Raw genomic sequence first — 97,674 nt, forward strand, 5'->3', positions numbered from 1 at the left:
TGTGCTGCCCTGCGGTGGACGCGCTACTTGGTGTCTGTTCCGTCGTGCTTCGGCGGTACGTCGGTCGGCTTCGGAGAGCTGTCGGCCGCTGGCCCGCCGTCCTTGGGTGCGCCGTCCTTGGGTGCGCCGTCCTTGGGTGGGCTGGTCGGCGCTGCGGGAGCCGCTGGCGCACCCGGCGTCGACGGAGCCGCTGGCGCGCCCGGCGTCGATGGAGCCGGGGTGGCGGCTGGTGCAGTGGCGCTGGGTGTCGTAGACGGTGTGGGAGGAGTCACCGGACGGCTCGGTTCCTGCCAGGTCACGCCCGGGTCGGCGGTCGCCTTGCGGACCGCGACGGCGGCGACGCCGGCGCCAACGAGCAGGAACGGCCACTTGCGCCGCTTCTTCTGTGGCTTCGCCTTCTTGGCCTGCTTCTCGGCGGCGCGCTGGGCCTTGTCCGAGGCCTTCAGCAGCTTCTTCTTCTGCTTCTTGGTGACCTTCTTCGCGGCTTTCTTGGCGTCGCTCTTGCGGCTCTTGGCCTCGTCGCGTGCGGCCTCCTTCGCTTCGTTGAGGGCGGCAATGGCGGCGACAGCCTGCTCGCGGGCGGCCTTGCGGGCTTCCTTGACCGTGACCTTGGCGGTGTCCTTAGCCGATCCGGCGCGGTCCTTCGCGATGGCGGCGGCGTCGGCGCGTGACTCGGCGAACTGGTCGCGTGCCTCGGACACGTGGTCCTTGACGTAGTCGACGGCCGGTGACAGAGACTTGCGAGCGGTCTTGGCGACATCGGTGGCGGCCGATTTCGCGTCGGAGGCGACCGGGCTGAATGACTCACGGGCCGACTTGGCCACCCCGCTCGCGGCGTGCCGCGCGTCGGCAACGACGGGGCTGAACGACTCGCGCGCGGTTTTCGCTACGTCGCTCGCGATGTCTTTCGCGTCGCCGAGCTTGGTGGTGAGTGCAGATTTGGCGTCGCCAAGTTTCTCGTTCACATCATCTATGACTGCATCAGTGTTGTTACGACGTCCGAGCATGCGTGGTCCCTTCAGAAGTGGCGGTACTTGCTCCATCTAACCAGTCCTGGGCGTAATTCGCTCCGCGATATGATTTGGTCCATGTGTTCAGTACGGCGATAGCACTGCCAGGTAGGGCGGCATACACGCGTCCCACCGGGTGCCGATGGCTCCCCTCACTGGGTGTGGCGTACCCCGCTGCATATGCGGGGTTTTTTCGTGCCTCGAACCGTATCGCCGGATGACGCACCAGACGAAGAGGACTTGACGAAGTGACTACTGATAACACCGCAGATATCCCGCCGTACCGCTATTCGGCGGCGCTCGCGAGTGACATCGAACTGTCGTGGCAGGACCGGTGGGATGAGAGCGGCGTATTCCATGTGCCCAACCCGGTGGGCGACCTCAGTGATGGTTTCGAAAGCGTCAAGGACCGGCCACACCTGTTCGTCAACGACATGTTCCCTTATCCCTCGGGAGAGGGGCTGCACGTCGGGCATCCACTCGGCTTCATCGGTACCGACGTCTACGCGCGATTCCAGCGGATGAACGGCAGCAACGTCCTGCACACGATGGGCTTCGACGCGTTCGGGCTGCCCGCGGAGCAGTACGCCGTCGAGACCGGTCAGCATCCGCGCGTCACGACCGACAACAACATCGCGACGTATCGCCGGCAGCTGCGCCGACTCGGTCTCGGGCACGACCAGCGCCGTTCGATCTCCACCACTGATGTCGACTATTACAAGTGGACGCAGTGGATCTTCCTGCAGATCTTCAACTCTTGGTACGACGAGGATCAGGGCAAGGCGCGCCATATCGACGAGCTGATCGCGCAGTTCGAGTCGGGTGAGCGGGCCATCGGCGAGGAACACGGCCCGGCCTTGGCCGGCGCGGCCTGGGCCGACCTGGACGACGTCTCGCGCCGTACCGTCATCGACGCTCATCGGCTGGCCTACATCAGCGAGGCCCCGGTCAACTGGTGCCCTGGGCTCGGCACCGTGCTGGCCAACGAAGAGGTCACCCCCGAGGGTCGCAGCGATCGCGGTAACTTCCCGGTGTTCAAGCGTCCGATGAAGCAGTGGATGATGCGGATCACGACGTACGCCGACCGTCTCATCGCGGATCTGGAACGGCTGGACTGGCCGGACAAGATCAAGACGATGCAGCGCAACTGGATCGGCCGCTCGCAGGGCGCCGCCGTACGCTTCGCCACTCCTGCAGGTGATCTGGAGGTATTCACGACGCGACCGGACACGTTGTTCGGTGCGACCTTCATGGTCATCGCTCCCGAGCACCCAATGATTGGCGCGCTGACGCCCAAGACGTGGCCCGACGATGTACCGGAGGCATGGAAGGGCGGCGAGTCCAGTCCAACCGAGGCCGTCGCGGACTACATCGTGAAATCCAGCCTTCGTACGGATATCGACCGGCAGGGCGACGATAAAGAGAAGACCGGTGTTTTCGTTGGCTCCTACGCGACAAACCCGCTGACGGGCAAGGCGATTCCCATTTTCGTCGCCGACTACGTGATGATGGGCTACGGCACCGGCGCGATCATGGCGGTCCCGGGCCAGGACGAACGCGACTGGGCGTTTGCCGAGAAGTTTGACCTGCCGATCGTGCGCACCGTGCAGCCTCCAGAGGACTTCGACGGCAAGGCGTACGTCGGCGACGGCCCGGCCATCAACTCGGTCCGTGAAGACGGCGCCTTGGACATCAACGGAATGCCTATCGCAGAAGCGAAACAGGCCGTGTTCGAGTGGCTCGAGGCGAGCGGACTGGGCAAGCCGACGACGACATACAAGCTGCGCGACTGGCTGTTTAGCCGTCAACGTTACTGGGGCGAGCCATTTCCTATCTTGTACGACGAGACCGGGATGCCCGTCGCCGTACCAGAGGACATGTTGCCGGTAGAGCTGCCGGAAATCGACAACTTCGCCCCTAAGACAGGGGATCCGACGGACGCGTCCAGCGAACCGGAACCCCCGCTCGGCCGCGCACCGGAGTGGGCGTCGGTCACTCTTGACCTTGGCGACGGGCCCAAGCAGTACCACCGAGAGCTCAACACGATGCCACAGTGGGCCGGATCGTGCTGGTACGAGATCCGCTACACCGACCCGACCAACAGCGAGCGGTTCGTCGATCCAGCGCTTGAGGAATACTGGATGGGGCCGCGGCACGAGGGTGACACCGGCGGCGTGGACCTCTATATAGGTGGCGTCGAACACGGCGTACTTCACCTGCTGTATGCGCGTTTCTGGCACAAGGTGCTGCACGACCTCGGTCACCTCATTAGTGAAGAGCCGTTTCGGCGACTGTTTAACCAGGGCTACATCCTGGCCGCGTCATATACCGATGCGCGTGGAATGTATGTCAAGGCAAGCGAGGTAGAGGAACGCGACGGCAAGTATTACTTCGACGGCGCCGAAGTCACCCGCGACAACGGCAAAATGGGCAAGAGCCTGAAGAACTCGGTTAGCCCGGACGAGATGTACGAGCAGTATGGCGCCGATACGCTACGGCTGTACGAGATGTTTACCGGTCCGATGGACCAGTCCCGGCCGTGGGAAACCAAGGCCGTTGTCGGACCGCAGCGGTTGTTGCAGCGCATCTGGCGCAACTGCATCGACGAGGAGACCGGAGACCTGCGGGTGGCCGACGTCGAGATCAGCGATGAGTCACTTCGCCTGCTGCACAAGATCATTCTCGCTGTGCGTGACGGGATGTCGACGTTGCGCTACAACATCTCGATCGCCAAGCTGACCGAGCTCAACAACCACATCACCTCGACGTACGCCGAGTCACCTCCACGCGCGCTGCTGGAGCCGCTAGTGCTGATGCTCGCGCCGCTGGCACCACACATCGCCGAGGAGCTGTGGCAGCGACTCGGTCACGACCAGTCGCTCGTCTGGGCGGACTACCCAGTCGCGGACGAGTCGCTCGCGAAGGACGACTCGATCGAGATTCCGGTGCAGGTCAACGGAAAGGTCCGTGCGACCGTCGAGATCGCGCCGGACGCCGACCGTGACGTCATGGAGACGGCGGCGCGCTCAAGCGACAAGATCGCGGCCGCCATCGACGGCAAGGAAATTCGCAAGATCATCGTCGTACCAGGGAAACTCGTCAACTTCGTAGTTGGCTAGCGACCTCTGGCTGGGCGAATACGGGGCTTGTGGTGAGCGACTCGCGCAGCGCGACTTCGACGCGGTCGATGACCTCGTCGATAGGCACTTCGCGTCCGGTTTCCTGACTCAGCGACGTCACCTCCGCGTCGGCAAGGCCGCAGGGGATGATCTGCCCGAATGCCGCCATGTCGGGATTGCAGTTGAGGGCGAACCCGTGCATCGTCACACCGTGCGCGACTCGTACGCCGATGGCGGCGATCTTGCGATCAGGGCCGTCGCCGACGATCCACACGCCGCTGCGGCCGTCGACCCGAGTGGCCTCGACACCGACCGACGCGCACACCTCGATGAGGATCCCTTCGAGGGTACGGACATATTTGACAACGTCGATCGGATCGGCCAGTCGCACGATCGGATAACCGACCAGCTGGCCCTCACCGTGCCACGTGATGTCACCGCCGCGGTCGACGTCGATGACGGGTATGTCGCCGGATGGCCGATTCTCGGGGCGGGTGCGCTTGCCGGCGGTGTAGACCGATGGGTGCTCGAGCAACAGCACGGTGTCGCCTCGTAGCCCGTTGACGTGGTCGTCGTGTAGTTGCTGCTGGAGCTCCCACGCGACGGTGTAGTCGATGCGTCCAAGGCGGCGGATGTCAGCGTCAGTCATGCGGACAAACTTACTCGCGGCCGGTCGGCCCCTGTCGCGCCCACCTCCTCGCTGTCACGGCTATCTCAGCGCGACAACGAGGAGCCTGCTGAGACAGGAGCGTGCCGAGATCCGGTTCGGGGTCGCAGTCGGCCCGCGTTCGTGGCTGTGGATAACTTTTCGCGCGACCGCGCTGTTCGCTCTAGCGTGGCTGCCATGAGTTGGAAGGTGCCGGGCTACCGAGCCGATGTGCTCGAGGACACTGACCGCGATCTGGAGTCGTGGCGGGGCATCGATGTGTCGACCGGTGCCGAGGTCGTCCTGCGCAGGAGTCGCGGTCACGCCGGTCACGTTGAGGTGGCCGAATGGCGATCATCCGCCATCCAGGGCATCGACCACCCCGGTCTCGCCGCGCCTCGTCAGCTTTTCTGCCACGGAGACGACCTGGTCGTGGTGTACGACGCGCCCGGCCTGAGGGCCGAGCCGAGGCTCGACTCGCGGGTGTCTTCGACGGATGTCGCGGCGTTGCTTTGCGCCGTGGCGGGCCAGTTGCACGCGTTGCACGCCGCCGGAATGACGCACGGCTCGATTGGGGCGACTACAGTGCGCCGCGGTCACGACGGCGCGGTCCTCATCGGCGCTGCGGAGGCCGGGCTTCGCGACGGAAGCCGCGATGACCGAGCTCTGGACGACGTGCGATCGCTGGCCGGCCTCGGGATGGATCTGTTGGGCTCGGCCGGGGACCGCCGCACGGATGACGCCGCCAGCGAGCTGACTGCGATCCTTGAGGCGGCCGCAGCCGCGGAGCCGGACGGGGACGATCCCTGCGACCCGGAGCCGAGTGCGGACCTGGTGCGGCACTGCAAGCCGTTGGCTTGTGACGAGGCGACCGCGACTATCCGGGCAAGCGCCGGGTCTGATCGCCCAGACCGGACCGAGTACGTCGCACGGCACCGTCGTACGCCGGCCCGTCGCCGCTGGAGTCGAGTACGCCGCAACCGTCCGGTGGGTACCCGACCAGGTCCCACGGCGGACCGAACGGCCTCGAGGCCCGCCCGCACGTCGATGCGTCGATACCGTCGCGTCGGGCCTGCGCGGGTCGGTGTTGTTTCCGGACCGGCGACCGGGATTGCGATTGTTGCCGTGCTGGTGGCGATTGCGGCGTGGTTAGGCACGGTGTGGGGCGGCGGCGCCCCGCAGCGGGGCCCGGTGCCGACGGCTGCAGCGCATCAGCCGGTGCAGCCCAAAGACACGGCGGCACTCGATGCGACCGGTGGACCGGACGGGTTTGATGCGAACTCGGCTTCACCGGCACAGTGGGCTGATTACCTCAACGCGCTCTACGTCGAGCGAGCAAGTGCGATCGACAGCCGGACCGCGGAGTCGCTCGACCGCGTTTACACTCCATCATCCCCGCAACGCGCCGCGGATCTGTCGCTGATCGCTATGCTCGTCAACTCCGGTGCCCGAATCGATGGTTTTGCCCCGGAACTCGTTGCCGTCAACGACATCTCTCGCGTTGGACCGACAGCGGTTCTCAGCGTCGCTGACCGAATTCCGCCGTACGCCTTGGTAGAGGCGACCGGTATCGCCACATCACACGCCGGACGAGACGAGCAGGCGGTGACGCTCACCCTCGAACTCGTCGCCGGCAGATGGCTGATCGACACCGCGATCCGAGCGGCCTAACCGTCGCGGTTGAACCCGGATGCCGGTCACGACTACCGCGGGTCTAGAGGCCGAGGTCGCCCTCGAAGTTGCCGGCCTCTAGCCGTTCCTTCATCGTTCCGAGGAACCGTGCCGCGTCCGCGCCGTCGACGACCCGGTGATCGTAGGACAGTGCGAGGTAGACGATCGAGCGAACCGCGATGATCTCGCCGAGCTCGGGATCGTTGACGATCGCCGGGCGTTTCACCACGACACCGGTGCCCAGGATCGCGCTCTGCGGCTGGTTGATGATTGGCGTGTCGAACAGCGCGCCGCGGCTTCCGGTGTTGGTCAGCGTGAACGTGCCCCCGGTCAGGTCGTCGGGGCCGGCGGTGCCGCCGCGAACCTTGCCTGCGAGATCGTCGATCTTGCGGGCAAGTCCGGCCAGGTTGAGATCTCCGGCTTCTTTGATGACCGGTACGACGAGGCCACGGTGGCTGTCGACCGCGATGCCCAGGTTTTCGGTGTTGGGGTAAGAGATCGTGCCGGCCTCGAGATCGAGCGAGGAGTTGACGACCGGGTGCACCTTAAGCGCCTCGACGGCAGCCAACGCGAAGAACGGCAGGAAGCTCAGCTTCACGCCTTCGCGGGACTGGAACTCACCTTTGACCCGATCCCGCAGGTGCGCGACGCGGGTGACATCGACTTCGGTGACGGTCGTCAGTTGCGCAGCGACCTGGAGCGACTCGACCATCCGGTTGGCGATCAGCTTGCGCAGCCGGGTGATCTTTTGCGTCGTACCGCGAAGCGCGGAGTTGTCGACATTGCCGACGCCCGGACCTTGCGTGCCCGCAGGCTCGGTTTCCTTACGAACCGGTGCGGCCGGCTCTGCTTCCTTGGGAGCGGCAGCGGCGAGCACATCCTGCTTGCGGATGCGGCCGCCGACACCGGTGCCGGTGAGGGTGGACAAGTCGACGCCGTGTTCGGTGGCGAGTTTGCGAACCAACGGCGTGATATAGCTGTTGCCGCCGTCTGATCCAGAGGCGCGGGGGGCCGCTGCAGGAGCAGGCGTGGCCTCGGCGGGAGCCGTTTGTGGCGCCGCGGCGGGAGCCGGTGCGGCTTGTGGTGCCGGGTCGGGCGCGGCCTGGGGCTCTGGCGCAGGTGCGGGTGCGGCCTGAGGTTCCGGGGCCGGTTCAGCGGCAGGTGCGGGAGCGGGAGCTTCCGGTTCGGCTGGTTCGGGAGCGGGCGCCGCCGGCTCGGCTGGCGCGGGAGCGCTGCCGGAGCCGATCACCGCGAGCACGGTGCCAACGTCGACCGTCTCATCTTCGTCGACCCGAATCTCCAGCAGCGTTCCGGCAGCGGGTGACGGGATCTCGGTGTCAACCTTGTCGGTGGAGACCTCGAGAAGCGGCTCGTCCGTGGCGACCTCTTCGCCGACCTTCTTGAGCCAGCGCGTCACGGTTCCTTCGGTGACGCTTTCGCCGAGTGCGGGCATTTCGACATTCGTGCCCTCGGCCGGTCCCGAGTCGGAGGAGTCGGCGACCGTGGCGGGCGCGGCAGCGGGCTCTTCGGTGGCCGGCTCGGCTGCTGGCTCCGGTTCGGGTGTGGCCTCATTGGCTTGCGGTTGTTCGGCTTGCGGTTGTTCGGCTGGAGCCGGTTTGGCCTGAGTATCGTCGGCTTGCGCGTCGTCGTCGGGCGTCTCCTCGGCCGGGGCGCCCGCACCGTCACCGATGACGGCAAGCTCGGTGCCGACGTCGACCGTCTCGTCCTCGCCGACCACGATCTTCTGCAGCGTTCCCGACGCGGGCGAAGGAATCTCGGTGTCGACCTTGTCGGTCGATACTTCGAGTAAGGGCTCGTCGGCCGTGACCTCGTCGCCCTCCTTCTTCAACCAGCGCGTCACGGTTCCTTCGGTGACGCTCTCGCCGAGTGCGGGCATTGTTACCGAGACCGACATCTTCGGTGTCTCCTTCGTTGCAGTATTCGCGTGAGCTATTGATGTTTACCCGGCTCGGCCGGTGATCACAAATATGTGGGGTTGTTATCGGTTAAGGATGCACGTGCAGCGGCTTCCCGGCGAGGGCGAGGTGCGCCTCGCCGATTGCCTCGCTGAGGGTGGGATGCGGATGGATCAACGGGGCGACATCTTCGGGGTAGGCCTCCCAGTTATAGATCAGCTGTCCCTCGGCCAGCAGCTCGCCGGCACGCGTGCCGACGATATGGATGCCGATGACCGGGCCGTCCTTCTTGCGGATCACCTTGGTCGCCCCCGACGTACCGAGAATTTGGGCCTTGCCGATGCCGGCGAGGTTGAGCACAAACGACTCGATCCCGTCGGCACCATACTTTTGTGCAGCCTGTTCCTCGGTGTAGCCGACCGAGGCGACTTCCGGCTCGCTATAGGTAATCCGTGGTACCCCGGCGTAGTCGATCGGGCTGACAGCCACGCCCGCGAGCCGTTCGGCCACGAGGATGCCCTCGCCGAAGCCGGCGTGCGCGAGTTGAAGTGTGGGGATGAGGTCGCCGACGGCGCTGATCGTCGGCACGCTGCTCTGGTAGTAGTCGTCGACGACTACGAAGCCGCGATCGAGGGTGACGCCGGCCTGTTCGTAGCCGAGGCCTTCGGACACCGGTCCGCGGCCGACCGCGACGAGCAGCAGCTCCGCGTCGATCGCGGTGCCGTCCTCGAGCGAGACCACGACGCCGTTTTCGGTGCGGGTGACGCCGGCAAAGCGTACGCCGGTGTGCGCGGTGATCCCGCGGCGCCGAAACGCCCGTTCCAGCAGTTTGGAGGAGCTCGCGTCTTCGGTCGGCAGCAGACGGGGTAACGCTTCGACGATGGTGACTTCCGCCCCGAATGAGCGCCACAGGGACGCGAACTCGACGCCGATCACGCCGCCACCGAGGATTACCACGCTCTCGGGGACTCGGTCGAGGATGAGCGCGTCGTCGCTGGTGATGATCCGCTCACCGTCTAGTTGCAGCCCGGGCAGCGTGCGGGGTACCGAACCGGTGGCCAGCAGGATGTGCCGACCCTCGTAGGTGACCCCGTCGGCCTCGACGGCGGTGGGGGAGACCAGCCGTCCGGCCGCCGCGACGACGTTGATTTTGTGCTGCTTGAAAAGGCCCTGCACGCCTTTGTACAGGCCGCCAACGACCTTGTCTTTGTAGCTGTGTACGCCGGGCATATCAATGCTCTCGAGCGTGCTCCGGACACCGAACTTCGCGCCGTCTCGGGCGCTGTCGGCAATTTCGGCCGCGTGTAGCAGCGCCTTGGTGGGGATGCAGCCGCGGTGCAGACAGGTGCCGCCGAGTTTGTCCTTCTCGATGAGGGTGACGCTCAGCCCGAGTTCGGCGGCCCGAAATGCCGCCGCGTAACCGCCGGAGCCGCCACCGAGTACGACGAGGTCGGACGTGTGCGAACCGTCAGCTGCCTGGGGCACCGTTTCTCCACATTCTTTCTCGGGTACGTCACCATCTTGTCACTAATCAAAATCTCACGTGCGCGGGGTTCGGGTGCCCATTTTCGCGAATTCACCGAGGCAACCGGCCGGAACCGGGCCGGCCGCCGCGACGTTATGAGACAAACACGTGTTCAATGGTGCGATCGACGAAGTCACGACCGAAACGGGGTTTGTCGCCAGTGGGAGTGTTCAGCAAACTGAGCCGCCGATCTAGGCCCAAAGACCTTGGGTCCGGGGCGAGCATGGATCGCACCGCGACCAGCCACGACTATCGCCATCTGCGCGAGTTCGTCGAATCGCGGGCGGGCGCCGAGGCGTACGTCGAGCCGCGCACTAACGTCACCGAGATGACCGTTGTGCTCGTCGCCGCCGATGGCGAGTGGACCCGCCGCCGGGTGGCCGGCAAGGATGGCGCCCGCGAGTTGAGTCATAAGTTGGGCATTCCCGTGTACGACGTACAGCGCACCGGCTATCCGCAGCGGATGCGCGAGTGGTCGGCCCGCCAGAAGAAGCAGCAAAACGACGGCTGAGTCTTGCTGACGGGCCAGCACCTGAACTAGCCGATGAGGCCCTCAGCGACCCGCAGGATCGTGCGCACCGGTACGCCGGCCGGGCCCTTGGGCGTGTAGCCGTAGCTGCCGCCGGTGTTGTTGGACGGCCCGGCGATGTCGATGTGGGCCCACTGCACGCCGTCGGTGACGAATTCCTTGAGGAAGTGTCCGCCTGCCAGCATGCCTCCGGGGCCATCACCGATGTTGGCGAAGTCGGCGGTCAATGAGTCCATCCCGGTCCGGACTTCCTTCGGCAGCGGCATGGCCCACGCGGCCTCGCCGACGGCATTGCCGGCCGCGGTGACCACGTCACGGAACTCGTCGCTGCCCATGACGCCGGCGGTGCGCTTGCCAAGCGCGACGACCTGCGCGCCGGTGAGGGTCGAGGTCTCGATGAGGTAGTCCGGCTTGTCCTCGCAGGCCCGTGCGATCGCGTCGGCGAGTACGACGCGGCCCTCGGCGTCGGTGTTGAGGATCTCCGCGGTCTTGCCATTGCGGAAGGTGACCACGTCGGCCGGCCGGTACGCCGACCCGCTGGGCAGGTTTTCGGCCATCGGGATCGTGGCCACGACCGAGATCGGCAACTGCAGCGCCGCGATCAGCACGATGCTTGCCACGATCGCGGCCGCACCGGACATGTCCGTCTTCATCTCGTCCATCTTCGGGCCCGGCTTCAAGGAGATGCCACCACTGTCGAAGGTGATGCCCTTGCCGACGAGTGCGAGCTTGGGCGTCGACTTCTTGACGGTCTTGGTGGGCGTGTAAGTCATCCGCACAAGACGCGGCTTGCGGTCAGATCCGCCACCGACCGCCAGGATGCCGCCGAACCCGCCGGTTGCGAGCCGCTTCTCGTCGAGCACCTCGACCTTGATGCCGGCCGCCGTACCAAATGCCTTGGCCTTCGCGGCGAACGTCGCGGGGTAGAGGTCCGACGGCGGGGTAGCGATGAAGTCGCGGGCCATGGCGACGGCCTCGCTGATCGAGACGGCCTTTTTCAGGGCCGCGCTCGCGGTCCGCTCGCGGGCCTTGTCGACCAGCAGGCTGACCTTCTTGACGGGGGCATCGGCCGCGGCGACCTTTTCGCTTTTGTACTCGGTGAAGGTGTAGCCGCCAAGCATCAGTCCTTCGGCGGTGGCGCCGAGGAGCTCCGGGTCGGTCGCTCCGTTGACGCCAGGCAGCGTGATTGCGGCCGCGGCCCGGCCGGTGAGGGCACGTGCGGCGCAACCGGCAGCGCGGCGTACCTGCTCGGTGTCGTACGCCGAGTCGGCCACGGGAGCGCCGAGCCCGACCGCGACGATCAGTGGGACGGAGGCCTGGCCGAGTGTGGCCAGCTTGATGACCTCGCCCTCGCCGCCCTTGGCGCCCAGGACGCTCAGCGCATCTGCCAGCGTGCCGCCGAGCTCTTCGTCGAGGGCCTCGGCGCCCGGCAGGATTGTCAGCGTGTCGTCGGTGGACGACGTGCCGATGACGATCGCGTCGAGCTTTAGCCCCGAGATGGGGCGGTCGGACAGAACAAGGTTGGTCACAAATCCTCCAGAGATTTACGCGTGCACTTTGGGTTTCGGTTCGTCGCCGCGCGGGTCGACGTGGGGTGCCGCGCCGATCAGACTATCTGGCTGGGAAAAATTTGCGGAATTTTGGCGCCCGGGCACCCCAAATTGGACATAGCGATATATCGTTACATCGTACCGATAGTCTTTATTGTGAAGTGAGGTTCAGCGATGAACAACGACGACGAAACGAACGACGAGGAACGAATCATCGACGAAAACGGCGCCGACCAAACCGACTCCCACCAGGATGACACCGATTCGGATGGTCCGGGGGCTTACAGGACTCCTTATGGACCGCCGTTCGGGCCAGGGTTCTTGGACGCGCTCAAGGACTTCGCCGAATACTCCGGTTTCGACCTCGGCGGTCCCCGGGGCGGACGCCGGGGCGGTCCAGGGCAGCGTGGTCCTGGCCAGCGCGGCCACGACGGGCCCGGCAGACATGGCGGCCCGGGCGACCATGGTGAGCGCCACGAGCGTCATGAGCGCGGCGACCGCAGAGGACCCGGTGGCCCTGGTGGTCGCGGTGGACACCGTGGTCCCGGCAGCCGCGGACGAGGCGGCCGGCCAGGCGACTTCGGCGGGTTTCCCGGACGCCCCGGGTTTCCGGGTCGTCCGCAGCGTGCCCGGAAGGGTGACGTGAAGGCGGCCATTCTTTCGCTGCTGGCGGAGGAACCGCACAACGGATATCGCCTGATCAAGGCGATCGCGCGGATGACCGACGGCGCATGGCGACCGAGCCCGGGTTCGGTTTATCCGACCCTGCAGCAGATGCTCGAAGAGGGGTTGATCGCGGCCGTCGGCGGCGAAGGCAACCGCTCGGACTATGGCCTCACCGATGAAGGGCGCTCCTACGTCGCCGAACACGTCGAAGATCTCAAGGCGGCATGGGAAGCGGCGAGCGGCACCACCGACGAGGATCTCGCGATGCAAGACAGCATCCGCAAACTCACCGGCGCCGTACATCAGGCGGCCCTCGCCGCGACCGAAGAACAGTCCGGCAAGATCGCCGAGATTCTCGATGATGCGCGGCGCGCGGTCTACCGCGTGCTCGCCGACTAGAAACCATAGTCGCCGGTCGCCCTCGGTGACCGGCGACTATCGGCGAGAGGGTAGTTTCTGGTGTCATGAGCGACGCCGAGACCCACTCCCTGAAGACCTCCCCGCTGCATGACCGTCATGTCGCCTTGGGCGCCAAGATGGCCGACTTCGGCGGCTGGGAGATGCCGATCGAGTACCCGGGCACGGGCGGTGGGGTGCTGATCGAGCACAAAGCCGTCCGCGAGGGCGTGGGCGTGTTCGATGTGTCCCACCTGGGCAAGGCCTCGGTGCGTGGACCCGGCGCGGCGCAGTTCATCAACTCCACGCTGAGTAACGACCTCGAGCGCATCTGCGCGGGTCAGGCGCAGTACACATTGTGCTGCGACGATGCCACGGGCGGCGTGGTCGATGACTTGATCGTCTATTACCGGTCCGCCGAGGACATCTTTCTCGTCCCCAACGCGGCCAACACTGCAGAGGTCGTACGCCGTCTCAACGCCGTCGTACCGGAGGGCATCACCATCACCGACGAGCACGAGGACTATGCCGTGCTCGCCGTACAGGGTCCCAACTCGACCGCCTTGATAGAGCGGCTCGGGTTACCCGCCGACCATGACTACATGAGTTTCACCGCGTCCCGGCTGGGCGAGTCCGAGGTGACCGTCTGCCGCACCGGCTATACCGGTGAGCATGGCTACGAGCTGGTCGTGCCGTGGTCGGCCGCGTTGTCGACGTGGGACGCGCTACTCGAGCACGGCGAGTCATTCGGCGCCCGGCCGTGCGGGCTTGGTGCGCGTGACACGCTGCGCACCGAGATGGGCTACCCACTGCATGGCCAGGACCTCTCGATGGAGATCACCCCCAACCAGGCGCGTAGCGGCTGGGCGGTCGGCTGGAAGAAGCCACAGTTCTGGGGACGCGATCCGCTCAGCGCCGAACGGGAGGCGAAGCCGGCGCGGCTGCTGTGGGGACTGCGCTCCAACGACCGCGGCATCCCGCGTCCGCACATGGAGGTCAAAACCGACTCCGGCGAGGTGTGCGGGGAAGTCACATCCGGCACGTTTTCGCCGACGTTGCGGATCGGGATCGGTCTCGCACTGATCGAGCGCGAGCGCGGCGTTACCGAGGGCTCGGTCGTAGAGGTCGACGTACGCGGCCGCAAGTCGAGCATGACCGTGGTCAAACCGCCATTCGTGGACAGCCACGTCCGTTAATACGAGAAAGTAGGCAGCACATGTCATGGACCTGGCGTCTTGAAGCCAAGAGTGACAAGCAGTTCGACTCGATCGAAGTGCCCGCGTTCGACAACCAGTCCGATGCCGAGACCTGGATCGGTGACGAATGGCAGACGCTGCTCGATCACGGCGTCGACGCGGTCACGCTTCTCGAGGGCGACCGGATCGAGTACTCCGACATGAGCCTGCACCCGCCCCAGAACTAACTGAAGTTAGATGGAGTCGCCGACTTTGACGACTGGTTTCGGGTAGCGGCCCTTGCGGAACATCAGCGCGCGCATGACGCCGTAGAAGATGAGGCTGCGCACGCGTTCTTTGGTCTTCGGGAACCGTTCGCGCACCGCCTTGCCGATCCGCCGTGCCAGCAACAGGGACTCGACGATGATGACCACGAAGACGATCAGCCAGATGTAGGTAAACACGTTGTATACCTGGACGTTGCGCTGCTGCATGCCGGTGAAGTAGAGCACCAGAAGTACGACCGCGAACAGCGGGAAGAACGAGGCGACGCTTCGCTTGGAGTCGACGAGGTTGCGGACGAAAGCTCGCTCGGGACCGGCGTCGCGCTTGGTCATGACCGGTTCGGCGGGCGCGACCCGGCCGGCCTTCACGTCTTCTTTGCGGGTCTTCGCCTGCTCGCGCATTCGAGCCCGCGCCTCTTTGCCGGTCTTTGGCGGCGGAGCGACCGGGCCGGAGCGACGGGGTTGTACGTCGCGGCGTTTCGGGGTCGGTTTCCCCTTCGGCGCCGTCGGGTCGAAAGGTTCGGCAGGGATCGCGCGAGGAGTGCTCTGCGCTTCGACGGGTTCGGGCTTAGACCAAGGCATCTTCATGATGCCAACAGGTTACCTGCGCCGAGTTAGCCCAGAGCGTCGTGGGGAAGGTACGGCGCCGGCAGGGCCATTCCGCGCACGACGACGGGCCCGGCCAGATGCAGACTCATGCCAAGGCGACGTACGACATCAAAGGCCCATCGCTGTTCGCTGGTGATATTGCGGACCAGCGCGACCGAGCCGCTCTCGCCGGATGCCAAGCACCCGACTAGCAGTTCCCGGGCAAGCGCCGTACTGGAAGCAGCGACGGTGAGGGGGGAGCCGTTCGGGTGCGCGTAGGCGTAGCCGTACGCCGTTCCCTGCTCGGCGACAAACAGCCTGCTGCTAGCCGCGAGCAGGTCATGGTCGGGGCCGCGACTTGCACCGCGCAGCCGACGGTCGGTCGTGACACACAGTTCGCGGTCGCTGTCGTCGCCGTCGCGGACAGATCGGATCACGGGCAGCCGGCCGCGGTCGATCGCACCTTCGGCGCGCATCGCCGGGTGCACGTCATAGTTCCAGGGGAAGAGGAAGCGAATTGTCTCGTCGGCGCGTACGACGCCGAGTGAGCGGGGGAACGTGTCGACCATCTGATGCATCGGCTGCATCAGCGATTGTGCATAGCCCTTGCCTTGGGCCTTGGGCGCCACGGCCGTCAGCGACATGACGAACATGCCTTCGCGGTTCATCGCCATGACGGCGGCTTTGATCGACCCCGACTCCTCGAGCACGAGACAGGTCTCGGGATCGGTTTTCAGGATGTGTTCGGCCAGTTGTAGTGACGTGATCCGCTCGCCTTCCTCGGCGTCGGCGCGTCGGTCGGACCAAGGCTCGATGCCTCGGGACTCCTGCAGATCCGAGAAGGTCTCCTTGTAGGCGCGTTTGGCGATTTTCACCACCTGTGCAAGATCGTCCGGACGCATCGGCCGTACGGTTGGCTGCGGGGTCGAGGACACCGGTCTGAGGCCTTTCTGAGGAAATCTTGACTGCGACAGCTGATAGGACGGAGTGGCTGGACCAATGCCTGAAACGGTAATGCATCGATGAAGGTGCTCGTGGCACCGGATTCATTCGGCGAGACGATGACCGCCCGTATCGCGGCCGAGGCGATTCATCGCGGTTGGTTGCGCGTCCGGCCGGACGACGAGATCGTGCTCCGGCCGATGTCGGACGGCGGTCCCGGGTTCATCGACGCCGTCAGCTCCTCGCAAGCCGGGCGCCTGATCGACGTGCCGACCACCGATCCGTTAGGGCGTCCGGTGACCGCGCAGGTATTCGTTTCAGAGGAAGGTCCGGCGTACGTCGAGTCGGCGCAGGCGGCGGGTCTGCATTTGCTGGCACCGGCCGAACGCGATCCGCGGGTCACTTCGTCGTACGGCGTCGGCGCGATGCTGCTCGCAGCGGCCGAGGCGGGCGCGACGGTGATCTACGTCGGGCTCGGCGGCTCCGGTACCAATGATGGTGGGGCCGGCATGCTCGCGGCGGTCGGGATCGTCGGCTACGACGCGGCAGGGTCCGCCCTTCCGCCTGGCGCATTGCCGCTGATCGCGCTCGACCACTTCGACGGGTTCCCGCTGCTGCGCCGTTCGCGGGTCGTCGCCGCGTCCGACGTGGACAATCCGCTGCTCGGCATCAATGGCGCGTCCGCGATCTTCGGGCCGCAGAAGGGCGCCGACCGGGGCGTCGTGCAGCAGCTCGACATCGCGCTGAGCCGGTTCGCAGAGATCGCAGTCCGCGATATTCCACCCGCGCCGGACAACCTGGCCGCACTGCCTGGAGCCGGGGCCGCCGGCGGACTGGGCGCGGCGATCTTCGCGCTCAACGGGCGGCGCGAGTCTGGGATACAGATCGTGATGGACGCCGTACGGTTCGGGACTGCTCTGGAGTCGGCGCAACTGGTGGTCACCGGCGAGGGCAAGTTTGACGAGCAGACGCTGGCCGGCAAGGTCGCGGTCGGCGTCGCCGGCGCCGCACGGGAGTACGCCGTACCCTGTGTCGCCGTCGCCGGCCAGGTCGATCTGGGGCGTCGGCGCGCCGCTGCGTACGGTTTCGATGCGGAGTACTCAATGGCGGAGCGGGCCGGCTCGATCTCACGGGCTATGGACGAGCCGGTGGCGACCCTGGAAATGCTCGCCGAGACTGTGGCGAAGGACTGGAGCCGCTGACAACGGTGAGTTACCTCGCCGCAGTCGACCTTCAGGGTGTATATGTGGGAACATGGGCGGGGTAAGGCATCCTCCACGGATCCGGAATAGTTCCGCAGCCGGACGCGTTGCACCGACGACTTATTAGAGATTCACCCAGATATAGCTCAACGACAGATGAGGTAGACCATGACTGTCCAGGACGTAGCCGCCGACGGCATCAAGCTCTCCGACAACGCAGCGGCCAAAGTCAAGTCACTGCTAGGCCAGGAAGGGCGCGATGACTTGCGACTGCGCGTCGCCGTGCAGCCAGGCGGTTGTTCGGGCCTGCGTTACCAGCTGTTCTTCGACGAACGCTCGTTGGACGGTGACGCCATTACCGACTTCGGCGGCGTTGAAGTCGTCGTCGACCGGATGAGCGTTCCGTATCTCGGTGGTGCGCAGATCGACTTCGTCGACACCATTGAGAAGCAAGGCTTCACCATCGACAACCCCAACGCTACGGGTTCGTGCGCGTGCGGTGACAGCTTCAGCTAACCCACTTCGGTTCTTACCCAAACGACCCCCACAGATCACACTGTGGGGGTCGTTTGCATCTTGGATGTGAAGCGTTAGCTCTCCACACGCTCGAAGATGGCTGCTAACCCCTGGCCGCCACCGATGCACATCGTCTCGAGGCCGTATTTGCTGCCGCGACGCTTCATCTCGTGCGCCATCGTGGCGAGGATGCGTCCACCGGTGGCGCCGACTGGGTGGCCGAGCGAGATGCCGGAACCGTTGACATTGAGCCGGTCGTAGTCGGACGCCGCAAACTTCCACTCGCGCAGGCAGGCGATGGCCTGCGCGGCGAATGCCTCGTTGAGCTCGATGAGGTCGATGTCGGCAAGGCTGAGCTCGGCCCGTGCGAGTGCCTTGGCGACGGCCGGAACCGGTCCGATACCCATCGTGCGCGGAGGTACGCCGGCGTGCGCCCACGTGACCAGCTTCAGATACGGCTGCAGACCCAGTTTGTCAGCGTTTTCGCGGGTGGTGATGATGCTCATCGAAGCGCCGTCATTTTGACCGCTGGAGTTGCCGGCGGTGACGGTCGAGTTGGGGTCGATCTTGGCGCGGACGGGCTTGAGCTTCTGCAGGATCTCGATCGTCGTGTCGGGCCGCGGGTGCTCGTCCTCGTCGACGATTCGCGCCGGCGCCTTGCGGGTTGCCGGGATCTCGACACCGAGAATTTCGTCCTTGAAGCGGCCTTCACGCATGGCGGCCGCGGCCTTCATCTGCGAGTTGTAGGAGAACTCGTCCTGTTCCTCGCGGCTGATGTTGTATTCCTCGCGCAGGTTTTCGGCGGTCTCAAGCATGCCGCCATCGACCGGGAAGCTCACTCCGCCAGCGGTAACCCGGCCGCGTGCGAGCCGGTCCATGAGCTCGACTCCGTCGCCCTTGACACCGCGTCGCAGCCCCAGCACGTAGTGCTCGGTGTTGGACATCGATTCGGCTCCGCCGGCCACGACCGTGGTGCTCGCGCCGGTCGCTACCTGCATAATGCCGTTGAGTACGGCCTGCAGGCCAGACCCGCACCGCCGGTCGACCTGAAACCCGCCAGTCTCTATGCCGAGTCCCGCGTCCAACGCCGCGATACGCCCGATTGCCGGGCTCTCGCCGTTGGGGTAGCACTGACCCAGGATGACGTCGTCGACCTGGCCTTCTTTGAGGCCGGTCCGTTCGATAAGGCCCTTGAGCAGGGCGGTGGCCAGCTCTGGGGCGCTCAGCGGTGTGAACACTCCTTGGAACCCGCCCACGGCGGTGCGAACCGGCTCGCAGACAACGACTTCAGTCATGGCTCAACCCTTCAGTTTCGATTTTCTATAGAATGATGTATTGGTTCATAGTAGGAGAACCGGCGACGCAACAGCAGTCCTAGACCGTGAGATCTTGGGCCCACTCGCGCAGTTGCGCGGTGCGGATCTTGTCGCCATTGGTGCCCGAGGTGAGCGGCATCTTGTCGATGAACTGGACGCGGTCCGGGACCTTGTACTTCGCAAGCGAATCGCGACACCAGTGTTGGACTTCGCTCTCGGTGAGTGTTCCGCCGGCGGCAAGCACGGCGTATGCGACGGCGTGCTCGGCGCCGTCGGCGTCCTTGATGCCGACAACCTTCGTGGTCTCAATCTGTGGATGCGCGAGTAGCCGAATCTCTATCTCGTACGGGTCTACGAGATAGCCCTTGAGCCGCAACACGTCGCCTATCCGGCAGACGTACGTCATCCGCCCGTCCGCGTCGACACTGCCCAGGTCGCCGCTTTTGAACCAGCCGTCCGGCGTAAACGACGCGCGCGCGGCGTCCGGATTGCCCAGATAGGCGTTGACTACTGTCGGCCCGCCGAACTGAAGCTCGCCGTCCGTACCGTCGGGGAGAGGTTCGTCAGTCTCAGGATCAACCACGCGCACCTTGATCTGATCGGACATCATCCGCCCTCCGGGAGTGAACCGCTGCGGCATCGGGTCGTCGATGTCGCGCGAGCACAGCAGCGAGAAGACCTCGGACGAGCCGTATAACCCAACGACCGCGGCGTCGAAGTTGTCGTGTGCCCATGGCGCGATCTCCGCGACCTTGCCCATGAAGTCGGCCAGTCCGGCCCAACGCCACGCGCTCAGGTCTTCTCTGGTGTCCTGCCATGCCCTGCGCAGCCGGACCATCATGTCGTCGCCCGCAACGATATGCGTCACGGCGTACTTCGCCATGTTGGCCAGGATCTGTGGTTCTTTGAACACCGGCTCAAGCAGGCAGACTCCACCGCCGGCCATGGTGGCCATCGCGGTCATGAAGCCGAAAACGCCGGACAGCGGCAGCATGCACTCGATCGCGTCGCCATCGCGAATCTCGATCCGCTCGGCGACCGCAATGGCATGCCCGACGACACCATTCTCATCGTGCGCCGCCAGTTTGGGCATCCCGGTCGACCCGGACGTGGTGAAGGCGGTCATGAGCCGGTCCCCAAAGTCACCGTCCGGCGGCGTGATCGGGCGCTCGCCGTACTCCGGCGCCCAGACTCCGTTGCCGCAGTCGTACGGCGAGAGCTCCGCCGGGGCGGGCCGATGGGGGCCGGCGACTACCGCGATGAGCGGCGGCGGGGCAGTGGACGCCTTGACCGACTTGTGCAGCCGGTCGCGCAGGTCGAGCCCGACGAAGCCGTCCGCGATTGCCAGCACCTTCGGACGGGCGCAGTTAAGCAAGTGAGCGACCTCGTCGACGTTATAGCGGGTGTTGACGCCGATGATGTGCGCCCCGAGTCCGCTCGCGGCGATCTGCCAGCACAGTGCGTCACTCCAGTTGGGCAGCCACACTGCGACGCAGTCGTCGGTGGTAACGCCTCGGGTACGGAGTTGTTCGCGAAGATCGCAGCTGCGCTGCAGCAGCTGAGTGCGAGTCAGAGCCTTGTCACCACCTGCATCGGCATCGATAACAGCGACGGCGTGCGGATTTCGATCGGTCCAGGAGACGAGCAAGTCATGCAAGCTCGGGACCGGGTCTGGACGGCGTGTCATTTGTATAGGACTCCCAAGTAGGGCTACAGGCGGACGGGGTAATGCGTCTGCGGGATTTCGGGGCTGATCCGTCGCTCGATGAAAATTCCATGCCAGATCAGGAATACAAGTACCGTCCAGATCTTTCGCGACAGGTCCAGCGGGCCAGCACGGTGCGCCTCGAGCATCCGGCTGATAGCCGGCAGATCGATCAGGTCGCCCGCGCCGGAATCAGCGATGACTCCGCGAGCCCAGTCGTACAGCTCATCCTTGAGCCAATGCCGGGTCGGCACGGGGAAGCCGAGCTTGCGGCGGTTGAAGATATGTGGCGGCACGATCTGCTTCAAACCTTGCCGCAGCGCGTATTTTGTCGTGGCCTTGGTGACTCGCTCGGACACCGGGAGGGTGGCGGCCAGCCGGTAGACTTCTTTATCGAGGAATGGCACCCGCAGCTCGAGAGAGTTGGCCATGGTCACCTTGTCGGCCTTGACCAGGATATCTCCGCGCAGCCAGGTGAACAGGTCGATGTACTGCATCTTGGTGACATCGTCGTACTGCGCGCACCGGCTGTAGAGGTCGCGGGTGACGTCCATGATCGTGGCGTTGGGGTCTCGGACCTTGAGGAAGTCAAGCTCGTCATCGCGGAACAGCCGGGCGTTGCCGTAGTAGCGCTCCTGGATCGGGATCGACCCTCGGCGCAGTAGATCCTTGCCGCGCATCCCGTCCGGTAGCTTCTTCGACACGGAGCCCAGAAGCGCCTTAACGCTGCCCGGGACATGCTCAAATGCCTTGAGGGACAGTGGTTCGCGGTAGATGTTGTAGCCGCCGAACAACTCGTCGGCGCCCTCACCGGACAGCACGACCTTGACGTGCTTGCGCGCCTCGCGGGCGATGAACCACAGCGGGACGAGAGCCGGATCGGCGACCGGGTCGTCGAGGTACCAGATGATCAGCGGCACGGCCCCCGCGAACTCCTCGGGCGTGACGAGCTTAGTGATGTGTTCGACCCCGATCGCCTCGGCAGACTCGGCGGCCACGTCGATCTCGGAGAAACCGTCGCGTTCGAAGCCGACGGTAAACGTCAGCAGGCCCGGGTTATAGCGCTTGGCGAGCGCCGCGATTGCGGTGGAGTCGATGCCGCCGGACAGGAACGAGCCGACCGTCACGTCGGCGCGCATATGCATCCGGACCGAGTCGTCGAGGGTGTCAGCGATGCGTTTGTAGAGGTCGGCTCGGGCGGTCTCGGACCTGACCGGAGCGATCGGGAAGGTCGGGTTGAAGTATCGCCGCGTGCTCACCTTGCCGTCCTGCACTGCGAACGACATACCGGACTCGAGCCGGCGTACGGTCTGCTGCATCGAGGCCGGCTCCGGCACATACTGCAAGGTGAGGTAGTCCTGCAGCGCCCGAGTATCGACCGGCAGCGGTTCGCCGCCGCCTTCGAGCAGCGCTAGCAGGCACTTTTTCTCGCTGCCGAAGTACGTCGTACCGTCGACCGTCGCGATATAAAGGGGCTTGATCCCGAAGTAGTCGCGCGCGCCGAACAACCGCTTGTCGCGCGAGTCCCAGATCACGAACGCGAACATGCCGCGCAGCTTGTCGACACAGTCGTCGCCGTAGTACTTGTACGCCGCGACGATCGCCTCGGTGTCGCCGTCGGTGTGAAACGTGGCGCCGAACTTCTCGGCCAGCTCGGTACGCAGCTCAAGGTAGTTGTAGATCTCGCCGTTGAACACAATCCGGTAGCGTCCGTCGTCGTACGACAGCGGCTGGGAAGAACCTTCGATGTCGATGATCGCGAGCCTGGCGAAACCGAACACCACGTCGTCGTCGTACCAGATTTGAGTGTCGTCCGGGCCGCGGTGATGCATCAGCGGCAGCGCGGCCTCCAACGCGTCGGCTCGCCGAGCACCGTCCGCCGAGCTATCAGTGCATATCGATCCCAGCAGGCCGCACACACGGTTCCCTTCGATTGGAGCAGAGTCGTTACAGCGTAACGACTCGCGCGCCTACAACCGGTGTTCGGTCATCGTGGCGGTCACTTGTGCGAACGCGTCACTCATCACATCCCAGAAGGCGTCGGTGTCGAGCTCCGTGGCGACCAGCGAGTTGGCCGTGCGCCCGGTCGTCGCATCTGGATCATCCTTCGCGGCGACGCCGAAGTCGACGACGCTCATGCCCGACGTGTAGGCGCCCGCGGTCTCGATGTTGGTCCGCGCGCGCCGAGTGCGAAACAAATCGGGCCGTAAGCAGTAGGCGACGGCGCAGGCGTCGTGGACCGCAGGGCCTAGGTGCTGCTCGCCGAGCCCGTTGTCGAAGTAGTTGGCGATCGACGGTATGAGCAGATTGTCCGACAGCGGCCCGTAGGCCCGCCACCGATCAAGTACGTCGCGGTCGATGCGTGCCTGCAGCGTGAGGTCAAGCCCGATCAGCACCGGCGACCAGCCCGCGCCGAAGACGACCGCCGCCGCCTCGGGATCAGCGAAGAAGTTGAACTCTGCGGCCGGCGTGATATTGCCCCGCGTGTAGGACCCGCCCATGATGACGAACTCGCGGGCCCACTCGACGATGCGCGGCTCCTTGCGGACCGCCAGCGCGACGTTGGTCATCGGCCCGATCGCGATCAACGTGATCTCACCCGGCGCTGCGGCGAGCTGCTCGATGATGAAGTCAGGACCGAACCCCGGCGTGAGGGAGCGGGTGTGCTCGGGTACGGGTGCTCCGCCTAGTCCATCCGAGCCGTGGACATGTTCGGCGAACACGCTTGGCCGGGTGAGGGGGAGTGCCGAGCCCGCAACGACAGGTGTCTCCGGGCTGCCGAAGAACTCGGTGAGTCTGAGGGCGTTGGCCGTCGTGCGCGACAAGGGGACATTGCCCGCGACGGTCGTCACGCCGACCAGCTCCGCGGACGGCGTACCGAGCACCAGGGCGAGCGCCATCGCATCGTCGATGCCTGGATCGCAGTCGAGCAGGATCCGGGCACGTACGCCGGTCGGTGAACGATCGTCGGTGCTTGGACCGGCCTCGGTACTGGTGTGATGCTTCACGTGGGGTTCCCTTCAGATCGCGACGCGCCGGTCTCGAACACCGACCCGAAGCGCTCATCCTAGGTGCGTTCCATTACGCTAGCGACGTACATCTGGATCCGTAAGACTTCGGTGATTCGGTGTGCGATCGAGTCGCGACATTTTCAAGGTCGCAGGTTGGTAGAATCGATCGCTCACCGACCCCCTCGGTCGACGCGCGTATGGGAGGACTTCACGTGCTACGCAAGCGATCGCTGCGTTCCTGGCGAATCGCCGGACTGGCAGTGTTTGGCACGCTGATGCTCGCCGGCTGTGACCGGGCAAGGGTAGAAGACGCCTTGCGGTTCGGCTGGCCGGTAGGTATCACCGATCAGGCTGAAAAAATGCGCGTCCTCTGGTCGTGGACTGTCGTCGCGGCGTTGATCGTCGGCATCCTGATGTGGGGGCTGATGTTCTGGACCATCACGTTCCACCGCAAGAAGTCCGAAGAGCTTCCGCGCCAGACGGCCTACAACCTGCCGATCGAACTTGCTTACACGGCGGCGCCGTTCGTGCTGATCGCGGTGCTGTTCTACTACGTCGTGGTCACTCAGAACTTCGTACTCGACAAGAAAAACCCAGACCATAAGGTCGATGTCACCGCCTTTAAGTGGAACTGGAAGTTCGACTACGAGGACACCACTGACTCCAAAACCGATAACCCGGTGAGCACCATCGGCTCGACCGAAGAGATTCCGGTCCTGGTGTTGCCGGCCGGTTCGAAGATCCTGTTCACGGTCCACTCCAACGACGTCGTGCACTCTTTCTGGGTCCCCGAGTTCCTGTACAAGCTCGACGTATTCCCCGATGCGCCCGTGCACCCCGGCGCGAACCAGTTCATGGTCACCATCAAAAAGGGCACCGAGGGCGCGTACGTCGGCCGCTGTGCGGAGTTGTGCGGCACCTACCACGCCCAGATGAACTTCGAGGTCCGCGTCGTGTCGCCAGACAAGTACGACCAGTACCTCAAAGCGCGTGAGGCCGGGATGATCAACTCTGATGCGCTCAAGAGCATCGGTGAGGCGCCGCTAGCGACGTCCACGCATCCGTTTAATCCATCTCGCACCGTTGACACGGCGCTGAAGTAAAGGGATCGGTAGACGCCATGAAGTTTGAATCAATTCTGTTCACCGGCTGCGCCGTGTTCTTTGCCATCGTCGCAATCGTGTATGCGATTTTCTCCGACGGTGAAGCGGTCGGAATCGCGGCGCTGTTCCTGTCCGGCGGGTTGTGCCTGATTATCGGTGGCTACTTCACGTTTATCGCCCGTCGCATCGACTTGCGCCCTGAGGACCGGTCCGATGGTGAGATTCACGAGGGCGCCGGCGAGCTGGGCTTCTTCAGCCCGGGCAGCTACTGGCCGTTCGGTATCGCGCTGTCGGCGATGATGACCGGGTTCGGCCTGGCATTCTGGTTCCCCTGGCTGATCGGCGTGGGAATCATCGCGATTATCGTTTCCGCAGGGGGCCTGCTGTTCGAGTACTACACCGGACAGAACGCCAACGCACACTAGACCGCCTCACACACGCAGCCTCTTCGCAGACAAAGAACCGCCCGACTCGATCTCGAGTCGGGCGGTTCTTTCGTCTTTGAGCGGGCGATCAGCCGCAGCCGCAGCCGCCACCGCAGCATCCGCCGCCACCAGAGGGCTGTACGTCGCCTAGATTGAGTGCGACCTGTCGCATTACCGTGACGAGCGTGTCGGCCTCCTGCGCGCCGCTGACGCCCCACCTGCCCGCGAAGACATAAGTGGGCACCGAGCTGACGCCCGCCTGTCGTGCCTCGTCCTCGAGCTGACGCACAACGTCCTCGTTGGCACCGCCATCGAGGTACGCCGGCACGTCGAGCATGAGACCGGCAGCCTTGGCCAGCTCGGTCAGCACGTCGGTGTCGCTGATGTCCTGGCCGCGGCACAGATGCGCGTCCATGAGCGCGTCGACGAGGGCCGCCTGTACGTCGGGGCCCTGCTTGCCGGCCGCGAACAGCAGGCGATGCGCGCGCATCGTGTTGACCGCGATAGCGCCGTCGAAGTCGTACTCGAGGTCCTCGGTCGCCGCGATCTGGCAGATGTGTGTCATCGCCGCCGCCGCCTTCTCTGCGCCCCCGAACTTCACCTCAAGAGTGGGCATCAGGTCGCGCGGCTCGTCCGGCGCGTCGGGGTCGAGCTGGAACGGTAGATAGGAAACCTCGACGGTCCCGCCCTCGTCTTCGAACTGGCGAATCGCGTCGTCGAGACGGCGCTTGCCGATATAGCACCACGGGCAGACGAGATCGACGTACACGTGCACCTGCACGATCGGCAGCTCGGTCAGTGGCACGGTGGAGGCGGGCAGTTCCATGGCGTCGTCTGCGGCGCGTGGAGACTGGATTGCGGAGTTCTGGGTATCTGGGGTAGCAGTCACCGCACCAGCCTACGTCAACAACGGACACGACGAAAAATGCCCGGCAACTTTCGGTGCCGGGCATTTTTCTTAGTCTAGCTAGTTACTCGCGTGACGAGACTGGCTCGCGGTTGTCCGCGTCCGCTGACTCACGTGGGCCGCGGCCAAGCTGAGGCAGGTCCGGTGGCGACTCGATCGGTCCGAAGAAGCCACGGATCGCGCGTCCGGCGCCGCCCACCTTGTTCATCTTCTTGGGCACCGCCGCGCCGCCGTACTTCAGGGCGCCATGGCCGTGCTCATCGGGTTCGCCAAGCGGCTGATGGATCTCGATGTATTCGCCGTGTGGCAGCCGCATGAGAACGCCGGTCTCGATTCCGTGATCGAGTACCTCCCGGTCGTGTTGCTGCAGTCCTAGACAAATGCGATAGGTGATCCAGTAGGCGATCGGCGGTGCGATCAGTAGCCCGACCCGGCCGATCCACGTCATCGCGTTGAGCGAGATGTCGAACTTCTCGGCAATGATGTCGTTGCCACCGGAGATCACCAGCACGATGTAGAAGGCGAGCGACATGGCACCAAGCGCGGTCCGCACCGGCACGTCACGCGGACGTTGCAGGAGGTTGTGCATCGCGCGGTCCTTGGTCAGTCGCGCCTCGATCCACGGGTAGGCAAACATGCCGATGAAGATCGGGCCGAGCAGCACGACGGCATAGAACGGCCCTGGAATCGTGAAGCCCCATAGTCGGGTCTCCCACGACGGGAACAATCGGGCGATACCGTCACCGAAACCGGCGTACCAGTCCGGCTGCGAACCGGAAGACACCTGCGAGGCGTTATAGGGCCCGTATAGCCAGAACGGGTTGATTTGCACCAGGCCGCCGAGCCCCGCGATCACGCCGAAGGTCAGCATGTTAAGCGATGCGCCCTTGGCCGCGAAGATGGGGTAGAAGCGGTGCCCGATGACATTGTCCTCGGTGCGCCCCGCGCCCGGCCACTGCGTGTGCTTCTGCTTGAAGACCAGCAATAAGTGCACGCCGACCAGGGCGAGGATGATGCCGGGAAGTAGCAGCACGTGGATGATGTAGAACCGACCGATAATCAAGTCGCCCGGGAACTCCCCGCCGAAGAGCAGGTAGTGCAGCCAGGTGCCGATCACCGGGATCGACAAGATGATGCCGCTGACGATGCGCAGCCCGGTACCGGACAGCAGGTCGTCGGGCAGCGAGTAGCCCATGAAGCCTTCGCCGATGCCCAGCAACAACAGCAGGCATCCGATGAGCCAGTTGGTCTCGCGCGGCTTGCGGAATGCGCCGGTGAAGAAGATGCGCATCATGTGCACGACGATGGCTGCCATGAACAGCAAGGCCGCCCAGTGGTGCATCTGCCTGATGATCAGGCCACCGCGTACGTCGAAACTGATGTTGAGCGACGACTCGTACGCCGCAGACATCGGCACGCCCTGCAACGGCACGTAAGAGCCGTGATAGACGACCTCCTTCATCGAGGCGTCGAAGAAGAACGTCAGATAAGTGCCGGTGAGCAGCAGCATGATCAGCGAGTAGAGCGCGATCTCGCCGAGCATGAACGACCAGTGGTCCGGGAACACCTTGTTGAGCAGACGACGCGTGGGACGCGCCATCGTCATCCGATCATCGATGCCCGCGGCAGCCTTGCCCAAAGCGGTGTTCGGAGGTCGCGATCCGGTTTCGCTGCTTGGATTCGCGGTGGTTGTCATGGCCTACGCTCCCGATCCCAAAATGCCGGTCCCACTGCTTCCCGGTAGTCGTGCCGTGCGACGAAGTAGCCGTCGGCGTCCAGCTTGATAGGAAGGCTGGCAAGTGACCGCGTAGCCGGGCCGAAGATCGGCTTGGCATCGCGGGTGACATCAAACTGACTCTGGTGGCACGGGCACAGGATGCGGCCGGTCTGCTGCTCGTATAGCGAGACGGGGCATCCAAGGTGCGAGCAGATTTTGCTGTACGCGACGTACTCGTTCCACCGGTAGTCTTCCTGGCCCGGACGGGCCTGGAACTTATCGGCCTGGTCCTGGTGCATGCGGATCAACATCGTCGCCGAGTCGGCGATCGTGTTGGGCGTCATGGAACCTTCAATGCCGGGGAATACCGTCTCCAGCGCGCCAGGCTCCATGTCGCTTGGCCGGATAGGCGTGCCGTTGAGGCGAACGAGCCGCATGTTCTTGCGCCACGCGGTGTAGTAGAGGGCATTGTCCTTGTAGGGGTTCTTGATCATGCCGCCGATGACCGGAACCAACAGGACCAACCCGAACAGGCCGCCGGCACCCATGAGCGATCGACGAATCATCGTGCGGCGGCCGATGCCGATGCTTTCGACGCCCTGCTGCAGCGTCGCGGCCGTTGCCAGCCGCTCGATCTCGGGAGAGGCACCTTCGTGGCGGGCTTGGATTGAGACCTCATGAGGCATGAGGTCGCGTGACCACAGCACTAGGCCGGCGCCGATCAACAGCAGCGAACCACCGAGGGTGAAGCCCAACAGCGGCGTATAGAACGACGCCAGGGTGAACTCGCCCGGTTTGGTATCGGTGAACTTCCACGGGAACCAGATATAGAGCACGAGGAACGCGAGGACCAGGAGTGCCGCCAGCGAGAAGCACATTGCCACGCGACGTTCGGCGCCCTTCTCCGCGCGCGATCCTGGTTTCAGCCGGTATTCGCGGGAGACGACCTCGACGCCGTCGATCTTGCTGCCGACGTCGACGAGTTCGTCCTGACTCATCGCCTGCAGACGCTCGTCGGAGATTTCTGGCAACTGGTCGGCGTCGAGCCTCTCGCGTGCGACGTCCGATACCGGATCGCCGTTCGAGGCATGACTCGGTTGGTGACCTGCGGTCGCCGGATCCGCCGGAGGTTCGGTCGGGTTATCGGGTTGATTGAATCCACTCATGACTTACCTGCAATCCACACCGTGCAAATCAGCATGAAGCTGATGCCACCCAGCCAAATGACGAGGCCTTCGGGTACCGGGCCGGTGCGGCCGATGCTGGCGCCACCGGGGTCGGTCGTCTTCTGAAGGGACTCGACATACGCGATGATGTTGACCTTTTGCTCGTCGGTCAACTGGTTAGGGCTGAAGACCGGCATGTTTTGCGGTCCGGTCAGCATCGCGCTGTAAATGTCGACAGGCGTGGCGTGCTTCAGGCTTGGCGCGAACTTGCCGGAGGACAACGCGCCACCTTGACCGACGAAGTTGTGGCACGACGCGCAGTTGAGACGGAACAGCTCGCCACCTTCGGCGAGATTGGCGTTCTTGATCGATTCCTTGCTGACCTCGGGGATTGCCGGTCCGCCGTACTGACCGATGTATGCCGCGAGGGCGAGCGTGTCGTCGTGACCGAACTTCGCCGGCTTACGGATCGTCTGCGCTTCTTGACGAGTCATCGGCATGCGGCCGGTCGAGACCTGGAAGTAGACGGCTGCGGCACCGACACCGAGTAGCGACGGACCGCGATCCTTCACGCCTTCAAGGTTGGCGCCGTGGCAGGTAATGCAGGTCTTGTCGTAGATGCCCTGACCGGTCTTCATCATTTCAGCCTGGCTCGCCGACGCATTGGTTTCGGCGTTGGACGGTGTGGCGTACGAATACATGCCGCCGACGACCGCCAGAGCACCGAGCAGCGCCGCAGCGCGACGTACTTTGCTCTTACGTCCGGTGCGCCGCTTGTTGGCTGAGCTCGCAGCAGAAGGGGGCGCCGACTGCGTGTCGGCCGTGTCGGTCATGGTCGAAACACCCTGCCTGTCTCCGGTCTGTTTGTCGTTACTCGAATTGTGCGTGGTTGCCATGACGTCTACGCGCTCCCCAGAGTGAGGATGTAGATGACGGTGAACAACCCGATCCACACCACGTCGACGAAATGCCAGTAGTAGGAGACGACGATCGCTGAAGTAGCCTGCGCGGGCGTAAAGCGGCCCATCGTCGAGCGAATGAGGATGAAGATGAAGGCAATCAGGCCGCCGATGACGTGCAGCCCGTGGAACCCGGTGGTCAAGAAGAACACGGACCCGAAGGACGAGGACGAAATCGTCGTGCCGTCAGCTACGAGGGTGCGGAACTCGTTGGCCTGTCCGAGGACGAAGACCAAGCCCATCACAAACGAGATCGCATACCAGCGGCGTAACCCGAATACGTCACCTCGTTCGGCCGCGAATACGCCTAGCTGGCACGTCACCGAAGATGCGACCAGAATGATCGTAAAGACCAATGCATAGGGAAATTCCAAATGCGATGGCGGGGGCGGCCAGGGTTCTCCGTGGACCGCTTTCGCGGTGAAGTACATCGCGAATAGGCCCGCGAAGAACATCAACTCACTGGAGAGCCACACGATGGTGCCCACGCTGACCATGTTTGGACGCGAGAGCGAGTGCACCTTTTCGGACTCGAAGGCTGGGGTCACTGTCGTCACGGGCGTTATTATGTCCTCTCCAGTTGCCAGTAACACCACCGGGGTAGGGCGTTTCGCCAGTTTCTTTTGTCCTACCCTGCGGGAGTGTTGGTGACTACGATGGCAACCTCGATTCCAGCCCTCGCAGTGGGCGTTGATCCCGCGAGCCTACCGCCGTTCACTGCCATTCGGATACTCAACGAATGGACCGTTGAACCCTTCCTGCTGACAATGCTCGTCGTATCCGCGGCGCTCTACCTATGGGGAGTTCAGCGACTGCGCGCCAACGGCGTGCACTGGAAGACCAGCCGCACCGTGTCGTTCCTCCTCGGTGGCGTCGGCACGATCGCGTTTGTGACTATGTCGGGGATCGGGGCGTACGACGAGACCCTCTTTAGCGTGCACATGGTGCAGCACATGGTGTTGAGCATGGTCTCGCCGATCTTCCTCGCGCTCGGCGCTCCGGTCACTCTGGCATTGCGCGCACTGCCGAGCGCCGGCCGGTCCCGGCTGAACGCCGTACTGCACAGCCACATAGCGCGCTTCTTCTGTCACCCGCTCGTCGGTTTTCTGCTGTTCGTCGGTACGCCGTTCCTGCTGTATCTGACCGAGTGGTACCCGCTGTCTCTGCGCTACATCTGGCTGCACGAGTTTCTGCATGTGCACTTCTTGCTCATCGGATGCGTCTTCTTCTGGCCGCTCGTCGGAGTGGACCCCGTACCCGGCCGAGTATCGCACCCGATGCGGATGCTGATCCTGGTCGCGACGATGCCGCTGCACGCCGTGCTCGGGCTGACTATCATGCAGTCGCGCGACCTCATCGCCGGTAGCTGGTACGGCGTCGTACACCCGGTGTGGAGCAACCCGATGTCCGAGCAGCAGATAGCCGGTGGATTGCTGTGGGCATCCGGTGACCTCGTGGGGCTTCTCATGGTCGTGACGGCGATGTACCAGTGGATGCGAGCGAGCGAGCGGGAGGCTGCGCGGGAGGATCGGCGACTCGATCGACTAGATGCGTCCAACCGCCGCGGGGAGGCGCGCAGGCTCGATAGCCGAGGTCCGAAGTCTGCCGCCGGCCCGGCCGAGTAACCTCAACCAGCAGTCCCGTCGTACGAAACCGTGGAGATCCCTACATGAGCAGTGCACCTCGCGACCTCGTTCACAACGTCGTGTTGTACAGCCCTCGTCCCGAGCGCCGCACCGCCGTGCGCAGCGCTGTTGGCCGCCGCCCGGCCGCCGACCTCGGGCGCATCAACTGGCTCGAGTGCGCGACGTACGACGAGGTGATCGCCCAGGTCGACAACGGGGACGTTGCGGTCGCGGTCCTCGACGGCGAAGCGCAGCCGGTCGGTGGCATGGGGTTGTCACGACAGATGAAGTACGAACTCGACAACTGCCCTTCGGTTGTGGTTGTCATCGCTCGCCGCGACGACCGCTGGCTGGCGACCTGGTCGCTGGCCGACGCCACCATCAGCTATCCCGTCGACCCGATCGTGGCGGGGGAGACGATCGCCGAACAGCTGCGCAATCGCGTCGCAGGTATTCCCGTACTGCGGTGACCACGCCGCAAGGTGCGCCGCACACGTGGCCCGGTGTCCTCGGTGCGCTCCTTAGCGAGGGTCGGCTGGACGAAGACGGCGCCGCATGGGCAATGGGTGAGATCATGTCCGGCGAGGCGACGTCCGCTCAGATCGCCGGATTCGCGGTCGCAATGCGTTCGGCCGGTGAAGCGGTCGACGCCGTAGCGGGGTTGGCGCGAACCATGCTGGCCAAGGCCGCGCCGGCCGAACTCGATGTGCAATGCGTTGACATTGTCGGCACTGGCGGCGATCAGGCGCATACCGTCAACATCTCGACCATGGCTGGAATCCTCGTGGCCGCTGCCGGCGTCCCCGTTGCGAAGCACGGCAACCGCGCCGCGTCCTCGAAGTGTGGCGCGGCGGACCTGCTCGAAGAGTTCGGCGTCAAACTAGCCCTCGATGGTGCGGGGGTTGCCCGCTGTGTAAGGGAAGTGGGAATCGGTTTCTACTTCGCACCGCAGTTTCACTCCGGATTTCGCTTCACCGGTCCGGCGCGCAAAGAGCTTGGGATCCCAACGGTCTTCAACTTCCTTGGCCCGCTGTCTAACCCGGCCGCACCGTCGGCGCTAGCGGTCGGCTGCGCGGACGCGACGATGGCGCCGATCCTGGCCGAAGTGCTGGCGCGGAGAGGTTCATCGGCATTGGTGTTTCGCGGCGACGACGGTCTTGATGAGCTCACCACCACCACCACGTCGCAGGTGTGGGTCGCCACCGGAAACCAGGTGCGACGGACCGTCGTCGATCCGGCCCGGCTAGGGATTGGCGCCGCTACGCCAGAAGACCTACGCGGCGGCGATCCAGCACACAATGCCGGCGTCGCGCACGAACTGTTCGCCGGACGTCGAGGCCCTGTCCGCGACGCGGTCCTGCTCAACGCGGCCGCGGCGATTGCGGCGTACGACGGACTGGCCGCAACGGCTGGCGACCTCGACGATGCACTCAGCGCAGGCATCGCGCGGGCCGCCAAGGCAATTGACAGTGGCGCGGCCGCCGAACTGCTGACCAACTGGGTCCGAGTCAGCAACGGCTAAGCGCACATCGCGCTATTCGAGGCCGACGCTGAAGGTCGCCTCGAGGTCGTGCTTCGAAAACGCGCGGAATGCAACATGTGTGTCGGTGTCGATGACACCGTCGACCTTGTTGAGCCGGTTGGAGATGGTCTCGGCGATATCGTTGAACTCGCGCACCCGCACGATGGCAATGAGATCCACGCCGCCGGCGACGGAGTAGACCTCGCTCACACCGTCGATGTCGGCAATGGCCTGCGCGGTCTCGGGTATCCGGTCCGTCGCGGCGGTGATCATGACGATGGCGGTTAACAAGGTAACTCCTCGTGGCGAGATGGTACGTCGACGCTCACGGTACGACATACTTTCTGCGCACACCGAGTGGGCGGTCTTGCGGGCGGTCGAGCGGCCGCGGAGTGCGCGGATGCGCGAACGGGTCGCGCGCGCGACGGCCCGTCTGGATGCTGCGATCGATCTTGCGCATCCACGGAGTCCAGCTCGCCGCGGCCGGGACGGGGCAGGAGTATTCGCCGTCGAGCTCGACGAGCCGTACCGCCGGCGCATCCAGCCAGCTGCTGATCAGCTCGGTCTCCTCATAGTGAGCTTCGGGAAGGTCGACCGAGTCGGCATCGTCTGACGCGTGGGATTCTTCGGAGCCGGCAAGCGAGGTGAGCAGGGCCCGTACCGGTACGCCGCGTGCGGCGTGCGCGGCAAGCACGAGGCGGCCGTGCCGGATGACCGCGAGCTCCCAGCCGCCATTGCCATCTGGTGCTGCGGCAACCAGCCGGGCCAGTCGGTTGACCCGACGAAGTTGCTGAGTGCGAATCAGTGACCGAATGAGGGCGACGGCTCGGTCCCGGACCGACTGAGCTTCCTCGTAACGCTGAGCGGCGGATAACGCGTCGATCCGCGCCAGCATCGGTTGCACCAGCGCGCCGACATCCGACCGGATGGCCCGACGCAGCGGCGCGATCGTCGCGGCGTAAGTCTGCGGGCTGATTCGGCCATCGCACGGCGCGCTGCACTTGCCGAGCTCGGCAAGCGCGCACGCATTGATGGGCGCGCTCTGGCGCAGCTTGTGTGTGCACCTCCGGATCGGCAGCGTGTCGTAGATGGCGTTGATCGTGTCCTCGGCGGCGCGGCGTGAGCTAAACGGTCCCAGGTAGTCGCAGCCGTCGTCTTTCATCGTGCGCACCACAGACAACCGCGGAAACAATTCGGCGGTGACCTTGACCCATACGGCGCGATCTGGTGTCTTGGACCGCCGGTTGTAACGCGGCCGCAGCGCGGCGATGAGACGACGTTCGCGGACGCCCGCTTCGAGGTCATGCGAACAGGAAACGGTGTCCACGGCGGTCGCCAAGGCCACCATTTCGCGCATCCTCGCGCGCGGTTCACTGGCAGTGAAGTAGTCGCGCACGCGTCGTCGAATGTTTTTACTTTTGCCTACATATAAGGGATTTCCCTGGGAATCACGGAAGATGTAGACGCCAGGGGACTCGGGCAAGTTGGCTGCCAGAGTGCGTTTCTCGCGTTGTGCCGGCGTCACCTCGCGCGACATGGTGAGCAACTCGTCGAGCGATTGAACGCCCATCGGCCCGAGCCGTTCGAACAGCCCGTGCAGCACCGCGACCGTGGCGCGGGCGTCGTCGAGTGCCCGGTGGTTGGGCGTGGTCGGTGAGCCGAAGAACGGCGCGAGCGTGGCGAGCTTGCAGTTGGCGACTTCGTCCCGGCTGATCGTGCGGCGGGCGGTGATGACGGTATCGACGGTGCGGTGTTTGGGCCACGAATAGCCAAGGTCCTTTGCTGCCTGTTTGAGGAAGCCGACATCGAACGGCGCGTTGTGCGCGACGAGAACCGTGCCGCCTTCCAGACCAGCGAACTCGAGGAACGACGGCAACGCGGCCGCGATTGTGGGCGCACCGATGATCATGGACTCGGTGATCCCGGTGAGCACTTGGATGTAGGGCGGGATCCCGGTCTGCGGGTCGACCAGTGTCTGAAACTCGCCGAGCACTTCTCCGCCGCGTACCTTTACCGCACCGATCTCGGTGATCCGGTCGTCCTTGGCAGACCCGCCGGTCGTCTCGAGGTCGACAACCACGAAGGTGACTTCGCGCAGCGGCTCACCAAGCTCGTCGAATGCGAGCTGCTGCGCGCGCGGTTGCCGCCGGGGCTCGTGGGACTGCTGTTGCTGTGGCACATTGCCGACCATAAGTCGGCCCACCGACATTTCCGTTGAACGTCGCCGTACATAATGGCCAGCGGGCGAATTGACGGAGGACCTGGCGGCGATGTGGCAAGGATCAACGCGGCGGTTCGTCCTCGCGTGCGTCAGCATCTTGCTGGGGATAACGTTCCTGACGCCACCGGCGGCGTACGCGGATCCCACTCCGAGCGCGACCGGTGACTTGCAGGGTCTCGCCGAATCGATCCAGCAGAAGTTGGTCGACGCGCAGGCGGCCGTCGTTGCGGCCCAGAGCGACCTGAAAGTCGAACAGGAGCGTGCCGATAGTTCTGCCGCGCGAGCCGAGGTTGCCGCGCAGGAGTACTCGGCGCAACAGGCCGAGGTCGGCAAGCAGGCGGCGGCCATCTATAAGTCCGGATATGCACTGAACTCGACGATCGAGATGCTGTCGGCGACGAGCGTCGAGGTGAAGATCGATCGGTTACAGACGATCCAGCAGATCAACCTGTACTACGGCAAAGCGGTCGCCGCGGCATCGGCCGCCGCAGTGAAGGCGGCCCAGGCGAAAGCCGAGTCCGATAGCGCGCTCGCAGAGGTGCAGGTCGCTACCGCCAAAGTCCAGTCGGCCGCGGATTTGGTCGCTTCGGAGGCATTTGCCAGTGGATCGACCCTCAGTCAAAGCCTGGGAGGGGTCGACGCGCAATACAAGGCCCAGCTCGCCGCGCAGCAGAAGGTCAACGAAAACACCGCGACGGCCTGGGCAGAGCACCTCACGCAGCTGAGCGCCGCCGAGGCCGCCGCGCCCGCTGTTGCGTCGGTGACCAACGCGATCCGGGCGCTCGGAGCGCCGTACGCCGCCAACGCGACCGGCCCCGCCTCCTACGACTGTCGCGGGTTCGTCACCTCGATGTACTCTGCCGTCGGCGTCGCCCTGCCGCCGGATATCCCCACCCAGTTCGCGGTGACCGCCCCGATTGGTGCGCCCGACATCCAGCCGGGCGACTTGGTGTTTATCGGTAACGCAGATGCGGGCCTGCACACGGTCGGCATCGTGTTTGACGCCACGTCGTACATCACCGCTGACGGCCCGTCCCGTGCGGTCGCGGTGCGCGAGATCCAGACTGACCCCAACGGGGATTATGCGATGGGGTTCGGCCGGCCCACGCTCCCCAATCGCGCGCCCGTGCCGGCACCGTCGGGAACCGGGCTTGGGTTTCCGATGAAGTGCGGCAACATCGTCTATCCCGCCTCGTACAACGGATCCAAGGCTTGGGGCAACTATCCGAACGGCCTGATTCCGCCCTCCGCGCTCTGCTCGATTGGTGTCGGTGCACACCAGCTGCGCTGTGACGCGGCGCAGGCCTTCAAGCTCATGTCTGCGGCATACTCGGCGGTTTTCGGTACGCCGATCTGCGTGACCGACTCGTATCGCTCGTTCCAGGCGCAGGCGACGCTGTACGCGCAAAAACCCGGTATATCGGCGATTCCGGGCACCAGCAATCACGGCTGGGCGCTGGCAATCGACGCTTGCGGAGGGATCCAGGGATTCGGTACCGCGCAGTACAGCTGGATGATCGCAAATGCAGGCAAGTTCGGCTGGTTGCACCCGACGTGGGCCGACCCCGGCAACGGACGCGAGGAACCGTGGCATTGGGAGTACGCCGGAGGCTAGGACCTTAGACATGCATCGAAATTGTCGGTATCGGTGTTTATGGTCGGCGGCATGTTGATCGATTGCAAAAGTTGCCAGGCCGTACCGGCGGCATGCGAAGACTGTGTGGTGACGGTGCTGCTCGGCCCGCTGAATGGACAGGCGCCAAGCGACGGCGAACTCGACGCTACCGAACGGCGCGCGTTCGATGCCTTAGTCGAGGGCGGCGTGCTGTCCGAGACATGGCGAACGACCGCCGAAGTGACGATGACACCGCGCACGGCACCGGCTGGGAGTCCCCGACGATGGCGTTCGACGGCGTGACAAATCGGCGTGAGAAACCACTCGGTCGGCGGGCCCTGATTGAATCCTTATCGGCGCGACTGTAAGGTCTTTGAGGTCGGTCACGGGACGGTCGTTTGTCCGAAATGGCGCCGTACGACACCGCCGAAACGTAATCGATTTACGTGCCGGGGACCCACGTGTCCTTGGGGTGAATCAGCGAGGCTCACGCTTCGTTGTAGGGCAATCTTCCCAGCCCGAACCCGTCAGCTAACTCGGTAGGCGGGCGCAGAGGAAGAGGAGAGCCGCCCCCGTGGCGCCTTCGAAAAAGCACGTAACCGCGGCCTCATTCGCCGCCCTGTTCACGACCTTCGGTCTCGCACTTACGCCCACTACTGCCGCGCATGCGGCCCCAGACGCGGCGCCCGCGCCGAGTGACGTCCAGGCGCAGATCGTCCAGATGCAGCATGATCTCGAAACCGTGACCGAGCAGTACAACGACGCGAAGATCGCGCTGGACCAGCAGAACGCTGCGCTGGCGACGGCGACCTCGACGTACGACGCGGCAAACGTGAAGCTCGAGTCACTCAAGGCGCAGGTCGCCAAGATCTCGGTCGGCGTTTATAAAGGCCCGCAGATGGCCAGCCTGACGACCGTGATGACGAGCGGCTCCCCGGCCGAGGTGCTCGACAAGCTCAACACCCTCGACGCGATCTCGGCGCACAACAACACTGCGCTCGGCGAGTTGGCAAGTGGCGAAGCCCAGGCCGCCGCTGCGAAGTCGGCCGCGACCGAGGCCGCGGATGCCGCGGCCAAGACCGAGCAGGACATCTCGGCCAAAAAGGCCAGCATCGAGTCCGAGCTGCCCAAGCTCGAGACACAGTTGGCCTCGCTCAACCCGACCGCGTACGCGTCAGTCATGGCCGCCTCGGGCGGCCCCGCTGTCGCCTCGGCAACTGCAGGCACGGGAGGATCGGCAGCCGCACAAGGCGCCGTCTCGGCCGCGCTATCGCGGCTCGGCATGCCCTACGTATGGGCCGCCTCGGGACCTAACTCATTCGACTGCTCGGGCCTGACGATGTGGGCCTACGGCCAGGTCGGCATCGGTCTGCCACACTCGTCGTCCGCGCAGCGCAGCTCGGGACCTTCGGTTTCGCTGTCCGCGCTCGTGCCCGGCGACCTGGTCTTCATGCCGGGCCATGTCGGCATGTATATCGGCAACGGCAACGTCGTACACGCCCCGACCAGCGGAGACGTCGTCAAGGTCGTCCCGCTGAGCTCGATGCACTGGACGTCGGCTGGTCGACCTGCCGCCTAACTCCCCGCGAGCAGGTATGAAAACGCTGGTTGTCACCAACGACTTCCCGCCCCGCGAAGGTGGCATCCAGACGTTTGTGCGTGCCATGGTGGCCCAGTTCGATCCGCGGGAGGTCGCCGTCTATTGTTCGACGTCGCCCGGCGCGGCGGAGTATGACGCCGGTTGCGGCTTTGAGGTCGTACGCAACCGGGCCACGATGCTGCTGCCCACGCGGTCGGTGACAGCTGACGTCATCGCAACCGCACGGCGGATCGGAGCCGACCGAGTCTGGTTCGGCGCCGCGGCGCCGCTCGCCCTGATGACGCCATCGCTTCGCAAGGCGGGCATACATCGACTCGTGGGTTCGACACACGGGCACGAGACGGGCTGGGCCGCGGCCCCAGGCGCGCGCCAGCTGCTACGCCGGATCGCCCGCACACTTGACGTCACGACGTACATCACCGGCTACACCGGCGACAAACTTCGCGACGCGCTCGGCCCGGCCGCCCAGCTCGCTCGCGTATCTCCGGGCGTCGACGTCGAACGGTTCACGCCGGACGTCGACGGGGCAGCGGTACGCCGCGAGCACGGTCTCGACGGCCGCACCGTCATCGGGTGCATATCGCGACTGGTGCCACGCAAGGGACAGGATGCGCTGATTGCCGCGCTGCCGCGTATCCGGGCCGTCCATCCCGACGCGGTGCTTTTTCTCGTCGGCTCAGGCCGCGACCGGGCGCGTCTTCAGCGACTCGTCCAGCGAGCAGGACTCGGCGAGCACGTCGTGATGACAGGGAGCGCGCCCACGCACGAGCTTCCGGCGTACTACGCGGCGACCGACATCTTTGCGATGCCTTGCCGAACCCGTAAGCGTGGCCTCGACGTCGAAGGGCTTGGCATGGTCTACCTCGAGGCCGCCGCAACCGGAAAACCGGTCGTTGCAGGTAACTCAGGTGGCGCGCCGGAGGCGGTGATCGATGGCGAGACGGGGTACGTCGTCACCGATCCACGCTCACCGCACGCCGTCGCGGAGCCGATCATCAGGCTGCTCGCCGACGCCGGCCTCGCCGCTCGGATGAGCGAGCGCGGCCGCGAGTGGGTCTGCGAGCAGTGGACCTGGAAACGCCAGTCGGACCGGCTCAAAGAGCTCCTTCAGGTCGCGTAAAGCTGGTCGATCTGCGCGCTGAAGTCCTCGCGCACGACGTTGCGTCGCAGTTTCATTGACGGGGTCAGGTAGCCATTGTCTTCGTTGAAGTCGTTGTCGAGCACGATGAACTTGCGAATCGACTCGGCCTTCGAGACCGTCTTGTTAGCGCTATTGACCGCCTGCTGGATTTGCGCATGCAAGTCGGGGTCGTTGATGAGGTCCGAAAGCGTCGCATCTGCCGGTTTGTTGTTGTTTTTCTTCCAGGCCGGCAGCATTTCCTCGTCGATGGTGATGAGCGCGCCAACGAACGGTCGCTGATCGCCGACCACAATGCATTGGCTGATCAGCGCGTGCGACCGTAGCGCGTCTTCGAGTGCCGCCGGCGCGACGTTTTTGCCGCCGGCGGTGACGATGATTTCCTTCTTGCGACCGGTAATCGAGACGTAACCGTCTTCGTCGATCGACCCCAGGTCTCCGGTATGCAGCCAGCCGTCGATCAGGGTTTCCTTGGTGGCTTCCTCGTTGCCCCAGTAGCCGCTGAACACGTGCTCGCCGGAGATGATGATCTCCCCGTCGTCCGCGATGCGGATTGTCGCGCCAGGCAACGGGCGACCGACTGTACCCACCCGCATCTGGGTGAGCGTGTTGCTCGCGGTCACCGGCGAAGTCTCGGTCAGTCCGTAGCCTTCGAGGACGGTGATGCCGATCCCGCGGAAGAAATGTCCGAGACGGTCGCCGAGCGGCGCGCCACCGGAGACCGCGCTCTCGCACCGTCCGCCGAGCGCAGCGCGCAGCTTGCCGTAGACGAGCTTGTCGAAGACGGCGTGCTTGAGCTTCAGAACCAGCCCCGGCGTACCTTTGTCCAGCGCCCGCGAGTATTCGATCGCGGTCGCCTCGGCTATGTGAAAAATCTTCCCCTTACCCTCCGAGATTGCCTTTTGCGCCGCGGAGTTGTAGACCTTCTCGAACACGCGGGGTACGGCGAGCAGGAACGACGGTTTAAACACCCCCAGGTCCGGGACGAGGTTAGGGATGTCCGAGCTGTGCCCGAGCTTGACCCGTGCGGTGAGCGCGCCGAGCTGAATGATCCGGGCGAAGACATGCGCCAGCGGCAAGAAAAGCAGAGTGGAACGCCCCGGTTGCAGCAGGTCGTCCTGGGACGCGACGGTGTTGCGGGCGTCGAACACGAGGTTGCGGTGGGTGAGCTGGCAGCCTTTCGGGCGCCCCGTCGTGCCGCTGGTGTAGACAATCGTCGCGACATCGTCGGCTTTCGTCGCCCCGCGCCGCTTGCTGACTTCGTCGTCGGTGGTTTCTGTGCCGCTCTCGACAAGGGTGTCGAGGTCCGCATTGTCGATGACCCAGACGGTCTTCAGGTCCGTGAGCGCGCCGCGTACTTGTTCGACGATCGCGGCGTGCTCCGCGGTCTCGACGATCGCCGCGGTCGCGCCGCTGTTGCTGAGGATCCACTCGACCTGGTCAGCGCTCGACGTCTCGTAGATCGGCACGACGATGAGGCCGGCGCTGGCGAGCGCGAAGTCGCACAGCGTCCATTCGAACCGGGTGCGAGACATCAAGGCGACCCGGGACCCGGGCTCAATACCTGCCGCGATAAACCCTTTCGCGAGCGCGTTGACTCGGCCAGCGAACTCAGCGGCGCTCAGATCAGTCCAGTCCGCGCCCGAGCGCAGCGCGTACAGCGCCTCTGTCGGATATTTCTCGGCATGCTCGAAGACGATGTCGGCGACATTGATTGTGGCCGGTACGTCGTACCGTGACGGGACGGAAACTTCGCGCATTTGCCGGGCTCCTAGACGTGTCGAGACAAGCGGTGTTGCGAGGTAACCTACCTGGCTCCACACCGCAAGGCGATTCTATTGGTCAAACGGTAGGCTCGTCAGGTGCGTGCACCCACGTGCACGCACGCAGTCCGCGAAACAGGAGCTTTTATGGCCGAGCAGTCGACGCAGTCCATCGTCATCAACGCCGACGCCGAGGTCATCATGTCGGTGATTTCAGACTTTGCGTCGTACCCGCAGTGGGCGGGCTCGATCAAGAAGTGCGAACCGGTCCAGGACGGCGCCGACGATCTCGCGACCCAAGTCGCGTTCACGATGGACGCGGGGCTGATCAAGGACCAGTACACGCTTGAGTACGACTGGAGCGACTACCCCAACTCGGTTAGCTGGCATCTGATCTCGGGACAGATGCAGAAGTCGCAGCAAGGGTCCTACGCGCTGTCCGCGGTCGGCGACGGTACGACGAAAACGACATACACGTTGGCCGTCGACCTCGCGATCCCGATGCTCGGAATGATGAAGCGCAAGGCCGAGAAGGTCATCATGGATACCGCGCTCAAAGAACTCAAGCGCCGCGTCGAGTCGCTCTAAACTGTCGTGCGGATAGTCCTTTTCACCGGCAAGGGCGGCGTCGGAAAGACGACGACCGCGCTCGCCACAGCCGTCCACGCCGCTGGGCTCGGCTGCAAGACCCTTCTCATGTCGACTGACCCGGCGCACTCTGTTGGCGACGCGCTGAGCATCTCGGTGCGCGACGTGCCGACCCAGGTCGATGACGGCCTCTACGTCATGCACGTCGACGCGCAACGCCGGTTTGAGTCATCGTGGGGCGAGCTGCAGGGCTATGTGCGTGCGCTGCTGACCAACGCCGGCGCCGACCCGCTGACCGCAGATGAGATCGCGGTCGTACCCGGCGTCGAAGAGTTCATGGCGCTGCTCGCGTTGCGCGAGCAGGCCGTCGCCGGACTATGGGATTTCATCGTCGTTGACTGCGCACCAACCGCCGAGACGCTGCGGCTACTGGCGCTGCCGCAGGTGCTGAGCTGGTACGCCGAGCGCCTGTTCCCGACGCACAACCGGATGCTGCGCCATCTCGCGCCGCTCGCCGGCCGCATGCGTGATGTGCCGATGCCAAGCGCCGCCCTGGTGTCGGCCTTCTCGGCGCTACACCAACAGGTCGACGAGCTCTGCGAGCTCCTTGGGGACGCCGCCACCACGACGGTCCGGCTGGTGCTGACCCCGGAGGCCGTCGTATTGGCCGAGGCTCGTCGGACGCTGAGCAGCCTGCGGCTGTACGGCTATCCGGTCGACGGCATTGTCGTCAACCGCCTGATCCCGCCCGGGGGCAAAGACCCATGGCGCGCATCTTGGGTGGCGGCGCAGCGCGAGCAGATGACGCGGATCGCGGACTCTTTCGATCGGCTTCCGATCCGGACCCTTGACTACCAACGGGCCGAGCCGGTCGGCCTCGATGCGCTTCGGGTGCTCGGCGTCGAGCTCTACGCGGATACCGATCCGCGTGAGGGGCCCGCGACCGCGGACGTCGTACGCATTGAGCACGTGCGCGATGACGAGTTGCCCGGCGGTTATGAGTTCACCATGATTCTGGACCTGCCGCACCTGGATCGCGCGGACGTGCAGCTCGCGCGTTCGGCCGACGACCTGGTCGTGACCGCGGCCGGTCGGCGTCGCTACGTCGGACTGCCAAGCGCGCTACGCCGCTGCGACGTGGTCGGTGCGGCGTACGCCGATAATGCGCTGCGCGTGACATTTACCCCGAACCCCGAACTATGGCCACGATCATGAGCGACAACGCCCGCGACGATGTGGGATCACTCGGTGACGAGTTGCAGAAATTGACCGGCGCATTCGCGCAGTGGGCCAACGCTCGGGGCGCGGACTCCGAGGCGGCGTCGGAGTCAAGCGAGCGGCCAGCGAGCTGTGACTACTGCCCGATCTGTCAGCTGATCGCACTGGGCCGCGGCCAGCGGCCGGAGGCCGTTGCCAAGCTGATCGACACCGCGACCCTAGCGCTACACGCGCTGACCGAGTATCTGCAATCACAAGACAAACCCCACGAACACCAGGGTCCACAGGGCGACACCAACCCCGCGCCGCCGGAGCCAAAGGTGCAGCACATTGACATCGACTAGCGAACCGCTCGCGCTCGGCGTCGATATCGGCGGCTCGAAGATCGCTGCCGGGGTCGTGGCGGCCGATGGCACGATCGTCGACGAGATACGCCGCCCGACACCGGGCGCCGACGTAACGCAGACGGCCGATGCCATCATCGGGGTCGCCCGTGACCTGATGAGCCGCCACAGCGTCGGTGTCGTCGGCATCGGCGCGGCGGGATGGATCAACAGCGACCGGTCGACGGTTGTCTTCTCGCCGCACCTGGCGTGGCGCGGTGAACCATTGCGCGAGAGCCTGACGACCTCGCTCGACGTACCGGTGTACGTCGACAACGATGCGAATGCGACCGCGTGGGCCGAGTACCGGTTCGGGGCGGCGCAGGGGAGCCGGGTGGCACTGTGCGTGACGCTCGGTACCGGAATCGGGGGCGGCATCATCGCGGACGGCCAGATCTTCCGGGGCGCCTTCGGGCTGGCCGGCGAGTGGGGGCATATGCGAGTCGTTCCTGGCGGGCGGCGCTGTGCGTGCGGCAACCGAGGCTGCTGGGAGCAGTACGCCAGCGGACGGGCACTGGCTCGTGATGCGCGTGACGTTGCCGAAACGTCGCCGGTGACTGCTCAGGGCTTGTTGGCTGTAGTCGACGGCGTACCGAGCGCGCTAACGGGCCCGCTCGTGACCCAAGCGGCCGCGGCGAATGACCCCACCGCGATGGAGATCGTCAACGACGCGGGGCACTGGCTGGGACAGGGGATCGCAGATATCTGCGCGATTCTCGATCCAGATATCGTTGTTGTCGGGGGCGGCGTGGCCGAGGTCGGGTCGTTGATTCTGGACCCGGCGCGGGCGGCGTTCGGGCACGCGTTGACCGGTCGTGGATTCCGACCGGAGCCCCCTATTGTCGGTGCGCGGCTGGGTTCGGCTGCCGGCCTGGTTGGGGCCGCTGATCTTGCTAGGAGCTCGCTTTGACCGTTCGCCTGACCTATTGCGACACGAAACTGACCTCGGTGGACGATCTTGTTGCGTTGCGTGCCAACACCGAGGCTGCTGGTCTTGAAATCGTGGTTCTTCAGTCGACTGCGCGCCATCCGCTCTGGCGCAACGCCCATGCTCACACCGCGCGTGCGTTGGGCCTGATTGTGGCCGCTGGGGGCGCCCCGGCCGCAGGGACATTGATGCTCACCTCACTCGCCGCGGACGTCGTGCGGTCGGACGCGTTGGCACTGGCGACCCCGGCAGATCAACGGCGGCGTACGGCGGTCGCCATCACAGTCGCACCAGGTGGTCGTGCCGACGATGGTCGGTGGCTGTTCGTGGGCACCGACTTGACCGGCGAGGAGTGGCGCACGCATCGTGACGAGCTTCGTCAGCGGCTTGGTGCGCTCGGCCATCCTGCGAATGCGGCGACCCTCGTCTTTGCGGTAGATCACAAAGTGATGCAACTACCCTCGCTCGACCAGCCTGATCAAGCGCGCCCGGTCAACGCGACTAGCGGCGAGGGCGGCGCTCTCGTGTTCGATATCGATCTCTAGCAACCCCGCGTGACGGACGGCCGGACATTCGTGACGGACGGCCGGACATTCGTGACGGATCGCGATGGGTGGCGAGGGCGAAGTTGCTAGACGACTGCGCCGTCGTCGTCCTCTTCGCCGTCTGGTGGATCTTCCCTGAGGCGCAGGAGAAGTAGGCCGACGCCTGAGGTGATACCGAGTACGCCGAGCACGACGGCAGTGGTCCCGCCGATGCCGAGAACCTGCGGGAAAAACAGCATCAGCACGCCGGCCAGCAGCACGAGGATCGCGACTATCGCGGGCCGCGAGGGGCGCTTGATCGGATCGGGCTCGGGCGGCTCGTAATGATCGAGAGGATCGTCGGCGGCGGGCCCGAGCGAGTAGGAGCCTCGCCAGACGTCCACGACTTCCGGCTCAACGGGAGGTTCGTCGGACACTTCGGCCTGCCCGACGATCGGCTGTTGTCCGCCCGACGACTCATCGGTATCGAGCTGATTGATGTCGAGGTGGTCGATGCCCAGACCATCGGTACCGAGCTGATCGGTCGGGGCAGCGTCTGGTTCGGAGGCTTCGGTACGGCGGGTGGGGTTGGTCGCCGTACTGTCGTAGTGTCCGACGAGCTCAGCGAACAGGGCATCGACCTGGTCGTTGTCGAGGTCGAACGGATCGGGTCCGCCGACGTCCGCCGTGGGCTCGGAGTCCGGACCGTCACCGTCGAGGACCTGCTGGGCGTGCGACCGCAGCTGCGCGTCGACATACAGGTGCTCAAACGGTGGACTGGATGGTGGTTCCACGAGCCGGTAGGGATCGTTGCTGCTGATCGGGTCGAGGTACGCCGCCACCCGGGCCTCGCGCAGCACGTCGAGCAGGTGCTCACCGACGCGTGGGTCGACAAGCCGGACCTTGACGTACGACGCCGCATCCAGCCCGTTGTCACGGCGCCCACGACGACGCCGCGGGCGCGGCTCAGGCCAGTTGGTCGACATGATCAGTCTCCACTCGCGCGGTCATCCCCATCAGACGCGCATTTGCGATCCCTCTGAACATCCAAGTCTAGGCCCGCGGCGGCCGGCCGCGGCTAGGTGTGTGCCTCGATCCATGACTCGGAGCGTTCGAAGAGGTATTCGGAGTCGTAGTCGAGCGTGGCCACATGATAACTGCGCTGTAAAACGACCTGCGTGACGTCCTCTGATGAGATGCCCGCCAGCAGGATCGACGACGACACCGCCTCGACGACGTGGTCCTGCGCGGATCGGAACAAGAGCACGGGCGTGGTGATCGACTTGAGGTCCTTGCGGCACAGTCCCCACAGCTGCTGCAGCGAGTACGCCGCCTGCAGCGGCAGCCTTGTATAGGCGCCTTCGTCGACGCCCGGTCGGGCGATGTCGTTGGCGATCCCGGGAAACGACCCGATGAGATGCCGCGCGTACGGCAGCAAAAACGCGTCCTTGCGTTCGGTGCCGAGCGACGGGTTGACGAGAATTGTGCCAACCAGCCGATCGCCCAGAGCGCCTGGTGACTCAAACGCCCCAGCGCCGGCGTACTGCTCCGTCAACCTGATCGCGAGCGTGCCCCCCATGGACAGTCCGGCAATGACCACGCGGTCGCAGTGCTCGGCCAGATTGTGCAGAGCCCGCTCGACGGCGGCGTACCACTGGTGCCAGCGCGTCCGGTTCATCTGCTGCCATGTCGTTCCGTGACCCGGCAGCAGGGGGCAGCTAACCGAGTAGCCCCGCGCCGAGAGGTGATCACCCCACGGACGCATGCTCTTCGGTGATCCGGAAAACCCGTGGCAGAGCAGTACGCCGACAGCGCGTCCCTTGTCCGTGTCGTGGAGGTACTCGAACGGTTCGGCGCCCTCGATTTGTGCCACGGTGCCCCCTGTAATTGGTAGTACGTCGACGTAGCGAAGTATGCCACCCACATCTGGCCGCTGATGCCGTAATCTGAACGCAGGTTGGGAGGTGCGCGAGTGTTCTATTGGCTAATGAAGCGGATCGTGATGGGTCCACTGTTGCGATTTTTCGGGCGGCCGGTGGTTGAAGGGGCGCACAACATTCCCAAGACCGGCGGAGCTTTGATAGCGAGCAACCATCTCGCGGTCGCGGACTCCTTCTACATGCCGCTGATGATTCGCCGGCGAGTGACGTTCCCCGCAAAGTCCGAATACTTCACCTCGCCCGGCATCAAGGGCGCGTTGATGAAATTCTTCTTCACCGCAGCGGGACAGGTGCCGATCGTGCGCGGTAGCGGCTCGGCCGCCAACGCCGCGCTCAACACCTGCAAAGAGCTGCTCGCGGATGGCAACCTCGTTGGCATCTACCCCGAGGGCACACGGTCCCCGGACGGGCGGATGTATCGCGGCAAGACCGGCGTTGCGCGAATGGCGATCGCCGCGAGGGTCCCGGTCATTCCGGTTGCGATGATCGGCACCGACAAGGTCAACCCAATTGGGTCGAGGATGTGGCGCCGCGGCCGAGTAACGGTCCGCTTTGGCAAACCGATCGACTTCAGCCGCTACTACGAAATGTCTAATGACCGCTTTGTCGAGCGCTCGGTCACTGACGAGATCATGTACGAGTTGATGGAGCTGTCGGGTCAGGAATACGTCGATGTGTACGCCGCAAAAGTCAAGACCGTGATGGACAAGAGCGGCAAGAGCGCCGGCCAAGTTGTCGACGACATCCGTGCAGCGCAGGCGAAGTCCCAGGCATCGCGGGCCGTGCCCGAGCAGATCGCGAGCTAGTCCCAGCCGAGGCTGCGGCGTACCGCATCGCGCCACCGGTCGTGATCTCCGTTATCCCGTACGCCGCCGGTCGGCGTGAAGCGACGTTCCTCCTGCCAAGTCGCGGACAGTTCATCCATGCCGGCCCACACGCCGGTGGCGAGGCCGGCGAAGAACGCGGCACCTAGCGCGGTCGTGTCCGGCACCTGCGGCCTGCGTACGACGGCATCGAGCTGGTCGGCCTGGATTTGGCACAGCAGGTTGTTGACGCTGGCGCCGCCGTCGACGCTGAGCGCCGGTACGTCGAGCGCGGCCTCCGCGCACATGATATCGACGACGTCGCGGACCTCGAAGGCGATCGCTTCGAGCGCCGCCCGCGCGAGGTGCGCCCTCGTCGTGCCTCGGGTGATGCCCACGATCGTGCCGCGCGCGGTCGGGTCCCAGTCCGGTGCGCCGAGACCAGTCAGCGCCGGCACGAACACCACGCCACCGGAGTCCGGCACCGACGCTGCGAGCGACTCGACCTCGGCCGAGGTCTGGATGATCTGCAGCCCGTCGCGTAGCCACTGCACTGCCGATCCGGTGACGAAGATGCTGCCTTCCAACGCGAAGACCGGTCCGTTGCCGAGGTCCCAGGCTACGGTCGTCAACAGTCCCGCGTCGCTGGTGACGGGGGCGTCTCCGGTGTTGACCAGCACAAAACTGCCTGTGCCGTAGGTGCATTTGCTTGACCCCGGCTCAAAACACACCTGGCCAAACAGCGCCGCCTGCTGGTCGCCGGCGATCCCGCCGATCGGCAGGTCCAGGCCGAGGAACGCGTCCGGATCGGTGCGTGCCAGCTGCCCGGATGACGGCACGACCTCGGGAAGCGCGTCGATTGGTACGTCGAACAGTTCGCACAGCTCGTCCGACCAGGCGCCTTCGAAGGTGTTGTAGAGCAGCGTGCGACTGGCGTTGGTGACGTCGGTGATGTGCGATCGGCCTCCGGTCAGTCGCGCCACGACGTACGAGTCGATGGTGCCGAGCGCGAACTTGCCGTCGCGAACCTGCTGCCACAGTTGCGGATTCTGCTGCGCGACCCACATGTACTTCGTTGCCGTGAAGTAGGGGTCGAGCCGCAGCCCCGTCGTACGCCGGACCAGGTCCTCGTGACCGTCTTCGCGTAGCCGGGTGCAGATGTCAGTGGTACGTCGGTCCTGCCAGACGATCGCCGGTCGCGGCGCCGAGAGACTGCGGCGGTCCCAGATGACCGCGGTCTCGCGCTGGTTGGTGATGCCGATGCAGGTCGGCGCGGACGGGGAGTCTTCCAACGCGGCGCGAGCGGCCACCTGTACCGCGACCCAGATGTTGGCCGGCTCGTGCTCGACCCAGCCCGGTCGCGGAAACCCTTGGGCGAACTCACTGTAGCCACGCGAGATGACCGAACCGGACTCGTCGACGACGAGCGCAGTCACTCCCGTCGTACCGGCATCGATGGCAAGAACTGGCATGGGGATCAGCATGCCATGGGACCTCCGGGGATACCTGCCGCGCCGGGCCCAGCGGCGCGTCACTAGGTTGATGCCGTGCGCTATTTCTATGACACTGAATTCATCGAAGATGGGGACACGATCGACCTCGTGTCGATTGGCATCGTCGACGAGAACGGCCGCGAGTACTACGCAGTTTCGACCGAGTTCAACCCGGACAAGGCCGGCGACTGGGTGCGTCGCAATGTGCTCGACAAACTGCCCTCTCCGGCCGACTCGGCATGGCGCTCGCGCGAACGGATACGCGCCGAGATCATCGACTTCTTGACCGCTCCGGGGGACCGAGTCGAGCTGTGGGCGTGGGTGGCGGCATACGACCATGTCGTGCTGTGTCAGCTCTTCGGTGATATGCGAGCCTTGCCGCCGAAGATCCCGCGCTGGACGCACGAGTTGAAGCAGCGGTGGGAAGATTTGGGTAGTCCAGCCCTTCCGGATGCGACCGAGGACGCGCATGACGCGCTCGTCGACGCGCGCCACAACCTAGAAAAGTGGAAGGCGATGCATGAGATCGGGAGCTGGGGAGCCGCGCCCGGCGTGGGTTGAACCTCGGGCCACCCGCGATTGACCGTATTCTGAAACGGTTAACGTCACCGTCGCGACGAGCGAACCCGTCCCGACTCTAGAGTCTGGCTATTTCCCGTGCCCATCGACACCGCTCACCACTCCATGCCCAACCCGACAGTCTCGGCACCGGTCGACCCCGCTGCGGAAGCGACGTACCTTCTGTCGGAGTTTAACGAGGCGTGGCGCGGCAAGCCGATTGGACAACAGCCGGAGTGGCCCGATCGCGGCGCGCTTGGCGCGGTCCTCAAGACGCTGCGCGCCGTACCGCCGATTGTGGCGCCTGCCGAGGCCGACAAGCTGACCTGTGAACTCGGTGCGGTAGCCGAAGGCCGGGCGTTCATGCTGCAGGGTGGGGATTGCGCGGAGACATTCGACGCCAACACCGAACCGCACCTGCGCGGTACCACGCGCACGCTGTTGCAGATGGCCGTCGTACTCACCTACGGCGCGAGCACGCCGGTCATCAAGATCGGCCGGATGGCCGGCCAGTACGCCAAGCCCCGCTCGTCGGACCGTGACGCGTTGGGTCTGCTGTCCTACCGCGGTGACATGGTCAACTCGATCGAAGCCACCGAAGCGGCACGAGTCGCCGACCCGGACCGGATGATTCGCGCGTACGCGAACGCCGCGGCCGCAATGAACATGATCCGCGCCTACGCCAATGGCGGCCTGGCCGATCTGACCGCCGTACACGACTGGAATAAAGACTTCGTGCGTACGTCGGCTGCCGGCGAGCGATTCGAGCAAATCGCGCAGGAGATCGATCGTGCGTTGGGCTTCATGGCCGCGTGCGGCGTCGACGATGACGCATTGCGCCGGGTCGACCTCTACAGCAGCCACGAGGCGCTCATCCTCGAGTACGAGTCGGCGCTGACCCGCATGGAAGCCGGTACGCCGTACGCCTTGTCCGGGCACATGGTCTGGATCGGCGAGCGGACACGGCAACTCGATGGGGCCCACGTCGAGTTTTGCTCGCGGATCGCGAACCCCATCGGCGTCAAGCTCGGCCCGTCCACAACGCCGGATGACGCGATGCGGCTGATCGACAGGCTCAATCCGGACAACGTCCCGGGCCGCCTGACGATGATCTCGCGGATGGGCAATGGCAAGGTGCGCGACGCGTTGCCTCCGGTGGTGCAGAAGGTAACCGACGCCGGTCGCAAGATCGTGTGGCAGTGCGACCCGATGCACGGCAATACCCACGAGTCGAGCAACGGCTACAAGACCAGGCATTTCGACCGGATCGTCGATGAGGTAAAGGGCTTCTTCGAGGTACATCGTGGGCTTGGCACCCATCCGGGTGGGATCCATGTGGAGCTGACCGGCAGCGACGTCACCGAATGCGTGGGTGGCGCCGAGGAACTGTCCGACGCCGACCTCGAGGGGCGCTACGAGACCGCTTGCGACCCACGGCTCAACACCAAGCAGAGCCTCGAACTGGCGTTCTTGGTCGCAGAGATGCTGCGTCGAGAACACCGTTAACTTCTCAGTCTCAGCTGAAAAAGTTGGCCAAACGGGGTCGCGGCGCGCCGGTCTCGCGGACTATTGTCGACGGATGCCCAGTACCAACTACTACGACACATTTATCGCCGTAGCCGACGATTGCCCAATGGTAGAAGGCATGCAGCCCCCCACCCGGGAAACTCCGTCGGTCGCCGAGCGGGCCTACGCGATGATCAGCCGACACCCGTACGAGCTCACCTCGGACGACGTCATCTTCGGCGTGTACGCCGATCGCAACGGCATCCCCGAACAGGACAGACCCGCAGCGAGGGAGAAGTTCCTCGAGAGCAATCAGGCCTGTCTGCGCGGTTCGGCGCTGTGCAAGCGGTATGGCTGGGGCGTGCACGCCGACGCGCGCGGCAGGCTCGCGCTCTATGGTGTGGAGACCCAGTCATACAAGAACTTCGTGTCCGGCAAAGTGCCCGCAGCCGACGGCCGCGAGATCAAGGTCGTCAACGCTATGCGATCATCACGCTTGAGCGCCTAAACGACCGCGACTCGATCGAGGGTGGCCGGACGGCGGCAGTGAGCGAAAGCGAGGCATTGCGGTGGGCGATCACGACCACGGACATGACCATGATCACGAGGCTGGCAGCGAGCTGTCCGATATGGATGTCAAGGCCCGCGCACTAGAAAGTTTGCTAGTGCAGAAGGGATATGTCGATCCCGAGGCGCTGGACCAGATCATCGAACGATACGAGACCCAGGTCGGTCCGCATAACGGGGCGCGAGTCGTCGCTCGGGCGTGGAGCGATCCGGACTACCTCGACTGGCTGCGTCGGGACGCGACCGCGGCGATCGCCTCGATGGACTACACGGGCCGCCAGGGCGAACACATCGTGGCGGTGGAGAACACCCCCGAGGTGCACAACATGGTGGTGTGCACTTTGTGTAGTTGCTATCCGTGGCCCGTGCTCGGCCTGCCACCGGTCTGGTACAAAAGCGCCCCATATCGCTCGAAGGTGGTGCGTGACCCGCGTGGTGTGCTTACTGACTTCGGGGTGAGCGTGCCGGACTCGACGACCTTTCGAGTCTGGGACTCCACGGCCGAGGTTCGCTACCTCGTCATTCCGATGCGACCCGGTGGCACCGACGGCCTGAGCGAGGAGCAACTGGCTGACTTGGTGACTCGCGACTCGATGATCGGCACCGGGCTCGCGCGCACACCGGAGGCGGTGGCATAGATGAATGGGCCACACGACATGGGCGGCATGCAGTGCTACGGCCCGGTCACACCCGAGCTAGACGAGCCAGCTTTCCATGCAGACTGGGAAAGGCGAGTCCTTGCCTATACGCTCGCGGTTGGTGCGCTCGGTCAATGGAACATCGACCAAAGCCGATCGTCACGCGAGTCGTTACCGCCGGTGACATATCTGACCAGCAGCTACTACGAGATCTGGCGGCGTGCCTTAGAAAATTACCTCGTGTTGCGCGGAATGGTGACCGAAGAAGAGCTACGCACCGGTCAGGCAAAGACCGAGCGGGCCAACGTCCCGGCCGCCGTCGCATGGGAGAAGCTCGAGGCCGGGTTCGATGCCGGATCGCCGTACAACCGCTCTGAGCGCGCCGCGGCGCGCTTTAGCGTCGGGGATCGGGTTCACACCCGCATGATCAACCCCGCCGGACACACCCGGCTGCCGCGCTACGCACGTAATCAGGTTGGCACCGTCGAGCGAGTGCACGGATCGTTTGTCTTTCCCGATCGCAATGCTGCGACGCTGAGCGGTGAGATTGATAAGACTCCCGAATGGCTCTATACCGTCGTATTCGACGGTCGCGATGTTTGGGGTGCGGACACCGCTGACCACCTAATGGTCAGCGTCGATGCGTGGGAGCCCTATCTCGAACCAGCACAGGAGCTTGTGGCGTGAACGCATCGAGCACGTTGGATGAAATCGCTCGTAGTTGTGGCGACGGTTTTCCGCAGCCGCCCGCCGCGACGGACGAACAGGTTTTCGGCGCGCCCTGGCAGGCGCAGGTCTTCGCCATGACCGTCTCGTTACACGAACGCGGTGAGTTCACGTGGACCGAGTGGGCGCAAGCGCTGTCGGCACGGATCGCCCAGGCACGTGCCGCGGGAGATCCGGACGACGGTACGACGTACTACGAACGCTGGGCCGAGGCGCTCGAGGACGTCATCGTGGGCAGGTCGATCGGCAGCGCCGCGGAGCTCACCGACCTGCAGACCCGATGGCGGGCCGCGGCCGCGCGAACGCCGCACGGCACGCCAATCGTGTTGGGCGACTGATGGCCCGCACCGTCGAACTACGCAGCGATACGTTCACCAAACCCACCGACGAGATGCGCGCCGCGATGGCGCAGGCGGACGTCGGAGATGACGTCTGGGGCACCGATCCGACGGTCGCAGCGCTGCAGGAGAAGTGCGCGAGTCTGTTCGGGTTCGAAGACGCGCTGTACGTGGTGTCTGGCACGATGAGCAACCAGCTCGCGCTGCGGTTGTTGGTGGCTCCGGGGCAGGAGTTGCTGTGTCACGAAGACGCGCACATCGTGATGTACGAACGCGGGGCGGCCGCCGTACACGGACAGATCAGTACCCGCACGTGGACCTCTCCCGCGCCGGAAGACGATCTCGACTGGATCGAGACGATGATCCGTGCAGACGGCTTCCACGCCGTGCCGACCGCCGCGATCGAAATCGAGAACACCCATACCGCGCGCGGCGGGATGGTTACGCCGGTCGACTCATTGCGGGCGATCCGCACGATGACCACGGTCAACGGCGTACGGGTGCACTGTGACGGCGCCCGGATCTGGAACGCGCACGTCGCGTCCGGTCTTGAGCTCAGCGAATGCGGCAGCCTCTTCGACACGATGTCGGTCTGCCTGAGCAAGGGGCTCGGCGCGCCGATCGGCTCAGTTTTGCTCGGCACCCGCGACCAAATGGACGAGGCGCGTGAGATGCGCGCCCGACTGGGAGGTGGCTGGCGCCAGGCCGGGATCCTGGCCGCGGCCGGAATCTACGCGATCGACAACCACATCGACCGGCTCGCCGATGATCATCGTCATGCGCAACGGCTCGCATCCGCGGCCGGCACGCCGCCCGGACGCACTCAGACCAATATTGTGCTGTTCGAGGTGCCGGATGCATTGCACTTCGTCGATGAGGCGGCCGCCGAAGGAGTGCTGTGCAGCGCGGTCGCGCCCAGCACGGTGCGGCTGGTGACACACCTGGGCGTGACCGAGGAGGACGTCGACTACGCCTGCGAGATCCTTCAGAAACTCACCGACTAGGCCGCCGGGCGCATCGGGCGGCTAGACGACGGAGATGGTGACCGTCGAGCCGCGCTTGGCCTTCGCGCCACCGGACGGGTCTTGTTTGGCCACCAGATCGAGCGAAATAAAGACGGTCGTTTTCTGAACGGCGAACCCGGCCGCCTGCAGGGTTTCGGTCGCCTTAGCCGACGTCATGCCAATAACGCTGGGCACCGCAACCAGGTCTTGGCCTTTGGAGACGTAGATCGTGACCGGTGCACCGGGCTGGGTCTGCGCGCCGGCGACCGGATCGGTGCGTGTCACCATGCCCGCCGGCACGGTGTCCGAGAACTCCTGAGTATCGCTCACCGTCGGCACGAAACCGAGACCTGTGAGGGCCTTGGTCGCCTCGTCCGGGGTCTTGCCGGTGACGTCGACGATCGGGATGGGCGACTTGCCGAGGCTCGTGATCACGGTGAGCGTGCTGCCCGGTTTCATCTCGGTGCCCGGCGGCGGGTCGAAGTTGGACACCGTGCCGGCGGGATGCGTGTCGTCGTACTGTTTGTCCTGCACGATCGTGATGCGGCCGCCGAACTCGGCTTTGAGCTGCGCGACGACATCGTCCGGCGACTTGCCGAGCAGGTCGCTTGACGTTGTGTATCGTTCGGGTCCCTTGGACAGCACGACCTTGACGTCGGACCCGCGCACTAGCCGGGTGCCCGACTTGGGTTGCACGGTGAGTACGCCGCCCTCGGCCACGCTCTCACTGAACTGCGAATCCTGCAGGTCCAACGTGACCCCGGCGTCCTGCGCGATTGCGCTGACCTGTTTGCTGCTGGTCGCCTTGGCGAAGTCGGGCACCTTGGTCCAGCGGCCGTACTGGAACCACCAGAAGGCGCCACCAGCCAGGAGAAGTACGACGGCGAGGATCGAAACTGCCACGAACATCCGTCGTCGTCGACGCCGCACGGGGCGGCCATCGGCATTCGCCGGAGCATCCCGGCTGGGAGGAGCGGCGACGGTGGCCGGCAGCGCTGCTGAACCGACCGGCAAAACCTCGGAACCGATGAGCGCCGTATGCCCGGGACCGTGCGTGCCCGGCGCGGTGTCGGTCAGGTCCGCATCCTCGGTGGGTGCCCCCGCGGCGTCGAAGATCGGCCCGGTGAGCGCCTCCGGCACCGGTGGCGTCGGCATCGGAGTGTCCTCGAAACCGAGCAGAAGCCGGGCCCGGCGTACCTGCGCCAGCATCTGCTGGGCATCCACCGGCCGCTTGAGCGGGTCCCGATTGGTCGCCTCGATGACAAGGTCGTCGACCTCCCCGGGCAGGTCGGGGACCTCTTCCGACGGCGGCGGTACGTCGTCATTGACGTGCCGGTAGGCGACCGAGACGGCGTTGTCGCCGACATACGGCGGGCGCCCGGTCAACAGCTCGTACAGGAGCACACCGACCGCGTACACGTCGCTGCGGGCATCGGCGTAGCCGCGCACGACCTGCTCCGGCGAGAGGTAGGCGATCGTGCCGAAAACGGCGCCGCCCATCCCGCTGTGGGTGGTGTGGGCGCTCTCGGCAACGGCGCGAGCCAGCCCGAAATCAGCGACCAACAGCCGCCCTTCGTCATCGATGAGGATGTTTTCGGGCTTGATGTCGCGATGTACGAGTCCCTCGCGATGCGCTGCGCCCAGACCGGTCAGTAAAGCCTCGACAACGGTGAGGGCTTCGGCGGGCTTGAGCGTCCCGTGGGCTCGCAGTATCTCGCGAAGGGTGCCGCCTCGGACCAGTTCCATCACCAGGAAGACCGCGTTGTGGGTTTGATCGGTGCCTTGGTCATGAATAGTCACGACGTTGGGGTGCCAGATGCGTGCGGCCGCGCGTGCCTCGCGGGTAAAGCGGTGGATGAAGGCCGGGTCTCCCGCGAGGTCGGCGTTCATGATCTTGATGGCGACAGCACGATCGAGGCGGTCGTCATGGCCGATATAGACCTTGGACATGCCGCCAGTGGCTAGTCGGCGGAGCACCCGATAACGGCCATCGAGTACCACGCCGACCATCGGATCGGACGTGGTCGCGCTCACGGGTCATATGGTACGGAAATTGACGGGCTATTGACCGTATCCCGCGCCGGTGTAGCCGATCCGGCGGAAACGCGGCGTCGGTCACATGGCACCCTGGACACTGACTCGCTCGACGACCGAACCTGGACCTGATGAACTCCGACACCGTGGCTTCCACGCCCGATACACCCGATACGCCCGAAACTCCGACACCCGAAACGCGCTGGCTGACCACGGCCGAGGCGGCCGACGCACTCGGCGTCCAGCCCGCGCAAATCAAGCGGATGCTCAAGGACGGTGAGCTGCTTGCGGTGACCGTCGATGCGGTGCGCAAGATCCCCGCCGACCTCATCGTGGACGGCGTGGTCTCGCGCTATCTTCCGGGCATCATCACCTCGTTGCGTGATGGCGGGTACGACGACGACGAAGCGGTTCGCTGGTTGCTGCAGCCGGACGAGTCACTCGGTGGCAACGCCGCGCTCGGATTGCATAAGTTCTTGCACCGTGAGGTCTCCCGCCGGGCGCAGGCCCTGGCCTTCTAACGCGACCGCCAGCGTGGGTCACTGGACGTACACCGTCATCCTGATCGCCACCCTGGCCGCGGCCGCGTGGTTGCAGGCGCTGCCCGGCGTACACGTCCTCAACCGGCCGCGCCGACTTGGCCTGGCGTTGCTGCCGGGCCTGCTGTTCGTGGCGTGGGACATCCTTGCCGCCGAGGCGCATTGGTGGGCGTTCTCCGCGCGCTACACATTCGGCGCCCGGCTCTTTGGACTGCCGCTCGAGGAGCTCGCGTTCTTCCTCGTCGTACCGGTATGCGCCGTCCTCGGCTATGAGGCGGTCCGGGTGACGCTGCCGCGGGTCGGCAGACAATGATCTACACCGTCGGGTCAGTCGTGGCGATCCTGGTGGCGCTCACCGTAGACAGGTGGCTGACCCGCGAACGGCTGGTGGCTACCAGAGTCTTCTGGATCGCGTACGCGATCATCTTTGCCTTTCAACTGCTCATGAACGGACTGCTGACCGGCATTCCCGTGGTGACGTACGACGAATCGGTGATCTGGGGTCCGCGACTGGCGTTCGCACCGATCGAAGATCTCGGCTTCGGATTTGGTCTGGTGCTGTTGGTCCTTACGACGTGGTCGCGGCTGGGCCGGGTCGATCGCTGAGGGTGGCGCGGCGGCCTTTCAGAAACTGCCGTTCCGTTGCGTTGTCCGCCAGCGCGATCGCATCGGCGTACGCCGACCGCGCCTCGGCGTACCGGCCCAGTCGGCGCAGCAGGTCGGCACGGGTCGCGTGGTACAGATGCATCCGGCCGAGGTCGAGTCCGTCGACAATTTGTAGCGCCGCCGCCGGCCCATCGATTTCGGCCACCGCGATCGCGCGGTTGAGTGCCACAACCGGGCCCGGGGCAATTCCCATGAGCTGGTCATACAGCATGACGATCTGAGACCAGTCGGTCGATTCGGCTGTCGGGCTGTCGCTGTGTACGGCGTTGATAGCGGCCTGGATCTGGTAGGGCCCAGGCATTCCGCGGCGGAGGCAGGATCTGACGAGAGTCTGGCCCTCGTCGATGAGGGTGCGGTCCCACCTGCTGCGGTCTTGGTCGGCAAGCAGCACCATCGCGCCGGCTGGGTCGGTGCGAGCGGTGCGCCGGGAATGGGCGAGCAGCATCAGCGCGAGTAGGCCTTTGGCCTCCGGCTCGTCCGGCATGAGTTCGGTGAGCAGCCGGCCAAGACGGATTGCCTCGGTGCACAGTTCGCCTCGGTCGAGCAAGTCGCCGGAGCTGGCGGTGTAACCCTCGTTGAAGATGAGATAGACAACGGCGAGAACCGATCCGAGCCGCCCTGGGAGGTCGGCGTCTCGCGGGATCTGGTACGGAATTTTTGCATCCCGGATCTTGCCCTTCGCGCGAACGATTCGCTGGGCCATCGTCGCCTCGGAGACGACGAAGGCGTGTGCGATCTGCGCGGTCGTCAGCCCGCCGAGCAGTCGCAGCGTGAGCGCGACCTGCGCGGTCGGCCCGAGCGATGGATGCGCACAGGTGAACATCAGGCGCAGCCGATCGTCGTACACGGCGCCCTCCTCAGATGCCTGGTCGTCGGTCTGCGTGCGCAGCAGCGACGCCTCCGTATGGCGTGCCGTGCGGGTCGACTCACGTCTGAGGCGGTCGATGGCGCGGTTGCGCGCGGTGGTAATGATCCAGCCGGCAGGGCGCGGCGGTATCCCGGAGTCCGGCCAGCGTTGTACGGCGGTCGCGAACGCATCCTGCACCGCCTCCTCCGCAAGGTCGATATCGCCGAGGAATCGGACGAGGACCGATACCGCGCGGGCGTATTCCTCCCGGAAGATCCGCTCGATGTCCGACGTGGCTGTCATTGCCGAGATCAGCTCTCAGTCATGAACGGCCGCACCTCGATCGGAAGGGTCGTAGCGTGCGCGCACTTGCGGCCCCAGGACAGGGCTTCGTCGAGATCGGCCGCCTTGATGATGCTCAGCCCGCCGAGGTACTCCTTAGCCTCGGCAAATGGGCCGTCGGTCATCACGATCTCCCCGGACTGCTCGCGCAGTACGGTCGCCGTACTCTGCGAGTTGAGGCCATCGGAAAACACCCACGCCCCGGCGGCCTTGAGCTCTTCGTGCAGCGACTCGACGTCGCGCATGATCTTCTCCAGAGCCTCAGGCTCGGGCGTGGTCCCCTCGGGCTGGTAGACGCTGAGCAGGTAGTGCTTCATCGCGGTGCCTCCTTGCTTCATTCGTACTCGGATTCTTACCGCTTATACGAACGACATCGCGTGTTTCGACAGGGTCTGTGCAACGGTTTTGAGCTTTTTCACTCTGGGGACGGTGTGCCGGACACCGATCACGGCGTAGTCGGCGCGTTCGATCTCGTCGAGAATTCCCCGATAGAGCTCGAAAGCAATCCGGATGCATGGCTGCCCGGCGCGGCGTAGCAGCGCGATCCCTGGCTCTGCCTCGTCGTAGAGTCTGTGCGCCCGGCGCGTCGCGGACGCGATGACATTGCGCAGCTCGCGCGAGTCGCCCACGCCCGGTTCGATCCCTTGTGCGACGAACTCCGATCGCGGGAGATAGACGCGGCCGCGTTGCCGGTCCTCGTCGTAGTCCCGGCAGAAGTTGGTCAGTTGAAATGCCTCGCCGAGCGCGGTCGCACAGTGCAGCGCATGCTCTCGGTCGTTCTGTACGCCGATGACCTGCGCCATCTGGAGTCCAATGACGCTTGCCGATCCCCATGTATACCGCGAAAGACGCTCCCAATCGGCGTATCGCGTGACCGTGAGGTCTTGGCGCATCGCGTCGAGGAAGTCATAGGTGAGTTGCGGGTCGATGCCGGCACGGCGGACCGTGTCAGCAGTGGCGGCGAACACCGGATGCGTCGTACTGCCTTGTCGTATTGCCTCGCGCCACATCGTGACGATGCGATCGAGCCGGTCCACCGGCGGCGCGTTTGCGATCGGCACGTCGACGATGTCGTCTATATAGCGGGCGAACCCGTAGAGCGCATGGACGGCGTACCGCTCGCGGCGTGGCAACAGCTGGGTGGCCAGGTAGTAGCTGCGGCCGTGCCGGGCATGAAGCCGTCGGCACAGCTCGTAGGACTCGGCGAGGTCTCGGTTCGAGAGCAGTGCGGTCATGGCAGATCGCCGGTGATGCGGGCCGCCGCCAGCCGACCGGAAACCAACACCATTGGTACGCCGACCCCGGGCGTCGTACCGGCGCCGGCGAATACGACATTTTCGAACACGCGCGGGAAGTTGCGCGGCCGAAACGGTCCGGTCTGAGAAACCTTGTGGGACAGGGAAAACGGCGTGCCTAAGGGGAGCCCTTGGCGTTTCCAGTCCAGCGGCGTCACGCGCTCGATGACGGTGCAGTCACGAAGCGAATAGCCGCGTTCCGCCAGTCGAGCGACGATTGAGCCGGCGTAGTCGTCCTCGATGCGTCGCCAGTCGACCCGGCCGTGGAGGTTAGGTGTCGGCGCGAGCACGTAAAGAGTCTCTTGGCCGGGCGGCGCCAGTCCCGGGTCGGTGAGTGACGGATTGCTGACCAACAGACTCGGATCCGACATAGGGACGCCCCGATTGGTCAGCTCGTCGAACGTAGACTCCCACGCCCGCCCGAACTGGATGGTGTGGTGGGCGCGATCGGAGCGGCTATGCGGCAGGCGATCTGTGTCAACACCGAGGTGCAGCAGTAGACACGAAGGTGAGTAGCTCACCGGCCGCTGCGGACCGCGGCGGCCGAGCAGGGTGCGCATCGAGGAGCGTGGATCGGCGGTGACGACGACCGCATCTGCCTCGAGCGAGCCATAGTCGGTGAGGACGTTCCTCGCACGGTCGCCTGTCATTGCGATCTTCTTAGCCGTGGTGCCGAGCCGGAACGTGACGCCCGCGGCGCGAGCAGCATCGGCCATCGCAACCGCTACAGCGTGCATTCCGCCGACCGGGAAATAGACACCGCCGACGACGTCCATGTAGGTGATGACCGCGTAGAGCGCGCGTGCGGACTGCGGGCTCATCCCGGCGTAGAGCGCCTGGAAGCTGGCCAGTCGCTGCGTGCGCGGGTCGCGCAGGAATCGGGCTACTTTGCCCGCCAGCGAGCCGAAGCCGCCCATCGCGCATAAGGATGCGAAGTCCTTGCCGAGCAAGGCCACGGGGCTGTCGAAGTTGCGGTCGATAAATGCGCCGTACTCCACGTCGTACAGCCTGCGGCAGTAATCGGCGAATCGCCGGAAGTTTGCCGCTTCCGCTGCGCCGCAGGCAGTCTCAATCGATGCGACCGTCGCGTCTAGTGACGCGCCGACGTCGATGCTGCTGCCGTCGGCGTACACGGCCCGGTACGCCGGATCGAGCCGGATCAGCCGTAACCGGTCGGACATCGACTCCCCGACGGCCTGAAACGGTTGCTCGAGGATATCCGGCATGGTGAGCACGGTTGGCCCGGTGTCGAAGGTGAAACCATCGCGCTGCAGCTGGCCGCACAGCCCGCCGACCTCGGTGCGTTGGTCGATGACCGTCACGGTGCGTCCGGCGCCGGCCAAATGCAGCGCCGTACTGAGCCCGGCAAGTCCCGCGCCGATGACCACGACGTGGTCGGTTCGTCCCGCTACGGTCCGAAAGCTTTTGTGTGCAAGTGATGCGCGCATTGAAGCTAGTGTGTGCGCGCGGTCGCGGCGTCGGCGAGTTGCGTCAGGCCCGCGCGACCGTCATCGGTAAGCGATGCCAACTCGATCGCGTCGTGTGCGACACGTACGTCGGTCTCGATCATGGTCTCGACCTCTGCGACGGCGCCGCATTCGGTCAGCCGGGTACGCAAACTTTCGATTTCGTCAGGGCGGAGGTCAGCCGCGCCAATCCGCTCTAGCAACGCGCGGTCGGAGGGGGCAGTGAGCCGCTTCTGGGCGATAGCGATGAGTGCGGTTCGTTTGCCTTCGCGCAGGTCGTCGCCGGCCGGTTTGCCGGTGGTCGCCGGGTCGCCGAATACGCCGAGGATGTCATCGCGTAGTTGGAACGCGACGCCGACATGCAGGCCGAACTCGCGAAGGGCGCCGTGCACGTCGTCGTCGGCCTGGGCAATGCTTGCACCGATGTCGAGGGGGCGAGCGACGGTGTACGACGCCGACTTCAGGCGGGCGACCCGAAGCGCCGACTGCAGTGCGGACTCGCCGGATCCCGGATCGGCCTGTTCGAGTACGTCGAGATACTGCCCGGCCATGACTTCCAGTCGCATCTGGTCGAAGGCGCGGCGTACCCGGCTGTGTGTATCAGGGCTCAGGCCCGCGTCGGCAAGCATCGCGTCGGCGAGGATCAGTGCAAGGTCGCCGATGAGGATCGCGGACGCCGTACCGAACTTGTCCGCGTCACCGCGCCAGCGCCGCTCGTTATGCAGGCGCGCGAACTGCCGATGGACACTGGGGCGGCCGCGCCGCGAGTCGGACTCGTCGATGATGTCGTCGTGCACGAGGGCGCTGATCTGAACCAGTTCGAGCGCGGAGACGGCTCGGATGACGGTGCTTGCATCGTCGGCGCTACGACCGGCGGCGAGCCAGCCGCAGTAGGCAAACATCGGCCTGATCCGCTTGCCGCCTCGACCGAATGCGATGAGCTCCGCGGCGACCGGGGCCAGGTCGGAGGCGATCAGGTCGAGCTTGCTGGCCGCGGTGGACAGGAAGTCCTCGACCGCGACGTCGACCAGGCTGCGCACCTCGGATAACTGTGTCGTCACGGGTGTTGAGTATCCACGGTCATCGGATCGCGGGAGCGGGCGGTGGGCCGAGACGAGCGTGGTCTTGCGTAGGCTGGTGGAATGTCTGAGGTCTCCCAGTTTCGTACCGTTCGCGACGCGCTCGCGGACGGTCCGACGTTTTCATTCGAGTTCTTCCCACCGCGTGACGAGGAGTCTGAGACACAGTTGTGGGAGGCGTTGCGGAGGTTGGAGCAGCTTGCCCCGTCGTTTGTGTCGGTGACCTACGGTGCCGGTGGTACGACGCGCAGCGGCACGATCCGGGCGACTGAGCGGATCGCCAAACAGACCACGATGCTGCCGATGGCGCACATTACCGGGGTCGACCACTCGGTCGATGAGTTGCGCAATCTGGTCGGCAATCTCGCGGCGGTCGGTGTCCGTAACATTCTCGCCGTGCGCGGGGATCCTCCTGGCGATCCGGAAGCGACCTGGGTCAAGCATCCCGAGGGAATCGAGTACGCCGAGGAGCTGGTCACGCTCGTGCGCGATGCGGGTGACTTCTCGGTCGGCGTCGCGGCGTTCCCGTTCAAGCATCCGCGCTCGCCGGACATCGACACCGATGCGAGATACTTCGTCCAGAAGGCCAGGGCTGGCGCGGACTTTGCGATCACTCAGCTTTTCTTCGATGCCGAGGACTATCTGCGACTGAGGGACCGGATCGCGGCGCTTGACTGCGACATCCCGATTATTCCGGGCATTATGCCGGTGCTGTCGGCCAGCACGATCGAGCGCGCACCCAAACTGTCCGGTGCGCCATTCCCGGAAAAGCTCGGTGCTCAGTTCGCCGCGCTTCATGACGACAAGGCCGCGGTGCGTGAGCTCGGCATCGCCAACGCGACGCAACTGTGTCAGCGGCTTCTCGACGAAGGCGCGCCGGGGATCCATTTCATCACGATGAACCGCTCCAAGGCGACGCTGGAGATTTGGGACCAGCTCGGCATCAAACGGTCGCCGGCCCGCCTGTAGTGCGCCGCTAGCGCTCGAGGTCCTTGTACTTCTTGCGGGGTTCGTCCAGCACCCGACCGACCGTCGACCACTGGTTCTTGCCGAGGCGCGCGAGCGGCATCAGGTCTTCGATCCGCGGATGCGGGCGGCGTGGGTTGGTCAGGTCGAGCACCGATTCGTCGATGCTGAAGTTGACGACGTCGCCCATCACCACGGTCGAGTTGCCGATCTCGATGGTGTCGCGCAGTCGGCACTCAAAGGCGACGGGCGACTCCGCAACCCGCTTGGGGGCGACCAGGAGGCTGTCCTGTCGAGTCAGACCGATTTCGTCGTACTCGCTCAGATGCGGCGGGAAGTCGATCGACGTGTCATTGACCTTGTCGAACAGTGGCTCCGGCGTCAGGCAGATCACGAACTCCTTCGTCGCCTGAACGTTGCGAAGCGTGTCCTTTGACCCGACGGAGGTGAACTGTACGACGGGCGGGTCCGCCGCTGCCACAGTGAAAAATGAGTGGGGCGCCAGATTGTCCACTCCATCCGCGGACAGCGTGCTCACCCAGGCGATCGGGCGCGGCAGCACCGTCGCGGTCATCAGGTGGTAGGCGCCGCCTCGTTCGAGGTCATTTATGCCGAAGTCCCGTCGCATTCGACCAATCTAGCAATCGGCCGAGCACCGAGGACCGGTCGGCAAGTACGGCGTGCGCTGCCGACCGGCCGCTGGCACCGAACACGCCGCCACCGGGATGGGTTGATGCACCGGTGATGTAGAGCCCGTCGACGTCACTGATTCGGTAGTCGGCGTACTTCGGCACCGGGCGCAGGCTGAACATCTGGTCCAGAGTCATCTCCAAATGCATGACGTTGCCGCGCAGCAGGCCCAGCTCGCGCTCGATTTCCAGCGGCGTCTGGACCCATAGGTCCTGAACGGAGTCCGCGAAGCCGGGGGCGTGTCGCTCGACGACCTCGACAAGCTTGGCCGCTTCGCGATCGGCGATGTCGTGCCAGGACTCGCCCTCGAGGTGGTACGCGTGCCACTGACCCCAGATAGTGACCGTGTGGCGTCCGGCTGGGGCGAGGGTGTCATCGCGTCCGCTGGGCGCCATGACGAGCGCGGCCGGGTTAGTCGGTGCCCGACCTGCGAGGAATTCCCCGTAGTTGCGGCGAAGTTCGACTCTGCTGTCGGCCAGCAGCGTCATCGCATGATGCGCAATGCCCGCCTCGTCGGCGAGATAGCCAGGCAGTGTGTCGGTCACCGCGCGCACGACCATGCCCAGTCCGTTGCCGGTCCGGGCGTTGCCGCGTAGCTCGGCAGTGACCTTCGGGGCGGTGCCTTCGATCAGCGTCGCGGTGGTCTGGACGTGGCACCCGGCGACCACCTGCCGAGCTTGGATCTGGTCGCCCGAGGTTGTGGTCACGGAGCGCACTTTGCCCGCGCGGCACGAGATCTCGGCGGCGCCGTCGCCCAGCCGGAGGGTGCCGCCGTACGACGCGAAGCACGAGGCGAGCGCCTCGGAGAGCTTGCCGCTGCCGCCGACCGGATGACCCGGAGCAATACGGTGCATCATGGTCAGCCAGCCCACGAGATCCGCGGTGGCCGGCTCGTGGCTGGGCGGGCCGGACTGCGCCGCCATCCATGCCAATGCCGTCTTGAGCCGTTCGTCATGGAAGTAGGAGTCCAGTACGGCGTCGGCGCTGCCGAGGAACTCCCGGCTCATCTGAGCGACGCCGGAGCGGCTCGCCTTGCGCAGCCCTGCCATCGCTCGCGCGAGATGTGCGGGGGTCGGTGACTGCTGGAAGAAGTCGAACACGACCTCGTTGCGCGGCAGCCAGTCGCGGGTGAAACGTCGGTACGCGTCGGCGTCGGCCATGCCGCAGACCGCGGCGATCGACTCGCATGTGCGCTCGATGTCCACCCAGAACACCAGAGCGTCCGGGGTACCGTCGTCGGCGCGGATCGGCGCGAACCCCCACGGGTCCATGTCCTGGTAGATCAGCCCGTGCGCGGCGAGGTCGAGGTCTTCGACGATGCCGGTGTGCCGGATCATGATGTGCGCGCTGGAACCGCGGTCCATCAGCACGCCAGGGAATCGCTCGACGGTGGATACGGCCCCGCCGACGACGGCATCTTGCTCGACGATCTCGACATTCAGCCCCGAACGCGCCAAGTAACAGCCGGTCACCAGTGCGTTATGTCCCGCGCCGACGATCACGACGTCGCGGCCGCTCACGTGGACGCGTCCGTGCGGCGTAACCCGAGAATTGCGAACGGTCGGTCGTCGCCGGGAAAGGTGACGGCACTGGCGATCCGGCCGAATCCGGCGTTGCGGTAAAGGTGATGCGCCGTCGACTCGCCCTCGGGTGTCGACAGCAACACGGTGGCGCCTGCGCTCTCGGTGAGAATATGGCCGAGCAGTTGCCGACCGGTGCCGGCGCCTTGGTACGTCGGCGCGACATGTAGTTCACACAGCTCGAATGCGTCCGAGGTCCACGCCTGAACCGTGGTGGGGTCGCTGGCCGCGAGCATCTGCTGCACATGGTCGTACCACCATTGGCCGGGGGAGCAGCGGTAGCCGTAGCCGAATCCGACCAGCCGTGTTCGGAGAAACGCGCCCACCGCATAAAAATCCGGGTGTTCCAGGTGCTTACGAGCGATCGAGACGCGCATCGGGATGACTGCCTTCGGATAGCTCATCGCCTGCGCGTAGATCTCGATGGCGTCTGGCAGGAGCGCTTCGAACTGCGCCTGGTCGAGCCGGCGTACGTGCGGCGTCTGGCGTTTGTTCCGCGCGAAGATCGAGGGCATGGGGTGACGTCGTCGCCTGTGCTACGCGACGTCCGCGGGCGTACCGCCGGTGACCTGCAGCAGTTCGGCGTACGACGTGGCGAAGACGGTATTGGTGTGCCCGGCTGCGGCCCAGACCGCGTCGTACTTTGACAGCCAGGTGTCGACGACGGTCTCTATGGGCTGTGGATGTCCGAGCGGCGCGACGCCACCGATCGTCTGGCCGGTGTGCGCCTTGACAAACGCGGCATCGGCGCGCTTGATTGTCGATTTGCCTAGTGTCGCGGCCAGCTTGGCGGTGTCGACGCGGTGCGCACCTGACGTCAGCACGAGCAGCGGACCGCCGTCTGCGTTGAAGATCAGGCTATTGGCTATTTGGCCGACATCGATTCCGAGGGCCTGCGCCGCGATCGCCGCGGTGTGTGCCGGTTCGCTGAAGCTGACCACCTCGGCCTCGACGCGGTGTGTGGCTAGGGCCGAAACGACGGCCTGTACGGCGGCGTGGGTGAGGTACGTCTCGGGAGCGCGGGTTGCGGACGGGATCTGCTCAGGTGACATATGACCATCTTGACCGACCCGGCCACCGGCGCGCTCGGCGGCTGCCAAAAGTTGTCGTACCGATTCGCTACGTTTGGGTTGACTTCGAGCGTTCCCGAACGTACGTTCGAAGTGTTGTTGGGGAGGGTCGCCCGCCCTTCGACTCGGCGGGCGGCCCGGCAACAGATCGACCCACAGTAGTTCTGCGACGACGAATAGCTCTTCGACAAATACTCAATCTTGATGGTGCTGATATGAACGACAACTCCGCTACTGCCCGACAGCTGCTCACCGCCGCGTGGCGGTCGATCGCCGAAGCGACTCAGCACGATGATCCGACCGACCGGTTCGACGCCGCCAACGTGGCGGCATTGCGGGCCGCGGCCGCCGTCGTGAGTGTGCGCGCGCATCCCGCGGGCACAAACGGCGTACCGGGCGATCGACGCCGCGGGCTCGAGACCGTCTGGGACATTCTGCCGCGGATCGCCCCCGAGCTCGCGGAGTGGGCCGACTTTTTCGCCGTACACTCGCGGGTGCGTGGTGTCGCGCGCTCGGATCGATCGGTGCGGATCGGTCAGCGCCAAGCCGACGACCTGCTGCGCGATGCCGACCGGTTCGCCCACCAGGTCCGCGGGATGTTGCTCCGCGACCGCACTACTAGGTCGGCCTCGAACGCTATGCCGGCCTCGGATATCCAGCCCGCCTCGCACATCGGGACGGCTCGATAAGGGATGATCGGGGCACTGGCTTCAGAGCCCAGCGCTGAGCGACCCGAAAGGCATCTGGCATGGCTGCAATCGACCCGACATCCGCAGGCGACCGCATGGTCTCCGGAGCCCTGGCCGAAGTGGTCGAAGAGCTGCTCAAGCACCGGCAGTCCGAGCGTCAGGTCACGGTCCTCGACCTCGGTGGCGGCACCGGGGTGTACGCGGTGCCGCTGGCCAGGGCCGGGCACCCGGTCACGGTGGTCGATCAGAGTCCCGACGCGCTTGCGACGTTACGTCGCCGGGCCAACGCCGCGGGAGTAGGTGACCTCGTGACCGCCGTTGTCAGCGACCTCGACGCCTTCGACGGTGGTAGCGCCGAGCTCGCGGCCGACGTCGTGCTGTGCCATCGGGTGCTCGAGTACGTCGACAACCCAGTCCAGACGCTGATCGAGGCCGGTCGCGCGGTGCGCGCCGGCGGCGTACTCAGCGTCGTCAGCGCCTCTCGCTTCGGTGCGATATTGAGCCGGGTACTCGGCGGGCGCTGTGAGGAGGCTCGTGCGCTGCTCGACGACCCGCACGGTCGCGTCGGCGCCGCCGATCAAATCGTTCGCCGGTTCGAGGTCGGTCAACTCACCGAACTGCTGGCGCAGGCCTCGCTATCGGTGATCAGCAGCCGAGGGGTCGGCCTCTTCGAAGAACTGACCAGTCGGCACGGCACGCTGTCGGACAACGGGCTGGCGACTACTCTCGATCGCACCGCGCCATTCGTCGAGGTGGCGCCGTACATCCATCTGCTTGCCCAGCCCGTGCGCCAGGGGAGCTAGCTCATGCGCCAAGTAAATGGGACGTAGCACTAATGGGACGTAGCGCCGACCAGCCACGGGTCCGGCAAGGCGACCAGACGCGGGTCGACGACACCGGGTGCCACTTCTTGCACGTCGACATGGACGCGTTCTTCGCCAGTGTCGAGATTCGGCGCAACCCAGAGTTGCGAGGCAAACCGGTCGTCGTCGGCGGCCCGGAAAACCGCGGCGTCGTGGCCGCGGCCAGCTACGAGGCGCGCAAGTACGGCGTTCGCAGCGCAATGCCGATGAGTCGCGCGCTTCGGCTGTGCCCGCACGCGGTAGTCATCGGCGGTAACCACGCCGACTACGGCGCGGTATCTCGCGAGGTCATGGCGATATTGCGGGATGTCACACCGCTGGTTCAGCCGCTCTCACTCGACGAGGCGTTCCTGGACATCCGCGGCGCGATCAGGCTGCTCGGGTCGCCGCGCGAGATCGCCACGGCAATCCGCGCGAGGGTCGAGCAACAACTCGGCCTCACCTGCTCGGTCGGCGTGGCAAGTGTGATGTTCGTTGCCAAGATCGCCAGCACCCGGTGTAAGCCGGACGGCATGATGATTGTGCCGGCCGATCGGGTCCTCGACTTTCTGCATCCGCTTCCGGTCTCGGCGCTGTGGGGCGTCGGTCCGCGCACCGAGCAACGACTGCGGGCGCTCGGCATTCAGACAGTCGCCGACGTCGCGTTGGCGCGCTTCGAGACGCTACGCAGCAACATCGGGGCGGCCGCCGCGACCCATTTGCGCCAGCTCGCGACGGGTATCGACAATCGACCCGTGGTCCCCGAGCGGGTGGAGAAGTCGATCGGCGCGGAGGAGACCTACCTCTATGACTTGGTCGATTCCGACCGGGTCGTCACCGAACTTCACAAGCTGTGTCAAAAAGTTGGCACGCGGTTACGCACCGCCGACATGCGGGCGAAGTCCGTCGCCCTCAAGCTGCGCACGCCGGACTTCACCACACTGTCGCGCTCGCGGGTGCTTCCGGGCCCGACCGACGTGGCGCGCGAACTGTTCGGCACGGCCCGCGAACTATGGACCGAGTTCGAGCGCACTGAGCTCAATGGACGCGGACTGCGGCTCCTCGGCGTGCGGGCCGAGAAGCTGTCCCAGCCGGACGACGCCCCAGAGCAGCTGACCTTCGACACGGTCGAACGTGATCCCGGCTGGGCACAAGCCGAGCGCGCGATTGACCAGTTGGTCTCGCGGTACGGCGCCGGCGCGCTCCGCCCCGCGGCACTGCTGCAACGAAGTTCGGACGCAACCTCGAGTACGCCAACCCGCCAAATTATCCGCGAAGAACCCCGCGCAAACCCGGCTGATTAGTAATAGATTCAGTAGTGAGACCGACTCCGAATACGGCGAAATGACCAGCCGCCTACCGCGGAACCGGAATCGCTCGTATCCTTAAGGGAGCACGGTGTTCACCGTGACTCAGAACGACGCTAGGAGGAGCGGATGCCCCTCTCCGAACACGAACAGCGTTTGCTCGAGCAGATCGAGCAGTCGCTGTACGCCGAAGACCCCAAATTCAGTGCGACGGTGAAGTCGACCGACGTGAGAGCTATGTCCGCAAGGCGCATCCGCATCGGAATCGCGCTAGTCGTTCTTGGCTTGGTCGTGCTAGTCGGCGGCGTGTGGCTCAACAATGTCTTCGTTGGTGTGCTGGGCTTCTTAATCATGTTCGGCGGCGGCGTGCTCGGAGTCATTGCGGCACAGGCGCCGGCGCCCCCACCGGGTCAGAAGAAGTCAGGTCAGGATGCGCCACCGGCCAAGTCGACCGTGAAAGACCGGTTTGAAGAGCGACTTCGTAAACGTTTCGACCAGTAGTCAGCGGTTCCGCACCATTCTTACTGCTGCCGCCGGCGACGCGGCAGCAGTTTTGCGCGCCAGCGCGCAGTCCGGCCGGCTTGTTCACGCATCGCGTTGCTGACCGTTGTCACGTCCGCCGCTAGATCCTGCTCGGCCGATTCGCGATGCTCGAGACTAGGGGTCTCGCCGGCGGCGTACTGGGCAATTTCCACGCGCCGTCGCACTCGGCCGGCCGCCGCCTGAGCCTGTTCGCCTAGTTGGAAGTGCCGCGTCCACGCTCGCACCCGAGAGCGGGCAGTGTCGGTCGCGCGAGGCATGAGCCCGAGGTCGGCCGCGGTATGGGTGAGCTCCAGCCACGCCGCGCGCGCACCCTTCGCCGGCGATCCGGTCCGCATGATTCCCAACCGACGTGTCCGGGTGCGGCTGCGCACGTACGCCGGTGTGCCCAGCGCGCCGAGGAGTAGTAGTGCGGCCGCCAGCACGATCAGCCACGTGAACAGTCGTGGCGTAAGGCCCGCGGTGTTCGCGCCCTGACCACCCGCCTGCCGTGACGAGGAGGCCGAGCTGCTCGACGCGGAAGTGGTCGTGGCCGTGGTCGTCGTTGGAGCGTTAGTCGTCGGCCCCGTAGTCGACTGTGGACCGGCCGGTTGCTGAGACGCCTCATACGACTGCGGCTGGCCGCGCGAGCCGATGGGTGTCGGGTCGAAGGGCACCCAGCCGACTCCATCGAAGTAGGCCTCGACCCAGGCGTGCGCATCACTCGTGGTGATCTGATGCTCGCCCGTTACGGCCTCAGATCCGCCGGTATAGCCGACGACGACGCGGGACGGCACACCGGCGACACGCAGCATGCCGGCCATCGCCGAGGCGTACTGCTCGCAGAACCCGCGACGGTTGATCAGGAAATCGGTGAGCTTGTCACCGCTGTCGCCCTTGGGTACGTCGAAGCTGTACTGGAAGCCGCTGGACGGGGCGTCGAAGAAGGCCTGGAGTGCGAGCGCCTTGGCGTAGTTCGTCGACGCGCCTGAGGTGATCTCTTTGACGAGCGTGCTCACGAGGTCGGTCACGTTGCCCGGTGTCTGCAGGTCCCGGCTGTCGATCTCGCCCGGCACACTCGTGCCCGCCGCGGCCAGCTGCTCCGCGGTCGGCTCGGGTCGCTGGGAGTTGAATGTGTACTGCGTGTCGCTCAGCGTGTCGGTATCGGAGAAGACGACGGATCCGGCGGCGTCGAAGGCGAACTTTCCGTCGATCTTGATGTTTGTCGGGTCGGCGTAGGTGGGCACGAACGAGTCGGCGTACGCCTGGATCGTGATCTTGGTAGTCGAGTCGACGGTCTTGACGCCCGCGGTGGCGCCCGGCAGCTCATCCAGCGGCAGGCCGGACGCCTTGGGCGGCAGCATCTTCCAACCCTCGGGTGTCCACTCGTCGAGTACCGCGGTGCGCAGGTAGTACGGGTGCTTATCGGTGGTACTGACGGTGAACAGCTTGATTGGGGTGGGCTGGTTCAACTGGCCACCGAGGTCGGTCGACCTGGCGACCTTGGTGCCAGGGGAGCGGTCGCCGCCGTGCGTGTTGAAAACGCCGCCGTCGGGAAGAGAGACGAACGCTGGTACGAGCAAGCCGATCGCGGTCACGATGACGCCGATAACGACTGCGCCGAGAGTCCCACTGAACAACACGCCGCTGCGTTGCGGTCGCCAAGCGAGCCGGGCAAACATATGGTCCGCCCAGAGCAGCACCAGATACCCCAGCAGCGGCCAGGCGACGCTCCAGGCCGAGATCGATACGCGTACGACGGCCGAGCCCATCGCGAACAACGCCAGCAGCGGGATACCGGCCAGCGCCGGGCGGCGCTGAACCGCGCAGTCATCAACGACGATCGCCACAGGTCCGACCATCAGCGCGATTATCAGCGAGGTGCCACCCGTGGACGCGATCGGCGCGACCTTTTGCTGGGCCGTGGCGGCGCCACGCAGCACGAGGTCGACGAGCGCTTGCAGGGTCTGCGGTGTCGGTACGATTCGCGCGATCGAGTGCTCGCCGGCATAAAGCGCGGCGACGACCAACAAGGCGACCACCAGTTGGATCAGTGCGGTGAACGGCGATCCTGGCCGCCACCAACGCCACATGAGGCCAACAATGAATACCGCGCCAACGGCCACGAGCGGACCGATCAGCCAGCCGCTGTCGGTGAACGCCGGCCCGATCGTGAGCACCGTAGCGAGCGTGGTGAGCGCGGCGATCAGTGACATCGTCAGATCGCGCGCCGGTATGAACGACGCCGGGGGAGTGGGAGTGCGCCCAGGACGTACCTGGGTCGGCGTCGCGGTCATGATCGGTCGGCCGCGATCTCGGCGGATTCGCTATCGAGACTGCCGGCCAGCGTGCCGCCGGCGGGTACGACGACCACCCGCCACTTGTTGCGAAGCAGTTCCTGAAGCACATCTTCGGCCAACGTCTGCGATGCGTGCTCGATCACGATGGCGGTTGCCGCGGTGTTGAGACTGCGGGCGCGCTGCAGCAGCGCGGCGTCCGGAGCCGAGGAGTCGGTGAGGAACAGGAAGAGCGGACCAACCTCGTGATCGCTGTAAAGTGCGTCGGTGATCCGCGTCATGGCCGTGACGGGCGTCGGCTCCGCGAGCGCAAGGGTGCGTATCCAGCCTTGTTCGAGCCAGGCGCCGTACCCGGGAAGCACCTCGCCGCGGCTGCCGCGGGTGGTCAGCTGGTAACCCTGGCGCAACAGATGTGCGCCCACCGACGCGGCGGCACCCATCATCTGGTCGAAGGTGGCCGGGTTGTGTACGCCGTCGCGGTCATCGAGTACAAGCGTGGCGCGACGTTCGCGCACTTGCGCGTCTTGGCGCACCATCAGCTTGCCCTGGCGCGCGGAGCTGCGCCAGTGCACTCGGCGTAAGCCGTCGAGTGGTTCATGATCGCGCAGCGCTGCATCGAACTGGCCGGCGCCAGTCTCGGCCACGCGGCGCTCGTTGCCGGTGCGTCCCACGTGTCGCAGCGTCCACCGCTCGCCGAGCTCCTCCACGACGGGCAGCCCAAGTATCTCGATGTGCTCGGTGCCGGTCTTGGTCGTCGTGATGAGCCCGAAGACGTCGGTCACCTTGAGCGCCAGTGGCCCAATGCGGTGCCGTCCGCGGGTCTTCGGCGAGCACGTGTAGCGCATCGACACTCCGGAACGAGCGGCCCGCGCGTCGACGAGCAGAGTAGGCCGGGCGCCGAGCCCGTCACCGGTGAGGTCGAGGCATTCGAGTGAGGACAACGGTAGGGCCGATCGGGTGGTCAGCGAGATCTCAACCTCGATCGGCGTTCCGATCGCGGCCTCGTGCTGGCTGGCCCGATGGGTTGTTTGCAGCCGCAGCCCGCTCAAACCCATCCATGCCCAGCACACGAGCACCAGCAGCGTGATCGCGACCGCGATCCGCAGCAGGTCGACCTCGCCGAGTAGGACCGCGCCGACACCGGTAGCGACGCCGGCCGCGAGCAGGCTGCTGCCACGAACGGTGATAGTAGAGCGCGACCACTTCATGGAGGTAGGTAATTCAGCGACGAGGCGCCGGAACCGGGACGGAGTTGAGGGCTTCATTGATCACGGTCTCGGCCGAGTGCCGCGAGCTGTAGGTGCCGGTGGTCATCAACAACCGATGGGCCCACACCGTGGCGGCGAGCTCCTGTACGTCATCAGGGAGGACGTAGTCCCGGCCGTCGAGCGTGGCCGCGGTCTTGGCCGCGCGCAGCAGTTGCAGAGAAGCCCGGGGGGACGCGCCGAGTTTGACCGCGTCGTGCGCCCGGGTATAGCCGGCCAGCTCGACGACGTACTTGCGGATCCCGTCGGCGACGAACGCCTTGCGCACCGTCTGGATCATCGCGGCGACCTCGGCGATGGTGCACACCGGCCGGAGCTCCTCGAGCGGGTCCCGGCTGCCGTGCGAGTCGAGCATCGACATCTCCGCTTCAAGACCGGGATAACCCATGGCGACCTGGGCGAGAAACCGGTCGCGCTGGGCCTCGGGCAACGCATAGGTGCCTTCCATCTCGATCGGGTTCTGAGTCGCGATGACCATGAACGGCGACGGCAGTCGATAGGTCGTGCCGTCGCTGGTGACTTGGCGTTCCTCCATCGCCTCCAGCAGGGCGGACTGGGTCTTGGGCGATGCGCGGTTGATCTCGTCGCCCACCACGAGATGCGAAAAGATTGCGCCCGGTTTGAACTCGAAGTCCCGGGTCTGCTGGTCGAAGATCGCGACGCCGGTGACGTCCGAGGGTAAAAGGTCCGGAGTGAATTGAATCCGGTGAAACGTCGCGTCGATCGCACTGGCCAGTGCGCGGGCCAGTTTGGTCTTGCCGACTCCGGGTACGTCCTCGATCAACAGGTGACCCTCGCACAGCAGGGTGATCAGTGCGGTCCGAATAACCTCCGGTTTGCCCCAGATCACCGACTCGATCGCCTCGCGAATTCGCTCGACCCGGTCGTGGATGTCATCGATGTTCATCGACGGCAACTGCATCGGCGTCGGCGCGGACTGAGTGCTCAACTGGCCGGGTCCTCCATCGTGGTCGTGTGCCTCACGAGTACGGCGCCCGGCGCCGTACAAACCTGAGAGTTTGAGCGTAGCGACTAAAAGCGGCGGGCGGGCGGGCGCGCTGTCCCGGATTTATCACCCTGCATCCATGGTGCTCGCGGCATTTCCCTGAATTCGTTTCCAAAACACGCACATTTAGATGCCAGGTGGGGAGTGGTGGGTTACAGTGGTGCAAGCAAAAATGCGGTTCGGTCCAGGGGAGGTACGTCGATGTTTCTCGGCGACTTCTACCCGCGTATGGACGAGAAGGGTCGGATCGCGCTTCCAGCGAAGTTTCGGGACAGATTGGGCGCCGGCATGGTCATCACCAAAGGCCAGGACCGGTGCCTGTACGTCTATCCACAGACCGAGTTCGAGCGGATGGCCGACCGGCTCAGCCGCACCAGCTCGACGGCCGCGACCCGTAACTACATGCGGCAGTTCTTCGGCGGCGCCGACGACCAGACCCCGGACAAGCAGGGCCGGGTCGTTGTAAAGCAGGCGCTGCGCGAGTACGCCGCGCTGGACCGGGAGTGCGCTGTCATCGGCGTAAACAATCGGGTCGAAATCTGGGATGCGGTGGCCTGGTGCGAGTTCACCGAGGCCCAAGAACAGCAGTTTGTCGAGTTTTCCGAGGACCTACTAGCCCCTGAATAAAGAGCCCTGAAATAAAGCACGACCCGTCCGCTGCGGCCTCCCCCCGCTATCCACCCTGGCACTACTTCCCCGGCGCCAGGTCGGATATCGGGAGGGGACCGGAACGGACGGATCGCCCCAGTAAGGCCCACCATCCACCACGACCCCCAATTGCCCCCACTGCTCACCACCGCGACGCCAATCACCACACGCCAATGACCACACGCGAATCAGGAGCTGTATCGATGGAACGCGAAGACCAGCACGTACCAGTGCTGCTCGATCGCGTGCTGACGCTGCTCGCTCCGCCGCTCGATCGCGAGGGTGCGATCGTCGTCGACGCGACGTTGGGGCTCGGTGGGCATTCGGAGGCGATCCTCCAGGCGCACCCAGGGGCCCAGCTCGTCGGGTTGGACCGAGACACCGACGCGCTGCAGTACAGCGAACGTCGGTTGGCGCCGTACCTCGATCGGGTGCACCTCGTGCACGCGGTGTACGACGAACTCGGTGACGCGCTTGACGATCTTGGCTTCACGACCGTGCAGGGGATTCTGTTCGACCTTGGTGTTTCCTCGATGCAGCTCGACCGCGCCGATCGCGGCTTCGCCTATGCGCAGGACGCACCGTTGGACATGCGGATGGATCAGACCCGCGGAATAAGCGCACAGGACATCATCGACAGCTACTCGGTCGAAGAGCTACGCCGGGTAATCGGCACGTATGGCGAGGAGAAATTCGCCGGTCGGGTCGCTCAAGCCATCGTGCGTCGCCGCGACCAGGGCCCGCTGACCTCGTCCGCGGAGCTTGCGGAGCTAGTGCGATCGGCGATTCCCGCGGCGACCCGCAAGACCGGTGGCCATCCGGCTAAGCGCACGTTTCAGGCACTGCGGATCGAGGTCAACGCCGAGATGTCCGTGCTGGAGCGCGCGATACCTGCCGCGCTGGACCGGCTCGAGGTGGGCGGCCGGATGGTCGTGCTGTCCTATCACTCGCTCGAGGATCGGATCGTCAAGCGAGTGATCACCGACCGCACCACGGATAAGACGCCGATCGACTTGCCGGTGATGCTCGATTCACACCAACCGCAACTGCGCTCGCTCGTGCGCGGCGCCGAGAAAGCAACCGACACCGAGATCAACGACAACCCGCGCAGTGCCTCGGTGCGCTTGCGGGCCGTCGAACGAGTGAGGGAGGCAGCGTGAGTACGACGTTCAGTGGGGCCAAGGTAGCCCGCTCGGCAAATACCTCGACCAAGCCTCGCACCAAGACGCCACACCCCAAGACGCCTAGCCGCTACACCCAGGCTCGCCGGGAAGCGCGCGAAAACGCGCGTAAGCGCACCGTTCGCCACCAGCTGCTGCAGACCCACAAGTCGCTGCGCACCGAGGGCCTTGCGAAGGTACGTACGGCGCGCTGGCCGTTTGTCACACTGTTCGCCGTGATCGCGGCCGGCGCCGTGATCGCGTTGCTGATGCTCAACACCGCGACGGCGCAAACCTCGTTCGTGCAGCGCAACCTCAACGCCAAGCTCGACGCGCTGACCATCAAGCAGCAAAAGCTCGAAGAGCAGGTCAGCAAAAAACAGTCACCGACGTACCTCGCTCAGAAGGCAGCCGAGCTCGGGCTCGCTCCGGGCGGCCAGCCGGGCTACTTCGTGATCAACCCGGACGGATCGTCGAAGTTTGTCGAGCCCGATCCGAAGAAAGCCGGCACCGAACCACCGCCGCCCGCAGGCGACCCGGAGAACCCGGCCGCCGGCGCATCAGCGCCTGACGCGGCCACCACGACCCCGACCGCACCTGGAGCCGCGCAATGACCGACCGGCGCCGCACCGGACCGCCATCCCGACGTACGCCGCCGCCCTCGCGCGGGCAACGGCGCCGACCTCAACCCCCGCGCGCACCTCAGCGCCGCGCACGTTCCGCGGCCGGCGCCGCGCCACGCCGGCGCAAGAAGATCCGGCTCGGCAGCCAGTCGCGGCGGATGAACGCCGCGCTTGGATTCCTGTGTGCGCTGCTGGTTGTCATCGGCGGACGGCTGTTTCAGCTGCAGTGGATCGACGGGGCGGCGTATGCCGCCCAGGGCGACAACCTGCGCAAGACGACGGTCCAAGCTGCCCGCGGCGAGATCTTGGACGCTCAAGGACGCCGCCTGGCATACAGCGTCGAGTCGAGGCGAGTAGTGGCCGACCCGACGCTCATTTCCGAGAAAGACCGGCCCGCGGTCGCTGAGCTACTGTCTACGAAACTCAAGATCCCCTACAGCCAGGCCCTTCTCGGCGTCATGGCATCCGGGCGGTATTCGATCATTGCGCGCCAGGTCGACCCCACGGTCGCCGACTCGATCATGGGATCGACCGTGAACGGCAAGACCATTGCGGGGATCTTCACCGAACGCACCCAGAAGCGCGTCTATCCGGCTACCACGACCGGTTCGCAGGTCATCGGCTTTACCGGTCAGGACGGTACCGGCCTGGCCGGGATCGAGCTATCGATGAACAAGCTGCTCACCGGCACCGACGGCCAGATGGTCTACGAGGCCAGCCCTAGCGGCGCGATCATTCCAGCGGGTATCCAGAAGATGACTCCGGCGAAATCCGGCGACAAGGTCACCCTCACCATCAACGCCGACTTGCAGTACCTCACCCAGAATGCCGTTGAGGCATATCAAGTCAGTTCAGGGGCCACCGCCGCCCAGGCCGTCGTACTCGACGCGAAGACCGGCCAGGTCGTCGCTATGGCGAGCACGCCGGGCTACAACTCCGCCGACCCCGGCGCATCAGACCCTGGCACCTTGAGCAACCCGGCGATCTCCGATGTGATCGAGCCCGGCTCGATCAACAAGATCACCACGTTCGGCCCCGCCCTCCAAGAAGGCCTGATTACCCCGAAGACCGTGATCACCGTTCCCGGGCAGATCAAGATTGCCGACAAGGTCGTGCACGACGCCTGGGTCCACGGCGACGTCAAGTACACCGCGACCGGCATCCTCGCTAAGTCCAGCAACGTCGGCACGCTGATGATCAACGAGAAACTCAACAAGAACGATTTCTACAACTACCTGCTGAAGTATGGGCTCGGCAGCAAGACCGGGATCGAGCTTCCCGGTGAGAGCGGCGGTATCCTCGCGCCGCCATCGAAGTGGTCCGGCAGCCAGGCTGGCAACATCCCTATCGGGCAGGGCATCTCGATGACAGTTCTGCAAATGGCGGGCATGTATCAGGCAATCGCCAACAACGGCGTATACATTCAGCCGCGGGTGATCAAGTCGATCACCGACGCCGACGGCAACGCCCTGCCGACCTCGAAGCCCAAGAGCACTCAAGTCGTCTCGGAGCAAACCGCCACGACGCTGCGCTCGATGCTTGAGGCGGTGACCGGACCGGGGGGCACCGCGAAGTCCGCTAACGTTCCCGGCTACCGAGTTGCCGGCAAGACCGGTACCGGCCAGCGACCCAATCCGGCGTGCAACTGCTACGCCGGTGGTGGCTACAACCACACCTTCGTCGGCATGGCTCCGATGAACGATCCGAAGTATGTCGTGGCCATCGCACTGACCGACCCGCACGTCGCCGTGAAGGGTGGAGCGGCCCCGCTCTTCTCCACGATCATGGGACAGCTGCTGCAGTCGACCGGCGTTCCGCCGTCTCCGACGCCGTCGCCTGAATACCAGCTCACCGCCGACTAGACTCGCCCGAGTGATTGCCCAGAAACCGATCCGTCCAACAGCGACCACGCCCATGTCGCTGGCGAAGCTACGCGCCCTCGTCGATGGGCGCAGCGCCGCTGACCTCGCCGACCTGACGGTCACCGGGATCACCAACCGCTCCGGTGAGGTGCGTCCCGGTGACCTCTACGCCGCGGTGCCCGGCACCCGCACCCATGGCGCGAAGTTTGCCGCCGAGGCGCAGGCAGCCGGGGCGGTCTGCGTACTGACCGACGCCGAGGGCAGTGACGCAGTCGCAGCCTCGCACGTCACCCTCCCGATCATCGTCGTGCCGGACGTCAAGGCCGTGCTCGGTGAGGCGTCGGCGTACGTCTACGGCGCGCCGGCCAGCCGCATGCGGATGCTCGGCATCACCGCGACCAGCGGCAAAACCACGACGGCGTACCTGATGTACGCCGGACTCGCCGCCCATGGCCACACCGTCGGGCTGATCGGCACCGTGGAGACACTGATCGGCACGCGCGTCATCGCGCACGTCCCCGGCAGCAGCTTCACCACCCCCGAAGCTCCCGACCTGCACGCACTGCTCGCGGTCATGGTCGAGTCCGGTGTGGACGCGGTCGTGATGGAAGTGTCCAGCCACGCGCTGCAGTTGGGCCGGGTCGCGGGGATCGGCTTCGACGTCGCTGGTTTCGCCAACCTCTCGCAAGACCACCTGGATTTCCATTTGGACATGGAGAGCTACTTCGCCGCGAAATCGCTGCTGTTCGACGGCCGGAGCAAGATCCACGTGTGCAACATCGACGACCAGTACGGCGCCCGAGTGGCGCGACTCGCACCCGAACGCACGGTGTCGATCTCGCCGTCCGGGCTGTCTGCGGCCTGGCGCGCCACGGAGGTCGACGACTCACACCTCGAAGGATGCCGGTTCGTCGTCAACGGGCCGGATTCGTCCGGGCTGTCGGTCGAGCTGGCGCTGCCGGGTCGTTTCAACGTCGCCAATGGGCTGATGGCCATCGCGATGCTCGCGCAGGTCGGTGTACCGCCCACCGTCGCCGTGCCCGCGCTTCGCGACGTGGTTGTGCCGGGCCGGATGCAGCGTGTGGTCGAAGGTCAGGACTACCTCGCAGTCGTTGATTACGCGCACAAACCCGCCGCCGTGAGCGCCGCTTTGAGCGCGCTGCGTCCGCAGACTGCCGGACGGCTGATCGTCGTACTCGGCTGCGGTGGAGACCGCGATCAGGCCAAACGGCCGCTGATGGGGGAGGTGGGCGCCCGCCAGTCCGACGTACTCATCGTTACCGACGACAATCCCCGCTCGGAGGCACCCGACACGATTCGCGCCCAGATGCTCGACGGCGCCCGGGCGGTCCCGCTAGCGGAGCGCGCCGAAGTCATCGAAGAGGGCGACCGGGGCCGGGCGATCGAACTCGCGGTCGCACGCGCCAGGTCCGGCGACTGCGTCCTCGTCGCAGGCAAAGGTCACGAGCACGGCCAGTACGTCGGCGATGAAGTCTTGGAGTTCGACGACACCATGCGGCTTCGCGCGGCGATCAGCGCTTCGCGCACTACCAGGCGATACGGTGGAGCAGACGAAGACGGCCCCGACCAAAGCGCGGAGGAGAACGCCGAATGATCTCGGTCTTGCTCGCCGCGTGTATCTCGCTGGTCATCACGCTCCTGCTGACCCCACTTTTCATCAAGTACGTCAGCCGCCGCGCCCTCGGCCAACAAGTCCGTGACGATGGCCCGCAGACACACCTGGTCAAACAGGGCACACCGACCATGGGTGGGGTCGTCATCATCACGGCCACCGTGTTGGGCTATTTCGGCGCGCATCTGTCCCTGGTCAATCAGCATGGTCGAGCGCCGTCCGCGTCCGGGCTGCTCGTGCTCTACCTGATGGTCGGGCTCGGGTTCATCGGTTTTCTCGACGACTACATTAAGATCGCCAAGCAACGCAGCCTCGGTCTGAACAAGACCGGGAAGCTCGTGGGGCAGTTGTTCGTCAGCGTCAGCTTCGCCGTGATGTCGCTCGGGTTTGACGGCAAAGGCATCTCACCGGCATCGGTCAAGCTGTCGTTCGTGCGTGACATCGCGGTCCTGACGCTCGGCAGCGTCGGCTTCGTCATCTTTGCGGTGCTGCTGATCAGCGGCTTCTCAAACGCGACCAACCTGACGGACGGCCTGGACGGGCTCGCCGCGGGCGCCTCCGCGATGGTCTTCGGCGCCTATATCGTCATCTCGTTCTGGCAGTTCAACCACCAGTGTCTGCGTACCGCGGCCGTCGGCTGCTACGACGTACGCGACCCGATTGACCTGACCATCCTGGCCGCCGCGATGCTCGGGGCCTGTTTCGGATTTCTCTGGTGGAACGCCAATCCGGCGCGGATCTACATGGGGGACACCGGGTCTCTCTCGCTCGGTGGCGCGATGGCCGGCCTCGCCATCGTGACCAAGACCGAGTTGTTGCTGTTCGTGCTCGGAGGGCTGTTCGTGGCGATCACGCTGTCGGTGGCCATGCAGATCGTCTTCTTCAAGCTCACCAAACGACGAATATTCCGGATGGCGCCACTGCACCATCATTTCGAGCTGGCCGGCTGGACCGAGATGACGGTAGTGGTGCGGTTCTGGATTGTCACCGGACTTGCCGTCGTTCTCGGTCTCGGGATCTTCTACGCCGACTGGCTCAGCCACGTCAGTTTCACCTGACCGCATGACTGTTTCCACGAACCCGTATCGCGGGGCGCGAATCGTCGTGACCGGTGGCGGCCGCTCCGGGACCAGCGCGGCCGCCGTACTGCAACGCTGCGGAGCGTCAGTCCAGATCGTCGACCGCGATCCTCGCGTGCTCACAACAAGCCTTGCGCAGCAGGGGATCACGTACGCCGGTGACCTCGCCGAGCTCCCCGAAGGCGTCGACCTGGTCGTCACATCACCCGGCTGGTCACCCAGGCAACCGTTGCTCGTGGACGCCGCCGGCAAGGGGGTGCCGGTCGTTGGCGAGGTCGAGATCGCCTGGATGCTCAGGGATCCCGCCGTGCCATGGCTCGCAGTGACCGGAACCAACGGCAAGACGACGACGGTCGGCATGCTTACCGCAATGCTGGCTGCCGCGGGTCGCACCGTCGCCGAGGTCGGCAACGTCGGTCCACCGGTCATCGATGCCGCGGTCGACCGGCAGACCGGTTATGACGTGCTGTCGGTCGAGTTGTCCAGTTTCCAACTGCACTGGGCACCCTCCGTGCGACCGGCGAGCGGCGCACTGCTCAATCTTGCCGCAGACCATTTGGACTGGCACGGCAGCGCCGCGGCGTACGCCGCAGACAAGGCGCGAATCTTTAACGCTCAAGGCATCAGCGTGTACAACGCTGACGATGCGGGCGTGTGTGCCGAGGTTGCGAAACTGCCGACGACCGCGCGCACGGTCGGATTCACGCTCGGCGTACCGGACGCCGGTCAGCTCGGCGTCGACGGTGACGAGCTCATCGACCGGACGTATGCCGCTGCCGGTGGCCGCGAGGTACTGGCGAGCGTTGGCGACGTCAGCCCGCCGGGACCGCACAACGTCGCCAATGCGCTCGCGGCCGCCGCATTGGCGCGAACGGTCGGTGTGAGTGCCGCCGACGTCCGCGAGGGACTGCGCCGATATCTTCCCGGTGCGCACCGCAACGTCCTCGTGGCCTCTGAGCGTCGGGACGGCTACGTCGTTGACTTCGTCAATGACAGTAAGGCCACCAACGTCCATGCGGCCGCCGCGTCACTCGTTGCCTACGACCACGTCGTGTGGATCGCCGGCGGATTACTTAAGGGCGCGTCCGTCGACGATGTGCGGCCATTGATCGAACGCGCATTGCCGTTTTTGCGCGGCGTCGTGCTAATCGGCCGCGACCGGGGTGTAATTGCCGACGCATTGCGCCGACACGCGCCCGAGATACCTCTTGTCGAGGTCGAGACGACGGACGATAGAGCGATGCGCACGGCGGTCGACCTCGCGCATGAGTTGGCGTGCGACGCGGGCAGCCGCGTGAATGCCACGGTGACGGTGCTTCTGGCCCCCGCCGCGGCATCGATGGACATGTTCGCCGACTACGCGCAGCGAGGTGACCGGTTCGCAGAGGCGGCAAGACAAGTCGCCGAGGACAGCTAAAGGAGGAAGATGGCCGCGTCAAACACCGCACGCAGCGACCGTCTTTCGGCGACACGCGACTCTGCACGCAAAGCGTCTCAAGAGCTGCGCGGTTTCTTCAGCCGCCCAATGACATCGTTCTATCTCGTCATCATGCTGACATTTGCGTTGGTGACGTTCGGTTTGGTCATGATGGCCTCCGCGTCCGCGGTCGACTCCATCATCAAATACGGATCGCCGTACTACCTGTTCAATCGCCAGATCATGTGGGCCGCGGTCGGGGTTGTCGCTCTTTGGGTAGGCATGCGAGTGCCGCTGTCGTTTTGGCGCCGAATCAGCGGACCGTTGATGATCTTGTCGATCCTGATGCTGATGCTCGTGCTGATCCCCGGCATCGGCACCGAGATCTACGGCGGTCGACGATGGTTTGGCTTTGGGCCGCTTCAGCTGCAGCCGTCCGAAGTTGGCAAGGTCGCGTTCCTGCTGTGGGGCGCGCACATTTTGGTACGCCGCAAGAAGCAACACAACACGTGGTCCGGACTACTGATGCCATTGTTGCCGGGCATGGCGATCCTCGCCGGGCTGGTGGTGATCGAGCCCGACCTCGGTACGACGCTGACCTATCTTGTGCTCTTCCTCGCGTTGCTGTGGACAGTCGGGACGCCGATGCGACTGTTCGGCCTGCTGGGCCTTGGCGTCCTTGGGGCCGGTGGCCTCGCGATCTGGGCCGAGCCCTATCGGTTGTCCAGGGTGACCTCTTTCCTCGATCCCTGGTCAGATCCGGCCGGGGCCGGACACCAGGCACTGCAGGGTTTTTACGCGCTGGGCACCGGTGGATTGACCGGGGTTGGGCTGGGCAACAGCCGGACTAAGTGGGGCGCGCTGCCCAACGGTCACTCGGACTACATCTTCGCGATCATCGGCGAGGAGCTCGGGCTGGTCGGCTGCGCCACGGTGCTGTTGTTGTTCGGTGCTCTCGCGTTCGTCGGGTTGCGGATCGCGCATCGTTCGACCGACCCGTTCATCAAACTCGTCGCGTCCGCCGCAGTGGTCTGGCAGGTCGCGCAGGCCCTGATCAACATCGGCTACGTCGTCGGGCTGCTGCCGGTTACCGGGATCACCCTGCCGCTGATCTCGTCGGGTGGCACATCGTTGATCATCACGATGTTTGTCATGGGAGTGCTCGCCTCGTGCGCCCGGCACGAACCGGCCGCCGTCGCGCACCTGAAGAAGAAGCAAATGCGGCTGCCGTCATTACTGCGGCTCCCCGTTCCGCGTAACGCCCGCGACAGTGACCCGTTCAGCGGCAGCGAGCAAAGCGCGCGGGTGAAACGCGCACCGGCAAAGAAACCCTCGGTCAAACGTCAGCCGGTTCGAAGTGCTCCGGCTAAGCGAGCTCCGGCGAAGCGAGCTCCGGCCAAACGCGCTCCAGCGAAACGCACACCGGTGCGCAGTGAACAACCGGCGCGCGGGCGCGATACGCGCCAGCGCAGCGCGAGGCAGAATGTAAGCCAGGAACGGAGGCGGAGGGCCGGATGAGCAGACACATCGTGTTGACCGGCGGCGGCACCGCCGGCCACATCGAGCCGATGCTTGCGACGGCAACCGCCCTTCAGCTGCGTGAACCTGGTATCGAAATCACCTGTATAGGTGCGATCGGTGGCCTGGAGACCACGCTAGTGCCGGCCCGGGGATTCAAGCTCGAGGTCGTGCCCGCCGTACCCTTCCCGCGTAAACCGTCCCTTGACCTGGCCAAGCTGCCGCCGCGACTAGTGACGGCGACGATGGCCGCGCGCAAGATTCTGACGAAGGTCGATGCTGCCGCCGTGGTCGGATTTGGTGGATACGCCGCGCTGCCGGCGTACCTCGCAGCGCGTACCCGCGGGGTCCCCGTCGTCGTACATGAAGCCAACTCGACCGCCGGCATGGCTAATAAGGTGGGAGCCCGCTGGGCGAAGGTCGTGGCGACGGCTATGCCGATCCCGGGTCTACGCGGGGCCCAGGTCATCGGGATGCCCATCCGCGACACGATCTCCAAGATCGACCGTCAAGCGTTGCGCGCGGAAGCACTCACGCACTTCGGTCTACGCCCCGACTTCACCACTTTGCTGGTATACGGCGGGTCTCAAGGCGCTCGCACCCTCAACACTGCGATCGTCGGCGCTGCGCAAGTGCTGCATGACGCCGGTATCCAGGTCCTGCACTCGTACGGCAAAAAGAACGATGTCAGTGCGCCTGTGTACGCCGACGGTCCGGCGTACACCGCGGTCCCGTATATCGACCGGATGGACCTTGCCTACGCCGCCGCCGACTTTGTGCTCTGCCGGTGCGGCATGGGCACCGTGGCCGAAGTATCGGCCGTGGGGCTGCCCGCGTGCTACGTGCCGTTGCCGCATGGCAACGGTGAGCAGCGCAAGAACGCCGCACCTGTCGTCGCGGCCGGCGGTGGCCTCCTGGTCGAGGATGATCGACTGACGGCCGACTACCTCGCCGCGCAGTTGCTATCGATTCTGCGCGATCCGGCCAAGATCGCCGCTATGTCCGCAAATGCGACTGGAGCTGGCCATGGCGAAGCCGCGGACAGGCTAGCCGAGATGGTTCTGGAGGTGGCTCGTCCGTGACCGACTCAAGACCACCGAAGATTCTTCCGGCGTACGCCGTCGAGGGCGCCCAGACGCCGCGCCCGGACGAACTGGGCGTCGTGCATTTCATCGGAATCGGCGGTGCCGGCATGAGCGGCATCGCGCGGATCATGCAGGCCATGGGGATGCAGATCTCGGGGAGCGATGCCAAGGAGTCCGCCGCGGTGCTCGAGCTCCGCCTGCGTGGCGTGCGGTGCGAGGTCGGCCACGACGCTGCGCATCTCGGCGACGCCGACACCGTGGTCGTCTCCTCAGCGATTCGCCCCTCCAATCCCGAACTCGCCGAGGCGACGAAGCGGGGGCTGCGCATCATTCCCCGCGCCGTTGCGCTGGCTTCGGTTATGAGCGACAAGCGACCGGTCGCCGTCGCCGGCACACACGGCAAGACCTCGACTACGTCGATGTTGGTGGTTGCGGCACAAGCGTGCGGCGCCGATCCGTCCTATGCGATTGGCGGCGAGCTCAACGAGTCGGGCTCCAACGCGCACCTCGGCGCTGGTGACATCTTCGTCGCTGAAGCAGACGAGAGCGACGGGTCCTTCCTGCTGTTTTCCCCGTACGCCGGGATAGTCACCAATGTCGAGGCCGACCATCTCGATAACTACGGCGATCTCGCAGCCGTGCTGCGCGCGTTCGACGCGTTCATCGACACGATCGACGCGGCCGGTTTTGTGGTGCTGTGCCGCGACGACGAGCGGGCGTACGCGCTGGCCGAGCGGGCGGCCAGTCGCGGGCTTGCGGTCTGGACCTACGGTCAGCACGCCGAGTCCGACCTGCAGCTGTCCGCTATTGACGTCGTCGGCACGCGCACGACCTACCGCGCTCGGGTCGACGGCGTCGAGCACGCGGTCGACCTCGGCGCGCCCGGCGCACACATGGCGCTCAACAGCGCGGCCGCACTGCTCGCCGGGATCCGGCTCGGGTTGCCGGCCGGCGAGCTTATCGACGGGCTTGCCCGGTACGCCGGCGTGCATCGGCGGATGGAGTACGTCGGGACTGCCAGCGGGGTAAGGGTTTTCGATGATTACGCACACCACCCGACCGAGCTTGCCGCACAGTTGAAGGCGGCGCGTTCGGTCGCCGGGGACGGCCGGCTGATTGCCTGTTTCCAGCCACACCTGTATTCGCGCACTCAGGCATTCTCGACCGAGTTCGGCGCCGCGCTCGGCCTCGCCGACGACGTCATCGTGATGGATGTGTTCGCGGCCAGGGAAGACCCCGTTCCGGGAGTGAGCGGGGCACTGGTCGCCGCCGCAGTACCGCCGGGCCGCGGCACCGTGCGTTTTGAGCCATCCTGGGTGCAGACCGCCGAGGCCGTCGCCGCGCTAGCGCATGAGGGCGATCTAGTGATGACCCTCGGCGCGGGTGATGTGACAATGCTCGGCCAAGAGATCCTCGCCGCGATCGAGAGCCGTTCGTCATGACGCGAAATACGACCCGGCCGCGCCCACCTCAGCGGCGTACCGCACCGGCGCCTAAGAAGGCGTCGAAAGGTAAGCCGTCAAAACGTAAGTCGTCGGCTCGGCGGGCGCCCGCTCGCACAGCGATGGCGCGCGCCAGCGTGGCGCTTGCCCCACGCGGACACAAGCGCCTGTACGTCGTACTGACCGCGTTCGTGGTCGTGCTGGCACTCGTCTGGCTGGTGATGTTCTCCTCGGTACTGGGTGTCAAGCGGGTGGGCGTCAGCGGCGCTAACGTCGTCTCGGTGAGCGATGTGCGTGACGCCGCGGGCATCGCTTCCGGAGCGCCGCTCGCAACTCTGAACACGGACACGATCGCGGCCAAGGTCGAGGCCATACCCGCCGTCGCCAGCGCGAGTGTGAGTCGCTCCTGGCCCAACGGGGTCGTCATCACCATCACCGAGCGTCGACCGGTCGCGATCGTCACGGTCAAAGGCGAGAAGTGGGCCGTGGACATTACTGGCAAGGTCTACCTACCCGAGGCGCGGCTCGGGAGCAGCGTAGCCAAAGGCCTGCTACCGCTCACCGTCGACAAGCCCGGCACCGGTGACCTAGCGACTCGGACGGCCGTCAAAGTCATCGCGAGCCTGCCGCAGGCCTTGTATAAGCAGGTTTCCTCGGTGACGGCCAAGACCGGTGCCGACGTGACCCTCACGCTTGAGGACGGCCGATCGGTGATCTGGGGCGGTGACGACGAGGCCAAGGAAAAGGCGACAATGATTGAGAAGCTGCTCGAGCACGCCGGCTCGGTCTACGATATCTCCAGCCCGCAGTCGATCGTCATCCGGTAGCCGATGGATTTTCAAAAGGTCGTTCGCCGCCGCCGCATGGTGCGCAGCTACGACCCGGACCGTCCAGTTGCGCCGGAAGTCCGTGACCTGATCTTGAGCAACGCGCTGCACGCGCCCAGTGCCGGATTCTCGCAAGGGTGGGCGTTTCTGGTGATCGAGGAACCTCAAGATCGGGCGCGATTCTGGCGCCGTACCACCGACCCCGACGGCGTACCGGACGCATGGTTGCGCGGGATGCAGACGGCGCCGTTGCTGATCGTGTGCCTGTCTCACAAGGACGCCTACCTCGATCGGTATGCGCGACCGGACAAGGGCTGGGCAGACCGCGACGAGGCTCGCTGGCCGGTGCCCTATTGGGATATCGACACCGGTTTCGCCGCGATGCTGATGATGCTGACCGTCGTCGACCAAGAACTCGCGTCCTGTTTCTTCGGCGTTCCACCGGCTCAGATTCCTGGTGTGCTTGAAGAGTTCGGCGTACCGGATGGCTACACGCCGGTCGGTGTCGTGTCCGTCGGATACGGGGTCGCGGATCGTCGCTCTGGCTCGTTGAAGGCCGGTCGGAAGCCGCTATCGGATGTGGTACACATGGGTCACTGGGGCGAGCACCACGCGAGTTGAGCGCGGCGCGAATGCCACCAGCAACCTTCACATAAGCGTATTCGAACGCATTGGCATTCAAGGAGCACACATGGCCGAACATATGGACCCCACGATCTCGAAGCGGTTCCCAGTAATCGATACCGAAGATCTGCCAGATGACCTCCGCGGAAAGGTCGAGGAGATCGGGGAGAAGTCCGGATTCATCCCCAACGTGTTCCGCTCCGTATCCCGACGTCCCGAAGAGATGCGCGCCTTCTTCGCCTACCACGACTCGCTGATGGACCGTGAGACGCCGGCCCTGTCCAAGGCCGAGCGCGAGATGATCGTGGTCGCCACGAGCGCGGCCAACAGCTGTCTCTACTGCGTCATCGCACACGGTGCAATCGCCCGGATCCGCACCAAGAATCCGCGTATCGCCGACCAGCTGGCGAACGACTGGCGCAAGGCCGAGCTCGATGCGCGGCAGTACGCGATTATCGAAGTTGCCATGAAGCTTGCCGTCACCCCAGCCGAGATCGTTGACGAGGACCTCGACAAGCTCCGCAAACATGGGCTGACCGATGAAGACGTCTACGATGTCGGCTCTATCGTGGCCTTCTTCGCGATGAGCAACCGGCTCGCGCACTGGGGCGGAATGATGCCGAACGACGAGTTCTACCTCATGGGCCGAACTCCGAAAGCTAAGAAGTAGCGGGAAAAGAACGCGGCGCCCCGGCGCGCCTTACCCATCGCGAGGGTCCGACGTCCTACTTTCGTAACACCGCACAGGTTGACATAACTATGAACCTTTACTTGAGGTTGAGAGTTATGGACAAGTCAATTTAGCGCGTGAAACGTAGTCGTCAAATTAGCAGGAAGGAAGGTCGCATGACCTCCCCAAACTACCTCGCCGTAATCAAGGTCGTCGGTGTCGGCGGCGGTGGCGTAAACGCCGTCAATCGCATGATCGAGGTCGGGCTTAAAGGCGTCGAGTTCATCGCGATCAACACCGACGCGCAAGCGCTGCTCATGAGCGATGCCGACGTGAAACTCGACGTCGGTCGCGAGGCCACTAAGGGCCTTGGGGCCGGCGCCAACCCCGAGGTCGGTCGGCAGGCTGCCGAGGACCATCGCGAAGAAATCGAAGAAGTACTCAAGGGCTCGGACATGGTGTTCGTCACCGCCGGGGAAGGCGGTGGCACCGGCACCGGTGGTGCACCAGTCGTGGCCAGCATCGCGCGCAAGCTCGGCGCGCTGACCATCGGTGTGGTTACCCGTCCGTTCACCTTCGAGGGCAAGCGCCGGTCTACGCAAGCCGAGGCCGGGATCCAAGAACTGCGCAATGAGTGCGACACGCTCATCGTCATTCCCAACGAGCGGCTGCTGCAGCTGGGCGATCGCAACATCAGCATGATGGACGCGTTCCGGCTGGCCGATCAGGTGCTGCTGTCCGGTGTGCAGGGCATCACCGATCTGATCACGACGCCTGGTCTGATCAACCTCGACTTCGCGGACGTTAAGTCGGTGATGTCGGGCGCGGGGTCGGCGTTGATGGGCATCGGTTCATCGCGCGGCGAGAATCGCGCGATTTCCGCTGCACAGCAGGCGATCGCCAGTCCGCTGCTCGAAGCGTCGATGGACGGCGCCCAGGGCGTCATCCTGTCGATGTGTGGCGGCAGCGACCTCGGCTTGTTCGAGGTCAACGAGGCCGCCACGATCATCTCTGACGCGGCACACCCCGATGCCAACATCATCTTCGGTGCAGTCATCGATGACGCGCTGGGTGATGAGGTCCGGATCACCGTTATCGCGGCCGGGTTCGAAGACGTAACGCCACCGGCGCACCGGACCGACCAGGGTCAGCGCGTCGGTGGGGGCTCGATCGCGTCCGCGTCGGCAACACCGACGCGCTCGGACTCGTCAGTTGGTGCAAGCGGCGGCCTGCCATCGTCGGCCGCCGCGTCGCGCCAATCGCAGCAGGTCCCAGTTGGCAGCAATGGCAGCGGTAGCGCCGGCCAGTCGTCGAGCCGGCCTGCCACGGGCGGTGACTCGGGGCGGCCGCAGCGTCCGGTCTACCAGCAGGAGCGGCCAGCGTCGCGTCCTCAGGAACGGCCGCAAGCACCAGGTCAGGGCCAGCGTGGCGGCATGGCCATGCCGACCCCTGCTCGCAGGCCGTTGCCGGTCGACGAGATGGATGACGACCTGGACATCCCGGACTTCATGAAGGACTAGGTTTTTGAAGGACCAGGTTTTGAAGGACCAGGGTTTTGAGTAATCCCAGGAAGCACCCGCCTCGTATTCGGCGGGTGCTTTCCACACGTCGGGGCGGTTTCAGCGCGCCGCCGTACGACTCGTTCAACTTTGGTCTACATGTTGGCGACGATCCAGAGTCGGTGGCGCGCAACCGATCTCGGCTCGCGGCCGAGATCGGGGTCGAGCAGGCGGACCTGGTGTGGATGGAGCAGGTGCACGGCCGGTCCGTGCAGGTCGTCACCGAGCGGGTCGACGGCCCCGTCGAGGTCACCGATGCGCTCGTGACGGCGACTCCGGGCCTGGCTCTGGTCGTACAGGTTGCCGACTGCGTACCGCTGCTGCTGTGGGACGAGCAGGCGAGGGTGATCGGTGCCGTGCACTGTGGCCGGCAGGGCCTGCGGCTCGGCGTCGCGGGGCGGGCGGTCGACGCGATGGTCGGCCTCGGCTCCTCGATCGGGTCGATCAACGCGTTACTCGGTCCCGCCATTTGCGGACGGGACTATGAGGTACCGCAGCCCATGCAGGCCGATGTAGAGCAACACGCACCCGGTTCTGCCGCGCGCACCAAGCAGGGAACCGCGGCGCTCGACATCCGCGCCGGGTTGGCCGGACAGCTCAAGTCACTCGGCATACAGAGCATCGAGATAGACCCGCGATGCACCGTAGAGGACCCGGATCTATTCAGTCACCGAGGCGATAAGGGACGCACCGGCCGGCAAGTGGCCGTGGTGTGGATCGAGGGATCATGAGCGATACCGGACATATAGCGGGAAACATCGCGCACGTTCGTGCGCAAATTGCGGAAGCTTGCATGCGGGCGGGTCGTCCGCCGGAGGACGTCACCCTCGTTGCGGTAACCAAAAACTTTCCCGCGTCGTACGTCACCGCGGCCGTCGCGTCTGGCCTGACGAATGTCGGCGAGAGCAAAGCCCAGGAGCTGGCGGCTAAACGAATCGAGCTACCAGAACTGGACGTGCGCTGGCACTTCATCGGACGACTGCAGCGCAACAAGGTGCGCTCGGTGCTGGAGCACGCCGACGTCGTCCAGTCAGTCGACCGCGTCGCCTTGGCGCGAGCAATCGCGAAAGCGGCGAGGGAGTCGGACCGTTTCAATCCATCGCGCCGGTTGCAGATCATGTTGCAGGTTGATCTCGATCCGAGCCCGCCCAATGTGGACAAGGACAGCACCTCCGCGCGTGGGGGCGTCCATCCAGATCAGCTGCTCGAGCTGGCAGCCGAGGTCGCGGCCTGCGACGTTCTTGAGCTCACCGGCGTGATGTCGATCGCTCCGCTCGGTTATGACCCGGCAGATTGTTTCCGGCGATTGGCGCGGCTTCGCGAGCAACTGCGTGAGGTGTATCCCACGGCGACCGAGATTTCGGCCGGCATGTCCGGTGATTTTGCGGTGGCCATTGAAAACCAGGCCACATTGGTGCGTGTCGGAACCGCGTTGTTCGGCTCGCGCGAACTACCGTTTTAGAAGCAGATCTTTTAGCGTCCAGTTGACGCCGCACCGAGGAGGAAACGACCTATGGCCGGAGCCATGCGCAAGATGGGGATCTACCTCGGCTTGGTCGAAGATGATCATCGCGCATCCGACGACGGGTACGAGACATACGGCGCGACCGCTCGGGCGCGCAGTTACACCGATGATCGTCGCCGCGACGACTACGACGACGCGGAGTTCGCCGAGGCCGAGTACGACGATGAGCCGGCGCCCACGCCGGTGACGACCATGCCCCGACGTACCGAACTCGCGCCCAGCCGTTCGTCGGCTGCATCGGCACGCTGGTCCGAGACGCCCGCCGCATCGACCGGGCGCTCGTCGTACCGCATCACGACGCTGCACCCACGCACCTACAACGAAGCGCGCACTATCGGTGAGCACTTCCGAGATGGTGTACCGGTGATCATCAACCTCTCCGAAATGGATGACTCGGACGCTAAGCGACTCGTCGACTTCGCCGCGGGTCTCACCTTCGGCCTGCATGGCAGCATCGAGCGCGTGACCAACAAGGTCTTCCTGCTCTCGCCGCAGAAGGTGCAAGTAACCGCCGAGGACAAAGCGCGTATCGCCGAGGGTGGCTTCTTCAACCAGAGCTAGGTTCGCTCGGCTCGTTGTAACGGGTGGTTCGTCGCTCCACTGCGTCACGTTGTCCTAAACCCGCGCGATACGTTGCTGCGTATGGGTTTATTTGGCGTTAAGGGACACGCCGTCTCGATTGACACGCCCGCGAAGTGGGGTCTATACCGGTGTGCAATCCAGCACGACTATCCGGTCGTGCGGCGGCCCGGACCCCGGGAGTTTCCGATGGTGAGCGCAGAGACCGCAAGTGCACCGCAACACGAAGTAGCCGTCATCAACGCAAGGCTGGATCGACTTCCGTCGTTCGGGCTGAGCCGCGTGTTATTTGTAGTCGTCGGAGCGGCGTACTTCTTTACGTTCTACGACATCACCGCAATTGGCGTCACGCTGCCGATTCTTGGAGAGCAGTTCAAGATCAGCGGCGCTGACCTGGCGCTGCCCGTGACAACGAACTTGTTCGCATACGTCGTCGGTGCGTACGCCCTATCGAGTCTGGCTGACTATATCGGTCGGCGGAAAGCATTTGCTATCTCGGTGGGGCTGCTGTTCTTCGGTGGAATTCTGACAGCGTTCTCCTGGAACTTGGCTAGTCTTGCCATCTTCCGGGCGATCACCGGTCTCGGTATGGGCGCGGAGATCTCGCTGGCGGCGACGATGATGACCGAGCTGTCACCACCGAAGGTGCGTGGCCGTGGCATTGCCCTGAACGTGTTCTGGGGTGGTGTCGGGCTGGCTGCCGCGCCTTGGATCGGACTCGGCCTGGTGACGTGGCTCCCGACGAACATTGGTTGGCGCCTCGTGTTTGCCATCGGCGCGCTGTCGATCATCCTGCTCGGATTCCTCAATGATAAATGGATTCCTGAGTCTCCCCGATGGCTGGTGCTGCACGGCCACGCGGATCGTGCGCACGCGATCTTAAACCGTATGGAAGAGAATGTCCGCCAGAAAGGTCAGCATCTGCCTGAGCCGGACGTCGTACACTCCGAAGCCGAATTGAAGACCTTCCCAACCGCCGAGTTGCTTCGTCCGCCGTACCTGAAGCGGGTAATCGTCGTCTTCTTCTACTGGTTCTTCATCTATATGGCGGCCTATGCCTACCTCGCCTATCTGCAGACACTTCTGACCGCGATGGGGGTGAAGGATAGCCTGCTGCTGAGCGCGATTGGCGACATCGGCTTTGTCTTCGGCGGACTCTTCTCCCTCATGGTCATCGAGAAGTTCAACCGGAAGTACTCGGTGGCCTGCGCGGGCCTCATCGGGATGATCGGAGTAGGTACGATCGCGTTGAGTCACAGCACGCCGGTGTTGATCATCGGGCTGTTCCTCGCCGGACTGTGGATCATGGCGCCTGCGCTCGGCTATGCATACACGTCAGAAGTATTCCCGACACGAGCCCGCGCTACCGGAATGTCGATCGGCGACGGTTTAGGTCACCTCGGCGGTGCGGTGCAACCGTATATCGTGGTGGCGGCCCTAGCAGCGTTTGGTGCCCGCGGAACGTTCGGCCTGATCGTCGCGATGATCGCAATCGCGTCCGCGATCATCCTCATCGGCGGTATAAAGACCGCGGGTGACCACCTGACAGACCTCGCAAACTAGCGCGACGCACTAGTGGGGATGCCCAGCGAAGGGTATCCCCACTAGTGCTTAGTTCCGGCTATATAGCAGCGATCTCGACTCGGGTGTCTGAGAACGTTGGCGCGTTACCGAGATCGGCAAAAACGAACGGGTTGACCGCTGCGACGGTCGTGCCCCCTTTTGCGTTTTTGGCCCAGGCGCCCATGTGTGACAGCACGACACCGGGTGCGATGTCTTCACTCAACTTGGCGATCGCGATGAACTGCCCGCGGTCGTTGAAGACCCGGACCTCTTGCCCGTCGACGATTTCTCGTTGTTGGGCATCGAGCGGATGGATCGTCACGCTCTGTTCTCCTTGAACTCGGCGTTGGACGGGTTGATCACCGGCGCTGGAATTTAGGTATGCGTGCGATTTCGGGGAAATGAGGTTCAGCAGGAACCCGGTCTCATCTGACTCTCGCGGTGCGATGTAGTGGGGAAGCGGATCGACGGTGCCCCCGGGCTGGTGATCGTCGGACCCCTGCCGAAACAGTGGCACGACGAAGTTGCCCACTTGCTCGGCGATCGACGATTTGAATTCCGTCTTTCCAGACGGGGTAGGGAAATTTCCGTTTGCATGCGGCGCATACTCGTCCGGTGACGGAAGAGTGAGTCGTGACCACCCGGTCTCGCGCAGACGCTCGACGGTAATTCCTTCCATCGCCGGGGCGGACCAGTCGAAGGCTTCAGCGATCATGTCGTCGTCGGTCCGGGCAAAGCATGGTTCGGTGAGACCCATCCGCGTGGCGAGGCGCCGGAAGAGTTCGGTGTTGGAGATTGCGTCGCCCAGCGGCTCGACGGCGGGATTGTTCATAGATACATAGAAGTGTCCCCAGCTGAACATGATGTCCTTCTGCTCCAGCTGGGTGGTCGCCGGCAGCACGATGTCGGCGTACCGCGCAGTATCGGTCTTGAACTGGTCGGATACGACCGTAAACAGGTCCTCCCGAGACATGCCTTCGACGATTTTGTCCTGCTCGGGGCAGACGACCATTGGGTTGGAGTTGTAGACCATCAGGGCCTTGATGGGTGGGTCCAGCGCGAGCTCGCCCGTCAGCGCCTGGCCGAGGAGGAATTGGTTGACGACGCGGGTGCCGGGGGTTGCCAGTTCCGGATGCATGAACGCGGGCCAGTTGACGGGGAACGCCCAGAGCGGGAGTTGCAGCAGGCCGCCGCCAGGTTTGCGCCAAGCGCCGACAAGTGCGGGAAGGCAAGAGATCGACCGCACGGTCTCGCCTCCACCGGCATGACGTTCGATGGCGACACCGATGCGGATGAGCGATGGCTGCCCCGCGGCGTACTCACGCGCGAGGGTTGTAATGTCCGCCGCGGGAATGCCCGTCTCGGCCGCCGCCCACTCGGGTGAGTACTGCTGGACACGCTCCGCGAGTTCGTCGTACCCGACGGTGTGCTCGCGTACGTAGTCTTGGTCGGTGAGCCCCTCGTTGATGATGACGTGCATCATCGCCAAAGCGAGCGCACCGTCGGTGCCCGGCCGGATCGGAATATGCCAGTCCGCCATCTTTGCCGTCCGGTGGCGCATCGGATCGATGACCACGACCTTGGCGCCCCGTTTTTGTGCCTCGGCTACATAGGGCCAGAGGTGCAGGTTGGTTGAGATCATGTTGCAGGCCCAGATGATGATGTAGCGAGAATGCACGAGACTCTCTGGGTCCACGCCCGCAGTCGCGCCCACGGTCATGCTGTACGCCGTGCAGGCACCGGAGTCGCAGTAAGTGCGTTCGGTGACCGTAGCGCCCAGTTTGTTGAAGAACGGGTCCCCAACATTCAGACCGTTCAGGATTCCTTGAGTGCCCAGATAGCTGACCGGCATGATCGACTCGGCGCCGTACTCGTCGGCGGCTGCTTTGAAGCGCGAGCTGATTTCGTCGAGCGCGGCGTCCCACGTGATTCGCTCGAAACGCCCCGACCCTTTGGGACCGGTACGTCGCATCGGGAACAGCAGTCGATCCGGGCTATAGACCTTATCGACGTAGTTGTTGACCTTGACGCACAAACCACCGTGCGTAAACGGGTGGTCGGGATCGCCCTGCACTTTGGTTGCCTTGCCATCCACCACGGTCACTAGCATCGCGCAGGTGTCGGGGCAGTCGTGCGGGCAAGCGCCACGGACGGTCGTGGCCTGAGAATCATCGGTGACAGTCATGATGCCTCCTGGGGGCTCGACTGTCCGTCAGTGTGCGCCGCGGCGCGCGTTAGTACAACAGCGATATCAGGTTCGTGTGTAGAGGATGGGCGCTATAGACGCCCGTTGTCTACACACGAGATCCGCGCTCGCGCTCCGGCGGGAGCGCTGCGTTTCTATGCGACGGCTACGACGTCGGATTGTTGCAGGTCGAGGTGCTCGGCGTTGTCGAGGAGAGCATCGGCCGCGGTCCGGCCACCGCCGGCCTCACCACCCCAGGTCGGTCGGATCGCGTCGGCGTACGGGTGTTCCATGTCGGTGACATCCGCGATCAGATCAGCTAGCAGTGCCCGTTCTCCATACCGGGTCTCGTTCTCCACGTCATAGGCGATGGTGCGGGTGGTCTGTTCGGCGGTGATGCGCTGTCCACCGATCCGGGTGAACGTCCACCGGTC

94 protein-coding genes and 1 riboswitch are annotated in these 97,674 nt (G+C 65.0%); of the genes, 57 read left to right on the top strand and 37 right to left on the bottom strand.

Features of this window, described 5'->3' with window-relative positions; genetic code table 11:
- Positions 1-23: 23 nt before the first annotated feature.
- A complete protein-coding gene (locus CLV47_RS12675; protein ID WP_106349412.1) occupies positions 24-1,043 on the bottom strand; it encodes a hypothetical protein in 1,020 nt (339 codons plus the stop codon).
- A gap of 215 nt (positions 1,044-1,258) precedes the next feature.
- Between CLV47_RS12675 and leuS the strand changes: the two genes are divergently transcribed.
- A complete protein-coding gene (gene leuS, locus CLV47_RS12680) occupies positions 1,259-4,129 on the top strand; it encodes a leucine--tRNA ligase (RefSeq protein WP_106349413.1) in 2,871 nt (956 codons plus the stop codon).
- Here the strand turns inward: leuS and lipB are convergent.
- Entirely contained in the window at positions 4,110-4,778 is a 669-nt protein-coding gene (lipB, locus tag CLV47_RS12685) for a lipoyl(octanoyl) transferase LipB (protein WP_106349414.1), read from the bottom strand. The two genes, leuS and lipB, sit on opposite strands and share 20 nt — an antisense overlap.
- A gap of 195 nt (positions 4,779-4,973) precedes the next feature.
- Here lipB and CLV47_RS12690 point away from each other — a divergent pair, with 195 nt between their 5' ends.
- On the top strand, positions 4,974-6,446 hold the full coding sequence (locus tag CLV47_RS12690; RefSeq protein WP_106349415.1) for a hypothetical protein: 1,473 nt from the start codon (positions 4,974-4,976) through the stop codon (positions 6,444-6,446).
- Between the two features lie 43 nt (positions 6,447-6,489).
- Here CLV47_RS12690 and sucB read toward each other — a convergent pair whose 3' ends face one another.
- A complete protein-coding gene (gene sucB / locus CLV47_RS12695) occupies positions 6,490-8,361 on the bottom strand; it encodes a 2-oxoglutarate dehydrogenase, E2 component, dihydrolipoamide succinyltransferase (protein WP_106349416.1) in 1,872 nt (623 codons plus the stop codon).
- A 91-nt stretch (positions 8,362-8,452) separates the two neighbouring features.
- Positions 8,453-9,847 carry a dihydrolipoyl dehydrogenase gene (gene lpdA / locus CLV47_RS12700; RefSeq protein WP_106349417.1) on the bottom strand — a complete coding sequence of 465 codons (1,395 nt, stop codon included), beginning with the start codon at positions 9,845-9,847 and terminating at the stop codon, positions 8,453-8,455.
- 263 nt (positions 9,848-10,110) lie between these two features.
- On the opposite strand from lpdA, the gene CLV47_RS12705 reads away from it, so the two are divergent.
- Positions 10,111-10,398, top strand: a complete 288-nt coding sequence (locus tag CLV47_RS12705) for an oxidoreductase (RefSeq protein ID WP_238145431.1) — start codon at positions 10,111-10,113, stop codon at positions 10,396-10,398.
- A 26-nt stretch (positions 10,399-10,424) separates the two neighbouring features.
- Here the strand turns inward: CLV47_RS12705 and CLV47_RS12710 are convergent, their stop codons facing one another.
- The gene (locus tag CLV47_RS12710) at positions 10,425-11,945 is read right to left on the bottom strand and encodes a leucyl aminopeptidase (protein ID WP_106349419.1); all 1,521 of its coding nucleotides are present in this window, start codon (positions 11,943-11,945) and stop codon (positions 10,425-10,427) included.
- Between the two features lie 195 nt (positions 11,946-12,140).
- Between CLV47_RS12710 and CLV47_RS12715 the strand changes: the two genes are divergently transcribed.
- The 3 genes from CLV47_RS12715 to CLV47_RS12725 all read left to right on the top strand — a co-directional run bounded on the left by CLV47_RS12715 (position 12,141) and on the right by CLV47_RS12725 (position 14,451).
- Positions 12,141-13,031, top strand: a complete 891-nt coding sequence (locus tag CLV47_RS12715; protein ID WP_106349420.1) for a PadR family transcriptional regulator — start codon at positions 12,141-12,143, stop codon at positions 13,029-13,031.
- 65 nt (positions 13,032-13,096) lie between these two features.
- Positions 13,097-14,224, top strand: coding sequence for a glycine cleavage system aminomethyltransferase GcvT (gene gcvT / locus CLV47_RS12720; RefSeq protein ID WP_106349421.1), 1,128 nt, complete (start codon positions 13,097-13,099; stop codon positions 14,222-14,224).
- Between the two features lie 20 nt (positions 14,225-14,244).
- The gene (locus CLV47_RS12725) at positions 14,245-14,451 is read left to right on the top strand and encodes a hypothetical protein (RefSeq protein WP_106349422.1); all 207 of its coding nucleotides are present in this window, start codon (positions 14,245-14,247) and stop codon (positions 14,449-14,451) included.
- 6 nt (positions 14,452-14,457) lie between these two features.
- Here the strand turns inward: CLV47_RS12725 and CLV47_RS12730 are convergent, their stop codons facing one another.
- Both CLV47_RS12730 and CLV47_RS12735 read right to left on the bottom strand, forming a co-directional pair.
- Positions 14,458-15,075, bottom strand: coding sequence for a DUF3043 domain-containing protein (locus CLV47_RS12730; RefSeq protein ID WP_106349423.1), 618 nt, complete (start codon positions 15,073-15,075; stop codon positions 14,458-14,460).
- A gap of 26 nt (positions 15,076-15,101) precedes the next feature.
- Complete coding sequence (locus tag CLV47_RS12735) at positions 15,102-15,977, bottom strand: GNAT family N-acetyltransferase (RefSeq protein WP_106349424.1); 876 nt, start codon at positions 15,975-15,977, stop codon at positions 15,102-15,104.
- Positions 15,978-16,109: 132 nt separating this feature from the next.
- Here CLV47_RS12735 and CLV47_RS12740 point away from each other — a divergent pair, with 132 nt between their 5' ends.
- Both CLV47_RS12740 and erpA read left to right on the top strand, forming a co-directional pair.
- Positions 16,110-17,219: a glycerate kinase family protein gene (locus CLV47_RS12740; protein WP_202862559.1), complete on the top strand. Its 1,110-nt coding sequence runs from the start codon at positions 16,110-16,112 to the stop codon at positions 17,217-17,219.
- A 168-nt stretch (positions 17,220-17,387) separates the two neighbouring features.
- Positions 17,388-17,735, top strand: coding sequence for an iron-sulfur cluster insertion protein ErpA (gene erpA / locus CLV47_RS12745; protein WP_106349426.1), 348 nt, complete (start codon positions 17,388-17,390; stop codon positions 17,733-17,735).
- 74 nt (positions 17,736-17,809) lie between these two features.
- Here erpA and CLV47_RS12750 read toward each other — a convergent pair whose 3' ends face one another.
- The 4 genes from CLV47_RS12750 to CLV47_RS12765 form a co-directional block, all read right to left on the bottom strand.
- Entirely contained in the window at positions 17,810-19,030 is a 1,221-nt protein-coding gene (locus CLV47_RS12750) for an acetyl-CoA C-acetyltransferase (RefSeq protein ID WP_106349427.1), read from the bottom strand.
- 79 nt (positions 19,031-19,109) lie between these two features.
- Positions 19,110-20,738 (bottom strand): AMP-binding protein, encoded by a 1,629-nt coding sequence (locus tag CLV47_RS12755; protein WP_106349428.1) that lies wholly within the window; start codon positions 20,736-20,738, stop codon positions 19,110-19,112.
- Between the two features lie 23 nt (positions 20,739-20,761).
- Positions 20,762-22,675 carry an asparagine synthase (glutamine-hydrolyzing) gene (gene asnB, locus CLV47_RS12760; protein ID WP_106349429.1) on the bottom strand — a complete coding sequence of 638 codons (1,914 nt, stop codon included), beginning with the start codon at positions 22,673-22,675 and terminating at the stop codon, positions 20,762-20,764.
- A gap of 51 nt (positions 22,676-22,726) precedes the next feature.
- A complete protein-coding gene (locus CLV47_RS12765) occupies positions 22,727-23,764 on the bottom strand; it encodes a nucleoside hydrolase (RefSeq protein WP_202862560.1) in 1,038 nt (345 codons plus the stop codon).
- A gap of 215 nt (positions 23,765-23,979) precedes the next feature.
- Here CLV47_RS12765 and ctaC point away from each other — a divergent pair, with 215 nt between their 5' ends.
- Together ctaC and CLV47_RS12775 are read left to right on the top strand one after the other, a co-directional pair.
- Positions 23,980-24,870 carry an aa3-type cytochrome oxidase subunit II gene (gene ctaC / locus CLV47_RS12770; RefSeq protein ID WP_238145432.1) on the top strand — a complete coding sequence of 297 codons (891 nt, stop codon included), beginning with the start codon at positions 23,980-23,982 and terminating at the stop codon, positions 24,868-24,870.
- 17 nt (positions 24,871-24,887) lie between these two features.
- The gene (locus tag CLV47_RS12775; RefSeq protein ID WP_106349431.1) at positions 24,888-25,295 is read left to right on the top strand and encodes a cytochrome c oxidase subunit 4; all 408 of its coding nucleotides are present in this window, start codon (positions 24,888-24,890) and stop codon (positions 25,293-25,295) included.
- 88 nt (positions 25,296-25,383) lie between these two features.
- Here the strand turns inward: CLV47_RS12775 and CLV47_RS12780 are convergent, their stop codons facing one another.
- The 5 genes from CLV47_RS12780 to ctaE all read right to left on the bottom strand — a co-directional run bounded on the left by CLV47_RS12780 (position 25,384) and on the right by ctaE (position 30,601).
- Positions 25,384-26,184, bottom strand: coding sequence for a DsbA family oxidoreductase (locus tag CLV47_RS12780; RefSeq protein WP_146135378.1), 801 nt, complete (start codon positions 26,182-26,184; stop codon positions 25,384-25,386).
- A gap of 82 nt (positions 26,185-26,266) precedes the next feature.
- Positions 26,267-27,898, bottom strand: coding sequence for a cytochrome bc1 complex cytochrome b subunit (qcrB, locus tag CLV47_RS12785; protein WP_106349433.1), 1,632 nt, complete (start codon positions 27,896-27,898; stop codon positions 26,267-26,269).
- On the bottom strand, positions 27,895-29,085 hold the full coding sequence (qcrA, locus tag CLV47_RS12790) for a cytochrome bc1 complex Rieske iron-sulfur subunit (RefSeq protein ID WP_106349434.1): 1,191 nt from the start codon (positions 29,083-29,085) through the stop codon (positions 27,895-27,897). Before qcrA ends, qcrB begins: the two co-directional genes overlap by 4 nt.
- Positions 29,082-29,918 (bottom strand): cytochrome bc1 complex diheme cytochrome c subunit, encoded by an 837-nt coding sequence (gene qcrC, locus CLV47_RS12795; protein WP_106349435.1) that lies wholly within the window; start codon positions 29,916-29,918, stop codon positions 29,082-29,084. The genes qcrA and qcrC overlap by 4 nt, the downstream gene beginning before the upstream one ends.
- 68 nt (positions 29,919-29,986) lie before the next feature.
- A complete protein-coding gene (gene ctaE, locus CLV47_RS12800) occupies positions 29,987-30,601 on the bottom strand; it encodes an aa3-type cytochrome oxidase subunit III (protein ID WP_337589572.1) in 615 nt (204 codons plus the stop codon).
- A 99-nt stretch (positions 30,602-30,700) separates the two neighbouring features.
- Between ctaE and CLV47_RS12805 the strand changes: the two genes are divergently transcribed.
- The 3 genes from CLV47_RS12805 to trpD are packed head-to-tail and all read left to right on the top strand — an operon-like array spanning position 30,701 to position 33,191.
- Positions 30,701-31,669, top strand: coding sequence for a cytochrome c oxidase assembly protein (locus CLV47_RS12805; protein ID WP_106349437.1), 969 nt, complete (start codon positions 30,701-30,703; stop codon positions 31,667-31,669).
- Between the two features lie 44 nt (positions 31,670-31,713).
- The gene (locus tag CLV47_RS22335; protein WP_202862561.1) at positions 31,714-32,139 is read left to right on the top strand and encodes a hypothetical protein; all 426 of its coding nucleotides are present in this window, start codon (positions 31,714-31,716) and stop codon (positions 32,137-32,139) included.
- Positions 32,136-33,191, top strand: coding sequence for an anthranilate phosphoribosyltransferase (gene trpD / locus CLV47_RS12810; protein ID WP_202862562.1), 1,056 nt, complete (start codon positions 32,136-32,138; stop codon positions 33,189-33,191). Before CLV47_RS22335 ends, trpD begins: the two co-directional genes overlap by 4 nt.
- Before the next feature lie 12 nt (positions 33,192-33,203).
- Here trpD and CLV47_RS12815 read toward each other — a convergent pair whose 3' ends face one another.
- Positions 33,204-33,482, bottom strand: coding sequence for an Lrp/AsnC family transcriptional regulator (locus tag CLV47_RS12815; protein ID WP_106349438.1), 279 nt, complete (start codon positions 33,480-33,482; stop codon positions 33,204-33,206).
- Between the two features lie 34 nt (positions 33,483-33,516).
- The gene (locus CLV47_RS12820) at positions 33,517-35,370 is read right to left on the bottom strand and encodes a DEDD exonuclease domain-containing protein (RefSeq protein WP_238145433.1); all 1,854 of its coding nucleotides are present in this window, start codon (positions 35,368-35,370) and stop codon (positions 33,517-33,519) included.
- Positions 35,371-35,461: 91 nt separating this feature from the next.
- On the opposite strand from CLV47_RS12820, the gene CLV47_RS12825 reads away from it, so the two are divergent.
- From CLV47_RS12825 to CLV47_RS12840, 4 genes are all read left to right on the top strand, one after another.
- Positions 35,462-37,027, top strand: coding sequence for a M15 family metallopeptidase (locus CLV47_RS12825; protein WP_106349440.1), 1,566 nt, complete (start codon positions 35,462-35,464; stop codon positions 37,025-37,027).
- A 51-nt stretch (positions 37,028-37,078) separates the two neighbouring features.
- On the top strand, positions 37,079-37,330 hold the full coding sequence (locus CLV47_RS12830) for a hypothetical protein (RefSeq protein ID WP_146135379.1): 252 nt from the start codon (positions 37,079-37,081) through the stop codon (positions 37,328-37,330).
- Positions 37,331-37,441: 111 nt separating this feature from the next.
- A riboswitch (cyclic di-AMP (ydaO/yuaA leader) is annotated at positions 37,442-37,587 on the top strand.
- A gap of 14 nt (positions 37,588-37,601) precedes the next feature.
- The gene (locus CLV47_RS12835; RefSeq protein WP_106349442.1) at positions 37,602-38,606 is read left to right on the top strand and encodes an NlpC/P60 family protein; all 1,005 of its coding nucleotides are present in this window, start codon (positions 37,602-37,604) and stop codon (positions 38,604-38,606) included.
- 16 nt (positions 38,607-38,622) lie between these two features.
- Entirely contained in the window at positions 38,623-39,747 is a 1,125-nt protein-coding gene (locus CLV47_RS12840) for a glycosyltransferase family 4 protein (RefSeq protein WP_106349443.1), read from the top strand.
- On the opposite strand, the gene CLV47_RS12845 is transcribed toward CLV47_RS12840, so the two are convergent.
- Positions 39,735-41,525 (bottom strand): AMP-dependent synthetase/ligase, encoded by a 1,791-nt coding sequence (locus tag CLV47_RS12845; protein WP_106349444.1) that lies wholly within the window; start codon positions 41,523-41,525, stop codon positions 39,735-39,737. The genes CLV47_RS12840 and CLV47_RS12845 overlap by 13 nt on opposite strands.
- Before the next feature lie 150 nt (positions 41,526-41,675).
- On the opposite strand from CLV47_RS12845, the gene CLV47_RS12850 reads away from it, so the two are divergent.
- From CLV47_RS12850 to CLV47_RS12870, 5 genes are read left to right on the top strand one after another with little or no spacing between them, the layout of a single operon-like run.
- Positions 41,676-42,116, top strand: a complete 441-nt coding sequence (locus CLV47_RS12850; protein WP_106349445.1) for an SRPBCC family protein — start codon at positions 41,676-41,678, stop codon at positions 42,114-42,116.
- 6 nt (positions 42,117-42,122) lie between these two features.
- Positions 42,123-43,331 (top strand): ArsA family ATPase, encoded by a 1,209-nt coding sequence (locus tag CLV47_RS12855; RefSeq protein ID WP_106349446.1) that lies wholly within the window; start codon positions 42,123-42,125, stop codon positions 43,329-43,331.
- Entirely contained in the window at positions 43,328-43,678 is a 351-nt protein-coding gene (locus CLV47_RS12860) for a hypothetical protein (RefSeq protein ID WP_146135380.1), read from the top strand. Before CLV47_RS12855 ends, CLV47_RS12860 begins: the two co-directional genes overlap by 4 nt.
- Positions 43,665-44,627, top strand: a complete 963-nt coding sequence (locus tag CLV47_RS12865) for an ROK family glucokinase (protein ID WP_106349448.1) — start codon at positions 43,665-43,667, stop codon at positions 44,625-44,627. The genes CLV47_RS12860 and CLV47_RS12865 overlap by 14 nt, the downstream gene beginning before the upstream one ends.
- The gene (locus CLV47_RS12870; RefSeq protein ID WP_106349449.1) at positions 44,624-45,190 is read left to right on the top strand and encodes a hypothetical protein; all 567 of its coding nucleotides are present in this window, start codon (positions 44,624-44,626) and stop codon (positions 45,188-45,190) included. The genes CLV47_RS12865 and CLV47_RS12870 overlap by 4 nt, the downstream gene beginning before the upstream one ends.
- Before the next feature lie 86 nt (positions 45,191-45,276).
- On the opposite strand, the gene CLV47_RS22515 is transcribed toward CLV47_RS12870, so the two are convergent.
- Positions 45,277-46,155, bottom strand: a complete 879-nt coding sequence (locus tag CLV47_RS22515) for a DUF308 domain-containing protein (RefSeq protein WP_106349450.1) — start codon at positions 46,153-46,155, stop codon at positions 45,277-45,279.
- A gap of 92 nt (positions 46,156-46,247) precedes the next feature.
- On the bottom strand, positions 46,248-47,042 hold the full coding sequence (locus tag CLV47_RS12880) for an alpha/beta hydrolase (RefSeq protein WP_106349451.1): 795 nt from the start codon (positions 47,040-47,042) through the stop codon (positions 46,248-46,250).
- Between the two features lie 99 nt (positions 47,043-47,141).
- On the opposite strand from CLV47_RS12880, the gene CLV47_RS12885 reads away from it, so the two are divergent.
- Positions 47,142-47,915 carry a lysophospholipid acyltransferase family protein gene (locus tag CLV47_RS12885; protein ID WP_106349452.1) on the top strand — a complete coding sequence of 258 codons (774 nt, stop codon included), beginning with the start codon at positions 47,142-47,144 and terminating at the stop codon, positions 47,913-47,915.
- Here CLV47_RS12885 and glpK read toward each other — a convergent pair.
- The gene (glpK, locus tag CLV47_RS12890) at positions 47,912-49,384 is read right to left on the bottom strand and encodes a glycerol kinase GlpK (protein ID WP_106349453.1); all 1,473 of its coding nucleotides are present in this window, start codon (positions 49,382-49,384) and stop codon (positions 47,912-47,914) included. The two genes, CLV47_RS12885 and glpK, sit on opposite strands and share 4 nt — an antisense overlap.
- A gap of 75 nt (positions 49,385-49,459) precedes the next feature.
- Between glpK and CLV47_RS12895 the strand changes: the two genes are divergently transcribed.
- The 7 genes from CLV47_RS12895 (at position 49,460) to CLV47_RS12925 (ending at position 54,742) form a co-directional block, all read left to right on the top strand.
- Positions 49,460-49,966: a polyadenylate-specific 3'-exoribonuclease AS gene (locus CLV47_RS12895; RefSeq protein WP_106349454.1), complete on the top strand. Its 507-nt coding sequence runs from the start codon at positions 49,460-49,462 to the stop codon at positions 49,964-49,966.
- A gap of 96 nt (positions 49,967-50,062) precedes the next feature.
- Positions 50,063-51,469: a class II 3-deoxy-7-phosphoheptulonate synthase gene (locus tag CLV47_RS12900; RefSeq protein WP_238145434.1), complete on the top strand. Its 1,407-nt coding sequence runs from the start codon at positions 50,063-50,065 to the stop codon at positions 51,467-51,469.
- 73 nt (positions 51,470-51,542) lie between these two features.
- Positions 51,543-51,977 (top strand): DUF6157 family protein, encoded by a 435-nt coding sequence (locus CLV47_RS12905; protein WP_106349456.1) that lies wholly within the window; start codon positions 51,543-51,545, stop codon positions 51,975-51,977.
- 61 nt (positions 51,978-52,038) lie between these two features.
- Positions 52,039-52,674 (top strand): nitrile hydratase subunit alpha, encoded by a 636-nt coding sequence (nthA, locus tag CLV47_RS12910; RefSeq protein WP_238145435.1) that lies wholly within the window; start codon positions 52,039-52,041, stop codon positions 52,672-52,674.
- A complete protein-coding gene (gene nthB / locus CLV47_RS12915; protein WP_106349457.1) occupies positions 52,675-53,361 on the top strand; it encodes a nitrile hydratase subunit beta in 687 nt (228 codons plus the stop codon).
- Positions 53,358-53,738, top strand: a complete 381-nt coding sequence (locus CLV47_RS12920; protein WP_202862563.1) for a nitrile hydratase accessory protein — start codon at positions 53,358-53,360, stop codon at positions 53,736-53,738. The genes nthB and CLV47_RS12920 overlap by 4 nt, the downstream gene beginning before the upstream one ends.
- Complete coding sequence (locus tag CLV47_RS12925; RefSeq protein WP_106349458.1) at positions 53,738-54,742, top strand: threonine aldolase family protein; 1,005 nt, start codon at positions 53,738-53,740, stop codon at positions 54,740-54,742. Before CLV47_RS12920 ends, CLV47_RS12925 begins: the two co-directional genes overlap by 1 nt.
- A gap of 21 nt (positions 54,743-54,763) precedes the next feature.
- Here CLV47_RS12925 and CLV47_RS12930 read toward each other — a convergent pair whose 3' ends face one another.
- Complete coding sequence (locus CLV47_RS12930; RefSeq protein WP_106349459.1) at positions 54,764-56,776, bottom strand: Stk1 family PASTA domain-containing Ser/Thr kinase; 2,013 nt, start codon at positions 56,774-56,776, stop codon at positions 54,764-54,766.
- Between the two features lie 131 nt (positions 56,777-56,907).
- Here CLV47_RS12930 and CLV47_RS12935 point away from each other — a divergent pair, with 131 nt between their 5' ends.
- Genes CLV47_RS12935 through CLV47_RS12945 form a run of 3 tightly spaced genes read left to right on the top strand, consistent with a single transcriptional unit; the run spans position 56,908 to position 57,921 of the window.
- Positions 56,908-57,297 (top strand): Rv2175c family DNA-binding protein, encoded by a 390-nt coding sequence (locus CLV47_RS12935; RefSeq protein ID WP_170111063.1) that lies wholly within the window; start codon positions 56,908-56,910, stop codon positions 57,295-57,297.
- A gap of 13 nt (positions 57,298-57,310) precedes the next feature.
- Complete coding sequence (locus CLV47_RS12940; protein WP_106349460.1) at positions 57,311-57,628, top strand: lycopene cyclase domain-containing protein; 318 nt, start codon at positions 57,311-57,313, stop codon at positions 57,626-57,628.
- Positions 57,625-57,921: a lycopene cyclase domain-containing protein gene (locus CLV47_RS12945; RefSeq protein ID WP_106349461.1), complete on the top strand. Its 297-nt coding sequence runs from the start codon at positions 57,625-57,627 to the stop codon at positions 57,919-57,921. Before CLV47_RS12940 ends, CLV47_RS12945 begins: the two co-directional genes overlap by 4 nt.
- On the opposite strand, the gene CLV47_RS12950 is transcribed toward CLV47_RS12945, so the two are convergent.
- Genes CLV47_RS12950 through CLV47_RS12970 form a run of 5 tightly spaced genes read right to left on the bottom strand, consistent with a single transcriptional unit; the run spans position 57,884 to position 62,992 of the window.
- The gene (locus CLV47_RS12950) at positions 57,884-59,131 is read right to left on the bottom strand and encodes an RNA polymerase sigma factor (protein WP_106349462.1); all 1,248 of its coding nucleotides are present in this window, start codon (positions 59,129-59,131) and stop codon (positions 57,884-57,886) included. The two genes, CLV47_RS12945 and CLV47_RS12950, sit on opposite strands and share 38 nt — an antisense overlap.
- 8 nt (positions 59,132-59,139) lie before the next feature.
- Positions 59,140-59,487 (bottom strand): YciI family protein, encoded by a 348-nt coding sequence (locus CLV47_RS12955; protein WP_106349511.1) that lies wholly within the window; start codon positions 59,485-59,487, stop codon positions 59,140-59,142.
- Positions 59,488-59,529: 42 nt separating this feature from the next.
- A complete protein-coding gene (locus tag CLV47_RS12960) occupies positions 59,530-60,405 on the bottom strand; it encodes a phytoene/squalene synthase family protein (RefSeq protein ID WP_106349463.1) in 876 nt (291 codons plus the stop codon).
- Positions 60,402-61,913, bottom strand: a complete 1,512-nt coding sequence (gene crtI, locus CLV47_RS12965) for a phytoene desaturase family protein (RefSeq protein ID WP_106349464.1) — start codon at positions 61,911-61,913, stop codon at positions 60,402-60,404. The genes CLV47_RS12960 and crtI overlap by 4 nt, the downstream gene beginning before the upstream one ends.
- Positions 61,914-61,918: 5 nt before the next feature.
- On the bottom strand, positions 61,919-62,992 hold the full coding sequence (locus CLV47_RS12970; RefSeq protein WP_106349465.1) for a polyprenyl synthetase family protein: 1,074 nt from the start codon (positions 62,990-62,992) through the stop codon (positions 61,919-61,921).
- Between the two features lie 81 nt (positions 62,993-63,073).
- On the opposite strand from CLV47_RS12970, the gene metF reads away from it, so the two are divergent.
- On the top strand, positions 63,074-63,979 hold the full coding sequence (metF, locus tag CLV47_RS12975) for a methylenetetrahydrofolate reductase [NAD(P)H] (RefSeq protein ID WP_106349466.1): 906 nt from the start codon (positions 63,074-63,076) through the stop codon (positions 63,977-63,979).
- A 7-nt stretch (positions 63,980-63,986) separates the two neighbouring features.
- On the opposite strand, the gene CLV47_RS12980 is transcribed toward metF, so the two are convergent.
- From CLV47_RS12980 to CLV47_RS12995, 4 genes are read right to left on the bottom strand one after another with little or no spacing between them, the layout of a single operon-like run.
- On the bottom strand, positions 63,987-64,604 hold the full coding sequence (locus CLV47_RS12980; protein WP_106349467.1) for a flavin reductase family protein: 618 nt from the start codon (positions 64,602-64,604) through the stop codon (positions 63,987-63,989).
- Positions 64,579-66,186: a phytoene desaturase family protein gene (locus tag CLV47_RS12985; protein ID WP_106349468.1), complete on the bottom strand. Its 1,608-nt coding sequence runs from the start codon at positions 66,184-66,186 to the stop codon at positions 64,579-64,581. The genes CLV47_RS12980 and CLV47_RS12985 overlap by 26 nt, the downstream gene beginning before the upstream one ends.
- Positions 66,183-66,761 carry a GNAT family N-acetyltransferase gene (locus CLV47_RS12990; RefSeq protein WP_106349469.1) on the bottom strand — a complete coding sequence of 193 codons (579 nt, stop codon included), beginning with the start codon at positions 66,759-66,761 and terminating at the stop codon, positions 66,183-66,185. The genes CLV47_RS12985 and CLV47_RS12990 overlap by 4 nt, the downstream gene beginning before the upstream one ends.
- Positions 66,762-66,782: 21 nt before the next feature.
- Positions 66,783-67,298, bottom strand: a complete 516-nt coding sequence (locus CLV47_RS12995; protein ID WP_106349470.1) for a YbaK/EbsC family protein — start codon at positions 67,296-67,298, stop codon at positions 66,783-66,785.
- Here CLV47_RS12995 and CLV47_RS13000 point away from each other — a divergent pair, their 5' ends adjacent.
- The 5 genes from CLV47_RS13000 (at position 67,299) to CLV47_RS13020 (ending at position 70,655) form a co-directional block, all read left to right on the top strand.
- Entirely contained in the window at positions 67,299-67,478 is a 180-nt protein-coding gene (locus CLV47_RS13000) for a hypothetical protein (RefSeq protein ID WP_106349471.1), read from the top strand.
- A gap of 53 nt (positions 67,479-67,531) precedes the next feature.
- The gene (locus tag CLV47_RS13005) at positions 67,532-68,005 is read left to right on the top strand and encodes an SAV_6107 family HEPN domain-containing protein (protein WP_106349472.1); all 474 of its coding nucleotides are present in this window, start codon (positions 67,532-67,534) and stop codon (positions 68,003-68,005) included.
- Positions 68,006-68,064: 59 nt separating this feature from the next.
- Positions 68,065-68,808, top strand: a complete 744-nt coding sequence (locus CLV47_RS13010; RefSeq protein WP_106349473.1) for a class I SAM-dependent methyltransferase — start codon at positions 68,065-68,067, stop codon at positions 68,806-68,808.
- Positions 68,809-68,840: 32 nt separating this feature from the next.
- Positions 68,841-70,151 (top strand): DNA polymerase IV, encoded by a 1,311-nt coding sequence (gene dinB / locus CLV47_RS13015; protein ID WP_106349474.1) that lies wholly within the window; start codon positions 68,841-68,843, stop codon positions 70,149-70,151.
- 132 nt (positions 70,152-70,283) lie between these two features.
- A complete protein-coding gene (locus CLV47_RS13020; RefSeq protein ID WP_106349475.1) occupies positions 70,284-70,655 on the top strand; it encodes a DUF3040 domain-containing protein in 372 nt (123 codons plus the stop codon).
- A gap of 20 nt (positions 70,656-70,675) precedes the next feature.
- Here the strand turns inward: CLV47_RS13020 and CLV47_RS13025 are convergent, their stop codons facing one another.
- From CLV47_RS13025 to CLV47_RS13035, 3 genes are read right to left on the bottom strand one after another with little or no spacing between them, the layout of a single operon-like run.
- Positions 70,676-72,970 carry a transglutaminase TgpA family protein gene (locus CLV47_RS13025; protein WP_106349476.1) on the bottom strand — a complete coding sequence of 765 codons (2,295 nt, stop codon included), beginning with the start codon at positions 72,968-72,970 and terminating at the stop codon, positions 70,676-70,678.
- Entirely contained in the window at positions 72,967-74,178 is a 1,212-nt protein-coding gene (locus tag CLV47_RS13030; protein WP_170111064.1) for a DUF58 domain-containing protein, read from the bottom strand. The genes CLV47_RS13025 and CLV47_RS13030 overlap by 4 nt, the downstream gene beginning before the upstream one ends.
- Positions 74,179-74,191: 13 nt before the next feature.
- Positions 74,192-75,184, bottom strand: coding sequence for an AAA family ATPase (locus CLV47_RS13035; protein ID WP_238145436.1), 993 nt, complete (start codon positions 75,182-75,184; stop codon positions 74,192-74,194).
- 258 nt (positions 75,185-75,442) lie between these two features.
- On the opposite strand from CLV47_RS13035, the gene mraZ reads away from it, so the two are divergent.
- The 18 genes from mraZ to CLV47_RS13125 all read left to right on the top strand — a co-directional run bounded on the left by mraZ (position 75,443) and on the right by CLV47_RS13125 (position 95,055).
- Positions 75,443-75,868 (top strand): division/cell wall cluster transcriptional repressor MraZ, encoded by a 426-nt coding sequence (gene mraZ, locus CLV47_RS13040; RefSeq protein WP_106349479.1) that lies wholly within the window; start codon positions 75,443-75,445, stop codon positions 75,866-75,868.
- Between the two features lie 224 nt (positions 75,869-76,092).
- The gene (gene rsmH / locus CLV47_RS13045; protein ID WP_106349480.1) at positions 76,093-77,049 is read left to right on the top strand and encodes a 16S rRNA (cytosine(1402)-N(4))-methyltransferase RsmH; all 957 of its coding nucleotides are present in this window, start codon (positions 76,093-76,095) and stop codon (positions 77,047-77,049) included.
- The gene (gene ftsL / locus CLV47_RS13050) at positions 77,046-77,663 is read left to right on the top strand and encodes a cell division protein FtsL (RefSeq protein WP_106349481.1); all 618 of its coding nucleotides are present in this window, start codon (positions 77,046-77,048) and stop codon (positions 77,661-77,663) included. Before rsmH ends, ftsL begins: the two co-directional genes overlap by 4 nt.
- Positions 77,660-79,534 carry a peptidoglycan D,D-transpeptidase FtsI family protein gene (locus CLV47_RS13055; protein WP_106349482.1) on the top strand — a complete coding sequence of 625 codons (1,875 nt, stop codon included), beginning with the start codon at positions 77,660-77,662 and terminating at the stop codon, positions 79,532-79,534. The genes ftsL and CLV47_RS13055 overlap by 4 nt, the downstream gene beginning before the upstream one ends.
- Positions 79,535-79,544: 10 nt before the next feature.
- On the top strand, positions 79,545-81,149 hold the full coding sequence (locus tag CLV47_RS13060) for a UDP-N-acetylmuramoyl-L-alanyl-D-glutamate--2,6-diaminopimelate ligase (protein ID WP_238145437.1): 1,605 nt from the start codon (positions 79,545-79,547) through the stop codon (positions 81,147-81,149).
- Positions 81,146-82,225 (top strand): phospho-N-acetylmuramoyl-pentapeptide-transferase, encoded by a 1,080-nt coding sequence (mraY, locus tag CLV47_RS13065; RefSeq protein WP_106349484.1) that lies wholly within the window; start codon positions 81,146-81,148, stop codon positions 82,223-82,225. Before CLV47_RS13060 ends, mraY begins: the two co-directional genes overlap by 4 nt.
- 4 nt (positions 82,226-82,229) lie before the next feature.
- Positions 82,230-83,663, top strand: coding sequence for a UDP-N-acetylmuramoyl-L-alanine--D-glutamate ligase (gene murD / locus CLV47_RS13070; RefSeq protein WP_106349485.1), 1,434 nt, complete (start codon positions 82,230-82,232; stop codon positions 83,661-83,663).
- Positions 83,664-83,672: 9 nt separating this feature from the next.
- Complete coding sequence (gene ftsW, locus CLV47_RS13075; RefSeq protein WP_106349486.1) at positions 83,673-85,181, top strand: putative lipid II flippase FtsW; 1,509 nt, start codon at positions 83,673-83,675, stop codon at positions 85,179-85,181.
- Positions 85,178-86,263, top strand: coding sequence for an undecaprenyldiphospho-muramoylpentapeptide beta-N-acetylglucosaminyltransferase (gene murG / locus CLV47_RS13080; RefSeq protein WP_106349487.1), 1,086 nt, complete (start codon positions 85,178-85,180; stop codon positions 86,261-86,263). Before ftsW ends, murG begins: the two co-directional genes overlap by 4 nt.
- Positions 86,260-87,708: a UDP-N-acetylmuramate--L-alanine ligase gene (gene murC / locus CLV47_RS13085; protein ID WP_238145438.1), complete on the top strand. Its 1,449-nt coding sequence runs from the start codon at positions 86,260-86,262 to the stop codon at positions 87,706-87,708. Before murG ends, murC begins: the two co-directional genes overlap by 4 nt.
- Positions 87,705-88,535 carry a cell division protein FtsQ/DivIB gene (locus CLV47_RS13090; RefSeq protein WP_106349488.1) on the top strand — a complete coding sequence of 277 codons (831 nt, stop codon included), beginning with the start codon at positions 87,705-87,707 and terminating at the stop codon, positions 88,533-88,535. Before murC ends, CLV47_RS13090 begins: the two co-directional genes overlap by 4 nt.
- Positions 88,536-88,538: 3 nt before the next feature.
- Complete coding sequence (locus CLV47_RS13095) at positions 88,539-89,156, top strand: nitroreductase family protein (RefSeq protein ID WP_106349489.1); 618 nt, start codon at positions 88,539-88,541, stop codon at positions 89,154-89,156.
- 70 nt (positions 89,157-89,226) lie between these two features.
- Positions 89,227-89,829 carry a peroxidase-related enzyme gene (locus CLV47_RS13100; RefSeq protein WP_238145439.1) on the top strand — a complete coding sequence of 201 codons (603 nt, stop codon included), beginning with the start codon at positions 89,227-89,229 and terminating at the stop codon, positions 89,827-89,829.
- Positions 89,830-90,005: 176 nt separating this feature from the next.
- A complete protein-coding gene (ftsZ, locus tag CLV47_RS13105) occupies positions 90,006-91,349 on the top strand; it encodes a cell division protein FtsZ (RefSeq protein ID WP_106349490.1) in 1,344 nt (447 codons plus the stop codon).
- A 74-nt stretch (positions 91,350-91,423) separates the two neighbouring features.
- A complete protein-coding gene (pgeF, locus tag CLV47_RS13110) occupies positions 91,424-92,119 on the top strand; it encodes a peptidoglycan editing factor PgeF (protein WP_238145440.1) in 696 nt (231 codons plus the stop codon).
- Complete coding sequence (locus tag CLV47_RS13115) at positions 92,116-92,850, top strand: YggS family pyridoxal phosphate-dependent enzyme (protein WP_106349492.1); 735 nt, start codon at positions 92,116-92,118, stop codon at positions 92,848-92,850. The genes pgeF and CLV47_RS13115 overlap by 4 nt, the downstream gene beginning before the upstream one ends.
- A gap of 51 nt (positions 92,851-92,901) precedes the next feature.
- On the top strand, positions 92,902-93,474 hold the full coding sequence (locus CLV47_RS13120) for a cell division protein SepF (protein ID WP_106349493.1): 573 nt from the start codon (positions 92,902-92,904) through the stop codon (positions 93,472-93,474).
- A gap of 207 nt (positions 93,475-93,681) precedes the next feature.
- Entirely contained in the window at positions 93,682-95,055 is a 1,374-nt protein-coding gene (locus CLV47_RS13125) for an MFS transporter (protein WP_170111065.1), read from the top strand.
- A gap of 58 nt (positions 95,056-95,113) precedes the next feature.
- Here the strand turns inward: CLV47_RS13125 and CLV47_RS13130 are convergent, their stop codons facing one another.
- The gene (locus CLV47_RS13130; protein ID WP_106349495.1) at positions 95,114-97,240 is read right to left on the bottom strand and encodes a molybdopterin-containing oxidoreductase family protein; all 2,127 of its coding nucleotides are present in this window, start codon (positions 97,238-97,240) and stop codon (positions 95,114-95,116) included.
- 155 nt (positions 97,241-97,395) lie between these two features.
- Positions 97,396-97,674: hypothetical protein (locus tag CLV47_RS22065; protein ID WP_170111066.1), on the bottom strand; the 279-nt coding region annotated here is incomplete at its 5' end.

It is taken from the genome of Antricoccus suffuscus (assembly GCF_003003235.1).
Classification (GTDB): Bacteria; Actinomycetota; Actinomycetes; order Mycobacteriales; family Antricoccaceae; genus Antricoccus; species Antricoccus suffuscus.

Bases quoted from the DNA above. Each gene is read 5' to 3' on its own strand.
- CLV47_RS12675 (WP_106349412.1), bottom strand. From the start codon at position 1,043: ATGGAGCAAGTACCGCCACTTCTGAAGGGACCACGCATGCTCGGACGT.
- lipB (WP_106349414.1), bottom strand. From the start codon at position 4,778: ATGACTGACGCTGACATCCGCCGCCTTGGACGCATCGACTACACCGTC.
- CLV47_RS12690 (WP_106349415.1), top strand. From the start codon at position 4,974: ATGAGTTGGAAGGTGCCGGGCTACCGAGCCGATGTGCTCGAGGACACT.
- sucB (WP_106349416.1), bottom strand. From the start codon at position 8,361: ATGTCGGTCTCGGTAACAATGCCCGCACTCGGCGAGAGCGTCACCGAA.
- CLV47_RS12705 (WP_238145431.1), top strand. From the start codon at position 10,111: ATGGATCGCACCGCGACCAGCCACGACTATCGCCATCTGCGCGAGTTC.
- CLV47_RS12715 (WP_106349420.1), top strand. From the start codon at position 12,141: ATGAACAACGACGACGAAACGAACGACGAGGAACGAATCATCGACGAA.
- gcvT (WP_106349421.1), top strand. From the start codon at position 13,097: ATGAGCGACGCCGAGACCCACTCCCTGAAGACCTCCCCGCTGCATGAC.
- CLV47_RS12725 (WP_106349422.1), top strand. From the start codon at position 14,245: ATGTCATGGACCTGGCGTCTTGAAGCCAAGAGTGACAAGCAGTTCGAC.
- CLV47_RS12730 (WP_106349423.1), bottom strand. From the start codon at position 15,075: ATGAAGATGCCTTGGTCTAAGCCCGAACCCGTCGAAGCGCAGAGCACT.
- CLV47_RS12735 (WP_106349424.1), bottom strand. From the start codon at position 15,977: ATGCGTCCGGACGATCTTGCACAGGTGGTGAAAATCGCCAAACGCGCC.
- erpA (WP_106349426.1), top strand. From the start codon at position 17,388: ATGACTGTCCAGGACGTAGCCGCCGACGGCATCAAGCTCTCCGACAAC.
- CLV47_RS12750 (WP_106349427.1), bottom strand. From the start codon at position 19,030: ATGACTGAAGTCGTTGTCTGCGAGCCGGTTCGCACCGCCGTGGGCGGG.
- CLV47_RS12755 (WP_106349428.1), bottom strand. From the start codon at position 20,738: ATGACACGCCGTCCAGACCCGGTCCCGAGCTTGCATGACTTGCTCGTC.
- CLV47_RS12775 (WP_106349431.1), top strand. From the start codon at position 24,888: ATGAAGTTTGAATCAATTCTGTTCACCGGCTGCGCCGTGTTCTTTGCC.
- qcrB (WP_106349433.1), bottom strand. From the start codon at position 27,898: ATGACAACCACCGCGAATCCAAGCAGCGAAACCGGATCGCGACCTCCG.
- qcrA (WP_106349434.1), bottom strand. From the start codon at position 29,085: ATGAGTGGATTCAATCAACCCGATAACCCGACCGAACCTCCGGCGGAT.
- qcrC (WP_106349435.1), bottom strand. From the start codon at position 29,918: ATGACCGACACGGCCGACACGCAGTCGGCGCCCCCTTCTGCTGCGAGC.
- CLV47_RS12805 (WP_106349437.1), top strand. From the start codon at position 30,701: ATGGCAACCTCGATTCCAGCCCTCGCAGTGGGCGTTGATCCCGCGAGC.
- CLV47_RS22335 (WP_202862561.1), top strand. From the start codon at position 31,714: ATGAGCAGTGCACCTCGCGACCTCGTTCACAACGTCGTGTTGTACAGC.
- CLV47_RS12825 (WP_106349440.1), top strand. From the start codon at position 35,462: ATGTGGCAAGGATCAACGCGGCGGTTCGTCCTCGCGTGCGTCAGCATC.
- CLV47_RS12830 (WP_146135379.1), top strand. From the start codon at position 37,079: ATGTTGATCGATTGCAAAAGTTGCCAGGCCGTACCGGCGGCATGCGAA.
- CLV47_RS12840 (WP_106349443.1), top strand. From the start codon at position 38,623: ATGAAAACGCTGGTTGTCACCAACGACTTCCCGCCCCGCGAAGGTGGC.
- CLV47_RS12845 (WP_106349444.1), bottom strand. From the start codon at position 41,525: ATGCGCGAAGTTTCCGTCCCGTCACGGTACGACGTACCGGCCACAATC.
- CLV47_RS12850 (WP_106349445.1), top strand. From the start codon at position 41,676: ATGGCCGAGCAGTCGACGCAGTCCATCGTCATCAACGCCGACGCCGAG.
- CLV47_RS12860 (WP_146135380.1), top strand. From the start codon at position 43,328: ATGAGCGACAACGCCCGCGACGATGTGGGATCACTCGGTGACGAGTTG.
- CLV47_RS22515 (WP_106349450.1), bottom strand. From the start codon at position 46,155: ATGTCGACCAACTGGCCTGAGCCGCGCCCGCGGCGTCGTCGTGGGCGC.
- glpK (WP_106349453.1), bottom strand. From the start codon at position 49,384: ATGCCAGTTCTTGCCATCGATGCCGGTACGACGGGAGTGACTGCGCTC.
- CLV47_RS12905 (WP_106349456.1), top strand. From the start codon at position 51,543: ATGCCCAGTACCAACTACTACGACACATTTATCGCCGTAGCCGACGAT.
- nthB (WP_106349457.1), top strand. From the start codon at position 52,675: ATGAATGGGCCACACGACATGGGCGGCATGCAGTGCTACGGCCCGGTC.
- CLV47_RS12925 (WP_106349458.1), top strand. From the start codon at position 53,738: ATGGCCCGCACCGTCGAACTACGCAGCGATACGTTCACCAAACCCACC.
- CLV47_RS12935 (WP_170111063.1), top strand. From the start codon at position 56,908: ATGAACTCCGACACCGTGGCTTCCACGCCCGATACACCCGATACGCCC.
- CLV47_RS12945 (WP_106349461.1), top strand. From the start codon at position 57,625: ATGATCTACACCGTCGGGTCAGTCGTGGCGATCCTGGTGGCGCTCACC.
- CLV47_RS12950 (WP_106349462.1), bottom strand. From the start codon at position 59,131: ATGACAGCCACGTCGGACATCGAGCGGATCTTCCGGGAGGAATACGCC.
- CLV47_RS12955 (WP_106349511.1), bottom strand. From the start codon at position 59,487: ATGAAGCACTACCTGCTCAGCGTCTACCAGCCCGAGGGGACCACGCCC.
- CLV47_RS12960 (WP_106349463.1), bottom strand. From the start codon at position 60,405: ATGACCGCACTGCTCTCGAACCGAGACCTCGCCGAGTCCTACGAGCTG.
- crtI (WP_106349464.1), bottom strand. From the start codon at position 61,913: ATGCGCGCATCACTTGCACACAAAAGCTTTCGGACCGTAGCGGGACGA.
- metF (WP_106349466.1), top strand. From the start codon at position 63,074: ATGTCTGAGGTCTCCCAGTTTCGTACCGTTCGCGACGCGCTCGCGGAC.
- CLV47_RS12980 (WP_106349467.1), bottom strand. From the start codon at position 64,604: ATGCGACGGGACTTCGGCATAAATGACCTCGAACGAGGCGGCGCCTAC.
- CLV47_RS12990 (WP_106349469.1), bottom strand. From the start codon at position 66,761: ATGCCCTCGATCTTCGCGCGGAACAAACGCCAGACGCCGCACGTACGC.
- CLV47_RS12995 (WP_106349470.1), bottom strand. From the start codon at position 67,298: ATGTCACCTGAGCAGATCCCGTCCGCAACCCGCGCTCCCGAGACGTAC.
- CLV47_RS13000 (WP_106349471.1), top strand. From the start codon at position 67,299: ATGACCATCTTGACCGACCCGGCCACCGGCGCGCTCGGCGGCTGCCAA.
- CLV47_RS13005 (WP_106349472.1), top strand. From the start codon at position 67,532: ATGAACGACAACTCCGCTACTGCCCGACAGCTGCTCACCGCCGCGTGG.
- CLV47_RS13010 (WP_106349473.1), top strand. From the start codon at position 68,065: ATGGCTGCAATCGACCCGACATCCGCAGGCGACCGCATGGTCTCCGGA.
- dinB (WP_106349474.1), top strand. From the start codon at position 68,841: ATGGGACGTAGCGCCGACCAGCCACGGGTCCGGCAAGGCGACCAGACG.
- CLV47_RS13020 (WP_106349475.1), top strand. From the start codon at position 70,284: ATGCCCCTCTCCGAACACGAACAGCGTTTGCTCGAGCAGATCGAGCAG.
- CLV47_RS13025 (WP_106349476.1), bottom strand. From the start codon at position 72,970: ATGACCGCGACGCCGACCCAGGTACGTCCTGGGCGCACTCCCACTCCC.
- CLV47_RS13030 (WP_170111064.1), bottom strand. From the start codon at position 74,178: ATGAAGTGGTCGCGCTCTACTATCACCGTTCGTGGCAGCAGCCTGCTC.
- mraZ (WP_106349479.1), top strand. From the start codon at position 75,443: ATGTTTCTCGGCGACTTCTACCCGCGTATGGACGAGAAGGGTCGGATC.
- rsmH (WP_106349480.1), top strand. From the start codon at position 76,093: ATGGAACGCGAAGACCAGCACGTACCAGTGCTGCTCGATCGCGTGCTG.
- CLV47_RS13055 (WP_106349482.1), top strand. From the start codon at position 77,660: ATGACCGACCGGCGCCGCACCGGACCGCCATCCCGACGTACGCCGCCG.
- mraY (WP_106349484.1), top strand. From the start codon at position 81,146: ATGATCTCGGTCTTGCTCGCCGCGTGTATCTCGCTGGTCATCACGCTC.
- murD (WP_106349485.1), top strand. From the start codon at position 82,230: ATGACTGTTTCCACGAACCCGTATCGCGGGGCGCGAATCGTCGTGACC.
- ftsW (WP_106349486.1), top strand. From the start codon at position 83,673: ATGGCCGCGTCAAACACCGCACGCAGCGACCGTCTTTCGGCGACACGC.
- murG (WP_106349487.1), top strand. From the start codon at position 85,178: ATGAGCAGACACATCGTGTTGACCGGCGGCGGCACCGCCGGCCACATC.
- CLV47_RS13090 (WP_106349488.1), top strand. From the start codon at position 87,705: ATGACGCGAAATACGACCCGGCCGCGCCCACCTCAGCGGCGTACCGCA.
- CLV47_RS13095 (WP_106349489.1), top strand. From the start codon at position 88,539: ATGGATTTTCAAAAGGTCGTTCGCCGCCGCCGCATGGTGCGCAGCTAC.
- CLV47_RS13100 (WP_238145439.1), top strand. From the start codon at position 89,227: ATGGCCGAACATATGGACCCCACGATCTCGAAGCGGTTCCCAGTAATC.
- ftsZ (WP_106349490.1), top strand. From the start codon at position 90,006: ATGACCTCCCCAAACTACCTCGCCGTAATCAAGGTCGTCGGTGTCGGC.
- CLV47_RS13115 (WP_106349492.1), top strand. From the start codon at position 92,116: ATGAGCGATACCGGACATATAGCGGGAAACATCGCGCACGTTCGTGCG.
- CLV47_RS13120 (WP_106349493.1), top strand. From the start codon at position 92,902: ATGGCCGGAGCCATGCGCAAGATGGGGATCTACCTCGGCTTGGTCGAA.
- CLV47_RS13125 (WP_170111065.1), top strand. From the start codon at position 93,682: ATGGTGAGCGCAGAGACCGCAAGTGCACCGCAACACGAAGTAGCCGTC.
- CLV47_RS13130 (WP_106349495.1), bottom strand. From the start codon at position 97,240: ATGACTGTCACCGATGATTCTCAGGCCACGACCGTCCGTGGCGCTTGC.